General features: G+C 42.0%; 104 protein-coding genes and 2 pseudogenes (1 of these 106 only partly in view). 8 read left to right on the top strand and 98 right to left on the bottom strand.

Annotation, left to right across the window (positions count from 1 at the left end; all coding sequences use genetic code 11):
- Positions 1 to 62: 62 nt before the first annotated feature.
- The 6 genes from MFF31_RS15970 to MFF31_RS15945 all read right to left on the bottom strand — a co-directional run bounded on the left by MFF31_RS15970 (position 63) and on the right by MFF31_RS15945 (position 6,386).
- Entirely contained in the window at positions 63 to 320 is a 258-nt protein-coding gene (locus MFF31_RS15970; RefSeq protein ID WP_238189147.1) for a hypothetical protein, read from the bottom strand.
- 1 nt (position 321) lies between these two features.
- Entirely contained in the window at positions 322 to 2,925 is a 2,604-nt protein-coding gene (locus MFF31_RS15965) for an ABC transporter permease (RefSeq protein WP_238189145.1), read from the bottom strand.
- Positions 2,922 to 3,605, bottom strand: a complete 684-nt coding sequence (locus MFF31_RS15960; RefSeq protein ID WP_238189144.1) for an ABC transporter ATP-binding protein — start codon at positions 3,603 to 3,605, stop codon at positions 2,922 to 2,924. The genes MFF31_RS15965 and MFF31_RS15960 overlap by 4 nt, the downstream gene beginning before the upstream one ends.
- A gap of 92 nt (positions 3,606 to 3,697) precedes the next feature.
- Positions 3,698 to 4,699: a sensor histidine kinase gene (locus MFF31_RS15955; protein ID WP_238189143.1), complete on the bottom strand. Its 1,002-nt coding sequence runs from the start codon at positions 4,697 to 4,699 to the stop codon at positions 3,698 to 3,700.
- 1 nt (position 4,700) lies between these two features.
- On the bottom strand, positions 4,701 to 5,384 hold the full coding sequence (locus MFF31_RS15950; RefSeq protein ID WP_238189141.1) for a response regulator transcription factor: 684 nt from the start codon (positions 5,382 to 5,384) through the stop codon (positions 4,701 to 4,703).
- 471 nt (positions 5,385 to 5,855) lie between these two features.
- The gene (locus MFF31_RS15945; RefSeq protein WP_238189139.1) at positions 5,856 to 6,386 is read right to left on the bottom strand and encodes a DUF3841 domain-containing protein; all 531 of its coding nucleotides are present in this window, start codon (positions 6,384 to 6,386) and stop codon (positions 5,856 to 5,858) included.
- Between the two features lie 269 nt (positions 6,387 to 6,655).
- On the opposite strand from MFF31_RS15945, the gene MFF31_RS15940 reads away from it, so the two are divergent.
- From MFF31_RS15940 to MFF31_RS15930, 3 genes are all read left to right on the top strand, one after another.
- On the top strand, positions 6,656 to 6,811 hold the full coding sequence (locus MFF31_RS15940; protein ID WP_238189138.1) for a hypothetical protein: 156 nt from the start codon (positions 6,656 to 6,658) through the stop codon (positions 6,809 to 6,811).
- Positions 6,808 to 7,107, top strand: a complete 300-nt coding sequence (locus MFF31_RS15935) for a transposase (RefSeq protein ID WP_238189137.1) — start codon at positions 6,808 to 6,810, stop codon at positions 7,105 to 7,107. Before MFF31_RS15940 ends, MFF31_RS15935 begins: the two co-directional genes overlap by 4 nt.
- A gap of 722 nt (positions 7,108 to 7,829) precedes the next feature.
- Complete coding sequence (locus MFF31_RS15930; protein ID WP_238189136.1) at positions 7,830 to 8,819, top strand: aldo/keto reductase family protein; 990 nt, start codon at positions 7,830 to 7,832, stop codon at positions 8,817 to 8,819.
- Between the two features lie 20 nt (positions 8,820 to 8,839).
- Here MFF31_RS15930 and MFF31_RS15925 read toward each other — a convergent pair whose 3' ends face one another.
- Positions 8,840 to 9,733: a LysR family transcriptional regulator gene (locus MFF31_RS15925; RefSeq protein WP_375541360.1), complete on the bottom strand. Its 894-nt coding sequence runs from the start codon at positions 9,731 to 9,733 to the stop codon at positions 8,840 to 8,842.
- 340 nt (positions 9,734 to 10,073) lie between these two features.
- Between MFF31_RS15925 and MFF31_RS15920 the strand changes: the two genes are divergently transcribed.
- On the top strand, positions 10,074 to 10,973 hold the full coding sequence (locus MFF31_RS15920; RefSeq protein ID WP_238189134.1) for an EamA family transporter: 900 nt from the start codon (positions 10,074 to 10,076) through the stop codon (positions 10,971 to 10,973).
- 76 nt (positions 10,974 to 11,049) lie between these two features.
- Here the strand turns inward: MFF31_RS15920 and MFF31_RS15915 are convergent, their stop codons facing one another.
- The 23 genes and pseudogenes from MFF31_RS15915 to MFF31_RS15810 form a co-directional block, all read right to left on the bottom strand.
- Positions 11,050 to 11,253 carry a hypothetical protein gene (locus MFF31_RS15915; protein ID WP_238189133.1) on the bottom strand — a complete coding sequence of 68 codons (204 nt, stop codon included), beginning with the start codon at positions 11,251 to 11,253 and terminating at the stop codon, positions 11,050 to 11,052.
- A gap of 321 nt (positions 11,254 to 11,574) precedes the next feature.
- A pseudogene (locus tag MFF31_RS15910) lies at positions 11,575 to 12,129 on the bottom strand (transposase); the annotation flags it as partial.
- Positions 12,116 to 12,244 carry a hypothetical protein gene (locus tag MFF31_RS25435; protein WP_375541321.1) on the bottom strand — a complete coding sequence of 43 codons (129 nt, stop codon included), beginning with the start codon at positions 12,242 to 12,244 and terminating at the stop codon, positions 12,116 to 12,118. The gene MFF31_RS25435 and the pseudogene MFF31_RS15910, both read right to left, overlap by 14 nt.
- 471 nt (positions 12,245 to 12,715) lie before the next feature.
- Positions 12,716 to 13,369, bottom strand: a complete 654-nt coding sequence (locus tag MFF31_RS15905; protein WP_238189132.1) for a pentapeptide repeat-containing protein — start codon at positions 13,367 to 13,369, stop codon at positions 12,716 to 12,718.
- A 132-nt stretch (positions 13,370 to 13,501) separates the two neighbouring features.
- Positions 13,502 to 14,266 (bottom strand): MBL fold metallo-hydrolase, encoded by a 765-nt coding sequence (locus MFF31_RS15900; protein ID WP_192026077.1) that lies wholly within the window; start codon positions 14,264 to 14,266, stop codon positions 13,502 to 13,504.
- 318 nt (positions 14,267 to 14,584) lie between these two features.
- The gene (locus tag MFF31_RS15895) at positions 14,585 to 14,893 is read right to left on the bottom strand and encodes a DUF6262 family protein (RefSeq protein ID WP_375541320.1); all 309 of its coding nucleotides are present in this window, start codon (positions 14,891 to 14,893) and stop codon (positions 14,585 to 14,587) included.
- Positions 14,886 to 15,137, bottom strand: a complete 252-nt coding sequence (locus tag MFF31_RS15890; RefSeq protein WP_238192275.1) for a hypothetical protein — start codon at positions 15,135 to 15,137, stop codon at positions 14,886 to 14,888. Before MFF31_RS15890 ends, MFF31_RS15895 begins: the two co-directional genes overlap by 8 nt.
- Positions 15,138 to 15,411: 274 nt before the next feature.
- Positions 15,412 to 15,954, bottom strand: a complete 543-nt coding sequence (locus MFF31_RS15885; RefSeq protein WP_238189130.1) for a P-loop nucleotide/nucleoside kinase family protein — start codon at positions 15,952 to 15,954, stop codon at positions 15,412 to 15,414.
- Between the two features lie 188 nt (positions 15,955 to 16,142).
- A complete protein-coding gene (locus MFF31_RS15880; RefSeq protein WP_238189128.1) occupies positions 16,143 to 16,550 on the bottom strand; it encodes a hypothetical protein in 408 nt (135 codons plus the stop codon).
- Between the two features lie 178 nt (positions 16,551 to 16,728).
- Entirely contained in the window at positions 16,729 to 17,808 is a 1,080-nt protein-coding gene (locus MFF31_RS15875; RefSeq protein ID WP_238189126.1) for a DUF4037 domain-containing protein, read from the bottom strand.
- 324 nt (positions 17,809 to 18,132) lie between these two features.
- Positions 18,133 to 18,423, bottom strand: a complete 291-nt coding sequence (locus MFF31_RS15870; protein ID WP_238189124.1) for a hypothetical protein — start codon at positions 18,421 to 18,423, stop codon at positions 18,133 to 18,135.
- Between the two features lie 777 nt (positions 18,424 to 19,200).
- Positions 19,201 to 19,263 (bottom strand): annotated as a pseudogene (locus MFF31_RS15865) (GNAT family N-acetyltransferase); the annotation flags it as partial.
- A gap of 124 nt (positions 19,264 to 19,387) precedes the next feature.
- Positions 19,388 to 20,707 carry a deoxyguanosinetriphosphate triphosphohydrolase family protein gene (locus MFF31_RS15860; protein ID WP_238189122.1) on the bottom strand — a complete coding sequence of 440 codons (1,320 nt, stop codon included), beginning with the start codon at positions 20,705 to 20,707 and terminating at the stop codon, positions 19,388 to 19,390.
- A 32-nt stretch (positions 20,708 to 20,739) separates the two neighbouring features.
- Positions 20,740 to 21,798 carry an adenosine deaminase gene (add, locus tag MFF31_RS15855; RefSeq protein WP_238189120.1) on the bottom strand — a complete coding sequence of 353 codons (1,059 nt, stop codon included), beginning with the start codon at positions 21,796 to 21,798 and terminating at the stop codon, positions 20,740 to 20,742.
- Between the two features lie 275 nt (positions 21,799 to 22,073).
- Complete coding sequence (locus tag MFF31_RS15850; RefSeq protein WP_248565501.1) at positions 22,074 to 22,403, bottom strand: rhodanese-like domain-containing protein; 330 nt, start codon at positions 22,401 to 22,403, stop codon at positions 22,074 to 22,076.
- A 64-nt stretch (positions 22,404 to 22,467) separates the two neighbouring features.
- Positions 22,468 to 25,434 carry a VWA domain-containing protein gene (locus MFF31_RS15845; RefSeq protein WP_238189116.1) on the bottom strand — a complete coding sequence of 989 codons (2,967 nt, stop codon included), beginning with the start codon at positions 25,432 to 25,434 and terminating at the stop codon, positions 22,468 to 22,470.
- Complete coding sequence (locus MFF31_RS15840; protein WP_238189113.1) at positions 25,358 to 27,421, bottom strand: vWA domain-containing protein; 2,064 nt, start codon at positions 27,419 to 27,421, stop codon at positions 25,358 to 25,360. Before MFF31_RS15840 ends, MFF31_RS15845 begins: the two co-directional genes overlap by 77 nt.
- A 148-nt stretch (positions 27,422 to 27,569) precedes the next feature.
- Positions 27,570 to 28,622 carry a DUF58 domain-containing protein gene (locus MFF31_RS15835; RefSeq protein WP_238189111.1) on the bottom strand — a complete coding sequence of 351 codons (1,053 nt, stop codon included), beginning with the start codon at positions 28,620 to 28,622 and terminating at the stop codon, positions 27,570 to 27,572.
- Entirely contained in the window at positions 28,619 to 29,608 is a 990-nt protein-coding gene (locus MFF31_RS15830) for an AAA family ATPase (RefSeq protein WP_238189109.1), read from the bottom strand. Before MFF31_RS15830 ends, MFF31_RS15835 begins: the two co-directional genes overlap by 4 nt.
- Positions 29,609 to 29,657: 49 nt before the next feature.
- Complete coding sequence (locus tag MFF31_RS15825; protein WP_238189108.1) at positions 29,658 to 31,511, bottom strand: hypothetical protein; 1,854 nt, start codon at positions 31,509 to 31,511, stop codon at positions 29,658 to 29,660.
- A 25-nt stretch (positions 31,512 to 31,536) separates the two neighbouring features.
- Positions 31,537 to 32,454 carry an ABC transporter permease gene (locus tag MFF31_RS15820; RefSeq protein ID WP_238189106.1) on the bottom strand — a complete coding sequence of 306 codons (918 nt, stop codon included), beginning with the start codon at positions 32,452 to 32,454 and terminating at the stop codon, positions 31,537 to 31,539.
- Positions 32,454 to 33,383, bottom strand: a complete 930-nt coding sequence (locus MFF31_RS15815; RefSeq protein WP_238192062.1) for an ABC transporter ATP-binding protein — start codon at positions 33,381 to 33,383, stop codon at positions 32,454 to 32,456. The genes MFF31_RS15820 and MFF31_RS15815 overlap by 1 nt, the downstream gene beginning before the upstream one ends.
- A 74-nt stretch (positions 33,384 to 33,457) precedes the next feature.
- A complete protein-coding gene (locus MFF31_RS15810; RefSeq protein ID WP_238189104.1) occupies positions 33,458 to 35,869 on the bottom strand; it encodes a DUF7408 domain-containing protein in 2,412 nt (803 codons plus the stop codon).
- A gap of 360 nt (positions 35,870 to 36,229) precedes the next feature.
- On the opposite strand from MFF31_RS15810, the gene MFF31_RS15805 reads away from it, so the two are divergent.
- Positions 36,230 to 36,439 (top strand): hypothetical protein, encoded by a 210-nt coding sequence (locus MFF31_RS15805; RefSeq protein WP_238189102.1) that lies wholly within the window; start codon positions 36,230 to 36,232, stop codon positions 36,437 to 36,439.
- 56 nt (positions 36,440 to 36,495) lie between these two features.
- Here MFF31_RS15805 and MFF31_RS25240 read toward each other — a convergent pair whose 3' ends face one another.
- From MFF31_RS25240 to MFF31_RS15760, 10 genes are all read right to left on the bottom strand, one after another.
- On the bottom strand, positions 36,496 to 36,618 hold the full coding sequence (locus MFF31_RS25240; RefSeq protein WP_282570500.1) for a hypothetical protein: 123 nt from the start codon (positions 36,616 to 36,618) through the stop codon (positions 36,496 to 36,498).
- Positions 36,615 to 37,343, bottom strand: a complete 729-nt coding sequence (locus MFF31_RS15800) for a hypothetical protein (RefSeq protein WP_238189100.1) — start codon at positions 37,341 to 37,343, stop codon at positions 36,615 to 36,617. Before MFF31_RS15800 ends, MFF31_RS25240 begins: the two co-directional genes overlap by 4 nt.
- 177 nt (positions 37,344 to 37,520) lie before the next feature.
- On the bottom strand, positions 37,521 to 37,904 hold the full coding sequence (locus MFF31_RS15795) for a hypothetical protein (RefSeq protein ID WP_238189098.1): 384 nt from the start codon (positions 37,902 to 37,904) through the stop codon (positions 37,521 to 37,523).
- Positions 37,905 to 37,980: 76 nt separating this feature from the next.
- Positions 37,981 to 38,856 (bottom strand): NAD(P)-dependent oxidoreductase, encoded by an 876-nt coding sequence (locus tag MFF31_RS15790; protein WP_238189096.1) that lies wholly within the window; start codon positions 38,854 to 38,856, stop codon positions 37,981 to 37,983.
- Positions 38,857 to 38,980: 124 nt separating this feature from the next.
- On the bottom strand, positions 38,981 to 42,031 hold the full coding sequence (locus tag MFF31_RS15785; RefSeq protein ID WP_238189094.1) for an efflux RND transporter permease subunit: 3,051 nt from the start codon (positions 42,029 to 42,031) through the stop codon (positions 38,981 to 38,983).
- Positions 42,032 to 42,066: 35 nt separating this feature from the next.
- Complete coding sequence (locus MFF31_RS15780; RefSeq protein WP_238189093.1) at positions 42,067 to 42,756, bottom strand: response regulator transcription factor; 690 nt, start codon at positions 42,754 to 42,756, stop codon at positions 42,067 to 42,069.
- Complete coding sequence (locus tag MFF31_RS15775) at positions 42,734 to 44,230, bottom strand: sensor histidine kinase (protein ID WP_238189091.1); 1,497 nt, start codon at positions 44,228 to 44,230, stop codon at positions 42,734 to 42,736. Before MFF31_RS15775 ends, MFF31_RS15780 begins: the two co-directional genes overlap by 23 nt.
- 121 nt (positions 44,231 to 44,351) lie before the next feature.
- Positions 44,352 to 44,900, bottom strand: a complete 549-nt coding sequence (gene lepB, locus MFF31_RS15770) for a signal peptidase I (RefSeq protein WP_238189090.1) — start codon at positions 44,898 to 44,900, stop codon at positions 44,352 to 44,354.
- 252 nt (positions 44,901 to 45,152) lie between these two features.
- The gene (locus MFF31_RS15765) at positions 45,153 to 45,674 is read right to left on the bottom strand and encodes a hypothetical protein (protein ID WP_238189088.1); all 522 of its coding nucleotides are present in this window, start codon (positions 45,672 to 45,674) and stop codon (positions 45,153 to 45,155) included.
- 29 nt (positions 45,675 to 45,703) lie between these two features.
- Positions 45,704 to 49,246 (bottom strand): DUF3289 family protein, encoded by a 3,543-nt coding sequence (locus tag MFF31_RS15760; protein ID WP_238189086.1) that lies wholly within the window; start codon positions 49,244 to 49,246, stop codon positions 45,704 to 45,706.
- Between the two features lie 444 nt (positions 49,247 to 49,690).
- Here MFF31_RS15760 and MFF31_RS15755 point away from each other — a divergent pair, with 444 nt between their 5' ends.
- The gene (locus tag MFF31_RS15755; protein ID WP_238189084.1) at positions 49,691 to 50,293 is read left to right on the top strand and encodes an HAD family hydrolase; all 603 of its coding nucleotides are present in this window, start codon (positions 49,691 to 49,693) and stop codon (positions 50,291 to 50,293) included.
- On the opposite strand, the gene MFF31_RS15750 is transcribed toward MFF31_RS15755, so the two are convergent.
- Positions 50,294 to 52,087, bottom strand: a complete 1,794-nt coding sequence (locus MFF31_RS15750) for an ATP-binding cassette domain-containing protein (RefSeq protein WP_238189082.1) — start codon at positions 52,085 to 52,087, stop codon at positions 50,294 to 50,296.
- Positions 52,077 to 52,922: an energy-coupling factor ABC transporter ATP-binding protein gene (locus tag MFF31_RS15745; RefSeq protein ID WP_238189080.1), complete on the bottom strand. Its 846-nt coding sequence runs from the start codon at positions 52,920 to 52,922 to the stop codon at positions 52,077 to 52,079. Before MFF31_RS15745 ends, MFF31_RS15750 begins: the two co-directional genes overlap by 11 nt.
- A 122-nt stretch (positions 52,923 to 53,044) precedes the next feature.
- Between MFF31_RS15745 and MFF31_RS15740 the strand changes: the two genes are divergently transcribed.
- On the top strand, positions 53,045 to 53,644 hold the full coding sequence (locus MFF31_RS15740) for a biotin transporter BioY (RefSeq protein WP_238189079.1): 600 nt from the start codon (positions 53,045 to 53,047) through the stop codon (positions 53,642 to 53,644).
- A 109-nt stretch (positions 53,645 to 53,753) separates the two neighbouring features.
- Here MFF31_RS15740 and MFF31_RS15735 read toward each other — a convergent pair whose 3' ends face one another.
- From MFF31_RS15735 to MFF31_RS15725, 3 genes are all read right to left on the bottom strand, one after another.
- The gene (locus MFF31_RS15735) at positions 53,754 to 54,260 is read right to left on the bottom strand and encodes a YlbF/YmcA family competence regulator (protein WP_238189078.1); all 507 of its coding nucleotides are present in this window, start codon (positions 54,258 to 54,260) and stop codon (positions 53,754 to 53,756) included.
- Positions 54,261 to 54,284: 24 nt separating this feature from the next.
- Positions 54,285 to 55,877 carry a tRNA (N6-isopentenyl adenosine(37)-C2)-methylthiotransferase MiaB gene (gene miaB / locus MFF31_RS15730; RefSeq protein WP_238189077.1) on the bottom strand — a complete coding sequence of 531 codons (1,593 nt, stop codon included), beginning with the start codon at positions 55,875 to 55,877 and terminating at the stop codon, positions 54,285 to 54,287.
- 110 nt (positions 55,878 to 55,987) lie between these two features.
- Positions 55,988 to 56,605 carry a TetR/AcrR family transcriptional regulator gene (locus MFF31_RS15725; protein WP_238189076.1) on the bottom strand — a complete coding sequence of 206 codons (618 nt, stop codon included), beginning with the start codon at positions 56,603 to 56,605 and terminating at the stop codon, positions 55,988 to 55,990.
- 180 nt (positions 56,606 to 56,785) lie between these two features.
- Here MFF31_RS15725 and MFF31_RS15720 point away from each other — a divergent pair, with 180 nt between their 5' ends.
- Positions 56,786 to 58,276 (top strand): DHA2 family efflux MFS transporter permease subunit, encoded by a 1,491-nt coding sequence (locus tag MFF31_RS15720; RefSeq protein ID WP_238189075.1) that lies wholly within the window; start codon positions 56,786 to 56,788, stop codon positions 58,274 to 58,276.
- Between the two features lie 69 nt (positions 58,277 to 58,345).
- On the opposite strand, the gene MFF31_RS15715 is transcribed toward MFF31_RS15720, so the two are convergent.
- The 53 genes from MFF31_RS15715 to MFF31_RS15455 all read right to left on the bottom strand — a co-directional run.
- Entirely contained in the window at positions 58,346 to 58,918 is a 573-nt protein-coding gene (locus MFF31_RS15715) for a phosphate propanoyltransferase (RefSeq protein WP_238189074.1), read from the bottom strand.
- Positions 58,919 to 59,001: 83 nt separating this feature from the next.
- On the bottom strand, positions 59,002 to 59,868 hold the full coding sequence (locus MFF31_RS15710; RefSeq protein ID WP_238189073.1) for a 2-oxoacid:ferredoxin oxidoreductase subunit beta: 867 nt from the start codon (positions 59,866 to 59,868) through the stop codon (positions 59,002 to 59,004).
- A gap of 3 nt (positions 59,869 to 59,871) precedes the next feature.
- The gene (locus MFF31_RS15705; RefSeq protein WP_238189071.1) at positions 59,872 to 61,605 is read right to left on the bottom strand and encodes a 2-oxoacid:acceptor oxidoreductase subunit alpha; all 1,734 of its coding nucleotides are present in this window, start codon (positions 61,603 to 61,605) and stop codon (positions 59,872 to 59,874) included.
- Between the two features lie 182 nt (positions 61,606 to 61,787).
- On the bottom strand, positions 61,788 to 62,729 hold the full coding sequence (locus MFF31_RS15700) for a dipeptidase (protein ID WP_238189069.1): 942 nt from the start codon (positions 62,727 to 62,729) through the stop codon (positions 61,788 to 61,790).
- Positions 62,730 to 62,826: 97 nt separating this feature from the next.
- Positions 62,827 to 63,087, bottom strand: a complete 261-nt coding sequence (locus tag MFF31_RS15695) for a stage V sporulation protein S (RefSeq protein WP_006036664.1) — start codon at positions 63,085 to 63,087, stop codon at positions 62,827 to 62,829.
- Between the two features lie 137 nt (positions 63,088 to 63,224).
- Positions 63,225 to 64,019 carry a TIGR00282 family metallophosphoesterase gene (locus tag MFF31_RS15690; protein ID WP_238189068.1) on the bottom strand — a complete coding sequence of 265 codons (795 nt, stop codon included), beginning with the start codon at positions 64,017 to 64,019 and terminating at the stop codon, positions 63,225 to 63,227.
- Between the two features lie 83 nt (positions 64,020 to 64,102).
- Positions 64,103 to 65,653, bottom strand: coding sequence for a ribonuclease Y (gene rny / locus MFF31_RS15685; protein ID WP_238189067.1), 1,551 nt, complete (start codon positions 65,651 to 65,653; stop codon positions 64,103 to 64,105).
- A 192-nt stretch (positions 65,654 to 65,845) separates the two neighbouring features.
- Entirely contained in the window at positions 65,846 to 66,550 is a 705-nt protein-coding gene (locus tag MFF31_RS15680) for a RecX family transcriptional regulator (RefSeq protein WP_238189066.1), read from the bottom strand.
- A 59-nt stretch (positions 66,551 to 66,609) separates the two neighbouring features.
- On the bottom strand, positions 66,610 to 67,659 hold the full coding sequence (gene recA, locus MFF31_RS15675; RefSeq protein WP_282570499.1) for a recombinase RecA: 1,050 nt from the start codon (positions 67,657 to 67,659) through the stop codon (positions 66,610 to 66,612).
- Between the two features lie 232 nt (positions 67,660 to 67,891).
- Positions 67,892 to 69,139 carry a competence/damage-inducible protein A gene (locus tag MFF31_RS15670; protein ID WP_238189064.1) on the bottom strand — a complete coding sequence of 416 codons (1,248 nt, stop codon included), beginning with the start codon at positions 69,137 to 69,139 and terminating at the stop codon, positions 67,892 to 67,894.
- Between the two features lie 85 nt (positions 69,140 to 69,224).
- Positions 69,225 to 69,800: a CDP-diacylglycerol--glycerol-3-phosphate 3-phosphatidyltransferase gene (pgsA, locus tag MFF31_RS15665; protein ID WP_238189063.1), complete on the bottom strand. Its 576-nt coding sequence runs from the start codon at positions 69,798 to 69,800 to the stop codon at positions 69,225 to 69,227.
- Between the two features lie 189 nt (positions 69,801 to 69,989).
- Positions 69,990 to 70,481: a YajQ family cyclic di-GMP-binding protein gene (locus MFF31_RS15660; RefSeq protein WP_238189061.1), complete on the bottom strand. Its 492-nt coding sequence runs from the start codon at positions 70,479 to 70,481 to the stop codon at positions 69,990 to 69,992.
- Between the two features lie 38 nt (positions 70,482 to 70,519).
- Positions 70,520 to 71,431: a helix-turn-helix domain-containing protein gene (locus MFF31_RS15655; protein WP_238189060.1), complete on the bottom strand. Its 912-nt coding sequence runs from the start codon at positions 71,429 to 71,431 to the stop codon at positions 70,520 to 70,522.
- Between the two features lie 18 nt (positions 71,432 to 71,449).
- Entirely contained in the window at positions 71,450 to 72,217 is a 768-nt protein-coding gene (locus MFF31_RS15650) for a DUF3388 domain-containing protein (RefSeq protein ID WP_197933830.1), read from the bottom strand.
- A 169-nt stretch (positions 72,218 to 72,386) separates the two neighbouring features.
- Entirely contained in the window at positions 72,387 to 72,638 is a 252-nt protein-coding gene (locus MFF31_RS15645) for a DUF3243 domain-containing protein (RefSeq protein WP_238189058.1), read from the bottom strand.
- Positions 72,639 to 72,743: 105 nt separating this feature from the next.
- Entirely contained in the window at positions 72,744 to 73,493 is a 750-nt protein-coding gene (gene ymfI, locus MFF31_RS15640; protein ID WP_375541319.1) for an elongation factor P 5-aminopentanone reductase, read from the bottom strand.
- Complete coding sequence (yfmH, locus tag MFF31_RS15635) at positions 73,490 to 74,773, bottom strand: EF-P 5-aminopentanol modification-associated protein YfmH (RefSeq protein ID WP_238189056.1); 1,284 nt, start codon at positions 74,771 to 74,773, stop codon at positions 73,490 to 73,492. The genes ymfI and yfmH overlap by 4 nt, the downstream gene beginning before the upstream one ends.
- Before the next feature lie 3 nt (positions 74,774 to 74,776).
- A complete protein-coding gene (gene yfmF / locus MFF31_RS15630; protein WP_375541318.1) occupies positions 74,777 to 76,087 on the bottom strand; it encodes an EF-P 5-aminopentanol modification-associated protein YfmF in 1,311 nt (436 codons plus the stop codon).
- 90 nt (positions 76,088 to 76,177) lie between these two features.
- A complete protein-coding gene (gene sleB, locus MFF31_RS15625; protein ID WP_238189052.1) occupies positions 76,178 to 76,951 on the bottom strand; it encodes a spore cortex-lytic enzyme in 774 nt (257 codons plus the stop codon).
- A 101-nt stretch (positions 76,952 to 77,052) separates the two neighbouring features.
- Positions 77,053 to 79,734, bottom strand: coding sequence for an FtsK/SpoIIIE family DNA translocase (locus tag MFF31_RS15620; RefSeq protein ID WP_238189050.1), 2,682 nt, complete (start codon positions 79,732 to 79,734; stop codon positions 77,053 to 77,055).
- Positions 79,735 to 79,824: 90 nt separating this feature from the next.
- Positions 79,825 to 80,049, bottom strand: coding sequence for a YlzJ-like family protein (locus MFF31_RS15615; protein ID WP_238189048.1), 225 nt, complete (start codon positions 80,047 to 80,049; stop codon positions 79,825 to 79,827).
- Entirely contained in the window at positions 80,046 to 80,813 is a 768-nt protein-coding gene (locus tag MFF31_RS15610) for a ClpP family protease (protein ID WP_238189046.1), read from the bottom strand. Before MFF31_RS15610 ends, MFF31_RS15615 begins: the two co-directional genes overlap by 4 nt.
- 157 nt (positions 80,814 to 80,970) lie before the next feature.
- Positions 80,971 to 82,650, bottom strand: a complete 1,680-nt coding sequence (locus MFF31_RS15605; RefSeq protein ID WP_238189045.1) for a ribonuclease J — start codon at positions 82,648 to 82,650, stop codon at positions 80,971 to 80,973.
- 307 nt (positions 82,651 to 82,957) lie between these two features.
- Positions 82,958 to 83,848, bottom strand: coding sequence for a 4-hydroxy-tetrahydrodipicolinate synthase (dapA, locus tag MFF31_RS15600; protein WP_238189043.1), 891 nt, complete (start codon positions 83,846 to 83,848; stop codon positions 82,958 to 82,960).
- Between the two features lie 115 nt (positions 83,849 to 83,963).
- Positions 83,964 to 85,178, bottom strand: coding sequence for an aspartate kinase (dapG, locus tag MFF31_RS15595; RefSeq protein ID WP_238189041.1), 1,215 nt, complete (start codon positions 85,176 to 85,178; stop codon positions 83,964 to 83,966).
- A 61-nt stretch (positions 85,179 to 85,239) separates the two neighbouring features.
- A complete protein-coding gene (locus MFF31_RS15590) occupies positions 85,240 to 86,274 on the bottom strand; it encodes an aspartate-semialdehyde dehydrogenase (protein ID WP_238189039.1) in 1,035 nt (344 codons plus the stop codon).
- 33 nt (positions 86,275 to 86,307) lie between these two features.
- Positions 86,308 to 86,898: a dipicolinate synthase subunit B gene (locus tag MFF31_RS15585; protein ID WP_238189037.1), complete on the bottom strand. Its 591-nt coding sequence runs from the start codon at positions 86,896 to 86,898 to the stop codon at positions 86,308 to 86,310.
- Positions 86,895 to 87,794: a dipicolinate synthase subunit DpsA gene (gene dpsA / locus MFF31_RS15580; RefSeq protein WP_238189035.1), complete on the bottom strand. Its 900-nt coding sequence runs from the start codon at positions 87,792 to 87,794 to the stop codon at positions 86,895 to 86,897. Before dpsA ends, MFF31_RS15585 begins: the two co-directional genes overlap by 4 nt.
- Before the next feature lie 118 nt (positions 87,795 to 87,912).
- The gene (gene dut / locus MFF31_RS15575) at positions 87,913 to 88,359 is read right to left on the bottom strand and encodes a dUTP diphosphatase (RefSeq protein WP_282570498.1); all 447 of its coding nucleotides are present in this window, start codon (positions 88,357 to 88,359) and stop codon (positions 87,913 to 87,915) included.
- On the bottom strand, positions 88,340 to 89,605 hold the full coding sequence (locus MFF31_RS15570; protein ID WP_238189033.1) for a M16 family metallopeptidase: 1,266 nt from the start codon (positions 89,603 to 89,605) through the stop codon (positions 88,340 to 88,342). The genes dut and MFF31_RS15570 overlap by 20 nt, the downstream gene beginning before the upstream one ends.
- 39 nt (positions 89,606 to 89,644) lie before the next feature.
- On the bottom strand, positions 89,645 to 90,652 hold the full coding sequence (locus MFF31_RS15565; protein WP_238189031.1) for a polysaccharide deacetylase family protein: 1,008 nt from the start codon (positions 90,650 to 90,652) through the stop codon (positions 89,645 to 89,647).
- A gap of 166 nt (positions 90,653 to 90,818) precedes the next feature.
- Positions 90,819 to 92,921, bottom strand: coding sequence for a polyribonucleotide nucleotidyltransferase (gene pnp, locus MFF31_RS15560; RefSeq protein WP_238189030.1), 2,103 nt, complete (start codon positions 92,919 to 92,921; stop codon positions 90,819 to 90,821).
- Between the two features lie 98 nt (positions 92,922 to 93,019).
- The gene (gene rpsO / locus MFF31_RS15555; RefSeq protein WP_197933845.1) at positions 93,020 to 93,289 is read right to left on the bottom strand and encodes a 30S ribosomal protein S15; all 270 of its coding nucleotides are present in this window, start codon (positions 93,287 to 93,289) and stop codon (positions 93,020 to 93,022) included.
- Positions 93,290 to 93,462: 173 nt separating this feature from the next.
- Positions 93,463 to 94,410 (bottom strand): bifunctional riboflavin kinase/FAD synthetase, encoded by a 948-nt coding sequence (locus MFF31_RS15550; RefSeq protein ID WP_238189027.1) that lies wholly within the window; start codon positions 94,408 to 94,410, stop codon positions 93,463 to 93,465.
- Between the two features lie 40 nt (positions 94,411 to 94,450).
- Positions 94,451 to 95,362: a tRNA pseudouridine(55) synthase TruB gene (gene truB, locus MFF31_RS15545; RefSeq protein ID WP_238189026.1), complete on the bottom strand. Its 912-nt coding sequence runs from the start codon at positions 95,360 to 95,362 to the stop codon at positions 94,451 to 94,453.
- Between the two features lie 3 nt (positions 95,363 to 95,365).
- The gene (locus MFF31_RS15540) at positions 95,366 to 96,304 is read right to left on the bottom strand and encodes a DHH family phosphoesterase (protein WP_238192056.1); all 939 of its coding nucleotides are present in this window, start codon (positions 96,302 to 96,304) and stop codon (positions 95,366 to 95,368) included.
- A gap of 47 nt (positions 96,305 to 96,351) precedes the next feature.
- Complete coding sequence (gene rbfA, locus MFF31_RS15535) at positions 96,352 to 96,708, bottom strand: 30S ribosome-binding factor RbfA (RefSeq protein WP_238189024.1); 357 nt, start codon at positions 96,706 to 96,708, stop codon at positions 96,352 to 96,354.
- A gap of 7 nt (positions 96,709 to 96,715) precedes the next feature.
- On the bottom strand, positions 96,716 to 99,478 hold the full coding sequence (gene infB / locus MFF31_RS15530) for a translation initiation factor IF-2 (protein ID WP_238189022.1): 2,763 nt from the start codon (positions 99,476 to 99,478) through the stop codon (positions 96,716 to 96,718).
- Positions 99,447 to 99,800 (bottom strand): L7Ae/L30e/S12e/Gadd45 family ribosomal protein, encoded by a 354-nt coding sequence (locus MFF31_RS15525; RefSeq protein WP_238189020.1) that lies wholly within the window; start codon positions 99,798 to 99,800, stop codon positions 99,447 to 99,449. The genes infB and MFF31_RS15525 overlap by 32 nt, the downstream gene beginning before the upstream one ends.
- Positions 99,790 to 100,101 carry an RNase P modulator RnpM gene (gene rnpM / locus MFF31_RS15520; RefSeq protein ID WP_238189019.1) on the bottom strand — a complete coding sequence of 104 codons (312 nt, stop codon included), beginning with the start codon at positions 100,099 to 100,101 and terminating at the stop codon, positions 99,790 to 99,792. The genes MFF31_RS15525 and rnpM overlap by 11 nt, the downstream gene beginning before the upstream one ends.
- Before the next feature lie 39 nt (positions 100,102 to 100,140).
- Positions 100,141 to 101,238: a transcription termination factor NusA gene (gene nusA / locus MFF31_RS15515; RefSeq protein WP_238189017.1), complete on the bottom strand. Its 1,098-nt coding sequence runs from the start codon at positions 101,236 to 101,238 to the stop codon at positions 100,141 to 100,143.
- A 36-nt stretch (positions 101,239 to 101,274) separates the two neighbouring features.
- Positions 101,275 to 101,736 (bottom strand): ribosome maturation factor RimP, encoded by a 462-nt coding sequence (gene rimP, locus MFF31_RS15510; protein ID WP_238189016.1) that lies wholly within the window; start codon positions 101,734 to 101,736, stop codon positions 101,275 to 101,277.
- A 170-nt stretch (positions 101,737 to 101,906) separates the two neighbouring features.
- Positions 101,907 to 106,223, bottom strand: coding sequence for a PolC-type DNA polymerase III (locus MFF31_RS15505; protein ID WP_238189014.1), 4,317 nt, complete (start codon positions 106,221 to 106,223; stop codon positions 101,907 to 101,909).
- 43 nt (positions 106,224 to 106,266) lie between these two features.
- Complete coding sequence (gene proS / locus MFF31_RS15500; protein WP_238189013.1) at positions 106,267 to 107,715, bottom strand: proline--tRNA ligase; 1,449 nt, start codon at positions 107,713 to 107,715, stop codon at positions 106,267 to 106,269.
- Between the two features lie 10 nt (positions 107,716 to 107,725).
- Complete coding sequence (gene rseP, locus MFF31_RS15495; protein WP_238189012.1) at positions 107,726 to 109,000, bottom strand: RIP metalloprotease RseP; 1,275 nt, start codon at positions 108,998 to 109,000, stop codon at positions 107,726 to 107,728.
- A 90-nt stretch (positions 109,001 to 109,090) separates the two neighbouring features.
- Complete coding sequence (locus MFF31_RS15490; protein WP_238189011.1) at positions 109,091 to 110,230, bottom strand: 1-deoxy-D-xylulose-5-phosphate reductoisomerase; 1,140 nt, start codon at positions 110,228 to 110,230, stop codon at positions 109,091 to 109,093.
- Positions 110,231 to 110,249: 19 nt separating this feature from the next.
- The gene (locus MFF31_RS15485) at positions 110,250 to 111,044 is read right to left on the bottom strand and encodes a phosphatidate cytidylyltransferase (protein WP_238189010.1); all 795 of its coding nucleotides are present in this window, start codon (positions 111,042 to 111,044) and stop codon (positions 110,250 to 110,252) included.
- Positions 111,045 to 111,071: 27 nt separating this feature from the next.
- Entirely contained in the window at positions 111,072 to 111,836 is a 765-nt protein-coding gene (locus tag MFF31_RS15480; protein WP_238189009.1) for an undecaprenyl pyrophosphate synthase, read from the bottom strand.
- Between the two features lie 150 nt (positions 111,837 to 111,986).
- Positions 111,987 to 112,541 (bottom strand): ribosome recycling factor, encoded by a 555-nt coding sequence (frr, locus tag MFF31_RS15475; RefSeq protein ID WP_238189008.1) that lies wholly within the window; start codon positions 112,539 to 112,541, stop codon positions 111,987 to 111,989.
- Complete coding sequence (pyrH, locus tag MFF31_RS15470; protein WP_238189007.1) at positions 112,541 to 113,269, bottom strand: UMP kinase; 729 nt, start codon at positions 113,267 to 113,269, stop codon at positions 112,541 to 112,543. The genes frr and pyrH overlap by 1 nt, the downstream gene beginning before the upstream one ends.
- A 102-nt stretch (positions 113,270 to 113,371) precedes the next feature.
- On the bottom strand, positions 113,372 to 114,022 hold the full coding sequence (gene tsf / locus MFF31_RS15465) for a translation elongation factor Ts (protein WP_238189006.1): 651 nt from the start codon (positions 114,020 to 114,022) through the stop codon (positions 113,372 to 113,374).
- Positions 114,023 to 114,135: 113 nt separating this feature from the next.
- Positions 114,136 to 114,831 (bottom strand): 30S ribosomal protein S2, encoded by a 696-nt coding sequence (gene rpsB, locus MFF31_RS15460; RefSeq protein WP_197933863.1) that lies wholly within the window; start codon positions 114,829 to 114,831, stop codon positions 114,136 to 114,138.
- A gap of 229 nt (positions 114,832 to 115,060) precedes the next feature.
- Positions 115,061 to 115,343, bottom strand: the 3' portion of a protein-coding gene (locus MFF31_RS15455) for a hypothetical protein (protein ID WP_238189005.1). It continues 257 nt past the right edge of the window; only the last 283 of its 540 coding nucleotides appear in the window; its start codon lies off the right edge, out of view; it ends in the stop codon at positions 115,061 to 115,063.

Here is a 115,343-nt window from a genome sequence, read left to right as displayed (position 1 = left end):
ACACAAAAGAGTCTATCACGCAGCATTATGCTGACGTAGGATAGACTCTTCTTCATAATTAATTAAAGCGAGCCTCTCGTTAATAACGAATGCTTCATAAAGACACGCTTTACTTTTTGCTTCTGATGAATATGAAGTTCGTCAAAAAACTCATCATCTTTTAAAAGGTCAATTAAAGCCCTGGTAGCGGCTTGCATTGCTAGAGCTTCATCTTCTAGCAAATAATAAGCAACTTGATAACCGTAAACTTCGTATTGCTTCAATACTTCTGCTTTCCGTCTCACCTCTTGGTGCTTAGTCACTCTCATATCAACCGCCACGCTAAATGCTCTCCTGCTTTAAAGCATCTATAATATTTTCTTTTTTCACTTTGGAGCTGGAGTACAACATGGCTGAGGTAACAATAACAAAGACAGCAATAATGACATAAATAATACTTATCCATGGAAGTACGAACGGATAGCTAAAGCTGTTCATTAATGACTTGTGAATGAGGCACATCACAACTACACTGATTGGGAGTCCGTAGAACAATGACTTGATTCCATAAAATATACTTTCGTAATTCATCATTTTATTAAAGCCTTTTGGTGTCATACCTACAGATTTCAGCATAGCAAATTCCCGTTTTCGCAGTGATATACTCGTCGAAATCGTATTAAATATATTCGCAACCGATATCGCCGTAATGAGCAGGATAAAGCCATAAGAGAATACAGACATTAAAAAAATCATCTGTTCTTCCTGCTGTCTACCTTGAAACACATTGTAAACATTCATATGGCTCTCTTCCATCTCTTCTATTTCCTGCTGAGTAGCCATTGGATCTGCACTTTTCAGGTATAGCTTTGAATAGCTATGAGCATTATTCATATCCGCAATCAGTTGATTCATGACTTGCGCAGATCCAATGATAGTTATATCTCCTAATCCCCCTGAACTAACCCCCATTGGAAACTGGTCTGTTAATTGAGCGATTTTCACTTTTTTAAGCTTCGTCTCTAATCCTGCTTCCCCTTCTTTAACGAACAAATCTAAGCGATCACCAAGCTTTTTATGAACCATCTTGGTTTCAACATACTTCCCTGCCACTGCATCCTCATAAGGGACTGTATCAATTACAATGGCTGACAAATTTTTCGGATCAGGATCAATAAGCTGATTGTAATCTGCACCTACTTGCTCGGCATAAGCTTGAAGGTTTTTGTGATCTAATGCATTGAAAGAAATATAGTACTGGTATTTCCCGTTACTTAAGAGAGTTGGATCTACTTTTACCTGCTCTTGCAACTCTTTAGCGAGTTCTGCCTCTGGAATCCATGCGTTCATTGATATTTGTTTCATAACACTATATTCCGTAATATCATCCAGAGAAATTATCGCATTTAAAACTCGATCACTTATTTCCCCACTCCCTGTTGATACTTGAATATCATAATTCACACCACTCTGTGACAACTCAAGCGATTTCTTCATATTATCAGTGAAATAAGAAACGGCTAAAAAGAGAACGATGCTAATGACGAGTGAAAATACAGTTGCTTGATACCTTCGTTTGTTTCTTTTTAAATTTTTCAAACCAATTTCCGCTTCGATGCCGAATAACTTACGAATGAACTTCGATGTCTTCACTACCTTACCTGTAAGCTTAATATCTATGGACTGCCTAATGGCATCAATAGCAGATATCTTAGATGCACGCATTGCCGGGATATAAGTGGATATGAAAATCGTCAATATGGAAACCGCACAGGCAATCAGAATGGAATAGGGGGTAACGACTAAAGATAGCTTTTCAGTTACTCCCATCGCTCCTTTGATTGTGGAGTTAATGAAAGAGAACGTTATACTAATTCCAATAAGACCACAAACGATTCCAATTGGAATACTAATCGCACCAATAATAGCTCCCTCAAAAAAAACAGAGTTTCTCTTCTGTCTTTTCGTAGCCCCGACACTCGATAACATGCCTAAATGGCGAGACCGCTCTGAGACCGAGATAGCAAAAGCATTATATATTAATGAGACTGACCCAACGATAATAACTCCCATAACTATGGCGCTTAATGAAAATAGTGTCGCTTGCAATCCATCATTGTTCGTTACACCGTAGTAACGCAGCAAGCTTTTATTATAATTAATGGACGATATATCTATATTAGTTCCCTTCGCCAAAGTTTCCGCATGCGTGTACAAGGATTTTTTCACATTCTTTAGTAATACAGATGCATCTACGGTTTCGTTTGCTTCAATCAAGCTTTCATCCGCATAGGTTACGACCGTATAGCCGGGCGCCCATGTCGGCTCCCATGTGGGACGCTTTATAAATCCTACAACCGTATAACTTTCAGTTATTTTGTTTTTTAATGTTTCATCAATTGAGTCCGGATTTAATCCAATGTTCTGATTGAGTAGTTGCTCTTCACCCGAACTATTTGTGTAAATCCGTTGACCGACTCCAAATGTTAATCGATCACCTATCTTATATTCTACCTTAGCGTTTGAGGCAATTTCCTCTGACAAAACGACCTCATTCTCGGATTGCGGAAAACGTCCCCTATTTAGTTCAATCGGAAACTGTTCAAAGCCTCGATCATTATACTCCTTGATAAATAAATAAGGCTTGTTTACATTTTGTGACCCTGTTAATGGAGCGTAACCGCGATCTCTTGTGATAACAACACTTTTTGTTTCTCCATCTTTTTGGATCGCTTCAAGCTGATCTTTATTTACATCTTTATAAAGAACATGCCATTCTCCATTGTCGGCAATCGACTGCTTTTTCATTAAGTCCAAAAAAGATACGCCAAGCGTTGCTACAGCTGCTACCATTGCGACTGAAATGATGACGCCAATCATCGTAACGAGCGTACGTCTCTTATTTTGCTTCAGATGTCTGATCGTTAGTTTATTTACAATGTTCATGGACGAACCACCTCATCCTTGGCGATCCTCCCATCTTCAATCACAATTACTCGGTCTGCTTGCAAAGCAATTCGCTCGTCATGGGTAATGACAATTAGCGTCTGATTGAAGGTTTTATTGAACATTTTTAGTAAATCGATAATTTCACCACTATTTTTACTGTCTAAATTTCCCGTTGGCTCATCAGCCAGCATAATAGCTGGATTGCTAATAAGCGCTCTACCGATTGATACCCTTTGCTGTTGGCCGCCGGAAAGCTGATTGGGCAGATGGCCTAAGCGGCTTTGTAGATTTAACGTCTTCACGATATCATCAAATTGCTTTTTATCTACCTTATGTTCATCAAGCAGCATCGGCAGCGTAATATTTTCTTCGACGGTTAGAACCGGAATAAGGTTATAAAATTGATAAATAAGACCGATTTGTCTACGTCTAAAGATCGCCAGCTGTGTTTCATTCAATTTATAAATATCCGTATTTTCAATGAGCACCTTACCGGTTGTTGGTCTGTCCACACCGCCTAACATATGAAGGAGCGTTGATTTCCCCGAGCCTGACGGACCAATAATGGCGACAAACTCACCTTTTTTCACTGAAAATGAAACATCATCAAGCGCCTTTACTGCGGTTTCACCTTTGCCGTATATTTTAGACAGATGATCTATTTTTAATATTTCCACTTTAAAACCTCCATTAATTAGCTGTTGGTTTTAGTATAGCTGTCTAAAATGACTATCAAGTGACTAATAAATGACTGTTTAGTCACTTAACCTTATACGCTTTGTTTATAAAACTTAATTCGGAACTGTGTTCCGCTCGCTGGCAGGCTTTGAACCTCTACATCTCCGTTTTGGCTAGTTATAATACTGTGAGCCATTGCAAGACCAATTCCGATACTACCTTCACTGGCATTTTTCCCTTTATAGAAACGCTTGAATATATAAGGAAGATCTGCTTTCGGAATGCCCTTTCCATTATCAGCAATGATCATTTCCGTATACAGCGCATTTTCTAAATAAGAAATGGCGATCATTCCGCCTTCCTGCGTGTGCTCTACACCATTTTTTAAAATATTGATCAAGGCTTCAGCTGTCCAATTTAAATCACCTACAAAAGAAACGGCTTCTTCACCCGTTATCGATACCGTTAGCTGCTTAACTTCTATCGGGATTTGAACAGATTCTAATGCTTTATGGATAAGCCTTCCTACCACAATTTGATCTTTTTTGAAGGAAACTGTACCTGCATCAATTTTTGAAAGCTTTAATAAAGAAGATACAAGCCATTCAATCCGTTCAAGCTGAATCCGAATATTTCGTGTGAATTCAGTTCTTTTAACTACCGGCAGATCAGCGTCGCTTAATAAATCTACCATCATCATCATGGAGGTAAGCGGGGTTTTGAGCTGATGAGAAATATCCGAAATCGCATCGGTAAGCTTGAGTTTATCTTGTTGAAGGATAGAGCTATGTTCGGATAATCTGAGAGTCACCTTATAAATATCGTTTTTTAAAATACTAAGCTCACCTTCTTGATTATCACGAACATCAAGCGAGTAATTTCCTCCGCTAATTTGCCGTAAGTATCCTGAAAGCCTTTCGATCTCACGATATCTCCATCTCGTATGTAATAAGCTGCATCCAATTAGGAGTACAGAAGTAATGAAAATGAGAACCGCTGCAGCAAGTGAAATAAAAGCAGCGGCAGTTATTGCCGCTAGACTGATTAAGCACATTATAATGCATTGGATTTTGATCTCTCTATTACGCAGCATACTAATCACCAACCTTATAGCCTAAGCCGCGTACTGTTTTAATAATCTTCGGATTTTGCGGATTATCCTCTAGCTTTTCACGTAGCCTTTTGATGTAAACTGTTAATGTATTATCATTCACAAAATCGCCCGCAACATCCCAAATCCTCTCAAGCAGCTGATTTCTTGAAAGAACCTGTCCGATATGATTAGCGAAAATAAGTAATAAGCGATACTCTAAAGCAGTCACTGGAATTTCATCGTTTTGTTTATAAACCTTACCTTCAAGCGTATTAATTCGGACATTTTCGATTTCAATTATCGCTTTCGTTTGTGACTGCTTTTGGTATCTGCGCAGCACCGATTTGATCCGCGAAAGAAGCTCGCGAATACGAAAGGGCTTCGTAATGTAATCATCTGCGCCCATATCTAGACCCATTACAACATTGACCTCATCATCAATTGCCGTTAAGAAAATAACCGGTATCTCACTGCGCTCCTTCACTATCTTGCATAATTCATAACCACTACCATCAGGCAGTGATAAATCAAACAAGCACAAAGTGAATTGATCAAGCTCTTCTGCTATTACCTTTTTTGCAGATGCAGCATCATAACAAATTACGGTCGTGAATTGATCCTGCTGCAAGGAATATTCAAGTCCGGATGCGATCGTTTTATCATCTTCCACGAGCAATATCTTCATATATAGATCATCCTACCTTTATTTTACTTTGAGAAAACGAATGAAGACATTTATTGTATCATCTTTGATACACTGCCCTATTGCTAAATTATCTTGCCCTCGTGTTCCGTCAGATCAAAGCAATCAAGCGCCTGCACAACCAATAACAATGTCAACCGGGTAGTTATTTTTCCCTACCGTTACGCCCGTTACAGGGTCGGATGGAGATTACTAAAAAAACGACCCGAAATCGGTAGACCGAAGAGTCTAACGACTGTCGGGACGTTGTTTATTTTCATCTGCTAAGAACTGTAACAGCGGCCATCTCTTCTACGAGTTACACACTAATTGCACGAATGCCCTCGGCTGGAATTCCTCTAAAAATTAATTGCGGCATCTTAATTCCTCCTACTGGAATGGACTATGCCCTTGTTATTTCCTTATTCTATATTTGCAAACCTCTCTATGGCAATCGAATGATCTTTAATTATATTAAAACTCGCTTTGCTTCCTTGAAACAAAGTGTTCCACTTTCTTTACACTTGAAATATCAATTCTGCCTGTTGTCCCTTGGAGTAATCTTGGACTTAATCCATGCCATTCAGGATCTCTAACTCTTGATAATTCAAATATCCTCTCCCAACTTTGTTCTTTTGTAATGTCCAACTTGTTATTATAAAAATCATCATATTCTATTTCGTTGTCAGCATTAAAAGAGTTATTTAAAACCATATGCCAATCGTCAAAGTCGGATAATAATACATGATCTTCCTCAAGGTCAAGTTTGAGTCTGACGCATCTAGTAAAGCTGCTAAAGTGACCTGTAGATCGCATATCAGGTTTCTCAATCCATAACCAAACAGGATACTCTCCATGGAAACCAGGTAATCTATGCACCATTTGATCTATCATCCATTGATATTGTTCTGGAAACATAGCAAATTGTTCTGAACCCTCTAAATAACCTAGATTTATAGCTTTATTCCAAACTTCTTCAGTCTGTAGCGTCCAGTATGTAGTCATTTTCCACCTCATAATTTGATTCCGTATCATTCTTATATATTAGATATCTTATTGCTTGTGTTCAACCTCAACAAAAAAACGAGGGAACCCCTATAAATTTCTTATCAGGGTCACTCTCTAGATAATTATTACTCACTAACTGAATCAATTTCATAAATCAAAAGTCTTGCTACGACTAGCTTTTTAAGGCATAGAAAAAGGAGTAGCTCCCCAAATCTCGAATAGGTAAAGTAACCACACCATACCGAAAGAGAAAAGGAGGACTCCCTATGTCATATATACGACACGAGAGCTTGTTTACCCTGCAAGAGCTATATGAAATGGAGCAGAAAGATCGTTTTCGCGAAATTTTTTCTGCTATCAACATTACTCCTATCTTGCGTTTGGTCAGAAAAACATCTCTTTACGGTGCTCCATTGAAGTGAACTATAGGGCAATGGTCTATTCCTTGATCGTCAGAATCGTGGAGCGAATTCCTACAATCAAAGATCTAATAAAGAGACTGCAGCATGACCTCTTATTCCGCTTGGATTGTGGATTTATGCTCTCGGAAGATATTCCATCCGCCTCTTCCTATTCACGACTTGTACGCAAAATGAGCCAAAGCCATGCGTTAGAAGAGATACAAGAACAATTGCTAAGGCAAGCCATAACAGAGGGATTTATTACGGATGATACCGTTGCCGTTGATGCTACCCTATTGAAGCCCGTGATCGTTTAAGTCGCCAGTTACAAGAACAAGCTACGTAATTTTCAAAAACGAAAATACTAAAATTCGGTTAGTCTACGGTGCTTTATCTAGGCATTATGAAATTGATTCAATTGCTATCTTTTTTAATTCTTGCTCCCACAACCCGTTTTCGTGATTAACCGATTTCGATTATTGTAGACATACGTGGACTCCTGCCCCTTACGATCGATCTTCTTGGCTACATTGTTGTTCGCATCGTAATAGTGCTTCTCCACCGTTCGATTGCCTGCCACATCATCGGATTAGATTTGCCTGACTCGGATCTTGGGATGACCGTCATTGTTGTTGAAGGCCCTTCTTTACATCCGAATATGCCTGAAGCTTAATAAACTAGCGGAAATGATCATTAAAATGGGAAAAGGAAACGAAGCTTCTTAATTTCCTCCACGTACTCTTTAAATCAAATGGATGATATTTAAATCACGGAGCAGGCTAATCACTTCCTTGCTCCTTTTTTTGTTGAATTTTTTAAGAATCATGTTGATCTGCGATTTGATGGTAGACATCTCCACCTGATGCTACATGGCAATTTCGGAAATTTTATAATTCTTGATCAGCAGATCGATGATTTCATATTCAATTGGCGTAAGCTCAGTAATACATTTTTCGAACTTATAACGAGTCAATTATATATTTCTAATATTAAACATCGGTTGTTATAATTAGGTTTATATTGAAGGGAGGAAAGAAGAATGAAATATCGGAAACTTGGTAAAAGCGGCTTGTTGGTAAGCGAGATAGCATTGGGAAACTGGATAACCCACGGTGCACAAGTGGATGACACCACAGCGCAAGCTTGTGTACATGCTGCACTAGACTCTGGGATTACAACTTTCGATACAGCTGATGCTTATTCGGAGACGAGGGCGGAATCTGTTTTAGGCGAGTCTTTAAAGGGGATACGTCGTGAAAGTATGGAGTTGTGCACGAAGGTCTTTCATCCAACAGGTACCGGACATAACGATAGAGGGCTATCTCGTAAACATATTATGGAAGCCTGCCATGCTTCGCTTCGAAGATTACAAACGGATTATATTGATGTCTATTACGCACATCGGTTTGATTCAACTGTATCGCTTGAAGAAACATTTTTGGCATTTTCCGATTTGGTACGGCAGGGAAAAATTCTGTATATAGGGGTAAGTGAGTGGACAGCAGAACAAATAGAGCTTGGAGCAGTGTTGGCAAGGGAACTGCGAGTTCCCTTCGTGGCAAGTCAACCCCAATATTCTATGCTGTGGCGTGTTATTGAAGCCGAAGTTATTCCCGCTTGTGAGCGTGAAGGAATGGGGCAAGTTGTTTGGTCACCGCTAGCGCAGGGCATTCTTTCTGGTAAATATGCACCAGACAAGCCGTTACCAGAGGGCTCCCGCGCTTCTACGACAGCCGGTTCGCCATTTTTCAAACGTTTGGCCGGACAGTGGTTGCGTAAAGAAGTCCTTCAGAAAGTAGAGCGAATCCGGCCGATCGCACAGGAATCCGGTTTGACGCTGCCACAGCTTGCGATAGCATGGGTTCTGCAAAACCCGCAAGTGTCATCCGCTATTATTGGCGCCTCGAAGCCCGAGCAGGTAAAGGAAAACGTAAAGGCAGCAGGTATCCGTCTAGATACTGAGGTCATGAGCCAAATAAATAGCATTTTAAACTGCGTTGCCGAGTTTGATCCAAGTAAAACTGGTTAAGAATATAGGACTTACAGAAGTTAGCTTGTCTGCTTACTGGCTGTTTCTTCCACCACTTCTAGAAATTTAGTCAGAAAGGTTTCACTCCTATCTGTTTTCCAGGCCGCATAGAGAGGAACTGGCGGTGTAACTTCGTTAAAGGATCGGAATACGACATCACTCCGTTGGAACACAGAAACCGAAGAGGGTACAATTGAAATGCCTATACCGGCAGCTACCAGATTAACAATGGTATACATTTGAACAGCTTCTTGCACGATGTGAGGCTGAAATCCATGTTGCCTGCAAAAGTCAATAATGAGGTCATGGAAAGAAGCCCCCATATGATGCGGAAACAAGATAAAAGGTTCTTCCGCCAAAGCATGTATAGACAGGGTTGGATGTATGGCTAACGGATGCATTTCGGGTAATACGGCAACGAGTGATTCGTTGGTGTAGAGTCGAGAGGTGATATGCTTTGACGGATCTACTAAACGTAGGAAGCCAACATGAATTACCCCCTCATGTATAGCTTTTAGTTGCTCAGCAGATGTCATTTCAAGTAGAGTAAGCTGCACATCGGGAAACCGCTCCCGAAATCTCTTTATAACGTTGACCATCATACCACCAACTGCTGAATCTACAAATGCGATGGACAAATGTCCGATTTTTCCTTGACTTGTAAGTTGTGTCATCTTAATAGATCGTTCCAATTGCGCAATAATGTTTCTGGATTCCTCCAAAAATATCATTCCGGCTGACGTAAGTCGAACCTGTCTCTTGGTTCGTTCCAAAAGCTTCACGCCGAGTTCTTCCTCAAGACTTTGGATTTGTTGGCTCAAGGGGGGTTGAGTCATATTCAGTTTTTTCGCAGCACGGTTAAAATGTAGTTCTTCCGCTACTGCGATAAAGTAACGTAGTTTTTTCAAGTCCATAGACACGATTTCCCTTCCTGCTATTGTCGTGATCTCGTCTCCGAAAGCTACCGTAAGAAAGATAACCCCAGTCAAAATCCATATGGAATACTTCATTCAATCGGCCCTATCGTCAGATACAAACCGAACCATGTAAAGATATCGAGACCTCTTCTGTTGTTTAGTAGAAATTCTCTGACTCATACCGTCATCGTACCCGATCACGTATTGCACCGCAACTTTTTATTAAACCATCGGCTGCCGCTGTATTTTTCAAAGCAGATGATGAGGCAGTTCCTATCCGTGGGCAAATAGATTGAACTAGTAGATTTTCACTCAATGGAATAGGAGGACTTTTATTATGAAAAAATGGATGTATTCATTAATGATTGTTTTTGCAGCAAGCTGTTACGGTATTCTTACAGTAATTGTTAAACTTGCAATCCGAGATGGTTTTACAGCTGCAGAAGCAATTACGAGCCAATATTTTATCGGATTTGTTATGGCCTTACTTATTTTTATTATCGTTCGACGCACAATTCCGAAATTCGGAGGTGGCATGACGCTACTTATTGCGGGGTTATTTACTGCAACGACGGGTACAGTTTACGGGCAGGCGATTGAATATATGCCCGCTTCACTTGCTGTCGTTATGCTTTTTCAATTTACGTGGATTGGCATGCTATTCGATTGTATTGCGACCCGGCGTCTTCCAAAACGAATCGAAGTCATCTCTCTTCTCTTCCTTTTCGGCGGAACGATTCTTGCAGCGGGTGTGATTGATGCCGACATTAGCGGAATTCCGTGGCAAGGCTGGGCATGGGGAATGGCCGCAGCAGTAAGTTTTGCGTCCTTTGTGATGATTAACCAAAGACAAGTCGAAGGAATGGACACGGAAACACGTTTATTTTTTATATCCTTTTTCGCAGCAATTGCCACTTTCTTTTTTCAAACACCAGAAATCGTTTGGAATGGGACGTTGTTCGGTGAAGGTCTCTGGATTTATGGATTAATTCTTGGTCTCTTCGGCACCGTTATTCCGATTTGTCTATTCTCAATTGCCGTACCGAAGGTTGGAATGGCGACTTCATCGATTTTAAGCGCGATGGAACTTCCAGTCGCCATCACAGTATCTGTTATCCTATTAAGCGAATCACTCACTCCACTTCAAGTTGTTGGAATAGTAGTCATCCTTATCGGCATGACATTACCGACACTTCTCCAGCTGCGGGTAAATCACAGGATTCGCACGAAAACATAGGAGGACAGTTAAGTTTCTTTATCCATCGGGTCAAAATTCCTTACAATCAATAGCGTATGGGATTTTCTCTTTTGCATCACCACTCTTTTTTCGATGGTTGTTTACCGACGAGATGATCAATACCAGAAGTTATCGGATATCCGAATAACTGGATTTGGAGTTTCCAGATTGCTGCTTGATCGAGAAGCAGGTAGATCGCTTCCGCATCATGAGCGGCATCGAGAAGCATTTTGTCTACCGTGCCTAAGGTGAAACATTGCTTGAATTCAACTGTGCTCATGACCAAACTGACCGCATCATGCCGGGAAGCAGGGTGCAGTCTAGGGTACAAGGGTAAATCGTGCTTGCTGTTCGCTGCAGAGACCATATATTGTAAAGTGCTTTTCTCTGGAGCTGTCCCAACCTAAATTGCAATCAGGCTGGGCATAAATTCGATGATAGTTGCAATCTGCAAGGCCTTGGGCGCGACAATCGCAAGTGGATTTGCTTCGGGGATAGGCAGTAGCCCTTTTCACGCGATTCTGGAAAAATGAGTATAAAGTCAAGTGTTTTTTAAAGAAATTCGCCATAATCCCTAACTATTTTCCAGTTAGGTTTGTGGCTAAAATAAAAGATCCCCTATGAAAGTAGGAGGAAGACATGTTTGGTGGAACGAGGGAACCCTTGTCCCATCTACTTCGGCGAATGCCGAGAGGCTATTTAGACCTGAGGAGGATGCCACATCATACCCGTGTCTGTGTTTGAGTTCACTATTTTTTTCCTCAATTTTATAACGCTCTTTCGATTTCTCTTTGAAATCATCGCTATTTTGAAATACCTCTTGTTCTTTATGTTCTGTCGATTTGATGGTTACAGAAAAGGTTTTACTTTTCGCTCCTTCTCTATAACACCCATCTCTCATAGGGCATATTTTGCATTTTCCAATATCAAACATGTAGGTATCCTTTTGGTTTTCATTGATACCTTTCTTCCCTGTGCGTGCTTTGCGAATCGCCATATGTCCAGATTTACAAACGTACATACCTGCATCTTTATTAAACTCAAATTCATCTTCTTTTTTTCGAGTTCTTTGTGTAATATTAGGGTCTAATTTTTACACTAATTGTAATTCGCTGTGGATGGCATATTGGATATTATCTTTCTCAGAATAGGCTGATTACAGTTCTGGATCCATTGCGGTCTAATATCCCTTTAGGAAGGGTAGTATCCCCCTTTTCATTCAAAGCATCAAGCCAAATGAGTTCAGAATCTATCTTAAACTTCTCAGCCATGACTATCCCCCTAATTCACATTGTACAGGAACAATGTGTAAACGGTACTTTAAAGCAAAATAACACTAGCCCTTGAGTTCCTTACGGTTTACAGAATATCTTAACACAGCAAATAATTGAAGATTGGGCGACCTTGATTATAACTAAATTTTCTATACATTGTTCAACTAAACTGCCCGTTAGCTTAACCAACGGGCACCAGTCTAGTACTTTATTTTCCTAGTTTATCAAGAGCTAACTTTAAGAAAGTCAGATAAAATAAAGAGTTCTACATATTGTACATGACTAATATGTGGAACTCTTTATGTTTAACTATCGTTCCCCGTTGAATATGACATTCTTCAGTAATCGGAAAGCGGTAACAGAAGTCCTCCTTCAAACAAGATTGGAAATTACCATTCCGGCACATCCGCACCCGATTCATCCTCGCAAACAATATCGACATAATAAGATTTCTGATTATTTAATAGATTATTCTTTAACAATGAGTCCAAATAAATTTGCGAATATATAAGCTTGTTCACGAGAAATAGTGCAACCTTGCAAATTAGTCACGTCCACGCCTAGTCCATTAAATTCACAATCGCTTAAATCAATACCGTCTAACTCTGTACCTGAAAATTGAGCCTGATCTATATTGGAACGAAACAATTCAATTTTTTGTAATTTAGAAAAACTAAAATCCGTTTTGCATAGAGAACTATCTTGAATAATAACTTGCTTTGTGTTTGCAAATCTGAATGTTGCATAGTCGGCTATACAACTATCAAATAAAACATTTCTAAGTGTTCCTCTTGATAAATTAGTCCCAATCATTTTGCATTCTTTGAATTCTGTTCTATGGATGATGGCATCGCTAAAATCTACATTAGACAGATCGCATTGTTCAAATATAACATCTGTAAGTTCAACTCCTGTTAAAGTTGATTCTGTAAATGTTACATTTTTAAAGATGATTTTATCAAAAGTAACTTTATTAGCCTCTTGATCTTCAATCACACAATCGACAATCATTCCCATTTCAAAAAAATCATTGGACTGTATTTCTAGTTGTGTAAATACAGGTAGTTCACTTAGAAATATTTTTGGCTTTTCTATTTTTATGTTTTTTTTCTTATTATTCATGTACGAAATTCCCCCTTTGCTCTTGGCTAGACGTTACAAGTTTGGTCTTTTCATAAAAAAATTAAGGGATGCAGATTTATTTATCCGCAGCCCTTTTAACTTGTCTATGGTCAACCTTTAAGAGTTGTAATGTTATATCTCTATTTCGAAGTTAGGATACGAGAAAGTTCCACTACCTTGCTTTAGCTTTCCTTTTATTTTCAAATCATCAAAAGCTTCACTTATCTCAGAAATAATAGATAAAGGGACATTTAAATCATGGTGCGCTGATAAGATTTTCTTTACAGGTAAGGGAAGAATTTTCTTTATTGAATTATTATAAATAACAGGATCACTTGTAGGGAAAAATGCAGTAAGCTTACCAATATAAATTAAATCGCCTGAGTATAGATACTCCCTAGCCTCCTCATAAAGACATATGTGCCCTGGCGCATGCCCAGGTGTATGAATTACTTTTAATTTTCTATTGCCTAAATCGATAATATCTCCATCTTTTAATACTTTCGAGGGCTGGCCTTGAAAAATCTCATACTTATCAAGATCAAAATCAGATGGAAAATCGCAAGGTTCTTCAATTACAAGACTTTTAATATATTCAAGAGTTAATGGGAAATTGCCGTTTATCCACTCTTCTTCATCTTCATGAACATAAAACTCATCGAAATATTGCAAACCTCCGATATGATCCCAGTGAGTATGGGTGGGAAGTGCTATAACAGGTTTGTCTGTTAATTGATTAACAATTTCCTTTATGTTATCAATTCCCATTCCCGTATCAATTAACAAACTTCTTTCTGTTCCATTTAGCAGATAACAGTGTGTCTCCTCCCAATGCTTATACTCACTTATCACATATGTGTCTTCATCAATTTGTTCAACTGTAAACCATTCACTCATTCATTTTCCTCCTTATTAGGTTGTCCACATACCTTAAGTTCGAAAGTCATGATTCAACTAGTTACTTCCGCAAATTTCAACCACAAAATATCTCTTGGGGAATTATCTTTAGGGAAACGCCATTTATCAAATGCACGTGGATTACCTCATGTTTGTTTTTCCATCCGAATAAGGTAAAACAACAATGATCATATCTGAAAATAGGGTAATAAACTACCCCCAATAAATAGAACGTCAGTTCTTATTATATATGAAAACTACGAACTTAAAAATATCCCACTGAAAGTGGGAGTGTTGAAAAGTTCAACATACATTCTCTCAAATCCTTTGATAGACCTCCGCATATGAAAACTTAAGTTGTTCTCGTAATTTTTTATTTTCATCTTCGAGCTTCTTCATCTTACGTTTAAGCGAAGCAATAATAGCATCCTTATTGTTTTCATCCATCTCTCTCTTGATTTGTTTTGGTGTCGGCACTTGAGCTTGCTGCTGACGAAGCGATTCAATACGCCCACGTATCTCAGGATTGTTATAGAGCGTTGCTTTGCTTACGCCTGCATCGGTTGCCACACTATTAAAATTGATGCTCTCTTTGGCTTTTACAAGCCGCCTAATCGATTCATTCACTCTTTGTATGGTCTTTGCTTTGCGAGACTATTGTAGGAATGCGTTCAACGATCCTAACGATTAAAGAATAGACCATTGCTCTGTAATTCACTTCGATGGGAGCACCATAAAGAGAAGTTTTCCTAACCAAACGCAAGATAGGAGTAATATCGATGGTAGAGAAAATCTCACAAAAACGATTTTTTTGTTCCATTTCATATAGCTCTTGCAGGGTAAACAAGCTCTCGTGTCGTATATATGACATAGGGAGTCCTCCTTTTCTCTTTCGGTATGGTGTGGTTACTTTACCTATTCGAGATTTGGGGAGGTACTCCTTTTTCTATGCCTTAAGAAGCTAGTCATAGTAGGGCTTTATAATTATGAAATTGATTCATTTACCTAAAGAATACCATGAACCTACATTATTTTCATTCTAACTCTATTCCACTATCCTGCCCTTTACTTCAGTGAACAAAAGGGATCAGCAAACTGCAACAACAGTGAGTGATCCCTTTCAAGTACCGTTTCCGTTTAATCAACTATGTTAGAATTGCCTCATCTTGCAATCTGGTAATTATTTCATTAACGGTTTCTTCAGGGGTCAATTCGGATGAGTCCAACCACATCCCTATTCGGGGAGTTTCATTCCGTAACAGACTGTCCAACTCTTCCACCGTCCAAGCACCATATCCTTTTTTTAATCGGGCATCTTCCCTGTGTGTGACGACAGACGAGTTCGGACAAAGAACAACAACATAGAAGGGGCGACTTTGGATTAAAGAAATAAAATCGCTCAGCATTGGACCAATCACAACATCCTGAACTACAACTGTAAATCCGGCTTGAAAATAGGCATCCGCAGACTGTGCGGCCAGTCGATACCGGAGCCGTAATTGATCCATCTCGTCTTTTCCAGCGTTTGGTTGTACCTCTTTGCGGTTTTTAACTATCATTTTCCGAAAGATATCCCCCCGTAAATGCACTGATTTCTCAAACCGTTCGGAAAGTAACTGCGCAACTGTAGATTTTCCGCTTGCCATTATTCCTGTAACTAGAATAATACTAGGATGTTCTATAATCATTGAGTCGTCACTTCTCTCTTCTTTTTCCTATTATCATAAATGCAATAAAATAACTATTAAAGAGCGAGTTTGGTTTAATAAAAAATTTCTCTATTGCGTTATCCTGCCCAATAGCTTAATGACAAAAAGAGCAGCTGCCGCGACGAACTGCTCCCCTAGTTATTGAACTATAGTTCGCGTTAGCGTGATCACATATCTTTTTTTCTGAAATTTCCATTCTCGAAAAGCTCTCTCATAAACTGTGTAACAAAAAAACAATCATCAAGTTCTCTGTCAACTAGCGACCAATACAAGATAGTTTTTCTATGTAAATCAATATTATGTATCAAAAATCTCTTTATCTTATCCCAAATCCCTTCCTCGACATTTCCCTCTGATAGTGCGTCATCAAAAGATGAAATAATAAGGCTCATTAGCGCGAATTTTTCTTCTTGGCTTAGTTTAGCACTTTCATAAAACGAGACAAACTCGCCTACCCTTGATGAATTTGCAATCTCGACTTCCCAATCTTGATACTCCCGATCTACAGGAAGTTTCAATTTCGCAGTGAGACTTTCAATTGCTTTTTTTGTTACAAATTCGTGTGAGCCCTTCAATCTTACTCCCTCATTCCTACACATCCAACCATAACATATACCTTACTGTAAGTATTCATATCCACACATAACTGCCACGGACAACATCAGCCGGTCGTGTGCCGGCTGCCGTCATGTCGCGATTGAACTATCGTGTACCGTTAGTTTAATGGCCACCGTTGAAGCTTTTGGATTTGAACTATTGATCCTTTTTAGGTAACAATCTGGGGTTAAATAGTTTTTTCAAAGCATTTCTTGCACTTACCCCTTCACCATCAGCCCATCTATCCATTTTTCTGAAGTCTGTGTTGTCTGTTATCTGGTCTATGTTACCAATCAAACGTTTTTGGGATAACTGTTGAATATCTGTATCCACAATTTGATTTGCGATGAGGCTAGCAATTTCTTCACCGTTCATTACTTTAAAGGGACGATCAAAAAAGTATGAAACGTCATCAGGAATCCTTTCAGTGATCCCTAGTCCGTTGTGCATACTTGATAGATGTTTGTAAGCATTATTCAAAGCATGCTCGCGTTCCCTCCATGTAACTGCCGTTTGAGCAGTCCAAAGGTGAGACATTATTTGATCAGAACATTTCAATCTTTTAAATGCAGTACCAAACCATTTTGGATAGGGTGCATATTGACGCTCCATGAGAAAGCAGAGATTTATGATGTCGCGGACAAGGCGTGAAGCGATAATAGCTGAGCCAATTTCGTCACCTATAAAACCCGAACGAAGCATCAGATGTTCTTCTTGACCGATTCGCTGCCAACTTGATGCCATAAGATACAACCAAATATCATGAGGGTAATATTCGAATTGTTTGCGTAATGTGGAAAGTTGACCATTATCGTCCCTATAAACTTCCCCACGTGTTATTTCGAGAAGTGACTGTGAAGGAAACGTTAACCAATCTACTGGTTCTAATCGTTCATCTTTGTTAACAGCCAGGTAACTTTCGATGAACCTCGGCACCGTTGTAATTACGCTCTTCTTTATATCAACGGGGAAGCCATAGAACCGTTCCGGGGCTCGCTCGTGCAGAGTTGATTCTATTTGTTCTGAATATCCGATATCTAGTTGGTTAAGAAAAAGATATACTCTAGGCACCCAATCGTGATCAGTCGACATTTCCGTATCATATCCGAGCACTTCGCTACCTGGACCAATTAGAGCCGATGAATAGGACAAGAAAGAGTAATTCTCCATCATTACAGGCTCAACGATTTCCATATGAAATCGACAGCATAATTCTATACCTTTAATAAAAGACATTCCCCATTCCTCCAAGTCCATCAACCACAAACATCATTTTTAAGCTCATTCTCATTATTTCAACATAAGCTAAACGCAATGTAAAGTTAATAAATCATTATTGTTGAACTATACTGCCCGTTAGTTTAATCCCATCCCCAGTCTACTACTTTATTTCTTTAAAAATAGCAATTAATACCCTCAAGTATCTCTATTGTCCAAAAACAAAAAGACCATTCATCAATGAGATCTCAGTGATGAATGGTCTAAGAAGTACTACTTCTTATTTACATTTAATGATATACACGAAGTAAAAGTTTTTTCGTACTTTAGATAAAATATTTTTCAGTCTAATACTATATTTTTTTCTGACATTTGGCCAACGATTGTTTTTTTCTTCTCATCTACAAAGTATTCTTCCATAATCGCATTCTCAAGTTGAAACGATTTTCCATTACTGTATTGAACCATTGCTTTTTCTGCTGCTTCTTTAATAGTCGGATCCAATTCCGTATACTGAACGACTTCCGTACCATCATAACTTCCGTTACCTCCACTAGGAGATGTTGCTATTGCAGGCATTGCTGTCAATAAGCTTAATGCAATTGTAAGTGCGACAATTCGATTCATTTTCATAATGCCTTATCGCTGCCCTTTTGTGCCTTTTTAACGAGTTTATGTATATCCATGTTGCATCGTTAGCTCCCTTCCCTCTTATTTAGTTAGATAACGAGAGACAACTTTTAGCTTTAATGTCTGCAATTTTTTTGAAAATCCTTTTTCAAGTAGTAATCCAATATAACCCACAATTGAAAAGTATGCGACAAATAGCCCCCACCTTGTCCGTAAGATGAGGGCTATCATTTTCCCAGTCATTTGAATAAGTGACTTTTCTCCAGTAGAGATTGTTGGCAAGCGGAATTGTTTGTCTTAATTAACTACTACTTCTTAGATCTATTTTTAAAAATAACGATCAAGCCGCCAATACTAATTCCAATAATACTCCAACTTGCAATAAACAAAATTGATTTCATCGTGAATACCCCTTTTTAATGTTGTAATATACAATTTCTTAATTGATCATTCATTACGTCGTGTTCATTATGATGTCTAACGGAATTTTTTCATCTAGTGCTGCTCCATTAATTATAACCTCATTATTACGTTCATTAACTGCTAACTGGGTCAATTTTAGTAACAATTTATAATATCGATTCAACTTAACCTTTAGAAAATCAGATAAGTTCCATTAAATTCAAAAAGACCCACGAGTGGGTCACCTATTAAAGCGTCCCTCTCATGGGTAATATTTCACCTAATACCGTTTTTGCTTGACGTTAAAAAAGTGAAATAAAATGAAATGCAATCATCTCAATACTTTTTATACATACCAACAGATTTAGGATACGTATATTAAAAACCAATTTTTTTGTACAAGCGGTCTGCTGGAACATCAGCAATTAAACTAACATAAGAGCCTTTTAGACTTAACCCTGCCGCTTTTCTCAGATCATTATATTCTTCTGGAGCAGGAATTTTGTATAGTACTTCAATATTGTTGTTCATGCACTAATCCTCCAGATTTCACTCGAAACAACACTTAATCACGCTCATAGATAGAACCTGAACGGCTAGCGAACAACTCCGTATATAGCTTCTCTGCATATGAATCTGTCATGCCAGCTATATAATCTGCAACTAGACGCTCCCACGGCCATTCCGATTTTTGGCGTTCATATCTAGCTACCCAGTCAGGTGGCAAAATAAGGCGACCTGTATCATAATGCTCCAAACTGTCCCATATTCGCTGCAACATATTTTCACTGCGCTTCTGTAACCGTTGTACTCGGAAATCTTTAATAAGCGTAACCCAAGCTAGCTTCTTCAAAATCTCCATCGTACGCAGAAGCTCAAAATCTTCTGCACCTTCTTTTACGAAGGTAACACGTTTCCATCCGTTAGTAGGATCATCGATAATACCAACGTGACTGGCAAACTTGTTCACCCATCTAGCTTTCATCTCACGACGAGTACGGGAAGTTTCCCTGCCATATTGCTCATAAATCGATTTCCACTCCCTGTAATAGCTATCCAATATGCGCTTAACCATGACTTTTAAATCCGCCTGCTCCCAATGAACAGCTTCCATACTTGCAGGGTCATTTATTATTTCTTGGACGACACCATTTACGAGGCGATCATCTTCAAAAAAGTTCTCCGTAAGCTGAATTTTGCCTGCGCGAATGCCATCTTCAATATCATGGGTGGAATAAGCAATATCATCGCATAGATCCATTAGTTGCGCTTCGAGTGTGCTGCATCCCTTAGGCATATCCCAAATATCTCTTAAGTAATCGATCCCTTGCCATTCCATCGGATATACACCCTTCATTCGTCCGGGCTCTTCCAAACTGTATGGGTATTTGTTAACTGCGAGCAATACAGCTGCCGATAAATCTAGACCCCGGTCACTTCCAGCCCGTTTCTCCAGAAACATCAAAATTCGAAAGTTTTGTGCGTTTCCTTCATAAGGCAAGCCATGACGCTCTCGTAAAATATCGTTAAGTACTTCTTCGCCTTTGTGACCGAAAGGAGGATGGCCGAGATCATGCGCGAGTGAAGCACATTCTACTACTTCAGGTACTATCTTTAAACCAGGATGTTCATTAGCAGCAAGAAATGAATACGTTTTCCCTAATCGTCTCGCTACTTCTCGAGCTATTTGCGACACTTCAAGGGAATGAGTCAGCCTTGTGCGATAGTAATCCCCCGAACCTGCACCAAACACTTGTGATTTGCCCTGAAGCCTGCGAAAAGCAGGCGATTGAATGAGTCGTGCATAATCCTTTTCATATTCGTCTCTATCTTCACTAGATTGTGAGTTGTCTGTATCATGAAGTCTAAGCTTACGAATGTTCATTACTTTTCACCTGATCCCTTAATATTGCTCATTTAGGCAGTAGTTGAAGGTGCATATGACTTTAGCCACTGTGTAAGCTTAAGCTCCATTTCCTTGCGGAGCTTGTCCTTTTCTTCACCTTGAATGAAAGCTGCTTCTACGCCATTCCTTACAATTTGGCATAATTCTTCTTCTGTAAAATTGAGATGTTTTTGCAACATTTCATATTCCTTCGTAATCGTAGTGTCAGATACAGTTAGATTATCTGTATTAACTGTCACTATGAATCCTTGATCGAAATAGTCTCTTAGCGGATAATCGTCCCAACTTGCTACCGCTTTTGTCTGTAGATTACTGATCGGACAAAGTTCAAGAGGAATTCGTCTGCTTTTAATTAATTCCATCACTGAAGCATCTTCTCTCATTCGTACACCGTGTCCAATTCTCGTTGCACCGAGCATTCGTACAGCTGTTTCTACACTTGATGCACCTGCTGCTTCACCTGCGTGAATCGTAATTGGCAAACCAAGTTGCCCTGCCTTAGCAAAAATATGTTCATATACTTCTGGAGGGAAAGCTGCCTCAGCACCTGCTAAGTCAACTGCAACAATGCCTTTGCCGAAAAATCGAGCTGCCGCATCTACTACCGCTTCGTTCATCTCTTCAGAATGCCCTCTTAAACAAATCGCAATAACACGTGCGATTACGCCGAACTCCTCTTCTCCACGCTTTAAGCCAATAAGAACATGCTCAATTACTTCATCCATCGATAAACCTTTATTGCAATGCAATTGTGGTGCAAAACGGACTTCGATATAAGGACAGTTTTGATCATTTGCTTGACTAACTAGCTCATAAGCAACACGTTCAAGTGCATGTGCTGTATGAAGAAATTCACCTACAAAATGAAATTTATCCAAATATTCCGCTAAACTCTCACATTCCCCTTCGACTTTCATATACGGAATTAATTGCTCTGGCTCCCATGCAGGCAATGTAGCACCACTCTCACGCGCAAGGTCAATTATTGTCTCCGGCAACACGCTGCCATCCAAATGAAGATGAAGATCCACCTTCGGCAATGTATGTATTCTCTCATTAATTGTAATCATATTTCCCCATCCTCCAGTTCATGCTGTCCGCACATCTAATGAACGCTACGTTGCTCTTAGCAATCGCATTTTTATGCAATACTATATACCATTTGAATCTTCAAAGTAAACAACTTTAATATGCCCAAGACAACAATTGCCATTACAAGAGCAGAAAATCTCTCATCAACCTACTAGTTGACCAGCAATTTGCACGCAAAAAACGGGATAAAAGCATCCATTGCTTCCTCCCGTTTTTATACGTATATTCATTTATTTACAAGCAACAAGCTAGTCTATTTACCAACAACCACTTCGCCCGGCCAAGCAAGCATTCCACCTGTAACGTTGACGACATCAAAACCTTGCAGACTCAAAAAGTCACAAACTTTCCCGCTTCTTCCACCGCTTCTACAAATGAAAACGACGTCGCCTTCTACATCATGAACTTCATTCGCACGTGCTTGAAATTCAGATAGCGGGATAAAACGAGCTTGCTCAATATGTCCATCCTCCCACTCGTCTTGCTCACGTACGTCGATCAAATTCAACTTAACGCCTTCCTTAAGCTGATCGTATAACTCAGAAGCTGTCATTTCCCGATGCATATGTTCAACACCTTTCATAAATAATTATAGCTAATAAAATGCATTGTATCGTTTTGCAAGATGAAAGTCTATGTTAACTGTGTCATAACCGCTTGTTTTTGTTTTTGGCAGCCAGTAAGCGGCTAACCGTCCTATCTCTAGGTTCAGAGTCTGGTGACATTTGATCATTTGTAGAGCTTTCCATACTTTGAACTGTAATATCCACATTGGATGTATATGAAGGTTGATTAGTATGACTATCATTTGAAGCGAATGTGCTTCTCTTCTCCCGCTCATTTGATGGTTTTGTCAACTTATCATTTACTACAGTTATCCTATCCTGCTTAAGCCCCGGAACTTCATCCCCATAAAATCGATTCCGCGCATCCGTTCGTTTCTTGAGCCTACTTAATGCAATCCCTGATTCACTCATGGATTCAGCTGTATTACGTTGACCACGCTGTAGTCCCCTAATTGGCGCAACGATCGTTGCCATAATTCGCTGCCATGGCAATGACAACCTACGTAGAGCAATATCCAACAACCACAGCAATAATATAACTACTAAAATTTCTTGTGTCCAATCAAAAGGCATCCGTTTTTTCAATGGATCAAACGAATAACTTTTAGCCGATTCTTCAGTACTAAGCTCTCTGCCGCCTGTTACAGCTGCAAGTTCCTTTAACAACTCTGGACCGTCCTCATCACCGATTTGATACTCCGATGAGTAAGGAATGACATAACCAGCTGTCGTTCCACCATTAATACTAGCAGCATTTTCACCGTCTTGTGGTGAACCTATCTGTACTAGGTAAGCACCCGGCTCGACCGCATCCATTTGTACTTCATAGCGCCCAGGCGCAACTGGCATCAGCCGTTTCAACGTGTTAGTACCCGCTTCATTTTGCAAACCAGCCCAAACTCCAGCCCCGTTGCCCGATGCGTAGTCATCCCCTGCTGACTCAACTATTAGCTTGCCATTGCCCCCATCAACTTCTGTAGAAATGTGATAGGGAGAGCTATCAAACTGAGGAAACGTCCACTTCACCCATTCTGCGAATACTTTCGGAAATGTTCCCCACTTCACCCAATCCGATGACCATTTACCCGTCAAATCACTTGTCCACGCAATGGATCGTCCCGAACCATATGTCCATCTGGCAAGCAACGGATCTCCATCCGGAGACCATAGAGCTACTTCCGCCATTTCCTTCGGTGTAGTTGCAATATACGCATTCAGATTAGGAGCACCGTCGTTCCAAAGTGTTCGCCAATCTCCCGCGTCACCAATAGATGGCGTGATCATCCCATCAACGATATAAGTTCTTGACATTAAGACAGTTTCACGGCTGAATATGGCAGGTAATGTACTCTGATCTTTTGTAAAATAAAACCGCCCATTGGTAGCTTTCGCTAAACTTTCCAGCAACTTAACATCCGATCCTTCTCCTACTGCAACGGTAGATATCGTCATCCTATTTTCATTCATCGGATCGGTAATCGTTGCATAACTCATGTTGGTAGAAGATTGTCCATCTGTTAACAAGATCATATGTTTACGCTGAGCATCAATCTTAAGTAACCCCTGATATCCTGCATCCAGCGCTGAATAAATTTCTGTTCCGCCTTGCGGTTGAATCCCTTTAATCTTATTTATTACTTCTTCTCTTTCTGATAGCTTAGTCGGTTCCACTACCCACCAAGGTCCAGAATCAAATGCTACAACACCAACCGTATCAACATCTCGCAATAACTCTACCGTTCTCATAGCGGCTTCTTTAGCTAGTTCAAGCTTACCGTCTGACATACTGCCTGAACGATCGATAACTAAAACGAGACCAAGTGATGGAATTTGCTTCTTTCCTTGTAGATCCATATAGACGGGGAGTGCCCGTTCTACAGGGGTTTGAAAGTATCCACCAAGTCCGAAGCTTTCATCCCCACCAACCATCATTAGACCAACACCATAATCGCCTACAGCTTTTGACAACCATTCCATCGGTTTTGCTGCAATTCTAGTTGCTGGAACATTATTAAGAATGATACTATCGTATGCCGCATATTCTGCGAGCTCCTGCGATAACTGCTCAGGTAAAATTGTTTGGTGTGCAATGACTGAGGCCGTCAAAGCAGATTCGATATTTTCGGAGGAATCGGAAATGCCCTCAACTATTAGAACGGTTGGCGGCCCACTTACTCGACTGAACGCGTAAGCTGAATTGTTGGCTGATTGTCCATCTTCATCCGTATATATCTCAGCTCTGAACCGATGAAAGCCTGACTCAAGCGCTACGGATTGCAGCGAAAATCTGTTTTCACCTTTTTCAAGCTGAACTTTTGACGTAGACAACGCTTTATTATCCTCAAATAATCGAAGCTCCGCTTCACCAGCAAATGTGCTTTGAATCGTCAGCTCAAAGCTGAACGTTTCACCTTGCTTGAGCGATGCTGGAACTATAAGTTCATCGATAGCTATATCACGTTCAAGTTCGGAAGCTAAGTTCACAACATCAATTGCAATTCCAGCGTCTTGCAGCAATCTAGCTTGTCTCGTCGCATTCCCCGCATTTTCCGAGCCGTCCGATAATAACACGATTCGGCCACCGCCTTGCTCTCGAAGCATGGCAGCACTTAGTTGCAGTCCTTTAGAGAGATCAGTGAATGAGTCATTTAATTCAGTTCTAAATGTATAGCTTTCCGAGCTCGCAAGTGGATCTTTCGTCAGCGGACGGTCAACAACAGCATGTAGTCCAGTGGAAACGATGGCTCCATAGTCGTTCATCGATTTATGTCCCCATGCTTCCGCAATCCAATGTTCGATCTCTTCTTGCCCCTTCATGCTAGCTGACCGGTCGGCTAGAAAAACAACATTGCGTTGTTCAATTGAACGATAGGGATAAAGCTGTGCTGCAATTGCAATCAATAAGAAAGTAATTAGTGCTCGTGTAGCAATCACTGCCCATTTCCGCGTACCATTCAGACGTGGAGTCCGACTAATCATCCACCAGATGTATGCAGCCCACAGTACTAATAGCAGTAATGCCCATGGCGTTCCAGCTTGAATACCCACGTCGATACACCTCCCATTCAATTGACATGATGATTAGAATGAGAAGTGCAGCCCAAAGCTGTAAAGAATGGTGATCGAGCGGTTTAGCAGACTCTTTTGTACCTGCAACTTCACCTTCGTTTAACAAAGCCGATGTCCGCAATCGCAGCTCATTGTCAGCATCGAGAACAGGTGCAAGCTCAGCATTATTTGCTGTCACAGATAGATAACGATCGGACAATTGTTTCTTGCTAGCGTCCCATTCGATTAGACGATATAGTCCGGGAATAGGCGGAGCTTCATACATATTGTCAAGGTTTTGTTCCAGTTGTAAATTGGTAGCTAGGAGATCACTTTCCTGTGATATCTCTGATCCTAACCATTCAACCGCTTCCCATTCTACTGCTGTCGTTTCCGCTTGCAAAGAAATATTAAGCAGTTGCCCTGCAGTTGCTGTTCCTAATTGCTGCAATGAACTTCCATTCATCCATTCAGCAGCTTGAACAATTAACACCGGAAACTCTGGTCTTAGCGGCAAATCCGTATCTTGAAGCTTAAAAGTAAATCGAAGTCGGGGCTTGCCTTCCACATGTCCCGCATAGATCGCTGGAATTTCACCATAAGTAACGATAGCTTCTCCCCAGTTAGTCGTTTCAGATCCTGGCAGATTAAATCTCCCAATGTGTGTATCTTGAAGTGAAATATATGATGTAATTGGATGATCTTTAATTTCTATGGTAGCAACTTTAGGAACAGCCGAGGTCGATAGCCCTTCCGCAGGGTGGTCAATGATCCAAAGTGGTTTGGAATCAAGCTGATTAGACCAAACCTTATCTGCTTTTAATTTGTCTTCTACTCCATCCAGTACAATCCAATCAAACTCTTCCAACTTTTCATCTGACAATGGGGCACTTTCAGAACTCATCTTCACAGGCTGAATGCCAGCAAGAATAAGCGCCTTCTCAAGAAACATATTTCCGTCGGTTACGAGCAATACTTTCCTAGCTCGCTGCACAGCTGGGAATTGGTAAGCTACATTGTCTGTCAAAATATGATCCCACGCAGGTAACAACTCTGCCTTGTAATATTCAGCATATGGTAAACCTGTTGCTTGAGCGCTTTGCCATTCTCCTGGCGCTGCTTTCAAGTCTAGCTTTGCAACTCTTTCCCTACCCTTGTCTTCTAGGTCAGCATAGATCTCCACTGTAAAATGTTGTTCTTTGTTCCCGTCATTTCGAATCGTAACGATACCTTGATTCATATTAGGGTTTGCTGGATCTGCTTTAATTCCAAAGCTGAGAATAGCTCCATTCCCCACCCTTTTGTCGTCCCCAACCTTCATAATTTCTAGGGGATTCTGTAGTGTTAACGCATTCGCTTCTTTCACATCGACCCACTTTCCATCCGTAAACAAAACGGTTGCACCTTCTTTGTCGCCATGATGCAAGGAGTCTGCTAATGAAATGGCAGCCGTATTATCGGTGTGACCATAATGAGGACTCAATCCTTCAAGCTCTTGCTTCAATAGTTCGTGATCTCTCTCTTTTGTAGCAAGCGTTTTAGGTAAGGCACCCGTTGCAATAATCGATATGGGCCTATCATTAGGCTGATCATCAAGCCAACTTATGGCTGAGTTTATGGCAAGCTGAAACGTCGTTACATTCTGCTCTTCACTACCATCTTGAGAAGGAAGTGTGTTTCTAGCGGTCATACTGCCGGAACGATCTATTATTAGAACGGCATGACCGTCAGCATCCCCTGATTTGGAGATTACGGGCTCCATTAATGCGATAACGATAAGTAGTGCGGCGAGCAATTGCAGCAGAAGGAGCAAGCGGCTGCGCAGCTTTTGCCAAGGACGATTAGCTTCTTGCTCTTTAAGCAATTTCCGCCAAAGTAAATGACTTGCCACTTCGGTGTTTTGATATGTTTTTTTCAAAATGTACATGAGTACAATAGCTGTTAAAGATACACCGAACCAAGCGGATGCCATGGATAGAAACTGCACCAAATCTCCTCCTTTCTGCTCTTAACGAAGCAACGTCGTCCATTTTTTAGTAAGTAGTCCTTTGTGATTAGATGTAGATAGTTACTTCCTGCTTCTCAGGCACAAGTTAGCTTTATAGTAATTAACAGTGGTTACTAATTACAGATGTTTACTGACCTATTGTATTTGGAGTCATCATCATTATTTTTATTGCATCCTTAACCGAAGTGCTTGTTTCGATAAATAAATAAGAAGCGCCTCTCTCCGCACATAAGCGCCTTAAATCTTCACGATATGCTGCAACAGCAGCGCGGTAATCCTGTAATAAGTTATTGGAAATAGCTACTTCTTTCCCTGTGCCGAGCTCACTGTCAATAAGTTTTAACTCACCACTCAAACGAGGATTCAGTTCCTCTGGTGACAAAATATGTACAAGTACGATTTGCTGCCTAGCAGCCGTTAGAGAAACAAGTGTTGCTTCAATTCCATCTTCAAACATGGCATCAGTAAAAAGCCATGTAACACCAGAACGACGCGGTAACGCTCCCGGTAATCGAAAAGGAATTGACATATCTTGAATCTGAGTCTGCTCGAAATCACTAATCTCTTTGATAGTTAAATCATCAGCCGAGTCGATAAAGTCAGCCTTATTCTCCGAGCTGGCTTGATAGTGGGTCGCTAAATATCGAAACAGCTTCATGGAAGCACCTCTGCCATGCAACGTGGATTGTTCTCCCGATACAACTGCATGATCAAATAACTTAAGAGATAAACGATCATCACCATTTAATGCTGCATAGCCGATGCATGCTGCAAGGCGGAACGCATATTGACCCTTACTGACATTTGCCCCTCCCGAAAAAGCCATTGATCGAGATGTATCCACATAAAGATGAACATGGAGCTCCTGTTCGTCCCAATATTGACGCAAGTAGGCTCTACCCGTCCGACCGTAAACATTCCAATCAATCCGGCGAACATCGTCACCCGGAGAGTATGGTCGATAATCTGCAAATTCCTGAGAGCTGCCTAATAGAGCAGAGCGTCTTTTGCCAGTCATCGTCCCTTTTACCCGTTTGCCCCCTGCGATTCGCAGCCGATCTATTGCCGTTAATACAGATAGATCAGGAAATAAAAGATGGAGAGCCTCGTTGCCATCAGCTTGTCCAATAGCAGAAGGAATCGCTTCCGACTCTTTCCCGACAATATGTTCCTCTATCATCGCTTTGCCTCTATTGCTTGTAAAATAGTCTCTGTAATTCTGTCACTAGAAAGCCCAATTGCTTGAGCTTCATAGCTCATAACGATACGATGCCGTAATACAGGCAACGCTGTTTGACGTAGATCATTCCATGAAACATGCATTCTTCCAGCCATCAATGCTCGGACTTTGCTTACCGAGATTAGTGCTTGCAATGCACGAGGGCCTGCACCAAATCTAACATAACGTTTCACATCGACAGGAGCTTCGCTTTCATTTGGATGTGTATGCATAACTAACTGAACAGCTAAATCGAGAACATCCTCGGCTACCAATATTTGTTTGGCTACTTGCTGTATTGCAGCTAATTCATTACCGCTCATAACAACTTCTGTTTTAGGTTGATTAATTGAGGTTGTACGAATAACGATTTCCTTCAACTCTTCCCGCGTCGGATAATCTACACCTATCTTAAGCAGGAACCGATCAAGCTGAGCCTCTGGCAATGGATATGTACCTTCTTGCTCTATTGGGTTTTGTGTGGCAAGCACAAAAAAAGGCTTCGGCAACTGGTGGGTCACTCCACCAGCTGTTACCGTTCCTTCCTGCATAGCTTCAAGCAAGGCGCTTTGAGTCTTCGGTGTTGCACGGTTAATCTCATCAGCAAGTACTAAATTGCCAAATATAGGACCCGGCTGAAATCGCTGCGCCGCTGCTCCCTGAGCACCAAAATCGATTAGTGTCGTTCCTGTAATATCAGATGGCATTAGATCCGGTGTGAACTGAACTCGTGAAAATTGCAGAGCAACGGTATCCGCTAGCGTTCGAACCAACATCGTTTTGCCTAAGCCCGGAATGCCTTCCAGCAGCGCATGTCCTCCTGCAACTAGACACCATAGCAGCTGCTCGACAACAGTAGATTGACCGACGATAACTCGCCCGATCTCTTCTTTAAGCGCTTCTATCTTCGCTGTAGCTTCCGTCAGCTGTTCCTTCGTTTCAATCATTATGAGCTTCCTCCTAATGCTTAAATGTTTCTATTTACTAGCCCAAACGCTATCGATTCGGTTGGATTTCATCGAAATATTGTTTTACTTTATTCTGCATACTAGACGGTAATTGCGTGCGACCAAGTGATTTCTTCGCTTCCGCTGCATATTCGTTATACACCTCTTCGTAAGGTCGAGTTGTCCCATCAATCATCGGGGATTGACCTCCCGTTTGTGTCTCTCCGCCTGTTGAAGGCCCTCCATCTTGTTGAATATTACCTGACCCTTCCATGCTGCGCGGAGTCGTGACCAAGTTCCGATCACCAATACCTACTCCAGCACCGCCACCTTGACCAGAACCACTTCCCGAACCTGTACCTGATCCTGACCCGCTTCCTGCACCTGCACCCGAACCACTTCCCGAGCCTGATCCTGACCCGCTGCCACTTCCTGCGCCCGAACCAGTGCCTGATCCTGACCCACTGCTGCTTCCTGTGCCCGAACCACTACCTTCTCCTTCGCCTGGACCAGTTCCATTCGTGCCTTCGCTTCCTGATTCGCCGCCAGACCCGCCTTCTCCGCCCTGAGTACCGCTTTGACCTCCTTCACCCGAAGATCCGCCAGATTGGCTGCCAGAACTGCCACTGCTCGTTCCAGATGCGCCACCAGCAGCGGCGCTCGCCCAAGATGGCGGCACTCCGCCGCCCTGCTGGGCCAGCTGCTTTGCAAGCTGCCCGCCGCTGTTATTGAGCTGGCCCGACATAGACCGGGCCAACTGCTCTAGCTCGCCCTGCGACAATTCGCGGGCGAGTGCTTTCTCAAGGGCGGCAAGTCCATCGCCGCCCTTGCCCTTGTCGGGGGCGGCTTCGCCTTCTGCCGCCCCCTCTTCCTCGGCGGCGCGAGCTTGCTGCGCCGCCTTCTCAAGCGCCGCTGCAAGCTCGCTAGCGGCGCCCTCCTCTTGCGGCTGCTCATTCGCCAGCCGCTCTAACGCTTCCGCCAGCGCTTCGCGCTCCGCTGGCGACAGCTCTTTCATCTGCGATCGGAGTTCGTCGATCGCCCTCTTCATTGCAGCGACATCGGTGTCTTTCAGAGCCTCACCCAGCTGTTGCAAATTAGGCTCTTCACTCATCATCTTGGCCGCTGCTTCCAGCCTTTCACTAGCAAGCTTCGCCTCACTTGCCGCTTGCTCTAATTCCTTCATCGTCTCCGCAAGTTGCTCCAACGTTTCTATCGCATCTATGCCCGATGATTCAAGTTCGCGTCTAAGCTCCTCAATTGGCTTAAGTAGCTCTTCCTTCGCTTCCTCTGGCAATTCGGCTGCTGCTATCTCATCTGTTAACTTCTCTGCTTCCTGCTCAAGTTGTTCACGTGCATGTTTCACCTCTGCTAATGCTGCCGCTCGTTCGTCAAGCGGATTCGGTATAATTAGCATGATGATAATAACTACCCAAAGAACGAGTGCTCCATATACCATCTTTCGCCATCTGTGCCAAGCCGGCCATGGTAACTTCTTCTTAATGTTGGTAACATATTCCTTTGCCGCCGCTTCCGCTTCTTCACGTTGAAGCATGACAAGGAATGATACCCCTCCATTCGCTTCTGCTCTCTTGGAAACATCCAAGCCATCAAGAGCAGTCATAATCGCATCTTCTGTCCCGCTTTTGTCCATCGTTCTAGCTGCTTCATTAATCGATGCCCTTTTCCACACTCCGATAACAATACCAATCGCTATACCTATTAGGACTGAGGCCACGAAGAACCATTTAGCATATAGTAGAGGAAACATTCGGCTGCTTAGTAAAACTGACGCTCCCGCGAAACTACCACCTAATAGTCCTATTATCAATACACGGATTAATCGAAATAGAGACAATCGAAAACGAACTGTCCTCAGATAAGTATGCAATGGCTCTTTAGACACCAGACAAACCTCCTTCTAAACAAACCTATCGCTTGAGCCGTGGACGAAGCTTACGTATAGCAAGCCATAAAGCTAAAGAAGACAAAACAGTATAAATAATCATAAATTTTAGCCATACCGGCAATAAACTTCCCTTTATATGACCAGATCTATTGGAATAATTGTTATTAATATGGTCTGATATTGAAGGATCAAGAATGCTATATAAGGCAACAGCAGGATTCCACGCCAGTATATTTCCGATCCAAGAGTAATCTTCAGTTCTTACTCCCGCTGAATTGTAACTAGCTTGTTCTGCTATTCCTTGCAATACAAAATAGATAATTACCGTTCCTACAAATATAAATAATGTAACACCGTAGGTGGCAATAACTGAAATCATCGTTCGCTTCAAAATAGTAGAAAACAATATTCCAAAAGATCCCAAAACAAACATAACAAATACATAAAACAAAAATATGAGAATCATTTGCTTCGGCGAAACACCGCCATACAAAAAAATCATACTGTAAACCGGTATCGTACTTATAACAATCAGTATCATAAAGCTAAGTGATGAAACGAGCTTACTAAGTATAATTGTAGAGGAGCTCTGCTGGGTTGTGAGAAGCAAATTAAGTGTTTGCTTCTCACGTTCCCCACTAATTACACCAGCGGTCAAGCCTGGAGCCATAAATGCTACTAATCCGAGCTGTGCCATACTTAAGAATGAAAACAACACTTTACTCTGCTCTGGATTGTAGGCACCACCTCGACCTGACATAACTTGAGTCAAGTAAACAGCACTCATCGCCATAAGTCCTATTGCGAATAAATAAAAGAACAATGTCCACATCGCTCGTGGAGTGCGCATACGAAGTCGAAATTCTTTGTCGAGCACAGGATTGATCCATTTGATTCCAAACCGTCTTCCATTGTTTTTTGCTAAAGCCTGCTCCTTCATTAGATATCTCCGCCTCCTTTCGTTATTTCCAGAAACACATCTTCCAAATTTGTTTGTGCTTCACTGAATGAGATAACCCGGAATCCAGCAGTGATTAGTTCAAGCAGAAGCGCAGATTGCTCCTCATCCTGCCCGCCGAAATGAATTTGCAATCCATTCTCATCTCGCAGCAGACGATTAACATAGGGACGATCACGCAGAAATTGTTCTGCTTCATCTAAACGGTCGTGCAGGCGAATATGAAGGAATCGTTTTACACGCAGACGCATCTGAATATCTGACACGTTGCCAACTGCTACCATAGAACCATGCTCAATGACCCCAATTTCGTCTACCATCTCCGCAAGTTCTGGCAAAATATGTGATGAAATAATAATCGTTTTCCCCATCGACTTAAGTTCTTTCAATATTTCTCGCATTTCAATTCTCGCCCTAGGATCAAGTCCAGAGGCTGGCTCATCCAATATAAGTAGATCAGGGTCATGTACAAGGCAACGAGCAAGACAAAGTCTTTGCTTCATTCCACGTGATAACGTATCTACATACGCTTCCTTTTTGTCCGATAGATTAACGAGCTCTAGTAATTGAGGAATTAAAGCTTCTCTCTCAGCTTTTGGAATACCGTAGCTTGCTCCATAGAAATGCAAATATTCCACCGTCTTGAACTGATCGTAAACACCAAAAAAATCCGGCATATATCCGATCCGCTTTCGAACTTCGTGAGGATGTTTCGTTACATCAAAACCATCAACTTTTGCATAGCCTTCACTTGGAGCAAGCAATGTCGCTAAAATAGACATCGTTGTTGATTTTCCCGCTCCATTGGGTCCTACAAAACCAAATACTGTACCTTTTGCTATCGTCAGATCTATACCTTTGAGCGCATGAAATGTTCCGAACGATTTCGCTAATCCGCGAATTTCTATCATTGGTTTCATTTCCTCGTTCTCTAATTCGTAAATGAAGGTTGGGAGATCCTTATTTTCTAACGATTCAATCGTACTCATTGCTGCTTCTCCTCTCCTTCAAGGACGATTTGTGGAAATATAATACCCGTTTCATTGGTTACCGATGCCTTAATACGAATAGAGCCGCCTTTTACCAAATAGTCATTCGCAACTTTTAATGAATCATTAATTTCATTCCATTGGCCAGAAGCTTCATTCCAAATTGTCCATGAAACATCTGGGCGATTATTAATATCGAATTGAACATTTATTTTGTCATAGTTAATTCGATTAACATTAGGTACTAAATATTCAATGATTAACTCACCATTAGATCCTTGAACATTACTTCCGTAATTGGTAAATGTTTTTAACGTATGGGAAGTAATAATTGGCTGGATAGTTCCCGCAGATACAACGACCTTATTTCCAACCTTCTCTACAGAATCTAGTTTTTGAATCCACATTTTCAAATTATCCGATTTTACTTTTTTTCCATCGACCTCATATTGTGACTCATGATCAATGCTATATCCAACTATAACCGGATCGATTACTGTAGTTGACATCCCATTATTGTGGCCAAAATAATTATCGGTGATATTCCGTTCACGATCTTTATCTTCTTGCCTACCGGTTGTTGATGGAGTAGAAAAAATAAAATCACTATAGTTACTATAATTATTGGAATACGCCATTTTTCCTGATGGTCTGGCAGCAGCACCGTTTTCACCCTTTTTGAGATCCCCGATTCGTACTACATGACCATTCATAATAAGTGAAACATTCGTCAAATCAGCAATTGTATTATTCGTAACATTGATCAATGTTTTTCCATCTTTTTGCTCATATTTTACGGAAAACAATCCTGTCTCAGCACTATCTACTACACGTCTTTCCATCCATAGCTTTCGTGTTGACCAATAGGGAACCGACTCCCATCTAGCTATACTTTCTTCCTCTCCCGACTTGAATTGATATTTACCATCCAGTAAGAGGGCTCCATTCACAAAGCCGTTGACATCATCAGCATACGGTTGAATCGTACGTTTATCTGAGAATGATGCCGTAACCGTTCCCCCAGTAGGAATAAATAGACCAGTACCCCCAGATACAACAACTTTGCCATCATTCGATGCTTCAATGAGTTCAATTGTGTGGGCAGATATGGCACGTTTATCTTCCGCTCCAATATAAAAGATCGTTATTCCCATAATGATTGAGAATGTCGGAATCATCCACCAAGCCCATTCTCTTCGATCCGTCTTACGTAAGATGAAGTAGAGTACTGGTGCGACTAGCAACATATACAAAACAAACATACCTAGCAACAGAGCAAAGCGAGGTGCTTTAATCGATGGAAACTGGTCAATTACATATTTAATGTTTTGAAAAGCATCTCCTGAACCATTCCACGACCCTATTTGAACATAGCCACCTTGGTTGTTTTGATTTCGTATTAAGTTCCGTTGCAACAACCTTGACCATAAGTTTGCATTCCCTGACCATGTTGACATTGGTTCTAAAGAAGGATCATAAGCGACATAAATGACCGAACCGAAGCCAAATTGATTTTCTACTGCAATCGGTACGTCAGACTCACTGATCAGAACATCACCAGCTACGACGTTGCCGTTAGAAAGTGTAATTGGCTGGTCTAGCTTCAATTCAGCATCGCCAATAGCAGCCATTGATTCTGTGCTTTTAAGTTCTGTTGTGCCATTTGCTTCTATTGGTGCAATCTCTTTGAAGGCTTTTGCTGTTGAAGCATACCCAGCACCACCAGAGAGAACTAGACTTCCACCTTTAGTGACCCAATCCTGAATTGCTTTAACAACCTTCTTATCCCACTCGCCAGAGTCAACGTCATTTATAACGAGAGTATCGATGGAATCTAGCAATAAAGCATCAGCTGGCAGATCCTCAATTGTAATTGGTACTACATCGATACTATATCCTTTTTGATTTAGAGAAGGCATAAAGTTTAACGTATCTGGATCTCTCGAAACGACCCCAATGGAATAACTATTTTTCATCGCTTTTGACAAATAATTTTGACCAATAATACGAACTTCCTTACCGCTTTTGTATGAACCTTCAAAAAAACGAATACGGCTCGTATCTTTAGATAAAAAACCGCTTGGCAATGCAAGTGATACTTTGACTGCAGTATCCATAGGCAGTTCAACAGGTACAACGATATCATTCGTAATACCTTCCCTAGTTATTGTTGAAACGACAACGTCCCCTTCTACTGCCTCTTTTGTTTTGTTCGTTAGTGTCAGTTTAAGCGGATTCCACTTTGAATCTTTAGAATAACTTGAGTACCCTATTTGAGACTGTACTTCAATTCCTCCATCGTCCTTTGCTGAATAGGAAATATCTGTCATTGGAAACGCTGACAACAATAATGCCATAACCACCATTATTGCAATCATTCCTACTCCTCGGTTCAACCTTACGTTCACGCCATGACCTCTCTTCTATGTATTTTGGTCCATAAATAAAATGACGTACTCCATTTCTTTAAAGTTGCATAATTTCCCAATATGATTATTATTTCGACAAAATATAAAATAATTAATAGAACATTTGAGTCAAACATCTAATACGAACATCTCCTCTATCACAAAAAAAACCATCTACTTGTACTTCAGGACGGTCAGTCTCATCGTTTTTATACTCAATTAGCAGTCTTTTAGGTGCAGCGTATATGCTCAGGCTCCCTCTAAAATAGCCGAACTATTCTCTTCCATTTGCTTATTACTAAGTAAATAGTGTATCATTTGACCCTAAGCAAAAACTTTCGAAAATATGGAGGCCTTTATATGCAACAGAAAATCGAGCTTAAACCTGGACAAAAACTTATTACTGATAAAGATTTCGAAGTAGCAATTTCCAGAAAAATAGAAATTAAAGCAATGCAAAACGGAATGCAAATTAGACCAGCAGCTACAATTGTAGGCTATAACGACAGTTCAATTCGTATGTCTGACGGAAGTGTCATCCACAGAGCTGCAAATACATTTTTTGTTTAAAAATGCACTAGACCGAGAAATCCGTCGGTCTCTTTTTTTTGTACTGTTCTACTTACTTAACTCCACCAGTCGTTATTGAATCGATCATTTTGAAAGACTTCATCGACCGCAAGTTTTTGTTCAAATTGATCGTAAATGAGGCTGCTTAGAAAACCATGACTAAAGTCTCTTACTTTCATTTCTTTTCCTTCTCTCTGTCTTTTTCTAGATTATAGGATATATGCTCTTCAATATCTTCCACTTTCAATGGATTGCTTGGGTCAATCATTTCATATAGTTGAATGGCAAAATTTTTGTATTGTACTTTAAGATTTCTAACTTTTTTATCGTTCGCCTTAAACTCTTCTATCAATTTGTAAATTAGTTGTGCTTCATCTTTAACTTGTTCCTTATTAATTCTTTTATTTTGTCTAAACATCGATATGTTATATATTATATTTTTTCCATACTTTTTCTTGATTTCTTCATAGCTGCTTCGTTTTGTAATGTAATCAGTATCCCCAGTAGCCATTAAAACATTGAAAGTTAATACTTCACCAAATACTCCCTCCGCGATACTACTTAAATCTAAAAAAGCATCCTTACTCAACATCTTATAATGGTATGTACCTATGTGCTCAAACACTTCAAGCTTTTCATTTGTTTGTAATTCAAAAGGAATAGTATGACGATTTATAATACCAGATACTATAAAAGGTCCTGCATAATATTTGCCCTTTCTCATATCTGTTACAGTCACATCTTCTCGTAAATATTTTTCAATTCCCACCTCAGCTCTCGCCATAAACTCTATTTCATTTTTCGAATAAGATTTTCCTAAAAAATCAGTATAATTAGATAAAATATAGATAATAGTTCCGATAATAATTATGGTACCTACTAAAATCTTGTACTTTCTCTGCATACTTTACCCCTTTCTTTCAATTATACAGATGCAGGGTTCGCTTACATTTAAAATGCTATATGAATCCTGTTTCTTTGAACAAAATACCAGTCATCTCAAATTTGCATTGTCGATTAATTGTTATGAGCCCCATTAACTTGTAGGGATAACTACTTTCATTGCTCCTGATTTGCGGCATTAAGCCGGAATACCTACACAAGTTGCGATCCACTTCCCTTTTTTCCATTTCATCGTTAGTATGACGTCCTCATTAAAACCTGAGAATCCATTGTCATAGTGGTTCTTAACAGTGACATGCGCTATGAAGAAGAAATGTAATGGGACTAACGAAGCTTTGTAGGAATGATTGTCTGGCATATACTCGATCTCGTACCTACTCACCCTGTCGGCTGGATGCAGTTTATCGTATACTTCATCAGTCATAAACGCTCGGTAGTCGGTGTTTGATTTCATCCCTGCTACTAAGATTTTCTTGGAGGCTTCATTAATATTGCTACCAACGATAACGTAGGCGAAAATGAAAGCCGCAATACTACTATAAATAATCACTTTTTTCTTCAATCTCCATCCTCCCATTTTTCAATTTCATAGATACTTGCTCAATCAAAAAAATAGGGACAAAAGCCCCTATCTCCTATTACTTCCACGCTTGATATAAAGCATGAGTACCTTTTTCCCCTAATCCGGCATCTGCAATTTTGTTATACATTTCCCGAGCAAGCGCTAGTCCTGGAAGAGTAATGTTCATTTCCTCCGCTGCATCAAGGGCAATGCCCATATCTTTTATAAAATGTTTAACGTAAAATCCAGGCTCATAGTTGCCTGCAATGATGCGTGGTGCTAAATTAGTGAGCGACCAGCTTCCTGCAGCACCAGATCCGATACTTTGGAGCACAGTATCTAAATCCAAACCCGCATTTTTGGCATAAACGAGCGCTTCACACACGCCAATCATGTTGGATGCTATTGCGATCTGATTTGCCATCTTTGTATGTTGACCAGCCCCAGGTCCACCCTGTAACAAGATTCCTTTACCCATCTGCTCAAAAATAGGCAACGCTGCTTGAAATGCGTGACGATCGCCTCCAACCATAATGGATAACGCAGCATTACGAGCACCTATATCACCACCTGACACTGGAGCATCGAGAGCATAGACATCTCTGGCTTTAGCTTCTTCATAGATTCGTACCGCGAGCGCTGGACTAGATGTCGTCATATCGATCAATATTGCTCCTTGTTTTGCAGAGCTGATAAGACCTCCTTCACCGAAATAAATAGCTTCAACATCGGAAGGATATCCTACAATTGTTATTACTACATCACATTGCTCTGCTAACTCTCTATAATGATCATGCCATAACATTCCTTGCTCTATCAGTTCATTCGCCTTAGATTTCGTACGTGAATAAATATGTAATTCATATCCCGCCAGCGCAATATTCCGTGCCATACTGCTTCCCATAACACCAGTACCTATGAAGCCTACTTTCGTCAACGCTGGACTAACCATGCTCAGTCACTCTCCTATTACAAATATTTATCTAGTAATTGTTAAACGATTACATATTGTCCACTGCATTATAACAAAAAAAGAGCTCCTTGGATGCTGTCATCCAAGAAGCTCTTCGTTAAAATTATTTTGTCGCTGGCTTAAAGTTTTTTTCCAACAACTGTTTCTTCAACTTTTTTCTATTCAAGAATTCGTATACGATCGGCACAATAATTAATGTTAGAAGCGTTGAACTTGTCAATCCGCCGATAACCGTAATTGCCATACCTTTTGAAATTAAGCCACCTGATTCAAATCCCAATGCTAGTGGCATCAATGCGCCCACTGTTGCAATCGCCGTCATCAAGATCGGACGAAGACGAGTAACACCAGCTTCCAGCAATGCCTCACGTACAGTCAACCCATCTTGTTCTTTATGAATAACTCGGTCGATTAAGACGATAGCATTCGTTACAACGATACCAATGAGCATTAATGCTCCGATAAGAGCAGTAGCACTAATCGTTTCACCTGCAATCAATAATCCAACCAATGCTCCGATAATCGTAAACGGTAGTGAGAATAGAATTGTTAGTGGAGTCAATGCTCCTCCAAACGTTAGAACCAATACCAAGTAAACGATCGCAACCGCAGCTAGCATAGCTAAACCTAGTTGTGCGAAAGTCTCATTCATTTGCTCGGTTACGCCGCCTTGATCGATATCGACGTTACCAGGCAATTTCATTTCATCCACTGTTTTCTGAATGTCTTTTGATACGGCAGCTACGTTTGCGGATACAGCATCAGCGCTCACTTCCGCATAAATACGATCATCTTGACGCGTAATCGTATTAGGTGATTCACCTTCCTCGATTTTCACAACATCTTTTAACTTCACTTCCATACCCAATGGTGACATTATAGCGACGTTTTCTAGATCGGCTATAGATTTATACGTTTTTTGCTCTACTTTCAAGTAAACGTTAAACTGTTCGCCATCCTTCTCAACTGTCGTTACAACAGGGCGCTCACGTGAAGGACTAAGTGCCATCGCAACCTGACCAGCTGTTAGACCATATTGGCTCAGCTTGTCGCGATCAGCAACTAATCTGTACTGCTCATACGTTTTGGAAAGGCTCGAATCAATATTTTTAAGATCAGGATTTTCTTTCAACTTCGCAGACAATTGTTCTACGACAGGCTGGATCGTTTTCATATCAGGACCATAAACGAATAGTGAGATACCTGATCCACCCATTGCGCCGCCGCTAAAGTCTTGTTTCTTCCATTCACCTTTACCACCAAGCTCTTGCAACAATGGTACAACTTTATCTTGCTCTTCTGTAAAGCCTTTAAATTCCTTGTCATAGCTTAAGTTAAATAATGCTTGTTTTGATCCACCTGGACTCATCGGGTTTTGTCCACCTACCGCGTATTGGACAATTGAAAGCCCCTCACGATCAAGAAGAACTTTTTCTGCTTGAAGCGCCATAGCTTCAACGTTTTCTCGCGTTTCACCTGGTGCTGGATTATATGTGATGATCATAGCTTTCTGCTCATCAGCAGGCATAAAGCTAAATCCGATAATCGGAGCAAGCATCAAACTACCAATTAGCAGTACAACTGCACCACCGAACGTAAGCAGTTTATGATTAAGCGTCCATTCAAGAACTCCCTTATACCATAAAGCAAGGCGGCCTGGTTTGTCTTCATGCTTCTGCTCAGGCTTAAGTCCGTTGCGGAACATCATATGAGCCATCATCGGCACAACTGTAATAGCTACAATTAGGGAAGCAGCTAGTGCAAATACAACTGTTAGTGCAAATGGCAGGAATATTTCGCCGACCATACCCGAAACGAAACCAAGAGGCAAGAACACAGCAACTGTTACAACAGTAGAAGCCATAATAGGTACAAACATTTCGCGTGTTGCATCTAATATCAATTCTTTACCTGTTAATTTCTCTGTAGATAAAGACATACGTCTGTAAATATTTTCAATGACGACAATGGAATCGTCGATTACACGTCCAATTGCTACTGTAATTGCACCTAGCGTCATAATGTTAAGTGTAATATCCATCTGTTTCAAAGCGAGCATCGCAATCAAAATGGACAACGGGATGGATACTACTGAAATAATGGTCGAACGAATATTACGCAGGAACAACATAATGATAAGTACAGCACATAATGCTCCGATTATCGCTTTGCTAATCATCGTATGAACGGATGCTTCGATCGGCTCACCTTGGTCAAAAGCCACTGTTACGAGCAAACCTTCATTATTTGCTTCAAGTTCTACAATCTCTTCTTTTACAAGATTAACAACATCTACTGTGTTAGCATCCGCTGCTTTCACAATACTGATGCCGATTGATTCTTTTCCGTTAGTGCGAGAAATAGATTCCGCTTTGCCTTCAACCTTTAGATCCGCAACATCGCTTAGTTTAACACCAGGAATTAATACGAGATTGTTCAAGTCATCGACAGTAGTAATATTACCGTCTACCATAATCGACTTTTCAGTATCACCAAATTCAAAGATGCCAAGTGGTACAGAAAGAGCAGAAGCTTGAATGATGCCTTTAACTGCATCTTCCGTTAATCCTTTTGCAGCTAACTCTGCCGGTTTGAAAGTCAACTCAGCTTCCATTACATTTTGTCCAGATATTTGAACGTCTGCAACACCTTCCAAACCTTCAATCTTAGGAAGTACGTTGTCTGTTACTTGCTTCGTCAGCTGCTCCAAATTCAGGTTATCGTTTGATAAGCTGAGGGAGAGAACAGGGAAAGCGTTCATGCTAATACGGGATACATCCGGATCAGCTATACCTTCTGGGAAATTCATATCAGCAAGCAGCGCCTTCACTTCATTAGCTGCTTTCTCCATATCCGTCTCATACGTATACTCAATAACGACGGATGAAGCATTTTCGAAAGATGTTGAAGAAACTTTATTTACACCGGCTAAATTCCGTGTACGTTGCTCAATCGGCTTCGTAATTTTCTCCATTACTTCCTCTGGAGCTGCACCAGGATATACGGTCGTTACACTTACGATAGGAATTGTAATATCAGGAATTGTTTCCATCTTCATGTTCATTCCTGCATTTAAACCTGCGAATAAAACGATAATTGTAATGAGCCAAAGGGCAAACTTGTTGTTCAATGAAAACGATATAAACTTTTTCAACTTCTCTCCACTCCTCTATCTTTCTCTCTTAAACGTTACACTTTAAATCGGTAACCTACGCCCCATATCGTCTCAATGTATTGTGGCTTCGACGGGTCATGTTCTATTTTCTCACGCAGCCTCCGAATATGAACCGTTACCGTAGCTGCATCCCCGTTTGATTCAAGCCCCCATATTCGTTCGAATAATTCTTCCTTCTCGAACACACGGTTTGGGTGCGAAGCCAACAACAGGAGCAATTCATATTCCTTTGAAGTCAACATCGCTTCTTCATCGTGAATAGTTACTCTCCTAGCTTGCTTATCGATTAATAAACCACGTATTTGGACAAGCTGACCCAAAATAGGTTTATCAGCAGTCAGACGATCATACCGTGCTAGATGCGCCTTGACTCTAGCGACCAGTTCACTTGGACTGAATGGCTTCGTAATGTAGTCATCCGCCCCTAATCCAAGTCCTCTAATTTTATCAATTTCTTCTTTTTTGGAAGTTACCATGAGTACAGGCGTATTATATTTGCTTCTAATCTGCCTGCAAATTTCATACCCATCCACTTTCGGTAGCATTACATCAAGTATGATGAGATCATATTTCCCTTCCAGTGCCATTTGGAGTCCTGTGTCGCCTCGTCCTTCAATATGAACGATAAACCCGTGGCTTTCCAAATAATCACGTTCAAGCTCAGCGATCGCTCTTTCGTCTTCAATGATCAAGATGCTCTTCATGCTCGTTCACCGTCCTAACTGCCGTCGTTATTGGAAGCATCAGACAAAAACGCGCACCGCCTTTTTCTTTGCTCTCAGCCCATACAAATCCGCCATGACCTTCTACAATTTGCTTCACTATTGCTAGTCCTAGACCGCTCCCCCCAGTCTCAGAGTTTCGGGATTGCTCTGCACGATAAAACCCTTCAAAAATATGAGGTAAATCCTCCTTTTCGATTCCAGGCCCGGTATCATCAATTTGAATATGAGCGAAACCATTTTTCTCCCTCATTTCAACAGAAATGATACAATCCTCGGATTCTTCTTCCCCAATCATATATTTCAAACTATTGTTCAAAATATTAGCGAGAACTCGGTTCAGCTTGTCTGGATCGGCTGCTACGAGTAAGGTCCCAGATAAGTAGGGAGTAAATTGAAGCTGTACTCCACTCTTCTCCATTTCAAACCGTTGTTCATCAACAAATTGCTCCATATAGCGATTTAAATCAACAACTTTAAAGTCATAAGCTACTTTCTGCAAATCCAACTTTGTGTAAAGAAACAATTCATCAATTAACTGATCCATATCAGTTGCCTTGCGATAAATCGTTTGCATATAACGAATTCGCTTCTCGTCCGTATTAGCGATTCCATCCATAATACCTTCAACATATCCCTTAATAGCAGAGATTGGCGTTTTCAAATCATGAGTAATATGGGATAGAAGCAGCTTCCGATTTTCTTCGTATTGCAAGCTTTGATCAATCGATTGCTTTAACCGAATTCGCATTTCTTCAAAAGCTGATCCTAGTTGAGAAATTTCAGTAAGCTGCATTTTTTTTCCTAGCTTGCCCATCTTAAGCTCATGTGATAAATCGCCTTCTTTAATATGGAGTGCAGCAGTTCGGAGTGACTGAATTGGACGAATGATACTCCGTGAAACAAAATAGGTAAGCAGCAAACTTGTCAAACAAACGATCACCAATCCAATGGCCATCGATAACGGATGCCAAAACATAGGTACCGGCTCCGTGCGGTGCAATAGGACAACACTCCCGCTACTTCCATCTGGATATTGGAATTGAATCGGATGAGAAGTGAAGCGATACAGTTTAAATGAATGCTGCGCATCTGGTTTATCTATTATTCGCTGCCAATTCTCATGAGGCGAAAGCTCCATCAAGAAAGGCGACACTTCGTCAATACTACCTTCCCGCGTAATGATAAGGCCTGCCCATTGATCGCTTAATCGTTCTTGCAGGCTGCTTACGAATTCGGAATCTTCGAGCTTCGCAGTATCCTCACGCATGACGTATGTCAACTCTCCATAAATCAATGCTTGATTAAATTTTTCATTAGTCTGCTTTTCGAGTAAATCCCTCATATCATGTTTGCCGCTAGCAAAAAGAATTAACAACATCAATAGGAGCAAAAGGATGACCGGAACAAATGCCATTGCTAAGTAAGACATATATAGTTTTACTTTTATGGACATACGTCACGCTCCAACTTGATGATTGTTTACTTCTACTATGGTTAATCATAACGGTCAATTCTAAACGAAAAAGAAATCAATTCTTACAGAATTATTACGTTTTCAGTTTAGAAAATTCAAACTATTCAAGTGTACCGAATTTTCCGATCGGCCAAATCCGGAAAATGGCTTTTCCTTCAACACTATCTAATGCAACAGGACCAAACATTCTGCTGTCCTCACTATGTTCGCGATTATCACCTAACACAAATATGTGATCGGCAGGTACCGTATACGGCATAGCTACCGAACCCGCATAAGTTTCTCCTTTAGCGTACGTTTCATTTAATTCAACACCATCAATAATAACGTTGCCATTACGAATATCTACAACTTGTCCAGATAGTGCAATCACTCGTTTAACTATACGACTTTCATGTTCTGGACCATTAATAATAACGATATCGCCTTGTTCTGGGTCATTAAAATAATAGGACACCTTGTCTTCAATTAAGCGCTGACCAGCTACTAAAGTATTTTGCATGGATACGTTGTGAACCTCTGTTTGCGCATATGCATAGTTTTGAAACAATAATGCTATAACGATTGCAATAGATAATGACATAGCCCACTCTCTTACTTCTTTTACCCAACTACTTTTCTTTTTCGTTTGTTCTTCCAAATTACTCACCTCTTCTTTTTATTAGGAAATAATGTATGTATTATTTCGTGCTGCCTATACGTTATACGCTAGCATTTTCCGTTCGTTTCCGAAAAAGCTATTGTTGTTTCATGTCAAACAATTGTAACTTTCTGGGGAGCGCAAGCGTTAATCGTAGTTCTGATCATGGAAAAGAAAGCTACGAAAAACTAGGTAAATGACCAGTGTCAATTGACAAGATCATAAAAAACCTGCCTCTCATTGAAAGGCAGGTTTTTCGCATTACTTTATCATTATACCGTACCAACCAACATCTAGTTTAACCAATTCATACTCAGTCTTGAATTCATGTCCATATTCAATTCTCGTCTCATCATAGAATCTCTTTACGGTATCATAACTTTCACAATAGACGATATGATAAGCATTTCCATAAGCCCTTTCCCAGTCGAAAATAAAACTGACGAAGTGCTTATTATCATACTTTTCGTACCTAATAAAATTTAATTTATCTTCAGACAATAACAGAACTTGTTTGATCTTGTTTTGCAGGTTCTCATCTACATCATCATGAAATTGATTTTCAGCAAAATATCCACCGTATTTGAAGAGAAATGGTTCATTGATGTAATGATGATCGCTCGCAAGACGAATGGTCTCTTTCTTGACTTCCTCAAACAATTCACGATTTTCCTTAAAAATATCAAATTCAACTTTAGAATCAAAAAAGTTCATGATCAAATAAAGAGCTAGAAACGCCACTAGAGTTGTCATTATAGAAATGATTACTTTATTGCGATTCATGACTTCACCTATCCATTAGGAAATTATGACTACTTAAGTGTCCCGCTAAAATCCATCTCATAATCAATTGTAGTAATGTATGGTGCATACTTCCCATTGAAGCGATCGTAATGTTGTAATGTGAACCAATCCACAAAACCATAATGATTAATTTCATCATCAGCGTCCAAGCCAAAATGATCATAAAAATGGAATACTAGAGTTCCACTAAATTGCCCTCCATCATTTTTGAAGTTCTTGATGGAAATATTATGACCATGGAAACCATGAATCGCAAGTGCTAATGCAAGATTGGTCTTCTCCGTAAATTTCGGATATGGGCTTTCGGATAAACTCATCATATAATTTTCCACTACGTTCATTTTCGAGTTTGGAACATACTCAAGCAAGGATAAATTGCCATCGTTGTTCCTCAACTGCTCTACGACGAAATCACGTGTTAAGTCAACATATTTTTTAGTGCTAGGGTCATTTATTACTTCATTGTCTAACTTTGTGTCTTTATACTTAATATATTTGCTTGTTTCAAATTCATCACCATTTGAAACTGTTGTGCCTTCGTTACTTCGGTTTCCATTTCTAAATGTAGAGAGCAAATCATCCAAAACATCTTTCATATCCGAACTAGCTCTGAATTTCCCAACAGCAAAGACGTCTGCCAGCTCTCCCCACATCATAAACTCCGGTGTAACGCCTGCTACTGAAAATACAAACCCTAAATCAAGCAGTTCATTATAAGTGTAATCATTAAATGTCAGATCATCGGATACGGTGCGATCTGGTTCCACTTTACCTTTCAGAATTCCTTCTCTATACGTAGACTGGTGAATTAATGCCTCTACATCGTCAGGGATTAACCGCCTTGAGTCTAAGCTGTCGTGCAAATCATCTCCATCGGTGTCTAGTAAATTTGGATTTGAATAAAGTGAAGCATAAACTTTGTTACCTACTTTGACAATACGGATCTCTTCACCATCTTTAAGTCCGTCATCATCGCCATCCTCGTCCAGGTAATTTATTTTGATTAAAGCTCCGCCAGTTCCTAATCTCAATCTTCCTGCTTGCATTTCTTTCTCATGATAATCACTTATTCCGTCTGTATCGGTATCTTTGTATAGATCTGACGTTTCTGCTATCGAATCGAAAATGCCGTACAATTGATTCGCGTTACTAGCATGATAATAACCACCACCTGTGCCACTCGCCATTGCTGACAGCACACTTTGTGAAACGCTGCTTCCTAAACCTACTGTGTATATGACAATATTATTTTTTGCTGCCTGTGCTGTCAGTGATGTATTATAGGATCCTTCTCCATCTGTGAGCATAATGATATACTTCAAAACATTCGCTCTCTCACTTCCAGCGAATAAAGTAAGTGCACTTGAAATCCCACTCGTCAAGCTAGTCCCGCCACTACTGTCAATGCGCCCTGCAGCGTCGTTTAAACTCTTCTTGTCCGAAGAAAAATTTGATAATATTGTAGCACGCGAGTCGAAATCGATAACTGCTCCACGATCGTTTTCCGATAATTTGTTAATAAACTCTCTAGTCACGTTAATTCTCACGTTGTTACGGTCGTTGCTAGTCATACTACCTGAAGAATCAATAACAAAAGCAATATCAAGTCCCGAATACTGCTCCTCCGGTGAATCATCATATAAGAACTCGTAAAGCCATACTTTATCGTATTCCGTTTTATTTAATAAAATATACTTCGAAAAATGTGTCGTTTCTACCGATACCATATTACCCACAACCTGTTGATTCGGTAACTCTTCAAACAATTGCGTTTTTTCATTAAAATAATAAATACGAGGTGCGAAGCTTTCCGTACTCAGTAAACTCTCATCAAATTCAAATGTTATTGTCGCTTTCTCAAAGTCACCGTCAATAGAAAACTCATAGCCATTATCTATATAGCCAGGGATCGTTGTGTCATCAAGAATACCATCTTCAGCTTCATATACGACTAAACTATCTACGTGTTCCGTACTTATTCCTTTAACTGTAACACTGGGAATTGTCTTTGCACTTTCGTTTTCAGCACGGATTGTCCTAGTAAATTTATCATCAAACACTAAAGGGTTACTTCCAATTTCATCTTCCCAACCGTCCGATAGTCCGTCTCCATCAGTATCAACGTTCAATGGTTCAGTCTTATGAACAAGAACTTCTTTACCATCTAATAAACCGTCGCTATCCGTATCGTTGCTAATGAAGCTTGTATTAATCTCCATCTCAGTCAAATTGTCTAATTGGTCTCCATCATTATCTTCATTCCCATCTAGAATGCCATCTTTATCACTGTCTCGAATAAGTGGATTGGTTTTCAATGCGATAAGCTCGTCTAGGTCCCTCAATCCATCTTCATCTGTATCTTCATTATCGATCGACAAGTTAAATTGTTGTTCATAATAATCTGGGATACCATCACCATCACTGTCCTTCTCTTGGTCGATCCCTATTGTATCCAGATTACTCTTATCGAAGTTCACAATAATATATTCTTTATTTACTTCGACTCCATTTATTAATTTTGCACTAAGTTTTAGCAGATTGTATCCCATGCCAAATCCAATATTTTCTACAGACCAAGAATCGGCAGCAGAAATAGTCCCTTGATTAATTACTGTTTTATTCCTATTAGAAATCTCATACGTTAATTGAACAACCTGAGAGGTTCCAACTAGTGTTCCAAATAGTTTATCCATTTTCGAAGTAAGGAAGTAGAATTCGCCATCAGCGCTATTTTGATGTTGCAATCCACTTGTATCAAGTTGTAAATGTACATTCACTGGAATGTCTTGCTTCATAGCAACTTGACTAAGTTGGTAATTAGCTGGATCCTTCACTGCATTTCCAGGCTTCCCAGTAAATCCAAGTGTGACGGTTTCACCAGGTTTAATGTTCGCATTATATCCTTGATTTTTTATAATGTAACGATTCCCTGTGTGCTCAGTGATTTCTGCCGTCCAGAACCTATCAATATTGCTATCATATTCAAACTGAAGCTTCCAATCTTCAATGGTTTCTTGTGAGATGTTTTTGATTCGAATTTCACCGTTGAATGCATCTTTCCAATCACTAGTCACTGTAAAATTAACTTCAAATTGCTCTAACGGTACTACTGCATCAGTACCCAAAAGATCGAATAAAGACGGAAGTAACAGCTCCCCGTCATACTTTGATGTAAACCCAAAACTTATGCTGCCACCCACTGCAATATCTTGATTACTTCCTGCATTTTTAATTACATACAAGCCATTTTCGTGAGATTTCACAATGCCGTTCCAAATATTTGTAATCTCATAAGGAAGTAAAAAACTGATCGCCCAATTATCAATTGGCTTGTCACTTGTATTCTGAATAGTTACATTGGCATTAAATGAGCCTGTCCAGTTGCTTGTAACTTTATAAACTACATGATACCCTTCCCCACTATACGTAGTTTCGAGTGGGCCTTCCTTGTTTGCTTCTGCTAGAACTGGTGTCGGTTGAAAAGATGAAATGGCCAAAAGCAGTGCTACTAATAATACAAAATAACGTTTTATAAATTGTTTCTTAAGCATGCATCAGATCCCCTTCATAGATTAATATTTTTATATTTGCTTATCAAAAATATTTGTAAAAAATTGTATTGTCAATCGGATTCGACATAACCTACGAAATTGTCGATAATATGAGTAATTAGAACTAGTATATTTCATGAGTTTATAGGTATTTTGGACTATTAATGAAAATCAACTAGTAAAAAATGACTCATACAAATTACTTAATAATTTTGAAAATAAGGAAATCTTGCCTGTAATAAATGGCCTATTAGGTCATCAAAATCCCTATAGAAAATTAGGCTTGCGATGCGACGTACAACTATGTCAAAATCCATGTAGACTTGTGAAGAACACTGTTGATTTACGTAAGAACCTAGCAATGAATTTTATTTAACTCTCAATACATTCCGTCGTACCAAAACTATCAGAACTATTTAAATTGTTTAGAAGGGAATGTGTAAAATGTTGAACGGGAATAATCACGGAAAACTACAGCTCGTTTTGGATATAGGCGGTGTTCTTGCAACTAATATCTCTCCAGTATTTTGGGATAAAGTGGCTGATCATGCTCAGTTGTCTAAGGAAACGTTATACGGAAGCTATAAAGAACAAATAAGCAAGAAGCTTTGGCGGGGTCATTTCACGGAAGTGCAATTTTGGGAGTGGCTTATTTTGCAATCTGGGACAATAACAATAGAAAAAGGGCAGTCATTCCTTGCAGAATCACTGCTCCCTCTTCCTGCAATAGATTGCATCCCTCGTTGGAGCCACTACGCAGATATTCATATTTTAAGCAATCATATTCCTTCATGGGTGGAACCTATTTTGTCTCCGATAAGACCTTATCTAGGTTTCGTCATTATTTCGAGTGACATTGGTCTAAGTAAGCCAGAGCGAGAAGCATTCAATTATGTAACTAATCTGTTGCCCAATCAAAGCAATATTTTGTTCGTAGATGATCAGATTAAAAACGTGATGCAAGCTGAATCTATAGGATGGCGCACTTTAATTGCTGATCCAGAAGGTAAATGGATAGAACAAATTGAGAAATTAATTAAATGCTAATCATATTTGTCCGCTAATCAATAGCAATAACAGGAATGCCACAACAGCTGCCGTCAAAACAATGGCGTCTTGTGTCAAAAAGGATAACCGAAAGCCTAGTGTTGATTTTTTCGTAACATTTCCATAGCCCCTTGCTTCAAGTGCATCTGCCATACTTTCCGCAAGTCGAAGAATTGAACGAATATAGGGGACAAGCAAAAATCGAAGCATACCTGCCGGGATAGCAGAGCCGCTTGATACGACTTTACCTCTAGCTTGTATAAGCTTGGCAAATCTTCCCCATTCCTTGAGGAGCAACGGTATAAACCGGAACACAAGTGTAACAAGCAAACTAAATGAATATATCGGTATTCGCAGCTTAGTTAACCAACCGAACGTTTGCTCAATCCCGCGTTGTAATCTTAAAGGAGTCATCAGAGCAAGCAAGGGCATACCAACAATCATGATAAGCAACAATTGTAGAAGCCGAATGGTCGTAGGCTCCGCTTTCTCCCACTCGAGTGCAAACGGGTTAAACGAAATCGCACCAATGACAATAAGCACCATAGTAGCAATTATAATTCCTCTTACAACAGGCAGCATGAACCGTGTAATGGGCCAAAATGGCGCTGAAACTGCGGCAACAATTAGAGCACCCCATGCGATTTGACTCAAATTAGTCAGCATTAAAATACCTGCAGTCAACAATAAGTAAGCAAGTACAATCGCTCGTGGGTCAAAATAGTCTGGACGAAGGAAATGTCGCTTCTGCTTCATTTTATTTGGCGTGTTTGTGTTTTCGTTCCTATTTTGTTGTACAACTGCATGTAGATGTACCCTAGCTGATCGTTCATTCTTTTTATGATCACTTACAGCGATATCCGTTCGTTCTATTTGAGAAGGTATTCCCTTATCGGTAGTTTTAGATGGGGATTCGCTCCTCATAGCTGCTTGTAATGCAGCAGCAAGCTCCTTCGGCGAAGGCCAAATCGCCCCGCCGGCAAGCTCCAATCCCGCAGCCGGCAAAGCCGCCTGCTCGCGCAGCAAAGCTACCGCGCGAAGCGCCTGCGGCGCAGCAGCAGCGAGCGACAACGCCGCTGCCTCCGGAGCCGCTTCGCGAGCTCTGCCGCCGTCCAAGACGACGACTGCGTCCGCAAGCGGCAGCAGCGCGTCAAGGTCGTGCGTTGCAACGACCGCTCCGCGTCCTGCCGCCCTGTGCGCTGCGAGCACCGCGCACAGGCGGCGAGTACCGACGGCGTCAAGCCCCGCCGTCGGCTCATCAAGCAATAGCCAGTCTGGCTCGCATGCGAGCAGACAGGCCATACTAAGGCGACGCTGCTGGCCACCGCTCAGCGTCCAAGGATCATGCGCAAGCAGAGAAGACGGGAGCCCAACCTCCTTGAGCGCGGCATTCATCCGCTTCTCGCTCTCTTCTGTTGTTAGCTTATACGGTCGCAAGGAAAACGCTAACTCTTCTCTCACTGTGGCAGCGAACCATTGCGACTCCGATTGTTGCAAAGAAATACCTAATTTCATTAGAACATCAACGTTACGTTTTTGTTTCGTTCTCTTCTTTCTCCCGCTTCGCTTTCCCTCCTGCCAAATCGAAGCAGCACCTAACATCACTTCGCCAGATTGAAGTAACCTAAGACCAGCCATCGTCTCTAATAGAGTCGACTTTCCCGCTCCATTATGTCCGATCAGCAAAGTGATTTTTCCTGACTGAAAAGTCAGGTCCACATCTTGGAGAAGTGTAACCTCATCTTCAATTCCTGCTGTAACACAAACGCTATTTAATTGCCAATTAGCAGCCATAACGAATCACCGCTTCCGCTAGTTGCTCGGCCTTTAATGGAATCGGGGATAAATATATCCCTTCCTTTTCCAACTCCCACGCTACCTGCACCGCATATGGAGCCTCTAGAAAATATCGTTCACATACACTGTCACTTTTACCTGCTGTACTTCGCTGGAACATCTTAGCTGCACTGCCGTCATATACGATTTTTCCTTCGTCTAAGACGATTACCCGATCATTTTGCTCTAATTCATCCAGCTTCTGTGTAATCCATATAATAGAAGCTCCACTCTGATGAAGTTCTCTTACTTTTTCTAATACATATAGAGACATGATTGGATCTAACATCGCTGTCACCTCATCAAGAAGCAACATTTGCGCATCTATAGCAAGGCAGCCAGCTATCGCCACCAACTGTTTTTGTCCACCAGAAAGCGAATCTATCGGTTCCTTCTCCTTGTCCTTCAAACCTACAGCAAGAAGAGCTTCTTCTACTTTTCGTTGGATGAGTTCGCCTTCAATTCCATGGCGCTCCATCATAATAACGATATCCTCCCACGCCGTAGAGCCGATAATACCTGCATCTGGCTGCTGCATGACGATTGGTGTTGGAGCTTCCGTTAACTCACCTTTATTTCGTACTATTTTCCCTTTTATCTCTTGGCGCAACAAACCTGCCATCGCTTTTAGCAGCGTACTCTTCCCACTGCCATTGGACCCTATTATCGTAACCCATTCACCTTGCATCACTGTCATAGATATAGAATCAAGCAACGGTTTTTGGTCATAATCACCCAATATAAACGGAGTTATCGTTACATCTTCAAACTGAATACGACAATAATCTAGCAAAAAGTTTCACCTTACCTCTTCCCATGATCATGCAGTTGTGCTAAAATTCGAATCGTTAACCTTAGATTATATTAAATAGTTAACAATCAAATTGCAACTAGTTTAAAGGAGTCGTTACTTTTATGCAAAGCAATTCTATTCGATCAATGGTTTATGTAGCTTTATTCGCAGCACTTTTTATTGTGCTCAGCATTCAACAAATGCGATTTAACATTTCAGTTATTCCTATTACCCTTCAAACATTTGGCATCATTTTGGCAGGCTTATTTCTTAAACCGCGACTCGCATTTATGAGCTTGGCACTTGTTATCCTTCTTGCATTCTTCGGCCTTCCACTGTTCGGCGGAAAAGGCGGTATCTCTCATCTAATTGGGCCAACAGGTGGGTTTATAATTGCTTTTCCATTCTGCGCAATGTTTACAAGTATGGCGATAGAAAAGCTTTTATCTTCCAAATGGATCATCAGTAAAAAAGTGCTTACAACGATCATTCTATTTGCAATCTTCATGCTACTTAGTTCCATGCTGTCTTATTTACCTGGATTACTTTGGTTTAAAAATGTAGCTTCATCCTATACATGGACTAAAATCTATACAATGGGAGTATCCTTCTTGCCAGGCGATGCAATCAAATCATCTGTTGGTGCACTAGTGGCTGTATCTATGCTATCGTTCGTGTACCGTTTCCGTAAAGGTTCCGAAGTTAAAGGCAAACAATTGTAGACCCTCTTCGTACTAAACGGTTGCAAAACAAAATCCGCCCGCCTGCTATGGCTTTAAGCCGTAGTCGGCGGGCGGATTTTGTTATATTACACAACTCACTGTTGCACGATTAATCGCTGCATTCCTCAGGAGCTTCCTCACGTGCATCTTCAACATTTATACGATCCGACACTGTATCACGAATAATTGTTACAACTAGCTGCAATAAGTAATTGATATCAGCTTGGCTTTGTTGGAACTGAGATACGATTGGCATACCGTCAAGCTCATCTTGCAATAGCCCCATCTCAGCTTCAATCTTTTTGACCATATCTGGATTTTTGAAAGTTGTTTCGAATGCTACAACTTCCTTTTGCTTTTTCTTAATTTTAGTAATAAGCGCTTGTACACGTTCATTTACATTAATTTGTTGTTCTGCACGACGATATAGCTGTACTTCCTCGGAGCTAAAGATAACCTCTGCAAGTTCTTTCGTTTTTGCCATAATATCTTCTTTTACAATAAGATCACGTGTGTGGAAAGAAGGAATATCTTCAGTTCCGCCATGATGACTACAAGCTACCCCATGTGCATGATCATGATGTCCTGCATTTGATTTTACTTGTTGTTCTGCCATTCGTTATCTCTCCTATTTATACCGTTAACTAACGGCTTCATCTAGGGCCGATCCAATCGGCTCCGCTTTGATATACCATGTTTGAGCATCTGTCACACGAGCTTGTACGAAAGTACCGATCCATTCTTTGGGACCTTCCAAATGAACCAACTTGTTCGTCCGAGTACGCCCAGCAAGTACATTTGAATTGTTTTTGCTTTCACCTTCGATCAGTACTTCTACCAGTTTACCACGCATAGCTTCGTTTTTTTCTCGTCCAAGCGCCGCTATAAGATCGTTCAAACGTTGTAAACGGCGTTTCTTCGTCTCCAGCGGAACATTATCCTCCATGCCTGCAGCAGGAGTTCCTTCCCGCGGAGAGTATATAAAGGAATATGCAAATTCAAATTCGACTTCCTTAACGAGTGTCATCGTTTCTTCGAATTGCTCATCTGTTTCGCCTGGGAATCCAACAATTATATCGGTCGTTAGAACAGCATCTGGAATCGCACGTTTAATCTTTGCAGCCAGTTCCAAGTACATCTCTCGCGAATATTTGCGGCTCATTCGCTTGAGCACTTCTGTACTGCCTGATTGTACAGGCAAATGGATATGCTCTACAAGATTCCCTCTCCCAGAGAGCACTTCGATCAAATGATCATCGAAATCTCTAGGATGGCTAGTCGTGAATCTGACCCTTGGAATATCAATCTTCGAAATCGCAGACATCAGATCGCCGAAGCGATACGTCATATCTTCAAAATCTTTTCCGTAAGCGTTAACGTTCTGTCCGAGCAATGTAATTTCTTTGTAGCCTTGACGAGCAAGCTCACGAACCTCTGCAATTACATCTTCTGGCTTACGGCTACGTTCTTTACCCCGTGTATACGGGACGATACAATATGTACAAAACTTGTCGCAGCCATACATAATATTGACCCATGCTCGCATGCCATCACGTTTCTTCGGCATATTTTCGATGATATCGCCTTCCTTGGACCATACCTCAACGACAAGCTCTTTGCTAAAGTACGCATTTTTGAGCAAATGCGGAAGACGATGTATATTATGTGTGCCAAAAATGACATCAACAAACGAATGTTTCTGTAGAATCCGACCTACGACAGATTCTTCTTGAGACATGCAACCGCAAACACCCAAAATAAGATCAGGGTTTTCGGTTTTAAGCACCTTTAGATGACCTAGTTCCCCAAACACTTTATCTTCTGCATTTTCACGAATTGCACAAGTATTTAGAAGAATAACATCGGCCTGCTTCCGGTCCGCAGTTGCGGTATAACCCATTTCCTCGAACATGCCCTTCATTACTTCGGTATCATGCTCATTCATCTGACATCCATACGTCTGGATCAAATAGTGTTTGCCAATTCCCATCGTTCTGAGTTCCTCCGGAATGGAGAAATCATAGTGAACTTGAATTTCTTCTTTGCCCCGCTTCTTCTCATCCTTATAGGATGGAGCTGAGTTAAGCTGAATATTACGGCCCTTGATACGAACCGTAGTAGTGCCGTCTACTTCGCTAACAATCTTCGCATCTGAGAAATCGAAATATTTGGAGTAGTCCTTTTCGTTGTTCGCAGATGGCGTCGCATCCGTACTTCTCGTCAGCTTCGTCATTATGTTCACATCCCTTGTTCTATATCTCCATGCTCTTTCAACAACAATCTATAAACATCAATTAGTAATTATATCATAGTTTCACTTGACTAATCCATCGTAGGATAGGTTTACCCCTGTTCTATATTCCGAAAAAGAGGATCGATGTACATTTCACAAAACTGTTCATAGATTTGATCTTTTGTATACCCTTTCACTTGAACAAGATGCCTATACGTATGCGGCGACAATATTGCAATATAAGAATGTACAACAAACTCCACATCAATGTTACGCATCAGACTATCTTGATCCACACTATTAAGCAAATCACTTAACATTCCATGCAGGAAATGATATGGCTGCGATGTATAAAAATCATCTTTATTTTTTTCAAGAAGCTGATGAGCATGTATAATACCTAACATCCCAGATTTTTCATCAAGAAACGCAACAATAATGGCAATAATACCTTTTAATCTACTTTGGACAGATAATGTAGAAGCATTCGTTAAGTAATTCGATACATCACAACGTATACGATCAAAGTTCTCTTGCATCATACCTATACATAAGTCCGCTTTATTGGAATATCTGCGATAAAGTGTTCCTTGACCTACTCCGGCAGTCTTTGCTATTTGATGCATGCTCACGCAATCAATGCCATGCTCACTGAACAATTGAGTAGCTGTATGCAATATTGATTTGCTAACCGCTTCCTTTGTCCGACTATTTTCAGAATCCGCCATTGTGTATTCTCCTCACATAAATACAAAAAATCCGATTGACTTTTAGCCCAATCGTCCGTATTATTCAGTAATGCGGACAATTGTCCGCTAAATGATTCACACCTCTTATTGTAGCCTCGGCGCAATAACAGGTCAATCATTGAGAGAGATAAACCCTTTAAAGGGATAGGAGGAATTTTGATGTCATCAGTATCATCCAAAGCAACAAGCTCTGGAGAAGTTACCATCAAGAGTATTATGCTGCCGCTCATGGCTATCATTGTTGGTATGTTCATGGTTATTTTGGACGGCACAGCTATGAACGTTGCAGTCAATCAGTTCATGGAGGACTTCGAGAGTACGTTCACTTTGGTTCAATGGACCATTACGGGATATGCTCTTGCTCAAGCAGCGGTTATTCCGCTAGCAGGATGGTTATCTGATCGTTTTGGCGCAAAACGAATTTTCTTGATTTCAATCGTTTTGTTTACGATCGGTTCTGTTCTTTGCGCATTTGCAACAACTGTCGAACAACTCATTATATACCGGATTCTTCAAGGTCTCGGCGGAGGCATGGTCGCACCAATTGCGATGGCCTTTACTTATCGCCTCAGCCCTCCAGGAAAGCAAGGTGCGGTTATGGGTATGATCGGTATACCAATGTTGCTTGCACCTGCACTTGGACCAGTTGTAGGCGGATATCTAGTCGAATTTGCAACTTGGCACTGGATCTTCCTGATCAACTTGCCAATCGGAATTATCGCTGTATTTGTAGGATTAAAAACACTTCCTAATTTGGAGCGTCAGACTGTTCCTGCACTTGATATTCTTGGTATCATTCTTGCTCCACTTGCATTTGCTATGCTTGCTTATGGTATCAGCTCAGCTGGCGGCGAACATGGTCCTGGAAACGGCTGGACATCTCCAGAAACGTTAATTGGTCTTATTGTAGGCGGCGTTGCTTTAATTCTGTTTATTATTGTAGAACTAAGCCGCAAACAACCACTATTGGAGCTTCGTGTCTTTAAATCGAGCGACTTTACTCGCGGAATCATTTTGCAATGGATCGTACAAATTGCATTATTCGGCACACTCTTTCTTTTCCCTATCTTTTTAATTGGGGTAAAAGGTTACTCCGCTTTCGAAACTGGATTAATTCTGTTGCCACAAGCACTTGCAGCTGGTATATTCATGCCTATCGGCGGTAAGTTGTTTGACAAGTTCGGTGCAAGGCCAGTTGTTGTATTTGGTTTAATACTCGTATCAACAGGCGCATTCTTGTTATCGTTTATGAGCGCTACAACAACTATTCCACAAATTATGGTTCCGCTTGTCCTGCTTGGATCCGGCATGGGTTTCTCCATGATGCCGCTTAACACCCATATTATTCAATCTGCTCCAAGACATCTTGTTGGTCGTGTTACATCTCTAACTGGTGCAGCACAACAAGTATGGACATCATTTGCTATCGCTGGTTTATCTACATTGCTGGCTAGCAGAATGAAGCATCACACAATCGAAAGTCCAGGACCTAACATTCCTTATTTGACTTATGGTGATGTATTCCTAGTTCTTGCGGGCATCGGTGTCCTCGGTATTATAGTTGCCTTGCTGCTTCGTAAGCCAAAGCAACAAGAAGAAACAAGTCCAACCGGCGAGAAGCAAGAGATGTCTATGATGATGGGACATTAATTTTATTTAAAACAAAAAAGATGCTAAGCAATGGTCTAGACCACTGCTTAGCATCTTTTTCTTATGTTTCTATTCTACGATTTCCGCTAGATCTCCGTTATTAACACCCGCGGCATTCGCTTCGTCTGTATCAATATGCATATCAAGTGCAAAGTCTTCGGATACTCGAGCTACTACATGCTCGAACACAACTCCACGTTCTCCGCCTACACGGACACGAAGCTTCTGCTTATCCGTAATACCAAACGCTTCTGCATCACTAGTATGGAAATGAATATGGCGCGCTGCAATAATTACGCCCTCTTCGATTGTAACTTCACCAGCCGGTCCCTGTAGCGTAATACCTGCTGAACCTGCTATTTGACCGGATTCTCTTACCGGAGGTTTTACGCCAAGTGCAAATGCGTCTGTACGCGATACTTCAAGCTGAGTGCTTTTACGAACTGGTCCAAGAATACGAACTTTTGCAAAAGTACCTTTCGGACCAACAACCGCAACAGTTTCATTTGCTGCGAATTGTCCTGGCTGGGAAAGAGCCTTCATTTCTGTCAAACTGTAACCTTGTCCGAATAAAATGTGAACATGCTCTTCTGAGAGGTGAATATGTCTTGCTGAAACGCCTACTGGCACTTGTTTAATCATGGTGTGTCACTCTCCGTTTTCTATGTATGTTGTTTGTGAAATAAAAAGCATACGACTCATAAGCCGCATGCTTATCATAGCACTTATTTAAATTCAGCCACAAGTTGGTCGAATTGTTCTTGTGTCATTTTCAAATCCTGCTTTGCAAGTCCTTCTGTTTTAAAGCCAGTAACCATATCCTCATACGATTTGCGGGACGTATTCTGATAGATCAAACCTGTAAGCAATCCGTTTGTTTCCATTATTTTGTTCATCGCTACGATACGATCCGAAGGATTGTAATCTGGGAATTGCTCCAAGTTCACGATATTTTCTTTAAACCAGTCGTACGTATTAATTTTATTAAATGTAACGCAAGGGCTGAACACATTAATTAGGGAGAATCCTTCGTGTTTAATCCCTTGTTCGATCAATCCCGTCAATTGCTTCAGGTCGCTTGAGAACGATTGAGCTACGAACGTAGCGCCTGCAGACATAGCAATCTCAAGTGGAGACAAGGTCGTTTCAATCGAGCCTTCCGGTGTCGATTTTGTTTTGAAACCTTCCGCACTGCGCGGTGAAGTTTGTCCTTTAGTCAACCCATAGATTTGATTATCCATCACAATGTAGGTAATGTTCAAGTTACGACGAATAGCATGAACAGTATGCCCCATACCGATTGCGAAGCCGTCACCATCGCCGCCCGAAGCAATAACTGTTAGCTCACGATTCGCAAGCTTAACCCCTTGAGCTATTGGCAAAGCTCTACCATGTATACCATGTAGTCCATAAGCATTGATGTAACCGGATATACGACCAGAGCAGCCAATACCAGATATAACTGCAAGATCATGTGGCTCAAGACCAACATTAGCAGCTGCACGTTGAATAGCAGCCTGAATGGAGAAATCTCCACAGCCCGGACACCAGTTTGGCTTCAAATCATTACGAAATTCTTTAAATGTCGCCATCTCTTAACTCAGCTCCTTACAAGCTTTATATACTTCAAGCGGAAGGAATGGATTACCATCATATTTCAGCAGACTTTCCATTTTCTCTGCTAAACCTACATTCATTTTCACTTGACCGGCAAGCTGTGCTGTTGCATTGTTCTCGACGACAATAACCTTCTTGGCATTAACCATATAAGGTTTAAGCAAATCCGTTGGGAATGGATGTATTTGACGAATCGTAATATGATTGCTCGTTATACCATCTTGGGACAAATGCACTCTAGCTGCATCAATTGTACCGCCTGTCGATCCCATGTCAATGATCAGGAGGTCAGGGTTGTTATGCGGTGCATCGATACGAAGCGCATCTCTGATCGCTAGATTATTAAGTTTCCCAAGTCGCTTATCCATCATATTTTGACGGTTGACAGCGTTTTCCGATGGACGACCAACTTGATCATGCTCAACTCCGGTCACATGATGTATACCGCCCTTTTCACCGGGCAATACTCTTGGTGAGATGCCATCATCCGTTAGTTCATAACGTTTGAACAACGCATGACCTTCAAGTGGTGGAGCATCTTTTACAAGCTTGCCACGGGAAATCGCAATTTGACTGAAGTCCAGTGTATCACAAGACTGCTTGCCTAGTGACAATTGTAAATCTGTCATTACGATTACTGGCACTTGATATTGCTCTGACAGGTTGAAAGCTTCAATCATATCATAGAAACAATCTTCTATTGATGCAGGTGCGATTACAATTTTCGGAATTTCACCATGTGTTCCATAAACCATTGCGTTAAGATCCGATTGTTCTTGCTTTGTAGGCAAGCCAGTCGATGGACCTCCACGCTGTGTATTAACGATAACTAGCGGAGTTTCTGTCATACCCGCAAGACCTATCGCCTCCATCATTAGAGACAGTCCAGGACCCGCTGAAGCGGTCATTGTACGCACGCCAGCATAGTTTGCACCAATTGCCATCGTAGCGGCAGCGATCTCATCTTCTGTTTGAACGACTGTGCCGCCAAACTTCGGAAGTTTCTTGATCAAGTATTCCATAATTTCCGAAGCGGGAGTGATTGGATATGCTGACATAAGGCGGCAACCCGCTGCTAAGCTTCCAAGTCCAATCGCTTCATTCCCAATCATAAACAGCTTTTGCATTCCATCGGCATCTTCGAGCTTGAACTCGTCAAGTGGCCCACCAGCCTGCTCCAACACGAATTCAGCACCTTGCCTAACAGCTTCAATATTTTTCTCAACGATAGCCGGACCTTTACGTCCAAACTCTTCTTCTACTGCTTTATTAAATACTTCAATCGGCAAGCCTAGCAAAGCCCAAGACGCTCCTGATGCTACCATGTTCTTCATTAATGACGTACCGAGATCCTCGGCCATCTTCGTAATTGGAACTGCAAACAGTTTTGCATCGACACCTTCTGGTATAGTCGGATTAAACTTTGCATCTGCAACAACTACTCCACCAGAACGAAGCTCGTGAGCGTTAAGATCAATACTCTCTTGATCGAATGCCACAAGGATGTCCAGGTCATCCGAAATCGCGCGAATAGGCTTCGTGCTAATACGAATTTTATTGTTAGTATGTCCGCCTTTAATACGTGATGAGAAATGACGGTACCCATATAAATAATATCCTAATCGGTTTAGCGCCGTGGAAAAGATTCGGTCGGTACTCTCTACGCCTTCACCTTGCTGGCCGCCGATCTTCCAAGACAATTGACTAATCAAAGTGCCCATCTCCTCTGCTCCATTAAGGTGCATGATTTTCGACAATTTAGCCATTATATAATAGAAATGATAATAGTCACAACAATTTTATGTTTGTAACCGCAGTTTTGCAAGATGAAAACGCTTGTATAAACGATAGTTTGTTTAGATTAATATCATATCATTTCGAGATCGATAGAGGATTAGCTCGTAGAAAGTTGTCCTCTCAGAAATCGAAGTGCATTTTTAGATAGAAACCCCTCGGTTTGATTTGCTGAATAGCGTTTAAGCAAAGCATTTTTTAAGGCAATTACTTGCCCAGGGTGCGCAAGCCGCTCTACGTAAACATCTATGCCATCGAAATCTGATCCTAGCATTATATGATTTTCCCCACCTATTGATCCTATGTAATCAATGTGACGAATAATATCATCAATTGTAGCCTTGCCGCTAGAATTAAGGAATGTCGGTACGTATGTAATACCTATTATTCCGTTAGCTTCTATTATCGTTTTGATCTGTTGATCATTTAAATTCCTCGGATGATTGCATATTGCTCTCGCATTGGAATGAGAGGCGAATACTGGCTTGTCCGATAATTTGACTACATCCCAAAACCCTCTCTCTGATAGATGAGACATATCCAGCATAATGCCAAGGTCGTTGCATTCTTTTATTAATTCAACCCCTTTGGCTGTCAATCCACCTCCTCTTTGTTCCATTACACCGTCTGCTGCCCAATTTGCCTGATTCCAAGTTAGTCCTGCGGCCCGCACGCCAAGCCGATGCAAGTTGCGCAACATCGCAAGATTACCTTGTAACCCATCTACACCTTCCAATGACAATAATGCGCCAATCTTACCTTCTTCTATGCAATATTCCAAATCATCAGATGTAAGAACCAAATGTATATTGGGACAAGTAAGTACTTTTTCATAAAACAGATCAATACTGTCCAGAATAGGAGTCATATTTCCATTCAGCTTTTTGGGAATATATATTGCAAATGTTTGTAACAGTGTGCCTGCATCCTGCAGCCTCTTGTACGTCACATCTAAGGAACCAGATTCATCATTTTTAAAGTTAAGTTTTTCATCGAGCAATAATTTGCACAACACATCACAATGAAAGTCGATCACTTTCATTTAAGGCACTTCCTCTCTCAACATTATCAGTGCAAAAAACCTGTTTACAACGTAAACAGGCCAACAAATCGAACCGTATGAGAGTGGTGTTACCCTGTTAGCGTGGTTCTACAATTAATTTAATAGCTGTACGATCTTCCCCATCAATCACAATATCCGTAAACGCGGGGATGCAAATGAGATCTACACCGCTGGGAGCAACAAAGCCCCGCGCAATCGCAACTGCTTTAATGGCTTGATTGAGCGCTCCAGCACCAATCGCTTGTAATTCGGCGCCTCCTCGTTCACGTAGAACACCTGCCAACGCGCCTGCTACGGAATTTGGATTGGACTTTGCTGATACTTTTAATACATCCATTTAAAGAACCTCCCCTGGAATGTTGGATGGATTCCACTTTTAAATAGTATTCGAGAGAAGGATAAAGATTCCTGCTTTTATTAGAACCACTTATCTAATAGTTCTGAATAATCAGACTTTTAATAAAAAAAGCTTCTCTACATGAGAAGCCAATCGTCTTCGGTTAATCTTATTTTGACCAGTTTGGTAGCTTTTCCAGTCGCTTCATCGATCTGAACGGACAAGCCATGCAAATGCCATTTTCCTTCATCTACAACAAACCGTACCGGCATTTGAGTCAAAAATTTGTGAATAACAGCGCTGCGCTCCATTCCGAGCACGCCTTCCTTTGATCCAACCATACCAACATCAGTTAAATAAGCTGTCCCGCCAGGCAAAATCGTATCATCATTTGTTTGAACATGTGTATGCGTTCCCAATACGATTGAAGCTCTTCCGTCCAAGTACCAGCCCATTGCAATTTTCTCCGATGTAGCTTCTGCGTGAAAATCAACTAATATCGCTTTTGTGTGTTCTTGTGCGATATCGATCAATTCATCTGCTGTACGAAACGGACAGTCGATTGGCGGAAGAAACACTCGTCCTTGCAAATTAATAATTGCAAGTTTCTTCCCGTTTCCTTGAATAATCGACATACCTTGACCCGGCGCTTCATGGGAAAAGTTCGCTGGTCTAACGATACGAGGCTCGTCATCAATCCACTCGAATATATCTTTATTATCCCACGTATGGTTACCCATCGTGATTCCATGAACGCCCCATTCAAAAAACTCTCTAGCAATCGTTTTTGTAATCCCTCTACCTGCCGCTGCATTTTCACCGTTAACGATAATGATATGCGGATTATATTTATCCTTCAGAGCCGGCAAAACTTGCTTCAAAGCATTTCTACCTACATTTCCAACGATGTCCCCGATAAATAATACATTCATGCCATTTACCTTCCTTTTTATGCTCATCAATGCAGAAAAGTGGCTGAATGGCAGCCACTTTTCTGCATTGCATATTATTTTCTTTACTTCGCGTACTCCACTGCTCTCGTTTCACGAATAACCGTAACTTTAATATGTCCCGGATAATCGAGTTCGCTCTCGATTTTTTTCGTAATGTCTCGAGCAAGACGGAACGCTTCTGTATCATCGATCTTCTCTGGTTGAACCATAACACGAACTTCGCGGCCTGCTTGAATCGCGTACGATTTCTCAACGCCGTCGAACGATTCTGTAATAGCTTCCAGCTTCTCTAGACGTTTAATGTACGTTTCTAGAGTTTCACGTCGTGCTCCAGGACGTGCAGCGGACAATGCATCTGCTGCGCCTACAAGCATTGCGATAACGGAAGTTGCTTCTGTGTCACCGTGATGAGAAGCGATACTGTTAATAACAACCGGATGTTCCTTGTACTTCTTAGCAAGTTCAACACCGATCTCAACATGAGAGCCTTCCACTTCATGGTCAAGTGCTTTGCCGATATCATGAAGCAAGCCTGCGCGTTTTGCCAGCGTAATATCTTCGCCAAGCTCTGCTGCCATCAAACCTGTCAAATATGCGACTTCCATAGAATGTTTCAAAACATTTTGACCGTAGCTTGTCCGATATTTCAATCGACCAAGTATTTTGATCAGATCCGGATGAAGTCCATGAACACCAACCTCGAAAGTCGCTTGCTCACCGTACTCACGTACGCGTTCGTCAATTTCTTTACGAGATTTCTCAACCATCTCTTCAATACGAGCAGGATGGATACGTCCGTCTGCAACCAACTTCTCCAAAGATGTACGTGCAATCTCACGTCTGATCGGGTCAAATCCTGACAAGATGACCGCCTCCGGTGTATCGTCGATAATGAGATCGATACCGGTCAATGTTTCCAATGCACGGATATTACGGCCTTCACGACCAATGATGCGACCTTTCATCTCTTCATTAGGCAACGTTACAACGGATACCGTTGTCTCTGCCACATGATCGGCTGCACAACGCTGAATCGCTAGCGAAATAATGTTTCGTGCTTTCTTGTCGGCCTCTTCCTTCGCTTGCTGCTCGATCTCTTTGATCATTTGTGCAGTTTCGTGACGTACTTCTTGCTCTACATTAGTTAATATAATCGATTTCGCATCTTCCATTGTTAAGCTCGAAATACGTTCTAGCTCACTAAGCTGTTGCTTATAAATGGAGTCAATCTGCTCTTGAGTTTCTTCGATTCGTTTTTCCTTATTGGCAACAGTTTCTTCTTTGCGCTCTAACGCTTCTAATTTTTTATCCAGCGACTCTTCCTTTTGGAGCAGTCTTCTTTCCTGTCGTTGCGCTTCGTTGCGTCGCTCACGAATGTCCTTATCAGCTTCTGTACGAAGTCTGTGGACTTCGTCTTTCGCCTCAAGCACGGTTTCTTTTTTCTGTGCTTCTGCTTCCTTCTTCGCATTTTCTACGATTTGGACAGCAGCTTGCTCAGCACTAGAAATTTTCGCCTCGGCAATCGACTTTCGATAAAAATAACCAATCCCAAAGAAAATTGCGCCAACAAGGATACTTACTAGAATCAAGATCCAGATGTTTACATCTCCCATCTTGTTCACCTCCTTGTTGCATACACCAAGGCATTGCTTGGGATGATATTAGGTTTTTAACCGGTTTCCAAACCGTTTCATCATGTACCGAATGTACCAATTTGACGAAAATAATCGATTTGAATCAACTTTTGGAAGAAAACTTGATTCAAATTTTGAAAGAATACAACCTCATTTTAGCTTTTCATAAAATCAATTGTCAAGCAAAACGCAATCATCTTCCTCATTATCGTCTTCGGAAGGGTTCCACTCAACTGATTTAATAGCTTCTCTAACAATATCACTAGGAAAACCTCGCCGAAGTAGGAAACCCATAAGCTTCGTTCTCCGCTGTGCTGTCTCGCCTTTTAAGCTCCTGCTTTTTTTGGCTGCAAGCGCCATCGCACTGCTTAATTCGCTCTCGCGATCCAATTCTGAAAGTGCATCCGCCGCTGTTTCCTTTGGCACACCTCTTTGTTGCAGCTCTTGCTTAATCATGAGTCTGCCTTTTAATCCGCTACGTAATCTACTTGTCGCAAATTGACGGGCATATTGTTCATCATCAACAAGTTGCTCTGATTCTAAACGGTCAAGAGCATATTGGATGCTGGCAAAATCCAGTTCTTTGCGCAGCAAATATTGCTCCAGTTGCTTCCGTGTCCGAGCTTTCGAACCCAAGTAATTAATTGCCATCGCATACGCTCGGTACCTTCCATCTTCAAATCGAATTTCTTCTATTTGTTCTTTCGTTATGAATTGTCCCTTCATTAAACGAAAACGGATAAGAATATCTTCATGTACTGAAAGAATAGGTTCTTCTCCATATGCAAAAATGAGATATCGCCGTTTCTCACTTTTATCGCGTCGAACAGATAAAATAAGAAAATTATCTTCATTTTCACTCAAATCGACTATCATAATTAATTGCCTCCTAAAAAAAGCATCGCCGCTCAATAAGCGAGCGGCGATGTCATCTATTAATCTAAATCGTCGAAGTCATCTTCTTCTTGATTACCCGAGAAGTCCGCTTGCTTAGCAGTTGCAGACAAATTGCTTGCATCACGAATCTTTTTCTCGATTTCATCAGAAACGGAACGATGATCCTTCAAATATTGTTTTGAATTTTCACGGCCTTGTCCCAATCGTTCACCGCTGTAGGAGAACCATGCACCGCTCTTCTGCACGATATCAAGCTCCACACCAATATCGATCAGACTGCCTTCACGAGAAATACCTTCTCCGTACATAATATCGATCTCAGCCTGTTTGAATGGTGGGGCTACCTTATTCTTCACGACCTTAATACGAGTACGGTTACCGACCATATCATTTCCTTGCTTCAACGTCTCAATACGGCGAACGTCTAGACGAACACTAGAGTAGAATTTCAATGCGCGTCCACCAGGAGTAGTCTCCGGGTTACCGAACATTACGCCGACCTTCTCACGCAATTGGTTAATAAAGACCGCAATTGTTTTCGATTTAGCAATCGCACCCGACAATTTCCTTAATGCTTGGGACATAAGACGCGCTTGCAAACCTACGTGGGAATCACCCATGTCGCCTTCAATCTCAGCCTTTGGTACTAGTGCAGCAACAGAGTCAATAACAATAATATCAACAGCACCACTACGTACCAATGCTTCTGCAATTTCAAGTGCTTGCTCACCCGTATCTGGCTGTGATAGAAGCAATTCGTCGATGTTAACGCCAAGCTTGCTCGCATATAGCGGATCAAGTGCATGCTCTGCATCGATAAATGCGGCTTGTCCGCCGATACGTTGTACTTCAGCAATCGCATGAAGTGCAACAGTCGTCTTACCTGACGATTCCGGTCCGTATACTTCAATTACGCGTCCTCTCGGCAGTCCGCCTATTCCAAGAGCAATATCTAGAGCAAGTGAGCCGCTAGGCACGGTCTCTACCTGCATGTGTGTGGATTCACCTAACTTCATAATGGAGCCTTTACCAAACTGCTTCTCTATTTGACGAAGAGCATTATCTAAAGCTGCGCGACGATCCGCCAAGATACTCACATCCTTCACTATTTATAATTAGTATCATACCTTATTTCAGACAGGTTGCCAACACTTTTTTCGAACACACATTCGTACTTTTTGTGTCTGAGGCACTCTCTCCCCCCTAAATGTAAGTGAACATAAAAAAACCGCAGCAAGTTAGACTCGCCACGGTTCTTCCGATATTTGTCTATTATAACGGTCGTTTCAGCGTTTGACAACAATAAATGTCAACGTTCCCCTATGCCTGTAGTGCTTGCCACAAACGATATAGAGCGGCCTTAACTGCCCGTAATCGAATCATATCACGACCGCCGCTTAAATGGGTCGTATGCACGACCGTTTCTTTGCCCCGCTCAGCGATAGCAAAGTAAACGAGTCCAACTGGCTTTCCTTCCGCTTCTGCAGGACCCGCTACACCTGTCAATGAAACGCCAAAGTCGGAGTCTGACAGATCACGAACACTTTCTGCCATCATCGCCGCAGTCGATTCGCTAATCGCTCCAGGAGCACCATCTCCTTCGAGCTGAGTCATTGGGATACCGAGCAACCTATTCTTCATCATATTCGTGTAAGTTACAACGCCCCCCACGAATTCACCACTGCTGCCAGGCACGTTTGTGATGAGTTCAGCGAATAAACCCCCACTGCAGCTCTCTGCGCTCGCTAGACGGCGTCTGGAGGCTCTGAGCATTCTAACAATCTCAGTCTCAATAGAAACATCCTCTTGAGCATACAAATGCTCGCCAAGTCTCTCTTTGATTTGTTCAACTGCACGATCGATCTTATGATCTGCTTCCTCAGCAGTCATTGCTTTTGTTGAAACGCGTATAGAAACTTCTCCTACCTTTGCATATGGCGCAATAGTAGGGTCACTTTGGGCTTCAATGAGATCGATAAGCTTAGCTTCCAAATTCGATTCACCAATACCAGCAAATTTCAATAACCGTGAAAAGAGCGGTTTCTCCTCCCCCATCATCGTACGAAGCCAAGTCTCTCCAGGTCCCTCAATCATCGGCTTCATTTCTTTCGGTGGTCCTGGTAAGAGAAGATAAAGTGTTCCATCCACCTTCAAAGCGTTGCCAAGGGCTAGTCCCGTTGTATTCTCTAGTGGTTCGCTTCCTTCAATCATTAGTGCCTGACGACGATTGCTCAGGACCATCTCCATCCCGCGTGAAGAAAATACCCGTTCGATTTCTGTCATCGATGGTTCGTGGATTATTAATTTCAGATTTAAATAATGGGCGAGCGCATCTTTGGTCAAATCATCTTGCGTAGGGCCTAGTCCGCCAGTAAAAACGAGAAGATCAGCCCTACTTCTTCCAATTTCAATCGCTTGACGAAGACGATCAGCATTGTCACCCACTACCGTTTGAAAATAAACATCAATCCCCAAATCAGCGAGTCTCTGAGATAATACTTTCGCGTTTGTATTTACAATTTGTCCAAGCAGCAACTCTGTACCTACCGCAATGATTTCTGCCCTCATCCTTCACATGCCTCCTTGAATAAATATCGATTAGCTTTGAGATAGGGAAAAGCACCCTCCCAATGTTGGGAAAGTGCTCTATTTACTACTCAACTGGTATTAAATGTTTATTTTTTATAAAGTAATCGACACCTGAATATACCGTTATCGCTGCAGCAACCCAGCTTGCTATTACGTCAAATGGGAAGTCAATTAATGCAAATGGGAAATTGTTAATAAGAAGAGCAATAATCATCGTAATTTGAATAGCTGTCTTCCACTTGCCCCAAGTGCTTGCTGCCATTACCGAACCTTCGAGCAAAGCAATTTGGCGAAGACCTGTAACTGCAAATTCACGGCTAATAATAATGATAGCAATTAGTGCATCCAGCTTGTCCATCTCAACCAAAGAGATAAGTACTGCTGCGACTAACAGTTTGTCTGCCAGCGGGTCCAAAAGCTTGCCTAAATTCGTTACAATCTTGTTTTTCCTAGCAATGTAACCATCAAGGCCGTCTGTACTTGCTGCAATGATGAATATCACTGCTGCCACGATCTGATTGTATGAGATCGTAAAGTCAGCGATGCTGACAGAACCTAGGTCCATTTTAATTAGCAGAAAAAACATGATGACCGGAACTAGAAAAATTCTAGCCAGCGTAATACGATTCGCTAAGTTCACGCGATACCCTCCCTAGACAGGTCAAACTCATATGCATCTTTAACGCGATCCTTCTAATAGTACCGATTTCTGTGCTAACAATTGCAATGAACACTTTACCGTCTATTTTAGGTGCGTTATACATAGAACGCCCAATTTATACTACATTTCTACCGTTAGTCTGCTAAGTGATCACATCAAAAACGATGATTATTTGTAATTCGTAAATTGCAGCTCCACGGGCAAATCAGCGCCTCGAAGCATTGCCATAACTGCTTGAAGATCATCACGACTTTTACCTGTTACACGAAGTTGATCACCTTGGATTTGGCTCTTTACCTTCAACTTGGAGTCTCTGATCATAATATTGATCTTCTTCGATACATCTTGCTCAATGCCTTGTCTAAGCTTAATGCGCTGCTTAACCGTATTGCCAGATGCACCTTCAATTTTACCATAATCCATATTTTTGATTGGTACACCACGTTTGATCATCTTCGTCAATAAGATGTCAATAACAGCTTTAAGCTTGTAATCATCATCAGAAGCGATTACAAGCTCTTCTTTTTCCAATTTAATGCTGCTCTTGCTTCCCTTGAAGTCAAATCGGGTTTCGATTTCACGTTCAGCTTGAGCAATAGCATTTACCAATTCTTGCATATCAACTTTAGATACGATATCAAACGAACTTTCCGAACTCATTACTATTCTCTCCTTCACATCCATTATTTTTGGATGGCTTATTGACTTTGCGTTTGCTCTTCAGTTGTTTCCGGAATGGAAGATTCCATGCCGCCTTCTACCTCTTCCAGCAACGGATTAAGCAACAGTTGCTTAGAAGTTGAACGATCACCATCTGGAACAAGCACACCATCCACCGTAATTTCAATTAAATCTGCGCGTCCCACATTAATATGAAGAGGCTGCGTAAGATCGTAGCTTTGAACGGCTCCGTCCTCTGCATTTTCAAAGAAAAGTTTCTCTCCTGTTATGCTTCCAGCACGAACTCCAATCCAGTTGCGTCCACCAGTAACTTTTAATTCAACCTTATGTATTACACCAGCGGGACCGATATCATATTTATCCGCTTTACGCACTTTGCTGCTAAACGTTACGGTTGTAGGCTCTTGCGGCGTCGGTGTTGGTGTAGCAATTGGCGCAGTACTGGTTCCTGCATTTATGTTGTTGTCCGTAACTTCTGGTTTCTTGGATACATCAGTGATAGGTGTTTCATCCACTTTTTTGGTGTCGCCAGAATCTTTGCTAAACGCATAATACCACACGACGAACACGATTAAAAAGAGAAAACACCAAATTAATAGATTAAAGCCAATTTTCCCAAACTTCTCTGACGCTTGCGACTTCATACGTCTAGGTTTTCTAACTGGAATTGGCTCAACTGTCTGGTCGACAGGTGATGCAGGCACCTCATGCTGATAGAGGCGTAATACTTCATCCGGGTCAAGTCCAACTGCCTCGGAATAGTTCTTAACAAATGCACGGACATAGAAGTTTCCCGGCAAGATGTCATAGTTGCCAGTTTCGATCGCTTCCAAGTATCGTTTTCTAATTTTCGTTAGTTCTTGCAAGTCATCTAACGATAATCCTCGCTGTTCTCTCGCTTTACGAAGCAACGCACCTAAATCAGACATAAATATGCCTCCTTCCGATTAGAAATCGTCCGTGTAGTTGGCAGTAAATGATTCATAAGAAATTTCCTCGTCTGGCGTATTGCGCAATTCGATAATAATATCGAAGTGACTATAATCATATTGTGATTCCTTCACAAAAATATCTGGATGCTCAATAACTTTTGTTGAAGGCATCGCCATAATTTCTTGCAATAATGAATAATGTTTCTCATTTGAACGAATTGTACTCACGATTCCGTCGATAATGAAGATATTGTTCGGCTGCATTTCTTCCTCAGATAATTGACTACGTACTGTTTGGCGCAAAAGTGTAGAGGAAACAAATGCCCACCTCTTGTTGGAGCATACGCTACCAGCGATAATCGACTCTGTTTTACCTACACGAGGCATACCTCTTAGTCCAATTACTTGATTGCCATCACGCTTGAACACCTCGCCCAAAAAATCAACCAAAATACCAAGTTCATCTCGAACAAAACGGAACGTTTTGTGATCATCGCTATCTCTTTCAATATAACGTCCATGTCGGACAGCTAAAATATCGACGATTGTAGGTGTACGCAGCTTATTAACAGTAATGTTATCTACTTTTTGCAGCATTTTACCTAATAGCTCAATCTTCTCATCGTCATTGGTTTGCAGTAACATGCCCCGAGTACGATCTTCAACTCCGTTAATGGTCATGATGTTTACTTCTAACATACCAAGCAATGATGCAATATCACCAAGAAGGCCGGGGCGGTTCTTATGTATCTTGTATTCCATGTACCACTGCTTTGTTTCCAATGTGTCACCGTCCTAAACTTGAATGATAAATATAATAAGAACAAAAATCAAGTATTGCTCCTTTGTATATCATAATGACTATTCTACAAATTTCGTCATAATCCTGCAAATGAAAGAAACATTGCAGAAAAGCCTCCAGTTCGGAGGCTTTTCTGCACCTATATAAGTGCTACGTATTCCCGACGAGCTTAACCATCAATTTTGCAACAGTTTTCCGCTCTTCGTCGTCGCCTACATCCCAAAGCTCTTTCAACACACGTTCTTCTTCATTTTTAGGATCGACCTTTTCATCAAGGAATGATCCGATCTCGAATGCCAGATTCGCAATCGTCTCTTCAGTAAGACCTATCGTCTTCGCTTGAGTTACACGGTCAGCCAAAAAATGTTTCCATGTCTTGAAATTCGAAAGGACAGTTGACATGCTTCTTCGCCTCCTTATTTGGTTAAGAAAAGAATCATCAACAGTCATTATATTGCGCTCTAGGGACATTTCTTATTCATAAGGATATCGATCACGTAAAAACGATTATGTATGCCATCCACCATTAGGACTAATAATTTGACCAGTAATATAGGAAGATTCCGGTAATGATAAGAAATAGATTAATGAGGCGATTTCTTCAGCAGAGCCGAATCGTCCAGCAGGAATTTCCTGCTGCAGTGCAGCCTTCTCCTCTGGATTAAATCCATCCATCATTAAGGTATCAACGACTCCTGGAGCTACCGCATTAACAGTCACGCCAGAAGGCGCGAGCTCTTTAGCTAGCGCCTTTGTGAATGCATTCATGCCGCCTTTAGTCGTTGAGTACAATACTTCGCAAGAAGCGCCAGACATGCCCCATACCGATGAAACGTTAATGATACGTCCAAAGCGCTGTGAAATCATATGCGGCATAAAGAGCTGTGAGCACAGAAACATACCTTTTAAATTAACCGACATTACATCATCCCATTCCTGCTCTGACACATCAGAAAGCAGCCCATAATGCGAGATGGCACCGTTGTTAACGAGTATGTCGGGTCTAAAGCCATGACTGTCCAGCTTGTCACGCATTCGTGCCAGCTGATCTCTAGAACGAAGATCAGCTGAAATAGTCATTACATTTGCACCCATCGCCATACACATTCTTGCTGTTTCATTTGCCTTTTCATGCGACTCTAAATAATGAATAACGATATTGACACCTTCCGCGGCAAATCGTTTTGCAATTGCTGCGCCGATGCCGCGGCTCCCACCGGTAATCAATACCGTCGTTTCTTGTAACGTTTTCATCATTTACTCTTCTCGACGACAGATACTGCGAGTTGATTGAAATCAAAATGCTCGCGTAAACGTTCATTAACCTCTTCAAGAGTACAACTTTCGTAGAAGGCTAATACGTCGAACATGTCGCTCTCGCGAAAGCGATAACGAGTAAATTCACCTGCGATTGATTCTGGGGAGTTCAGCATGCGCAAGTAGCTACCAATTTTTTTTCGTTTGGAACGTTCGAACGTTGATTGCTCTATACCCTTTTCAATCGTTTCCGTGATGGCTGACTTTAGTTGATTGATCAATTGGTCAGGATCCGGCGTATCTCCGCCAATTACTGAAAATGCATAATCGTTGCTGGAGTTATATTCATGTCCAAATGAATCGGATATTAAGTTTTGCTCGTAAAGGGATTGATATAACTTTGTGCTGGGTCCGATTAATGCATCCAGCATCAACTTAGTCAAAACTTCATGACGAAGAAGATCGTTACCAACAAAACCTAGATTCTTTTCCTTAAACCCTAACATACATTTCGGTAATGAGACAGGCAGTTTAGCCACTTTGCGCGCAATTTTCACTCCTGTTGGTTCATTTTCGAAAAAGCGTTTAATTTCACCCAGTGGCTTGAATGTTTTACCAGCTTGATTTTCTCTTACCAGCTTGAACACATCCTCAGCCTCAACGCCACCGACTACAAAGAGCAACATATTCGAAGGGTGATAAAAGGTTTCATAACAACGGTACAACGTTTCTTTATCTATCTTCCAGATGGACTCCACTGTACCGGCAATATCAATGTGAACAGGATGACTGTGATAAAGAGCATCAATCAGCCCAAAATAAACGACCCAATCTGCGTTATCACGATACATATTAATTTCCTGCTCAATAATCCCCTTTTCCTTTTCCACATTCGTATCTGTGAAATAAGGGTTTTGAACAAAATTGATAAGAGTCTCTATATTTTCATGGATTTGTTCTGTAGCGGAAAATAAATAGACTGTGCGATCAAATGTTGTATAAGCGTTAGCAGATGCGCCCTGTGATGCAAATGTGGCGAAAATATCTCCTTCTGGCTCTTCGAACATCTTATGTTCCAAAAAATGAGCAATGCCGTCCGGTACTTTCAGAGGCTCTTGATCTCCAACAGAAAAACGATTGTCGATTGATCCATATTTTGTTGAGAAGGTTGCATATGTTTTGTTAAAACCTTCCTTCGGCAATACAATTACCTCTAAGCCGTTATCAAGCACTTCACGATGCAGCGTCTCTTGCACATTAGGGTAGTTCAACGTCTCCATAGCTTATGCCTCCTTTCGATCACGCAAGAAGTAGACGGTGTCTAGTTGAACGTTACGAGCAACCTCCACAATATCGTCGACCGTAACTGCCTGGACTTGATTCAGCAGCTCATCTGCTGATCTTTCCTTGCCTGTAAGCACACTGTTGAAATCATAGGCAAGCATCTCGTTGGCAGAGTCCTGTAGTTCACGGAGATGCCCCGAAATCATGGCTTTAGTTTGATTCAACTCTAGATCGGTTAATTGACCTTTAGCCATACTATCGAGCTGCTCTTTAATAATCGCAACAGCCTTATCATAATTAGCAAATTCAATGCCCGATTGCACTGTACATAAACCTTTGTGCCCATCTAAACGAGAAGCTGCATAATAGGCTAAGCTTTCTTTCTCTCTTACGTTCACAAAAAGCTTCGAATGTGGATATCCGCCAAGGATACCATTGTACATTAATGCTGCAGCGTACAATTTATCTCCATATCCGATGCCCGTACGAAGGCCCATATTCAGCTTGCCTTGGCTCACTTCCATCTCATCAACTACATATTTAACTTCTGAGACAGGATGGTTAACTTGAGGTTTCGTATATGTCGAAGGTGCTCCTGCCTTCAACTTAAACGCTTCGCCCACAAGTTTTGAAACTTCTTCAAGTGTCGTATCGCCAACAACATACAGGTCTAGTGCTGCATTTTGGAGCCAATTTTCATATTGTTGGTACAATGAGCTAGGTGTAATAGCATCAATATCTTCTATTCTGCCTAGCGGATGCAAACGGTAAGGTTCATCTGCACACATCTCTTCTAGGCATCGTTCAGCTGCATATCTAATTTTATCGTTAACGATTGCTTCAAGCCGTTTACGGAGAGTTGCTTTCTCTGCATCAACATATTTAGTTCTAAATCCTTCATTCTCCTTACAAGGATCAGTTAAAACATCACCAAGAAAGCGAAGTGAAGATTCTAGCAGAGACTGCTCTGATGAGACAAATTGATCATTGATTACATCCATCCGAAATTGCACGACTTGCGAATCTCCACGTTTATATACATCGAATCCAAAACCAGCACCATACAAATCGTCTAGCTTCTCGCGAAAAGCAATCGTTTCTGGCGTATTGGCTGTGCCTCTGCGAAGCACAAACGGAATTAGAGCAACAGGCGTCACTGTCTCTTCACTGAGTGGAAGGCCAGCAAAGAGGGAAATTGCAAACGTTTTGAATCGCTTTGTAGGCAGTACATGCAGCCGAATGCGCTGATGCTGCCCTCTTTCAAATGAGGCCACGCGGTTTGCTCCTTTCAGCGATGCTGTTTTTACCATTTTAACCTATACGAAATGGAAGAAGCAACCACTGCTGCACATGGCAAAAGCGGCTGCTTCCTTTCATCTTAACGGTATACTATGGTATCGTTACATACAGAAAATATGTTTGCCGATCGTCTTTATTTGTGTTCTTGTCCAGATCCAAGCTGATGTTGCTGTATCGGGATTAAAGTAATACAGACATCCACCTGACGGGTCCCATCCATTAAGGGCATCTTCAACTGCTTCACGAGCTTTTGCATTAGGTGTCAAATAAATTTGACCATCTGCTACAGCAGTGAAAGCTCTAGGCTGAAAGATAACACCATATACGGTATTAGGGAAGCTCTGTGATCTAACACGGTTCAATATGACAGCCGCAACTGCAACTTGTCCTTCATACGGCTCACCACGCGCTTCCCCATAAACAGCGTTAGCCATAATCTGTAGATCATTTTCAGTTAGACCCATTCGATTAGACTTCGATAGTTTGCTCCCTTTTCCTTTTCCACCATCAGTGGCGGGGGCTTTCGCAGATTCCACCTTCGCAATACCTGGCTTCCAATCTTTTGTTGCAGCAACAAGTTTTTTCTTCGTTCCCGCTCCAACTACACCATCAGACTTTAGACCAAACTTCCATTGAAACCAGGTAACAGCGCCTTTCGTCTTAGAACCGAATACGCCGTCAATTTTGCCGTTGTAGTAACCTAAATAGTTTAGACGTCCTTGTAACTCATAAACGTCTTGACCTGATGAACCAACCTTTATCGTCGCACTGCTAAACGTTTCGGTCGATCCCCCAAAGTGCCCCTTCGTTAGGGAGAAAGAACCGATTATTAACAGAACGACGATCGAGGTCACCGCTATCAAACGATTTCTCATGTTGGGATCTGCCTTTCTCTTGCAAGTTAGTTCGCTTAAGGTAGCGTTACCTAACTCTAGTATGAGAAAGTTCACCGTCTTCTATACAACATGAATATCCGCTATGAACTTATTCTTCCTGCTTGCAATTGCTCCAAAGACATTAATACTTCACGAGGCTTGCTTCCTTCATACGGTCCAATGATGGATTTCGCCTCCATCTGATCGATCAGTCTTGCTGCCCTCGTATAGCCAATACGCATTCTGCGTTGCAATAATGATACTGAAGCTTGTTTAGCCTCAACTACAATTTGTACAGCCTGATCATAGAGCTCATCCAGCATAGGTTCGTTATCTGTTGATTCCTCTTCGATTTCTGGTACCAAGTCTTCCTTATACACGGCAACTTCTTGATCTCGGGCAAAAGCAACAAGCACCTCAACCTCTTGATCCGATAAAAAAGCACCCTGTACACGAATCGGTTTGGACATGCCTACAGGTAAGAACAACATATCACCTCGACCAAGCAGTTTTTCTGCTCCTGCCATATCCAAGATCGTTCGTGAATCCACTTGCGAGGAAACGCCAAAAGCAATTCTGGACGGTATGTTTGCTTTAATAACACCTGTAATAACATCTACTGAAGGACGTTGTGTTGCTATGATCAAATGTATACCTGCTGCACGGGCCATCTGTGCTAACCTTGCGATAGAATCCTCGACATCATTCGCTGCTACCATCATTAAATCTGCAAGCTCATCGACAATAACGACGATATAAGGCAACCATGCAGCAGGATTATCCGCCATTAACGTATTATAACCTTCAATATTTCTAGTAGCTGATTTAGAAAATAATTCGTACCGTTTTTCCATCTCGACTACAATTTTTTTGAGTGCTAGTGATGCGCGCCGTGGATCTGTAACGACAGGTGCTAGCAAATGCGGAATTCCATTATAAACATTTAGCTCGACCATCTTAGGATCGATCATCAAAAACTTCACTTCATCTGGTTTCGCTTTATAAAGAATGCTCGTAATAATACCGTTAATACAAACGGACTTACCTGAACCTGTAGCACCAGCTACTAATAAGTGAGGCATACGAGCCAAGTTACCAACAATTGTCTGACCGGATATATCCCGACCGAATGCGATAGAAAGTTTCGATTGGGAGCTTTGGAAAGCTTGAGTCTCCATCACTTCACGCATCGTAACGACCGACACTTCCATATTCGGAACTTCGATACCGATAGCCGATTTGCCTGGAATAGGTGCTTCCATACGAATATCTTTAGCTGCAAGCGCGAGAGCTATGTCGTCTGTAAGCCCTACTATTCTACTGACTTTAACACCAGTTGCCGGTTGTACTTCATAGCGGGTAACCGCAGGTCCTCGAACGACATCAAGCACTTTTGCACGAACACCAAAGCTCTCTAGAGTAGCCTCCAATTTCCTTCTAGAGTCATACATATCCGCTGCGTCTGCACCTTTCGATAATCCAATCGGTTTCTCCAGCAACGTAAAAGGCGGCAATCGGTATGGCTTAGATGCTTGATCTTGCTCATTTGTGACTGCAATTGGTCTACGAGGCGTTGCATTTGCCCCTTGATCAGATTCCACATCTAACGCTGGATCAGCATCACCTACAGAATTAGTTGGTTCATCTTCATTATTAACTGTTTCATCTAGAACTGCAGTATTAATGGAATGAACAACTTCCGTATTGGCATCATCATCCTGAGTCGGAGGCCATGTCCCCTCCCACTTCTGTTCCTCAATTGACATGTTGTTTTCCTGATCAATATCATTATGTAATGGGAGATCATTGTCTGTTAAATCATTTTCCCAAGGAGGACGATCACGTTCTAATTGTTCTAAAGCAGCACTTCCATGTTCAGTTACTCCAGATTTCTCCCAAGGATGTTCCCCGTCAGTCTCCCAAGCTGGCTTTACTCTTGGCAGCTCATCATGATCCTGCGGGGTAGGAATCCACTCGTCATGTTGGTCTTGTTCCTTTTCCTCTGACAATTGCTGCTTCCAAGCAAAAAACAGTGACTTCCGCTTTTTGCGAGGCTTCTGCATAATTTGCTCGTCATCATCAATTGTTCCATCATCATAAGATGGAGTCTGAACGGTGACAGCCGCTGCCGCTCGACGTTTGCGTATAACATTCCGCTTAGCCATTAATAACTTAAACATAGAAACACATCGTTTTTTGACAACTTGAATCAGTTCCACATACGATTTACCTGTAATTAACATAACGGCAATTGCAAACATAACAAATGCAATAATGAGAGCGCCATAATATCCAAATAACATAAATAATAGTGAATATTGTAAAGCACCAACATAACCGCCGCTAATCGTCTTATCTCGAATAGTTCCATCTTCGCCTGCGGGAACTGTGATTAGCTGCGATTTAAGTTCTCCACCAAGCGTACTCAAGATCACACTTCCAGATAGTCCCTCTCGATCTAACCCCGCAAACCTTGCATTCACTTCGGAAATAGAACTGCTTAAAGTAAAAGCAAGCACCAAAATGAGCAAGCCCGTCCTGCGACTATTCCAGCCGCCAGGCCAAGCTCGCTTCACCATTACGCTAAGTCCAACAAAAACACCTACCAAAGCTAATACAAAATAAAACTTCCCTAATACGAGTCCAAACAGCTTGGACAATGCACGACCAACTGTAGCTTCTCCTGAGAGAGCAATAATGGATATTGTAATCAGCAAGATGCCGTAAACTTCATATTTTAGTTGCGCGCCTATTGATTTTTTTCGTGTTTTTTTCTTGGCCAAATCCGTCACCCCTAGTTTCCCATTATAACACAGTTATTGGTTATGGGGCTATGACGGCTACGATACTGCAAATTTTTGAATACTCCTTCTTTATTGAGCTGGAAAACCATAATGAATGATCGTTCCCGGCATTAAATCGGGATTCAAATAATCATCAAGAGAACAGTTCATTAGTCTTACAATTTTGCCGACGCCAGGGGCAACGGGTACGATCTGCATCTGCACACCTTGTACCCAAATGTCGTGCAAAGGCTCCATCACCTCATTAAACCCTTGAAAGACCGTCTCCAGTGGCATAGAAGTATATAATGTCATTGCACGACGCCTCCTGTACTGATCTCAGTATTAGATGCTCTGCGTTGCTCAATCATCACATTGAGCTCTCTCAGAGCATGACCTAACCCGCCAACAGCGTCGATCAATCCATGCTTCACCGCATCTGTACCGATTACTGTTGTACCGATATCTCTCGTTAGCTCACCCATTTTGAACATGAGTTCTTTAAATGTTTGCTCTGTTACTTTGGAATGGGATGTTACAAACCTCACGACACGTTCCTGCATTTTATCCAAATACTCGAAAGTTTGAGGTACACCGATGACTAATCCATTCATACGAATAGGATGTATTGTCATTGTAGCCGTTTCTGCAATAAATGACTTATCTCCTGCAACGGCAATTGGCACACCAATTGAATGACCACCGCCAAGTACTAATGTGACGGTTGGTTTCGATAAAGAAGATATCATCTCTGCAATGGCGAGTCCTGCTTCGACATCTCCTCCTACCGTATTCAATACGATAAGAACACCCTCGATCTTAGCATTTTGTTCGGTCGCTACTAATTGCGGAATAATATGCTCATATTTCGTCGTTTTGTTTTGCGGAGGCAGAATTAGATGACCTTCCACCTGTCCGATAATCGTCATACAGAAAATATTCGATTCTGTCGGTGCTGGAGAGACAGCTGTACCAAGCTGTTGAATGTTATCAAGTGCATTGTTCAATTTCTTCTTATCGTCAGCAGACGGTTCTGGCTGCTCGCTACGTACATTCCCATAATATTGTGATTCTGTCATGTCGATTTATCCCCTTTGTGCTAAAATATAGCTCGTCATAGTATGGGGTCGACCGGCAATTTTATACGGCGTGATTCATTTTAAACAAAAAAAATCGCTTCTTTCGTCCCTTATGAAGGTACGAAAAAGCGATTTCTTTGGTGATGGGTTGCGTCGATTAAACCTCCATGATGATCGGCAAAATCATTGGGCGACGACGTGTTTGTTCATAAAGGAAACGTCCAAGTGCATCCTTAACATTGGTTTTGAGGGAAGCCCACTCATTAACCTTGTCGTTCATAAGTCTGTTAAGTGTCGATGTTACGATGCGATTTGCTTCATCAAGCAAGCCCTCTGATTCACGAACATAAACGAATCCACGAGAGATAATATCCGGTCCAGAAAGTATAGTACCGTCTTGTTTGCTCAGTGTTACAACAACAACCAAGATGCCATCTTGGGACAGTAACTTACGATCACGAAGAACGATATTACCAACATCTCCTACGCCCAAGCCATCAATAAGAACATTACCAGCTTGTACTTTTGAGCCTTTACGCGCGTTACCATCTTGGATCTCGACAGTATCACCATTATCGATAACAAATATATTTTCACGAGCCATTCCAATCGCTTCACCAAGCTTTGCATGTTGACGAAGCATACGGTATTCACCATGGACTGGTATAAAGTATTTAGGTTTGATGAGGTTAAGCATAAGCTTAAGCTCCTCTTGACTTCCGTGTCCTGATACGTGAACGCCTGATACGGAACCAGGTCCGTAAATAACGTTAGCGCCTAAGCGGAACAATTCATCAACGGTACGTCCAACATATCGTTCGTTACCTGGAATAGGTGTCGCGGCAATAATAACCGTATCCCCTGGCAAAATATCAACTTTACGATGAGTTGAGCGTGCCATACGCGTAAGCGCGGACATTGGTTCTCCTTGACTGCCTGTACACAAAATAACTACACGATCAGCAGCAAGCTTATTTACTTCTTCAGGCTCAATAAGCATACCTTCTGGAATGTTTAAGTATCCAAGATCTGAAGCGATACCAACAACGTTAACCATGCTGCGACCAACTACTGCAATTTTTCGTTTAGTTGCAATCGCTGCATTAATAATTTGTTGGATACGGTGAACGTTAGAAGCAAAAGTTGCTACAACAACACGTTGAGTCGATTTGCGGAAAATATCTTCAAGCTCCTCACCAACATTGCTTTCCGATGGTGTGTAGCCCGGACGTTCAGCATTTGTACTGTCTGACAACAATGCCAATACACCGCGACTTCCAATCTCAGCAATACGTTGTAAATCCGCAAATTGCTCATTCACTGGTGTGTGGTCAAATTTGAAGTCACCTGTATGAACAACGACACCTTCAGGTGTATCCAAACTTACACCTACAGAATCTGGAATACTATGATTTGTTTTGAAGAAGCTTGCATGAATCGCTCCAAGTTGAAGCTCAGAGTCAGCGTTAATCAATATACGCTTAGTCTCACCAAGCAATCCTGCTTCTTTAAGCTTACCTTCAATTAATCCCATAGTAAGTTTTGTTGCATATAGCGGTACATTAAGATGCTTAAGTACGTATGGCAAACCACCGATGTGATCTTCATGACCATGTGTAATTAGAATTGCGCGAACCTTATCGCGATTTTCTGTTAAATATGAAATATCTGGAATTACAATGTCTATTCCGAGCATATCCTCTTCCGGGAATTTAAGCCCTGAATCAATGACAACAATATCATTGTTGTATTGAATAACGTACATGTTTTTTCCGATTTCGCCTACTCCGCCTAGTGCAAATATGAGCAGCTTATCCTGGATGTTCTTCTTTGACAAGTGTATCTATACCTCCTACAAAATGTTATATACATTTTATTGATCTATTTGTTTCCTAATGCTGAAGATTGTTTTATGGCAAAACAAAAACAATTATAGTCATATTTGTTGTTTACGTCAGATGCCGCTCTGACGGTTACTTCCCATTTCAAAACAATTGCCGCACCCAGTCACTTGTGTTCATTATACATGATGAAAAAGATGGAATACAAGTAATAGAAGTGAAACCAATGAAACTAATTATGAATAGGCTTCCCAAAAAAATAAAACCGATGCTTTTCGCATCGGCTGTAGGCGTAATGATTCACTATTTTATGAGAGCAATTGAGTTCAATTCGCGTAAAAAATGTGCTTCTAATTCGGTCACTGTTACAAGTGGGAGCCTGACTCCACCAACTGGAAGACCCTTCAAACCAAGCACATACTTAACTGCCACTGGATTTGGAACCGGATGCGGACAAAAAAACAATCCTTTAAAATACGGGAACAACTTGCCGTTCAGACGAGCTGCTTCCTCAACATTTCCATTTAAATATGCAGTAATTAATTCCTTCATCTCTCCACCAACGATGTGAGCAGCAACACTAACGATACCATATGCACCAATCGCTAATGCAGGCAGTGTAGCGGCATCGTCTCCGGTATACACTTTGAAGCCTGCAGGAGCACTTCTTAAAATTAGCGTTAGCTGTTCTAGCGTCGCACAATCTTTTGTAGCAATGATATTGTTGATTTCTGCTAAACGAAGTGTCGTTTCAACAGAAATATTAACGGCTGTGCGGCCTTCCACATTATACAAAATAATAGGAAGCTTGGTTGACTCTGCAATGGCTTTAAAATGTTGGTACAAGCCTTCCTGAGTTGGACGGTTGTAGTACGGCGCAACAACTAAAATGCCATCTACACCACATGCTTCCGCTTCCTTCGTCAAGTGGATAGAATGTGCTGTATTGTTGCTACCCGTTCCAGCAATAACTTTGCAACGGCCTGCTGCATGTTTCACAACAAATCGAAATAGCTCGAGCTTTTCATCTTCTGACAGAGTTGGTGACTCACCGGTTGTTCCGGAAACAACCAAACTATCACTCTTCTGTTCATCAATTAAATAATCGATAAGCTCCCCTGTAGTTTGCCAATCTATTTGCCCTTCTACATCAAACGGGGTCACCATGGCGGTTATCAATCTTCCGAATTCCATCTGGACGTCCTCCTCCAAGGTTTGCAAAACAAACCTAAATCGTAAGCATTAGCATAGGTTTGTTGGATAACCTACTTCGAAAATCAATATTTTCTATTGCGTGTACTGGATCTAATTAGAGGTGTAAATCGAACTTCGCATGGAGCGCGCGAAGCGCAGGGACCATATCTGTTTCAAGTACCAATACCCAGATGGTCGTATTTGAATCGGCTGATTGCATAATCAATATGCCTTGCTCTGTTAATGCTTCTACAATTCGTGCCATTACTCCTGGCTCACCATTCATGCCGCCGCCAATTACCGAAATTTTCGCACAACCTTGGACAGCATGAGGTGCAAATCCACATTCTGTCAGTAAGTATACTGCTCTTTCAGTATCATGATCGAATACGGTATACACTGCACCACTTGGAGTTACATTAATAAAATCAACACTTATATGATGTCTCGCCATCGTCTGGAACACTTGCAGCTGCATATCATTACGTCCTTCAATTGCTCCAACGGAAATTTGTGTGACACCGTTAACATGAGCAATTCCTGTCACATGACGATCTTGTACAAGAAGTTCTGCCCGATCAGATAATGAATCTGTCACCAATGTTCCTGGGTCATCCGAAAAAGTAGAACGCACTCTCAGCGGGATGCGAGCTTGTGCAGCAACTTCCACTGCCCTGGGATGAATAACTTTGGCGCCTTGTCTAGCCATATTGCAAATTTCTGCATAACTGACAATAGCTAAATGCTTAGCCTCCGTTACGATTCGAGGGTCTGCAGTCAAAATACCGCTTACGTCTGTATAAATATCTACCCGTTCTGCTCTCAGTGCCGCACCAAGAGCTGTTGCGGTCGTATCGCTTCCTCCACGTCCAAGGGTAGTAACGTCACCAAGTGGCGTTATCCCTTGAAAACCAGTCACAATAACGACCGAACCAGCCTGCAGGTGTTCAACCAGCTTTTCCGGCTGAATTCTTTTAATTCTAGCTCCGCCAAATTGTTCATCGGTTATAATACCCGCTCCTCCGCCGGTTAAAGCTGTAGCTGGTATTCCCCGCGAATTGAGTAAACTGCAAAAAGCGGCCGCGGAAATAATTTCTCCGCAGCCTAGCAACATATCAAGCTCGCGAGCAGGAAGTGCATTTCCATTGTCACGTATGAGCCCAAGCAAAGTATCTGTCGCATAAGGTTCTCCCTTGCGACCCATTGCAGAGACGACAACAACAACAGAATATCCATTGTCCCGCTCCCTCATTATATGATGAATGGCGCGTTCTCTGGCATATTCGGTAGACAGTGATGTCCCCCCGAACTTCTGAATCAGGATTCGCATATCGTCAGCCTCCATCATCTACGAAAAGACGAAAGCAGCGTTATACCCGGTGTTTATCCCATTAACCCTTTGCGATATGTTCTGCGATTTGAACGGCGTTCCATGCTGCGCCTTTGAGCAGGTTGTCGGAGACGATCCACATATTAAGACCACGCTCATGTCCGAGATCGCGTCTTAAACGGCCCACAAAAACATCAGGTTTTCCTGCTGCTTCAGTTGCAAGCGGGTATAGCTGATTAGCGGGATCATCAACAAGGGTAACGCCCGGTGCATCCGCCAACAGCTGCTTGACATCTTCCAGTTCATAATTATTTTTCAATTCCACATAAACGGATTCCGAATGACCATATACGACTGGAATTCTGACGCAAGTCGCTGTTACTTCAATGGATTCATCGCCCATTATTTTTTTCGTTTCGCGAACCATTTTCATTTCTTCAAGCGTATAGCCATTCTCTTGGAACTTATCAATCTGAGGAATTGCATTGAATGCGATCTGATGTTTAACTGGCAAAGATCCTACAGGCAAAATATCAGCATTCACTGGTTCACCTGCAAGTACTGCACTAGTTTGACGAATCATTTCGTCAATAGCGCGAGCGCCTGCACCAGACACAGCTTGATAAGTAGATACGATTATACGAGAAATACCGTAACGATCCTGCAATGGTTTAAGTGCTGCCACCATTTGGATTGTTGAACAGTTCGGGTTAGCAATAATCCCTTTGTGTTCTGCCACTTTCTCGATATTAACTTCTGGAACTACAAGCGGAGTATTCTCATCCATACGATAAGCATTTGTGTTGTCTATACATACAGCACCATGTTCAACTGCATGTGGAGCAAGTGCTTTCGTTACATCTCCGCCAGCACTGAACAAAGCAATATCAATACCCTTGAAGCTGTCCGGCGTTGCTTCCTTAACCGTAAACTCCTGGCCCTTAAACGTAATTTTGGTACCTGCAGAACGAGCAGACGATAGTAGTGTTAGTTCATTGATAGGGAAATTTCTCGATTCGAGTAACTTCAATATTTGTTCTCCTACTGCGCCTGTTGCTCCTACTACAGCAACGTTAAACAACTTCTGATTCGACATATACTGTCGTCTCCCCTCTGTATCATATGAATGTTATAAATGCCGTTCAATTAGCAGCGGCTGTAGCTGTTTCCCATGAAGGGCAGCTTCGCACGCTTCCAAAACCATATCCATTCTAGCAACCAAAGAATTCGGTTTCTGAACAGGATTGTCTTGACCAAACGGCACAAAATAAATATGTTTAGCTACTAATAGCTTCGCTATGTTAGCAGCATTCAACCCAAGACCATCATTCGTCGAAATCGCAAGTACTAACGGTCTGCAATTGCGCATTTGTGCCTTCGCCGCCATTAGAACTGCACTATCGGTAATCGCATTAGCCAATCGACTTGTCGTGTTGCCTGTACATGGCGCAATAACAAGCACATCTAGCAGCTTTGAGGGCCCTAGCGGCTCCGCTTGAACAATTGTAGAAATAATCTGATTTCCGGTAATAGAAGTTAGTTGCTCTTGCCATTCCTTAGCTGTACCGAACCGAGTATCCGTTGTGATTAGAGTATTCGACACAATCGGCACGACATTCGCGCCTGCATCGACAAACCGCTTAATCTCCGGCATTACCTCGGCGAACGTGCAGTGGGAACCTGACAACGCATAACCTACCGTAATTCCATTCCAATTCATATTCCATTCCCCCGCTTAATCGTATCATCCAAGATCAACTGACTTAAGCATTCCGCTATAATACGACCAGCTGTTTTCGGTGCCACAATACCGGGGAGTCCGGGTGCAAGCATCGCCTTAATACCACGCTTCTCAGCGAAACGAAAATCCGTTCCACCTGGCTTTGACGCAAGGTCAATAATGACGGCTCGCGATGGTAAATTAGCTATAATTTGCGCTGTGACTATCATAGTCGGAATTGTATTAAAAAGCAAGTCAATATTGCCTGAATTTTGCAATAAACTACCCATGTAGAAAGGCTCGAACCCCATTTCTGATGCTCTTGCAAAGTGCTCGGAGCGCCTAACTCCAACCTTTACTTTAGCCCCTAATCCTTGTAATACACGTGCCATTGTAAACCCTGTTCTACCAAATCCAAGCACCATCGATTCAGAACCATGAATCGTAATGTCTGTATGCTGAATGGCCATCATTAATGCACCTTCTGCAGTTGGTATCGAATTGTATATAGCGACATCATCTCGATCAAACAACTCAACCAGCTTAAGATTTCTCCCCTCGCATAGTTGACGTAAATAAGGTTTAGCCATTCCTGTATAGACTGTGCAATGTGACGGCAACGCCGCCATATGCTTCTCCGTAAGCTTGAGCTCGCGATCGCTGAACACAGTATGAATAAGACCTTGATCATCTGTTCCAACCGCTGGCAGCAGCAGGGCGTCTACAGTTTCGAACAGCGTTTCATCGAACTCTGCATGTACGGCGCCGTCCAATGACGAATGCAGACCATCGAAGCCGCACACAGTAATGGAAGCATCCAATCCGCTTAGCTTCCTTATCACCTCTAGCTGCCTCGCATCGCCACCAAGCAGAAGCACTTGAACGCCTGTTAGCATCAGGCATCACTCCCTTCTGGCAAATAGATATAGACCATCTTATGCTTTCGCCCAAAGCGGGGTGAGGATTCCATGGCACAAAAAAAGATCGAGGCTTAAAAAGCCCCGATCTTCTTCATTATTTAACTCCAGTATGACCAAATCCGCCAGCACCACGCACCGTATCCGGAAGCTCATCAGCCTCTTCAATCGTCACGACAGGAACAAGCTGGAATACCATTTGTGCAATTCGCTCACCACGAGTGATCGTGAATGGCTCTGTGCCCAAGTTAGCCAGTAATACTTTTACTTCACCGCGATAATCTGCATCAATTGTTCCCGGTGAGTTTAGACAAGTAATGCCATGTTTATAAGCTAATCCGCTTCTTGGTCTTATTTGAGCTTCAAGCTCTATTGGCATTGCCATTGCGAAACCCGTAGGGATTAGTGTTCTAGCCCCTGGCTCCAAAATGAACGGTTCAGCAACAGCCGCTTGTAGATCAAAGCCTGCTGCCCACTCTGACATTTTGCGTGGAATTGCAATATCTTCATTGCCTTCTAGTCTCTTAAACAATACCTGGTACAAATTGATTCCTCCTTAATTTTGCTGCGTCCTTATCTGTGGAACCAACCATAGCCACGGCAAAAGGTACAGATAACAATCGTTTAGTCACTTCGCGGATATCGTCCATATCAACTTTGTTTATACGATTAAGCAGTTCATCAAGTGTATAATGGTGCCCGATCATAAGCTCATTTTTGCCCATTCTATTCATACGGCTGCTTGTGCTCTCCAAACTCAAGATGAGAGAACCTTTTAGCTGTTCTTTACCGCGATGCAATTCATCTGCTCCAAGTCCATTTACTGATAGTTCATGAAGCTGCTCCATCGTCAAATCCATCACATCTTTTGTTTGTTTCGGCGCAGTACCTGCATAGATCGTAAACAGTCCTGAATCAGCATAGCCCATATGATAGGAATAAACAGAGTATGCAAGTCCCCGCTTCTCCCTAATTTCCTGGAACAATCGAGAACTCATCCCGCCGCCTAAAGCATTGTTGAGTAGAATCATCGCATACAACTGAGGATCCTTGTTTGAGCATCCAGGGAATGTGAGACAAATGTGATTTTGCTCTGTCTTCTTCTTGTAAAAGATATAGTCCCCTTTGAACGATGGGACTTCGATTAGCTGAGGTTCAGAATGTAAATTAAATCCGCCGAAATAGGTTTCCAACAGCTCCAAAATGTTTGATTCCTCTACATTTCCGGCTACGCTAATGACCGTGTTTTCAATCGTATAACGTTCTTTCATATAGTTTTTGAGCGTTTCACCAGTCATCTCTGCCAATCTATCCTTCAACCCTAAAATGGAATAGGCAAGAGGATGATCACCAAACGAAGCACGTGAAGACTCATCATGTACTTTATCGTCAGGTGTATCTTCGTACATCGAAATTTCCTCAAGAATAACGTTTTTCTCTTTGGCAAGTTCAGCATCATCGAATTGTGAGTTGAAGAACATATCTGAGAGTGCATCCACAGCAATAGGCAAATGCTCATCTAACACTTTTGCAAAATAGCAAGTATACTCCTTTGCCGTAAACGCATTTACGTTGCCTCCAATACCGTCGAACAGATCTGCGATATCTTTTGCTGTGCGCTTCTCAGTTCCTTTAAACAACATATGTTCGATGAAATGGGAAATACCGTTATTTTCTACTGTCTCATTACGCGAACCTGTTTTTATCCAAATGCCGAATGAAACGGATCGTACCGTTGGAATTTTTTCGACGACGACGCGTAATCCGTTGCTAAGCGTATATTTGTTCATAAAGCGTCCTCCTAATTAAACATGAATGATATCACTATATCAGAATACGTTTGCTCCCTCAACAAGGGGGGCGATCCGTTCAGACGAAAGCGTCTCGCTTACCGTCCCAATTACATAGCCCTTTGTCTTCGCACTATCTATCATTCCAGCTAAAGCATCACGAGTTGTAGCGGTAGGATGCATAAGTATGAGTGCCCCTGGCTCTAACTTCGCAGATATTTTGCGAATAACAGATGCAGCAGGAGGTTTCCTCCAATCAACCGTATCGATTGTCCAGAGTACCGTTTGCAAACCTTGCTCTCTAGCAATTTGTAGCGTTGCTGCATTGAATGATCCTGATGGAGGAGCAAACCATTTATTTTCAACATTTAATAATTGCTTGAGCAGATCTTCTGTTTTGGCAATTTGGTTATACTGTTCCGTATGTCCCAAATTGCTCATATCAGGATGAGAGTATGCATGATTGGACATCTCATGACCTGCTTCTTGTATTTTCTTTGCTATGTCCACATTTTTTTTGAGCCAGCTGCCATCTAGAAAAAAGGTCGCTTTTACGCCTTTTTCCTCCAATGTTATTAATATTGGATCAATATATTCGTTACCCCAAGCAACATTAATCATAAGTGAAATCATGCTCTTATTGGGATTGCCTCGATAAATCGGTTGAGGTCCTAATTGTTCAAGTTTAATTTGCGGTTCAATTTCTTTGTAACGATAAGGAATCGCATCAGCACCTGGTGATCGAAGTGCAGCATTGTACGTTTTTTCGATATCAACAACCAGTCCATTATAACCAGGTATCGCGCGCCATATACGATCGATTCTAGCATCTACCGGCGGTATTGATTTTGATTCTGCTTCCGCAACAATAGCGTCGTACAGTTCCTTCTTTTCATGATCCGTTAAAGGATGTCCTCCGCTAAAAACCGCGATAGCATCACCGGCTTTTACTGTCGATATAAAGTTGCTTACATCACCGTTCATTTTGATAAAAACAAGCATCATTAGCATCGTTGCCGCAATAAGAGCGGCTTTCTTTATCTTCATGTGTTCCACCCCAAATCTGCCAGTCGCATGACGGTATGAAGCTGAACGTAATCATGCGCTTATGAAGCAATGTATGATGGGATGGACAAGATTATGTCGCCAAAAAAACAAAAAGAGACAGATAAACTCTGACTCTTTGGTAATGTCTTAAGTTGTAGCGAACTTATTAGGATTGTGCTGGAACGTCTGGAGTAAGGAGTACTTTGCGTGACAAATTAATTCTGCCCTGCTGGTCAATCTCCGTTACTTTAACCGTAATTTGATCACCAATACTAACGACGTCTTCACATTTAGCAACTCTATCCGCAGATAGTTGTGAAATATGAACAAGACCGTCTTTATTAGGCAAGATCTCTACGAACACGCCAAACTTCTCAATGCGTTTCACCGTACCAAGATAAATCTCTCCGATGACAACTTCCTTCACGATTCCTTCGATAATCGCTTTTGCTTTTTGGTTCATCTCTTCGTTGGAAGATGCGATAAATACCATACCATCTTGCTCGATATCGATTTTCACGCCAGTTTCCTCGATGATTTTGTTAATAATTTTGCCGCCTGCGCCGATAACATCACGGATTTTGTCCGGATTGATGCGAAGAGTCAAAATTTTAGGTGCGTATTTAGACAGGTTCGTACGAGGTGTAGTCATCACTTCAAGCATTTTGCCCAAAATGTGGATCCGTCCTTGACGCGCTTGCTCTAATGCTTGCTCCAAGATTTCACGGTTGATGCCCTCGATCTTGATGTCCATTTGAATCGCAGTTACGCCTTCAGCAGTACCTGCAACTTTAAAGTCCATATCGCCGAGGTGATCTTCCATACCTTGAATATCAGACAAAATAGCGAAATGGTCGCCGTCTTTTATCAATCCCATTGCGATACCTGCAACTGGTGCTTTAATCGGAACGCCCGCATCCATCAAAGCAAGCGTGCTTGCGCAAATACTAGCTTGGGATGAGGAACCGTTTGATTCCAGCACTTCTGATACAAGGCGGATTGCGTAAGGGAAATCAGCTTCAGAAGGAATAACCTTCGACAACGCACGCTCTCCAAGTGCACCGTGACCAATTTCTCTGCGGCCTGGAGGACGTAATGGACGCGCTTCACCAACGCTGAATGGTGGGAAGTTATAATGGTGCATGAAACGTTTTGTTTCTTCCGGCGAAACGCCATCCAAAATTTGAACATCGCCCATTGCGCCAAGCGTACAGATGCTGAGTGCTTGAGTTTGACCACGTGTAAACAGACCTGATCCGTGAGTACGCGGCAATAGCGCAACATCACAATCAATTGCACGAATCTCTTCCAAAGCTCGTCCATCTGGGCGTACTTTATCATGAGAAATAAGGCGACGAACCTCTTCCTTCACGATATCATACAATACTTCCTTAACATCACCGATCAGTTCCGGCGTTTCCGCATATTGCTCTTCGAAATGTGTAACAGCATCACTGTTCACAGCGTCGATAGCTTCTTGACGGGCATGCTTTTCTTGAACTTTAATCGCTTCTACCAAGCGAGCAGACGCGAAAGCACGAACATCACCATTAACGATTTCGTTTACGGTATGTAGCTTAACTTCCATTTTCTCTTTACCAGCTACTGCTTGAAGCTCTTCAATTTTTGCTACGATGCCTTTAATTGCATCATGACCAAACATAATTGCTTCAAGAATAACGGATTCAGAAACTTCGTTAGCTTCCGCTTCAACCATCATAATTGCATCTTTTGTACCAGAGACTACAACGAAAATATCAGTTGCTTCCGTTTGCTCCACGGTTGGGTTAATAACGAATTCGCCATTAACACGGCCAACGATAACTCCACCAATCGGACCACTAAAAGGTACATCTGAAATCGATAGTGCAGCAGAAGTACCGATCATTGCAGCGATTTCAGGTGAACAATCTTGATCCACGCTCATTACGATATTAGCGATTTGAACATCATTACGGAAGCCTTCCGGGAACAATGGACGAATCGGTCTGTCTGTAAGGCGGCTGGAAAGAATCGCTTTTTCACTTGGTCTTCCTTCACGCTTAATGAAGCCGCCAGGAATTTTACCAACTGCATACATGCGTTCTTCATAGTTGACTGTAAGCGGGAAGAAATCCAAATCCTTTGGACCCGAAGATGCAGTAACTGTACACAATATAACCGTTTCGCCGTAACGAACTGTTACAGATGCGTTCGCTTGTTTAGCTAGACGGCCTGTCTCTATAATAAGTGGTCTTCCGCCTAACGTCGTTTCAATACGATGAATCATTTAAGTCCCTCCTTTTCCTATTACAAAAAGCAACCCGAGTCCCCATATCCAGTTTTTCCGGATGGCGAGATCATCAGGTTGCTTTTCATGACGCATGTTTAACGGCGTAGGCCGAGTTTTTCGATCAATGCGCTGTAACGTCTAACGTCTTTGTTTTTCAAGTAAGCAAGTAGCTTACGGCGTTGACCGACCATCTTGAGCAAACCACGACGGGAATGGTGATCTTTCTTGTGCTCCCGTAGATGTTGAGTCAAGTTAACGATGTTTTCCGTAAGGATAGCAACTTGAACTTCTGGAGACCCCGTATCACTTGCGTGAGTTTTGTGAGTATCGATAAGCTCATGTTTACGTTCTTGAGTAATTGCCATTATTCTCCAACTCCTTCATAATAATCGCCATTAGCCTCGAAACCGACACTCTGATCGGACAACCAAGCTAAGGTTAAGTTTGTGAATGTATGTTTACTTCCTAAGAAAGCAAATGTCCATCACAACGTTTTATAGTATAGCATACGGGATAGTACCTTGTCGAGAAGGACGAACTAAAGCTCCCCCAACAGCTCCTTGGCTGTCGCAGAATCAGCCGCGATTTGTGCAATTAAGTCAGCAATAGCATTAAACTTCTGCTCTGGCCTAATGAAAGCTATAAATTGGACCTTCATTTCTTTGCCGTAAATATCCTCATCAAAATTAAACAAATGTGCTTCCATTACTGGCTTAACATCTGCTTTATTGAAGGTAGGCTTCATACCATGATTTAATACGCCGCCATGAGGAATTCCGTCAATCCAAGCTATTACTGCATAGACACCTAAACGAGGTGAAACATACCGATCATGAAGCTCTAGGTTCGCTGTAGGAAAACCGATCGTTCTTCCCCGTCCATCACCGTGCACGACAGTTCCAACGACTTCATATGATCGACCAAGCAATAAGCTCACCATCTCAAGATTTCCCTGTTCGAGCGAATCTCTTGTGTAGGTGCTGCTTACTTTAGTGCCATCTTCGAACAACGGCTCTATGATTGACACTGCAATGTCCGGCTTGCCCAACTCACGAAGTACTTCTGCATTTCCTAGCCCTTTACTTCCGAATGTAAAGTCAAAGCCGATTACCGCATGTTTTACTCCTAGCGGTCGAAGTACTTCATCAACAAATTCATTAGGTAGCATTGCTGCAAATGTTAAATCAAATTGCATGACGAATACAATATCAACACCTAATTGGGCAAACAAATCCATCTTTTTCTGAAAAGGAGTTAAACAACTATAGTATTGATCACCATGTCCAAGAACTTCCTTAGGATGAGGAGCGAAGGTCAATACCGCAGAGAGCATGTCCGTGTCTTTAGCAAAAGAAATTGCTTCGTTCACGACGTTCTGATGTCCTCTGTGCACGCCGTCAAAATGACCGATCGCTATGGAAATCGGCTTAGCCAGTGATAACGTTGTTGCATTCAATAAAGGATAAGATAAAGGAATAATTTCCACCGCTGACACACCTGCATTTCTAGATAAACTTTAGATAGCTTTAGTTAAATACTTTAACTGGTCTCAGCAGCATTCCTTCGACATCCGACTGGAATATGCCAAGAAACAGTTGTGATGAATCGTATATACGGAGTAATCTGCCTTGTTTCCAATCGCCAGACTCAAGCGTTGCTTGAGACAAAGGCACCTTTTGTCCGCGAAGCACTTGCACTGCCGTTGAAGATGAAACATGAGCTTTGTCAATATGCGTGATCGCTTCATCCGCTGCTATCAAATGTTCCTCAAGCTTACCTTCTTGAAGTAGTTCTTCAATCTGAGCAAGTGTCAGACAACTCTCTGTCTCAATCCCACCCGACATTGTCCGAGTGAGCTTAGCCATAGTTGCAGGAAGCCCAAGAGCTTTACCGATATCAACACATAAAGTACGTATATAGGTTCCTTTGGAGCATACAGCCGAAAACGTAATTTCCGGCTCATCAAGCTCAAGGTTCACTTTAAGCAATTTAATTTCATGTATCGTTACCGTTCTAGATTTCCGCTCAACCGTCTTACCTTCTCTAGCCAGTTCATATAAACGTTTACCGTCTATCTTTAGTGCCGAGAACATTGGAGGAACCTGTTCGATGTTGCCAACGAACCGCTCTAGAACAGCTTTAATTTCTGCTTCAGTTATCGTGCCAACAGGCTGACGATCAATAACTTCACCAGTCATATCTTCAGTGTCCGTTGCAATACCAAGCTTTAGAACTGCTTCATAAGCTTTTGGCCGCTCCTGAACATATTCCACAACTCGCGTTGACCGTCCCAAACAGAGTGGAAGTACTCCGGTTACCATAGGATCAAGCGTACCCGTATGCCCGATTCGCTTCATCTTAAGCAGCCGTCTCACTTTTGCTACTACATCATGGGAAGTCCAGCCTTCAGGCTTCCAAACTGCCAAAATGCCGTCCATTTGCTACACCAACGCCTTTCTTACTGCTTCAACGAGTACTTTTATCGCTTCAGGTAGTGGACCTTCAAGTCTACAACCTGCCGCACGAACATGTCCGCCGCCGCCGAATGATTGAGCAATAGCTGCTACATCAGCCTTGCCTGCAGAACGCAGACTTGCTTTTATAGCGCCGTCGTTAGCTTCTTTAAACAAAATTCCAACCTCTACCCCATCGACGTTGAGAGCATAGTTAACGATTCCTTCGAGATCATCAGGAACAGCGTCGCAATCCTTAATGTCATCTTTGCCAATATAAAGCCAGCCGATTTCCAAATTTTCACTAAAGGTTAGCCTGCTAAGTGCCATCTGCAATAGCTTAAGCTTTGCAAGTGTCATCTTCTCAAGCAAAATATCTGCAAGCTTATTGCCAGAAACCCCTATCGCAAGTAAATTTGAAGCAATCTGCATCACTCTCGGACTAGTGTTGGAATATCTAAATCCTCCGGTGTCCGTTAACAATCCGGTGTAGATAGCATTCGCACAATTAAGATCCGGCTCAAGTCCCGCTCTTTCGATCAAGTCATACAGTATTTCTACTGTAGCGGCCGCATCTGGCCGAATCACATTCACTGTGCCAAATCCGTTATTGGTCGGGTGATGATCGATATTAAGCAGCTTGCAGTCATTTGGGAAGATGTCAGCAACTTCGCCGATTCTCCGGAAATCTGCGCAATCGATCGCAATTACAGCATCGAACGTCAGCTCGGGCCGTCCGCTTTTAAAGGATATGATACGGTCAAAGTGATTCAAGTAGCTCAATCTGGAAGGCAGTTCGCTTTCGTTCACAAGCACTGACTTTTTCCCCAGTCGCTCGAGCAGCCAACTGACGACTACTGTTGAGCTAATGGCATCCCCATCCGGCTGCACATGAGATACAACAAGGAATGAGGCATTGTTCTTCATAAAGTCCAATGCCTCATCTAGTTGCTCTATATAGTTGACGTGCGCCGTCACTTGACGTCATCCTTGCTTTTGATATCGCTGATAATCGACTCGATTCGGCTTCCATACTCAATGCTGTTGTCAAACTTGAACAGTAACTCAGGTGTATGACGAAGCTTCATACGTTTGCCTAGCTCAGAACGAAGGAAGCCGTTAGCGCGAGCTAGCGCTTTTAGTGCTTCTTCCTTCTGTTCGTCGCTGCCAAGAACACTCAAATAAACTTTAGCTTGCGATAAGTCGCTGGTCGTTTCTACACCTGTTAAAGTAATAAAACCGATACGCGGATCTTTAAGCTCCATTTGAATAATTTGGCTCAGCTCTTTTTTAATTTGTTCGCTTACTCTTCCTACACGAATCTTTGCCATGCTATATTCACCTCTCTACCGTCTCCATGATGAACGCTTCGATAATATCTCCCTCTTTAATATCACTAAAGCGATCAAGTGTTATACCACACTCGTAACCTTGGGAAACTTCTTTAGCATCATCCTTAAAGCGTTTCAAGGACTCAATCTTACCGGTATAAACGACGATACCACCACGAACGACACGAGCTTCTGCTGCACGAGTAATTTTACCGTCGATAATCATACTACCAGCAATTGCCCCAACTTTCGTAACTTTAAATACGTTACGAACTTCAGCATGACCGATAACAACTTCTTTGAAGATCGGATCAAGCATACCCTTCATCGCTTGCTCAATCTCATCGATTACGTTATAGATGATGCGGTGCATACGTACATCTACCTTCTCTTGACCGATAGTTGCTTCTGCTTGAGGATCAGGACGAACGTTAAATCCGATAACAATAGCATTCGAAGCGGATGCAAGAATAATATCCGATTCCGTAATTGCGCCAACGCCGCTATGGATGATTTTTACACGTACGCCTTCTACTTCGATTTTCGCAAGAGAGCCTTTTAGTGCTTCAGATGAACCTTGAACATCCGCTTTAATAATAACGTTCAGTTCTTTAACTTCGCCATCTTTGATATGAGTAAATAGATCTTCCAAAGTAACGCGAGTATTTGCACCGATTTCTGATTGACGATGTTTAATGGAACGACGATCAGCAATAGCACGTGCTTTCCGCTCATCTTCAAACACCATAAACGGATCGCCAGCTTGTGGAACTTCAGTCAAACCAGTGATTTCAACTGGAGTGGAAGGACCTGCTTCTTTCATACGGCGGCCACGGTCATTGACCATAGCTCTTACACGGCCAAAGCAATTTCCTGCTACGAAAGCATCCCCAACTTTAAGTGTTCCATGTTGAACGAGAATACGTGCAACTGGACCTTTACCTTTGTCAAGTTCAGCTTCGATTACTGTTGCTCTTGCACGTTTGTTCGGGTTCGCTTTAAACTCGTTTACTTCTGAAACAAGAAGAATCATTTCAAGCAAACCTTCGATGCCGATTCGTTGCTTAGCGGACACTTCAACGAAGATTGTGTCTCCGCCCCACTCTTCCGGAACTAGCTCGTAGCTAGTCATTTCTTGCTTAATTTTATCTACATCAGCAGCTGGCTTATCAATTTTGTTGACAGCAACAATGATTGGTACGCCTGCAGCTTTTGCATGGTTGATTGCTTCTATCGTTTGAGGCATAATGCCGTCATCAGCAGCAACAACGATAATCGTAATATCTGTAACTTGAGCACCACGAGCACGCATAAGCGTAAACGCTTCGTGACCAGGTGTATCAAGGAACGTAATTTTCTTACTATTAATTTCGACTTGGTATGCACCGATATGTTGTGTAATACCGCCTGCTTCGCCGCCTGTTACATTCGTTTGGCGAATAGCATCGAGCAATGTTGTTTTACCATGATCGACGTGACCCATAATCGTAACAACTGGAGGACGAACGCTCAAGTTCTCTTCCTCGTCTGTTTCTTCAACAGTTTCGAAGGAATCTTCTTCAATCGGAATTTTCACTTCTACCTCTACTCCGTAATCGCCTGCAAGCAACATAATTGCATCCATATCAATTTCTTGATTGATTGTTGCCATTACGCCTAGGAATAGAAGCTTTTTGATAACTTCGGAAGCATCTTTATGAAGCAACTTCGCAAGTTCGCCAACCGTCATAGTACCGCGAACGATAATTTTCTTAGGCGTGTTGTCGATTTTTTCACGAGGAGGCTGATTACTTTGTTGGTATTTACCATTGCGACCTTTACCGCCGCGATTGTTATTGTTACCTTTATAGCCGCCACCCGGACGTCCATCTTCAAAACGCTTTTGGCCTTGGTTGCTGTTACGGCCATTTTTGTTAGCTGCGTTTCTATCGTCTGAACCAGTACGAGGTGAAGTTGCTCTGGACTCAAAGCTACGGTTTTGACCTTGAGCTGCTGGAGCAGGACGAGAACCTGTGCTACCTTGGCCACCACGATTTGCTCCGCCGCCTTGACCTTGACCACCAGACGGTCTGTTTCCGCCGCCTTGTGAGAAGCCGCCTGGACGGCTGCCACCAGTTGATGAAGAACCAGCTGGACGACTGTTACCGCCAGTTGATGAAGAACCTGCCGGACGGCTACTGCCCTGACCTGACGGACGATTACCTTGACCACCTGAAGGACGATTGCCTTGACCAGCTGGACGACTTCCCTGTTGACCTTGACCTGAAGGACGATTACCTTGTCCTTGACTCGCCGGACGAGTCGATTGAGATGAAGCTGTTGTTGAAGATGCAGCTGCAGGTGTTGAAGCTTGTGCAGGTGCTTGAGTTGTAGCTTGTGTTTGCTGTGGCTTTTGCTCACCTTGTTGCTCTGATTGTGGAGTTTTCGTATTAATGGAATTCATTGTCCCCTGTCTATCTTGAGTTTTGTTCGTCGTTGATGCCTGTTGCTGAGTTGCGGACGGGCGATTTACCGCTGGTGGAGCAGACGATACGGATGCTCCACTGCTTTCTTGCGCACGTTTAGCCGCCGCATTAGCTTTTATATCCCGGAAGAAACCCTCTACCTTATGAACCATTTCATTTTCCATAACGCTCATATGGTTGTTAACAGGTAAGCTTAATCGTTTAAGAATGGTGATAATTTCCTTGCTGCTCATATTGAGGTTCTTTGCATACTCATAAACGCGAAGCTTATCTTTATTGTCTTTGCTCTCCTGTTTGTTGCTCAATAGGATCCACCCCCGTATTTTGGCTCAGATTACTTCTAATCATTTTTCCGAAGTGCATATCTGTTACCGCAAGCACAACGCGTTCGGACTTGCCAATCGCCTTTCCTAGCTGCTCTCGGTCGAATGCTTCGGCGAGTTGTATTCCGTAGGTGCTGCATTTGTCTCTAAATTTCTTCTTCGTATTATCAGAAGCATCATTGGCGATAATCACCAGATAAACCTTCTTAGCTCTAACAGCTTTCAGAACAATCTCGTCACCCGTTATAAGCTTCCCAGCACGCATAGCCATTCCAAGCTGCGATAGCGTCTTGTTAGGTTTCATCCTGCGTCAGCTCCTTGGCTGCGATGAATTGATCTTCAACCGCTATAAATTCTTTTTCTAGCTCATCATATATGTGCTCGCCGACAGGTTGTTTCAATGCCCTATCAAGCGCCTTTGTTTTTTTTGCAAGTTTAAAACAACCCAATTTGCCACATAAATAAGCGCCTCGGCCCGCCTTCTTGCCAGTTAGATCGATCCCGACCTCATCGGCCGGTGTGCGCACGATACGAATAAGCTCCTTCTTCGGCATCATTTCCTGACAAGCGACGCATTTGCGAAGCGGTACTTTTCTCGGTTTCATCGTACACCCTCCTCTGCCGCATGTAATGTCGTCCTCGTACTAATCGATGGAAACAGAGTCCTGATGCATCGTTCCCGTTGCAGACTTCGGACGACCATATTCCTGTTCGGCCTGTGCTTCACTCTTGATATCAATCTTCCAGCCTGTTAGCTTCGCAGCCAAACGAGCATTCTGACCTTTAATACCAATTGCAAGTGAAAGCTGGTAATCAGGAACAATTACACGAGCCATCTTCTCTTGCTCGAATACGATAACTTCAAGCACTTTGGATGGACTTAGTGCGTTAGCCACATATTCTTCCACACTTTCAGACCAACGAACGATATCGATTTTTTCACCTTTTAGCTCGTTTACAATTGTTTGTACACGCATACCCTTTTGGCCTACGCATGAACCTACTGGATCCACTTCCTCATTACGAGAAAATACAGCAATTTTGGAGCGGAAGCCCGCTTCACGAGCAACTGAGCGAATCTCAACGACGCCATCATAAATTTCAGGCACCTCAAGCTCGAATAAACGTTTCAATAGGCCCGGATGTGTACGGGACATTATAATTTGAGGACCTTTTGTTGTGTTCTCTACTTTCGTAATAAAAGATTTCACACGGTCGCCATGTTTAAACTTGTCCGTCGGCATAAGCTCAGTTAGAGGAAGAACGGCTTCCACTTTACCCAGGTCAATGAACAGATTTCGAACATCTTGACGCTGCACAATTCCATTTACGATATCTTCTTCTTTATCGATAAACGCATTGTAAATCAAACCGCGCTCAGCTTCACGAATTCGCTGCGTTACAACTTGCTTCGCAGTTTGAGCTGCGATGCGTCCAAAGTCTCTTGGAGTAACTTCGATCTCAGCTACATCGTCAAGTTGGTAGTGCGGGTTGACCTCACGAGAAGCCTCGATTGTAATCTCTAAACGCGAATCAAGCACTTCATCAACAACCGTTTTGCGGGCATAAACTTTAATTACGCCAGTATGACGGTTAATGTCGACTCTGACATTTTGCGCTGTGTTGAAATTACGCTTGTAGCTCGAGATAAGAGCTGCTTCAATTGCATCAAGCAATACTTCCTTAGCAATCCCCTTATCTCTCTCTATTTCCAGCAAGGCTTCAATAAAATCCATACTCATTGGAACGAAGTTCCCCCTTTCATAATATAAGCAAATTTAAAAAACGATAGCCAAACGTGCGTTTGCGACTTTGTTATACGGAATCGCATGTTCTCTTTTGCCTATGCTAATAGTAACGTTCTCACCGTCGAACGCTACCAGCATGCCTTCGAACTCTTTCGATCCGTCGATAGGCTCATATGTCGTTATAAATACATGCTTGCCAATCGCTTTACGCACATCATCAGGCTTCTTTAGCGGTCTTTCCGCACCTGGTGAAGACACTTCAAGGAAATAGGCGTCGGTTATCGGATCGTTGCTATCGAGCTCTTCGCTTACGAATTCACTGATTCGTTTGCAATCATCAATGTCGATGCCGCCTTCCTTATCTACGAAAATTCGTAAAAACCAATTACTGCCTTCCTTGATATATTCAATATCGACCAGTTCAAAGCCATTGTCATTGAGGAAAGGATTTATCATTACCTCAATAGCGGATTTGATATTGGATGTGCTCAAATTAGGTTGACCTCCTGTTATCATAGCGCAATGTGTAATTGCCGAATACAAAACGTAAAGAGTGGGTTTCCCCACTCTTCTGCATTAAAGATTTCATCTTCATCATTGCCACAAAAATTATATCATAATCGCATAAGAGTGACAAGAAATGATTTCTAGTCAATCCAAATTTAAAACAAAGAAAGTTGGTTGGATTCTGGGAGTCCGCGGAAACAACCCATACCGTTTAAAACCTCTATTATCGTCTTTGTTGCCTTGGACTTCATCTGGAAATCCTCAATCGACAGAAACTCTCCGTCATTCCGTGATGCTGCAATATTCCGGGCAGCATTGTCACCAATACCAGCAATAGCAGCAAATGGAGGAATGAGTGAACCACCATCTACTTGGAATTTCGTTGCATCTGAACGGTACAGATCGATCGGTTTAAATGAGAAACCTCTCGCTGTCATTTCGAGCGACATTTCCAGCTGTGAAACCATATTTTTTTCCTTCGGCAATGCATTGAAGCCTTTAGCCTCTATCTCTGCAAGCTTCCGAATTATAGCTTCATATCCTTGGCATAGCAGCTCCAGATCGAAGTCATCTGCGCGTACTGTAAAGTACGTTGCATAATATTCGATTGGATAATAGAGCTTAAAGTAAGCAGTACGTACTGCCGAAATAACATAAGCCGCTGCATGGGCTTTTGGAAACATATACTCAATACGTAAACATGAATCGATGTACCATTGTGGCACTTTGCAGCGTTTCATCTCATCGATCCACTCTTGAGTAAGACCTTTACCTTTACGAACACTCTCCGTAATTTTGAACGCTAACCCCGCATCCATACCAGCCTTATAGATCAAATAAAGCATAATGTCATCACGACAGCCGATAACGGTTTTGATATTGCAGGTTCCATTTTTAATAAGCTCTTGTGCGTTGCCAAGCCATACACCGGTACCATGCGACAACCCTGAAATTTGCAATAAATCCGCAAAGGATGACGGCTGGGTCTCATGCAACATTTGCCTTACAAACTTTGTCCCCATCTCAGGTACGCCGTAAGTGGCAACTGATGATTTGATCATCTCAGGCATTACTCCAAGTGCTTTGGTAGAATTGAACATGCTCATAACTTTAGGATCATTCATCGGGATTGTTGTTGGATCAACACCTGTCAAATCTTGCAGCATCCGCATCATCGTCGGATCATCATGCCCAAGAATATCGAGCTTGAGCAAGTTTTCATCGAAGGCATGGTAGTCGAAATGAGTTGTTTTCCATTCCGCATTAACGTCATCTGCTGGGAATTGTACTGGTGTAATATCCTCGACCTCAATATAATCAGGAACAACAACGATACCGCCTGGATGCTGCCCAGTGCTCCGCTTCACACCTGTACATCCGCTAGCTAATCGTTCAAGCTCGGCTCTACGCCACTTTTTGTTTTGCTCTTCTTCATACTTCTTAGCAAATCCATATGCTGTCTTCTCAGCAACCGTACCTATCGTACCTGCTCTAAATACACTTTTTTCACCAAAGAGTACTTTTGTATAGTTATGAGCGATAGGCTGATATTCACCAGAAAAGTTAAGATCGATATCGGGAACTTTATCGCCTTTAAACCCTAGGAAAGTCTCAAACGGTATATCTTGACCTTCGCCCTTCATCGGTTTTCCGCAATTCGGGCATCCTTTATCAGGCAAGTCAAAACCACTCGGTACACTACCATCAAGGAACCACTCACTGTGGCGACAATCCGAACTCAAGCATAAGTAATGCGCTGGCAACGGATTAACTTCGGATATACCTAGAAAAGTTGCTACAACAGAAGATCCAACTGAACCCCTGGAGCCAACCAAATATCCGTCTTGATTGGATTTCTTCACCAGCTTCTCTGAGATGAGATAGTTGGCGGAGAAACGATATTTAATAATCGGGACAAGTTCCTTCTCCAAACGGTCAATAACGACTTGAGGAAGATTCTCTCCATACATAGATTTCGCTGTATCATAACAAGTGCTACGAATTTCTTCATCTGCGCCTTCAATAATCGGTGTAAATAATTCCTTAGGGAACATATCGAACGGCTCAAATCGCTCGGATAGAGCTACTGTATTTGTAATTACAACTTCCCTAGCTCTAGCTTCACCAAGAAACTTGAATTCCTCAAGCATCTCTTCCGTCGTGCGGAAATGGGCGTCCGGCTTCCGAATACTTTTGAGCGGGCTAAAGCCAGTAATACCATGAATGGTAATATCACGATACATTTTGTCACGTGGATTCAAATAATGAACGTTACCCGTTGCGATAACTGGCTTACCAAGTTCATCAGCAATTTGACAAATTCGACGCATCGCGCCTTCGATCTCAGCACGGCTGCCAACTAAACCTTTTTCTACTAAATGCATATAGAAATCGATAGGTTGAATTTCAAGCACATCGTAAAATTCTGCAATGTCCTTTGCCTCTTCTTGAGACTTATTAAGCACCGTCTCAAAAAACTCGCCTTTTTCACAACCGGAAATAACGAGCAATCCTTCACGAAGCTCAACTAGCTTGCTCTTTGGAATTGTTGCTACTCGTTTGAAATATTCCGTATGCGATAAGGAAATCAGCTTAAATAGATTTTTTTTGCCAATTGCATTTAGTGCATAGATGTTGCAATGAAACGGCCTTGAGTTCGAAATATCCAAACCAACATAATCATTTAATTGATGTAAATCAGTAATATTTCGCTCCGCAGCAACACCGATTAGAGCATAGAGTACTCCGCCCAATGCAAGGGAATCATCAATCGCTCTGTGATGGCTTTCCAAGCCTACTTTATATTTATCCGCTAATGTGTTAAGCCGGTGATTTTTCATCGTTGGAAGTAAAAACCTTGCTAATTCCAGCGTGTCAAGAACTGGGTTTTTTACTTCAGGTAGACCGAGTGACTTGCAGTTAGCCTGAATGAATCCAACATCGAATCGAGCGTTATGCGCTACTAATACGTCATTACCAATGTATTCGATAAATTCTCGAAGTTTAGGCTCAAGCTCAGGAGCATCTTTTACCATTTCATCATTGATGTTGGTCAATTGCTGGATATGATAAGGAATCTTCTCATGCGGATTAATAAATGTAGTGAATCTATCCACTTCTTTACCATCACGCATCCGGACGCCTGCAAGCTCGATAATTTTGTTATTAGTAACCGATAAGCCGGTTGTTTCTATATCGAAAACAATATATTGCGCTGTGGCAAGCAACTCCGGTCTGGAGTTTAGCACCATAGGTACTGCATCGTTAACGACATTCGCTTCCAGTCCAAATAAAACTTTCATTCCGTGCTTCTTTGCCGATTTCACTGCATCTGGATAACACTGGACGTTGCTATGATCTGTCACAGCAATCGCTTTGTGACCCCACTTGGCTGCCATCTTTACGTAAGCATCAATCGGTGCAACTGCATCCATTGAGCTCATCGTTGTATGAAGATGGAATTCAACCCTTTTCTCCTCAGCCTTATCCATTCGCTCTCGAGGAGATCCGATTTCATGCAAATCATTTGGCATCATAACAAGCTCTGGCTCCTGCATGAAGCGATCATATTCGATTCTTCCACGAGCTTTTATCCACTTGCCATTAGCCAGTTGAGACAATACTTTAACATCGTCCTTTGTTTTGGCGAACATCTTCATGGCGATAGAATCAGAGAAGTCTGTGACATTGAACGTAAACAACGTGCTTCCGTTGCGCAACTCCTTAACATCAAGACCAAATACAGCGCCCTGCACCGTAATTTTCTTTTCCTCATCTTGAATGTTCATAAGTGGAGTAGCATCCTCACGAATATCATAACCGACCGCAAGACGCACAACTTCTTCGCCATTGTCTCCTGAAGCATCGGATTCTATTTGTGACTCAGCCATTAATTGCTGGACAGCTTCACGTTCTTCTTGCTCAATCTTCTGCACAAATTCTTCATAAATCTCTTGTCTAGATTCGCCCATTACGAGCTTAACTTTACAATCACGTTCGAACTGGGATTTAAAAAATGAAACGACCGCTTCATCGACGCCCTTCTTACGAGCAAGCTCAAGTCCAGTAGAATCAAGTAATGATATCGTTATAACATCACCTTGCGCATCAATCGAGGCCTTCTGCAGCCATCCGTTAACTGACGCAATTTCCTTCTGTGCCCACTCTATGAAGAGCGGCCAATATTGAAGCACAATATTTTCTGTTTCAATAACAGAATCATAAATAAAGACGAATGAAGTTTGTGCAATCTGCTCAAACTTCATTCTGACGGCTTGGCACAGACCATTATAGGCCTGTAAAGGAACCATGGACGTTTTGCGGATGCAAAACGTCCATTCCTTATTTTTATTGCTTACGATCACTTGATCGATATATCCATCTTGAAAATAAGTATGAATAAGTTCTTGCGGCAGCCCCGCTTGCTGCAATAGCAGTTCGAAACGCTGTCGCTTGTCACCGGTTTGGCTCATGTACTTCCACTCCTTGACGATCCGAACCGAACATATTCAGTTCTTAATAAGCACGTGCAAAAACAACAGTATGTTTAGATGCGTCGCCACATACTAAACAAGTAGCCTTCTGGACAGTTGGCTCGAACGGAATGTTGCGACTTGTCGCACCCGTTTCTTCCTTCACTTGCTTCTCGCAAGCTTCAGAACCACACCAGCCGCTTTCAACAAATCCACGTTGCTCTTCGAGGAAGCTCTTCATCTCATCCAGAGTATCAACTGAACGAGAATTGTTCGCTCGGAATTCTTTAGCACGTTTAAACATTTCATCATGAGTTTCAGCAAGCATTGCTTCAACCTCAGCCACCAAGTTATCCTGCTGTACGATACGTTTCTCACCTGTTATACGGGACACGAGAACAACTACTCCGTTCTCCATATCACGTGGTCCAAGTTCAAGACGAAGAGGTACTCCGCGCATTTCGTATTCATTAAACTTCCATCCTGGGCTAACATCAGAGCGATCATCTACTTTAACTCTAACTCCTGCTTTCTTAAGCACGGAATATAGCTCGTCCACTCTGCCAACAACTTGCTCACGCATTTTAGCAGGGCCGATTGGAATCATGATAACTTGCGTTGGTGCAACTTTAGGAGGCAATGCAAGTCCACGATCATCACCATGAACCATAATTAGCGCCCCGATTAGACGAGTGCTGACACCCCATGATGTTGTGTGAGCAAATTGCAATGTATTTTCTCGATCCAAAAATTTAATATCAAACGCAACTGCAAACTTAGTTCCAAGGTAATGAGACGTACCAGCTTGTACAGCTCGTCCATCTTTCATCATTGCTTCAATCGAATACGTATCAACAGCACCTGCGAAGCGCTCTGAAGGTGTTTTTTCACCTTTAATAACGGGAATCGCAAGAAACTCTTCTACAAAACTTGTATACACGTCGAGCATTTGCATCGTTTCTTGACGTGCTTCCTCTTCCGTTTCGTGAGCGGTATGGCCTTCCTGCCATAAAAATTCACTTGTACGCAAGAAAGGAAGAGTGCGCTTCTCCCAACGAACAACGTTTGCCCATTGATTGATTAGCAATGGCAAGTCACGATAAGATTGAATCCATTTTGCATACATATGACCAAACATTGTTTCGGAAGTAGGACGAATTGCGAGTCTTTCCTCCAGCTTCTCACCCGCCGCTTCCGTTACCCACGGAAGTTCAGGATTAAAGCCCTCAACATGTTCCTTCTCTTTTTGGAAGAAGCTTTCTGGAATGAATAACGGGAAATACGCATTGCGATGTCCCGTTTCCTTGAAGCGGCGATCTAGATCACGCTGAATATGCTCCCATATTTCATAACCATCCGGTCGGAATACAATACAACCCCGAACTGGTGAATAATCCATAAGCTCAGCTTTTTTGATGACATCAATATACCATCCTGAGAAATCTTCGCTTTGCGGTGTAATTTCAGATACAAATCCTTTATCTTTGGACATGAGCGACAGACTACTCCCCTCGTACTAATCGTAAAATATCATTATAGGTAACGACAAGCATCAATAACATTAACATGGCAAAACCGACGAAATGAACCATACTTTCTTTACTTGGATCAAGCGGTCTTTTTCTAATGCCTTCAAGTCCTAGGAACAATAAACGACTGCCATCTAGTGCTGGGACCGGCAACAAGTTGAATATTCCTAAATATAGACTTAGCATTGCTGTCCATGATGTTAATTGAGCTAAGCCTTTTTTGGCAATTTGACTAGTCATTTCTGCTGTTCTAACTGGACCGCCTAGATCATCCAGCTTGAATTGACCAGTTACTAACATCTTTAAGTTTTCAAAAATAAATATAGTCGAAACCTTCATGAGCTCAGCCGATCTGGTAACCGTCTCAACAGCAGTAGCCGGACGTGTTGGAAGTGTTGCTCCAATACCAACTTTACCAACACCTTCCTCATTCGGACGAGGTGTGATCGTAACTGCATGTGAAGTTCCATCACGATTAATTTTCATTTCAATTGGTTTATTCGGCGATTTACCGATAATATCGATCATTTTTGGCAGATCGGCTCCAATTTCGATACCGTTAATTGATTCAACGATATCACCCTTCTTCAAATCCACTTTGGAAGCGGGATAGTTCTCTTCAATCGTACTTACAAGAAGTTTGTCTGGGTTATCAACTGGAACGCCAACTAATTGAGCATAAACCCCAAACAGCACAAAAGCCAGAACAAAATTCATCATCGGACCGGCAAATATAGCCATTGCCCGTTTACGAATAGGTTTGCTGCCGAAATGTCTATCTATCGGTGCAATTTGTGTGTCTTTCCCCTTAGCAATGACTAAAGCTTGCGGATGTACGGAGTAGTTTTCCACTTCTCCTTCTACATTGAGCGAGATGGTAAGTTTGTGCTCTAAATCTATAGAGTCCACTTCACCGCGAATCGTTCCAGCTCTCTCGTCCAACCGATCGAGATAAATACGAGTAACTAGATTATCCTTTAGCCGCACGGCTACTGTCTGCCCCGGCTGCGCTTCGACAAGTTCTGGATCTTCTCCAGCCATACGGACGAATCCGCCTGCAGGAATTAACCGAAGCGTAAATCTAGTCTCACCACGTTTCAAAGAAAATAGCTTCGGCCCAAAACCGATTGCAAACTCTCTTACGAGTATCCCCGCACGTTTCGCAAAGTAATAGTGGCCCCATTCATGAATTGTTACAATTACAAAAAATACTAACACGGTCATAAAAACGACCTGAATTGTCCCCATAGAAGTGTTGCCCCCTGTTCGTTACGGCCTGTACATAGATTATCATTATTCTCCCGTCCGTTACAAGAGAACCACTTTCTTCGGTTATGTTCAGACCGATGCCGCTAGACTGCGCGCCCATTCGTCTACTTCCGCAATCGTTTCAAGATCGTTTATGTTGCAAACTTCATGACGTCCAACGATTGTTTCCAACACCCGTTCAATATCAAGAAATGTGATCTCACCATTTAGGAAACGAGCCACAGCCACTTCGTTAGCTGCATTCAGCACCGTTGGAGCTGATTGACCCATCCTTCCACATTCGAAAGCTAATCTGAGGCATGGGAATCGTTCAAAATCCATTGCTCTAAAGTTTAGCTTGCCAATGGAAGCGAGGTTAAGTCTCTCCGTTGGAGTAACAATTCGTTCAGGGTAAGTTAATGCATATTGAATAGGAACTCGCATATCAGGCATTCCCAATTGAGCCACTATACTATGATCGTTAAATTCAACATAGGAATGAATGATGCTCTCTGGATGAATCAGAACATCAATTTGATCATATGTAAGATCGAATAACCATCTTGCTTCAATAACTTCTAGCCCTTTATTAATCATCGTTGCCGAGTCTATCGTAATTTTGGCACCCATAGACCAATTGGGATGATTTAGCGCTTCGGTAACAGTGACACCTTCTAACTCTGCTCTGCTTCGATCGCGGAAAGAACCTCCAGAAGCTGTTAATGTTATTCCTTTAACCCCTTGACGCTGCTCGCCATTCAAACATTGAAAAATTGCAGAGTGCTCGCTATCGATGGGAAGAATAGCAACTTTTCGCTGCTTGGCACGCTCCATAACAATATGACCAGCGGTAACTAACGTTTCCTTGTTCGCGAGACCAATCGTTTTCCCTGCATCAATGGCAGCCAGAGTAGCAGGTAATCCCATACTGCCCACAATAGCAGTTACAACCATGTCTGCATCCGTTCCAGCAGCAACTTCAATTAACCCCTGTTCACCATAAACGACTTTAGTGCCAGTTGGTAAGTGGGGACGTGCTTGATCGGCAAGCTCTTTCGTAGCCAAGCTGACAATGGAAGGCTTAAATACTTGTGCCTGCTCAATAACCAATTCCACGTTAGAACCAGCGGATAGACCTACAATCTCAAACCGATCAGGTTGATGCTTAACAACGTCCAGCGTCTGTGTGCCTATTGAACCTGTAGATCCTAATAACGATATTTTTTTCAAAAGGGATTCCTCCATATGCCTATAGGTGAATAAGCTCAGTAAGTAGGAGCAGCGGGAATACGATCAACCAACTGTCACAACGATCGAGCACCCCGCCATGGCCAGGGAGCAAGTTTCCTGTATCTTTAATACCTTTAACTCGTTTGTACGCAGACTGAATCAAATCACCAAACTGTCCTGCAACTGCAGCGACAATACCGATGATAAGCGCTTTTGTAATACTGATCGTCTCTGGCGCTGCCAATGCGAAGACGACTGCAACAATAAGTGAAATAACTACGCCACCAATTGCGCCTTCAATCGTCTTATTTGGACTAATAGAAGGCCAAAGCTTTGTTCTGCCAATTGCTTTTCCAACAAAATAAGCACCAATATCTGATGCCCAAATACAGCCAAAAGCTAGAAATGTCCAAAATAAACCATGCGTCTCGATTCCACGAACCGATATCATGGCTGAGAAGCCGTAACCGATATAAATAGCGCCAAGCAACATAAATGCTGCTCCGTCTATCGTCGTTTTGTTTTTGGTAATGACGGTGATAGCAAGCAGTAAAAATGCTAACATCCATACGATAGTCATAGCAGAAGGAAGTTCAATTCCCCAATCCGACCAAGGGAGAACAAAAAACAATACACCCCCGTAACCCAGAAGTGCAGAAGGATGAATCGGACTCACGCCGTTCATTCGAGAATATTCAGTAAATCCTATAATGGCAAGCAGAATGAGCAGTCCGGTATAAAATGCCCCACCCAAAACTGTAAGGGCAATAAACAATGCGCCTGCAATAACACCGGTAATCAATCGTTGTTTCAAAGCAAAGTCACACTCCGTCAGTTGAAGCTATAATCCCCCATATCGCCGAGCACGTCGTTGATATTCTTGGATCGCTCCATAAAAATGCTTATCTGTAAACTCCGGCCAATACACATCCGTAAACCAAAGCTCGCTGTAAGCAAGCTGCCATAACATAAAGTTACTAAGTCGCAGCTCCCCACTCGTTCGTATAAGTAAATCCGGATCAGGTATATCACATGACAGCAGGCGGCTAGACATTAATGCATCGTCAATTCCATCCACCGTTATATGACCTTCTTGAACATCCTTTGCAATCTCTTTTACAGCATCCAACATTTCCATGCGACTTCCATAGTTAAGAGCAAAATTTAAAACAAGTCCTGTATTGTTTGCCGTCTTCCTCATAGCTTCTTCTAAAGCGTAAAGTGTATGCTGGGGAAGCTTTTCACGAGTTCCCATCATGCGTACTTGAACATTGTTTGAAATAAGCTCATCCAATTCAATTTCAAGAAACTGCTGCGGAAGCTTCATTAAAAAGTCCACTTCTGACTTTGGACGTTTCCAGTTTTCTGTAGAAAATGCGTACATAGTCAAATATTTGATTCCAAGCCGATCTGCGGCGATTGTTATACGCTTTACCGTCTTCATCCCAGAATGATGTCCCGCTACACGCGGTAACCCGCGATTTTTAGCCCAGCGGCCGTTTCCATCCATAATAATGGCAACATGTTGAGGTATGTTTTCGAGCGTGAGCGAATCAGCCGTCGGCAAGGACGATTTGCCTAGTTTGGCCCAAAGTCGCTTGATCATCTAGCTTCCTCCCAACCGATATGAGAAAACCTCCACCAAGCAGCCAAGTAAGAAAGTGATCAGGAAGTCTGATCAGCAAACTCGCTTCGAGAGCTAGAGGAAGGTTTGGTCAAAATGTAACCCCACCTAATGGAGGGGTCTTTTATGTTTTTAAACTTCCATAATTTCTTTTTCTTTAGCAACAAGAACTTTTTCCACTTCAGCGATAAACTTGTCAGTCGCCTTTTGAATATCCTCTTGATGACGACGTGATTCATCTTCGGAAATATCCGTTTTCTCTAGCTTCTTCACATCATCATTAGCATCGCGACGAATATTACGGATCGCAACTTTCGCTTCTTCTCCGAATTTCTTCGACGTTTTCACGAGCTCAACACGACGTTCTTCTGTTAGTGGAGGTACGGAAATACGGATAGCTGATCCATCGTTAGATGGAGTAATACCCAAATCCGATTTCATTATCGCCTTCTCAATGGCAGAGACGGACGATTTGTCCCAAGGCGTAATCATCACCGTACGAGAATCCGGGGTGTTGATGTTAGCCAACTGACTTAGTGGCGTTAAAGAACCATAATACTCAACCTGAATACGATCTAGAAGCGCCGGACTTGCTTTGCCTGCTCTAAGTGTTGATAAGTCGCGTTTTAGGGCAGAAATGGCTTTGTCCATCCGTTCTTCAGCGTTCTTCTTAATAGCTTGAGGCATTATTTTGCACTTCCTTTCACAATCGTTCCGATTTTTTCTCCGAGTACTACTCGTTTTATATTACCATTCTCAGTAATTGAGAATACGATAAGCGGGATGTTGTTATCCATACAAAGCGAGGAAGCCGTTGAGTCCATGACACCAAGGTTAAGATTTAGCATGTCCATGTAAGTCAATTCTTCAAACTTCTCAGCCGTCTCATCCTTAAACGGATCAGCAGAATAAACACCATCTACTTTATTTTTCGCCATCAAAATAACTTCTGCTTCGATCTCAGCTGCACGAAGAGCTGCTGTCGTATCCGTAGAGAAGAACGGGTTACCTGTTCCAGCTGCAAAAATAACGACACGTCCTTTTTCCAAATGACGAATCGCACGACGTCTAATATAAGGCTCTGCGATCTGTTGCATAGCGATCGATGTTTGCACACGTGTTGGCACATCAATTTGCTCTAGCGCGTCTTGCAGCGCAAGCGAGTTCATAACAGTTGCCAGCATACCCATGTAGTCTGCTGTTGCCCGGTCAATACCTTTTGCCGATCCAGCGATACCTCTCCAGATGTTTCCGCCGCCTACAACGATAGCAACTTCAACACCAAGTGCGATAACTTCTTTTACTTGATTAGCAATGGACGAAATGACAGTTGCCTCGATACCGAAACCTTCCTGCCCTGACAATGATTCTCCGCTTACTTTTAAGACGATGCGTTTAAATACAGGATGCTCCAACGTTTCTACCTCCATCATGCACCTCGCGTGCGAGGTCCTTCATTTTTGTTTCCATATAGAAGCAAGGCGAGGCGGACGCCCCGCCCCGCCTGTGCGTTCGGATTAAAGTTTTGCTTGAGCCATAACTTCTTCAACGAAGTTGTCAACTTTTTTCTCAAGACCTTCGCCAAGCTCATAACGAACGAAGCGACGGATAGCAATATTTTCACCGATTTTGTTGATTTTTTCATTCAACAAGTCGGAGATTTTTAGGTCTGGATCTTTAATGAAAGATTGCTCAAGCAAGCAATACTCTTCATAGTATTTGGAAATACGGCCTTCAACCATTTTCTCAACGATTTTTTCTGGTTTACCTTCGTTAAGAGCTTGGTTTTTAAGAATTTCTTTTTCTTTTTCTAGCTCTTCTGCAGATACTTCTTCACGACGAACGAACTTAGGGTTCGAAGCTGCGATATGCATAGCGATATCTCTAGCAAATTCACGGAATTGATCTGTTTTAGCAACAAAATCAGTTTCACAGTTTACTTCAACGATAACGCCGATACGGCCGCCAGCATGAATGTATGATTCAACAACGCCTTCTGTTGCAATACGACCAGCTTTGTTAGCTGTTGCTGCTAGACCTTTCTCACGAAGGACAGCGATTGCTTTATCTACATCGCCACCTGTTTCGTCAAGTGCTTTTTTGCAATCGAGCATTCCTGCTCCTGTTCTTTCACGAAGTTCCTTTACTGCGCTCGCATTAACTGCCATGAAAAACCCTCCTAAAAGTTTACATCTGAATTTTGTTCAAAAAAAGGGTAGTGAGAGGTTTTCACCATCTGACCACCCTTTGTTGTTTACGAAGTTGTGTTTAAACAGCTAAATTAAGCTGTTTGCTCGCCTTGATTAGCTTCAACGATTGCGTCAGCCATCTTAGCAGTAAGCAATTTAACTGCACGGATTGCATCATCGTTACCAGGGATAACGTAGTCGATTTCGTCCGGATCACAGTTTGTATCAACGATACCAACGATTGGAATACCCAATTTGCGAGCTTCTGCAACAGCAATACGCTCTTTACGTGGATCGATAATGAACAAAGCGCTTGGAAGACCTTTCATGCCTTTGATGCCGCCCAAGAATTTTTGCAAGCGATCTTTCTCTTTGCGAAGAATGATAACTTCTTTCTTAGGTAGAACTTCAAAAGTGCCGTCCTCTTCCCATTTCTCAAGTTGCTTCAAGCGATCAATACGCTTTTGGATAGTTGAGAAGTTAGTTAGAGTTCCGCCGAGCCAACGTTGGTTGATGTAGAAGTTTCCACAACGCTCAGCTTCTTCTTTCACTGAATCTTGAGCTTGCTTCTTCGTGCCGACGAACAACATAGTGCCGCCCTCTGCAGCGATCGATTTAACAAAGTTGTAAGCCTCATCAACTTTCTTAACCGTTTTTTGCAAGTCGATAATGTAAATTCCGTTTCTTTCTGTGAAGATATAACGATCCATCTTCGGGTTCCAACGACGAGTCTGATGACCGAAGTGTACCCCAGCTTCTAGTAGCTGTTTCATGGAAATAACCGCCATGTCCTCAACACCTCCTGTAATGGTTTTTTGTGTGTCCCTCCGCCAATCGCATTTTCCGTCAAAACTTTCGCCGTGCGAAAGCACCATTAACGAAATTGATAGGCGTGTGATTTTAACACCGTCATTTAATATACCACAAATGAACATTCAGCGCAAGATTCCATTGCAAAGTATTGTCCATTATTTCGACAAAATACAAGCTAGTATTTTTAAAAAGCTGAAGTGAACCTTAGCCCGCTTTCTTAATCTGCTCAACTTCTTTTTTTGTAAGCGGTGTACTAGATACGATTTCGACTGCTTCCTTAGCAGTTATCCCCTTAGCGCACAAAAAATAACCAGCCCGGATCGCTTTCTTAGACGCCTTCATTTCACGAATAAATTGATTGGCATCATCAATGATCCCTGCTGATTTAAGCAGGTTTGCAGTTGTCGTTATTTTGAAGCCTGGTTTAATCTGTATTAAGTGTTTCTCAGTCAGATCATCGGAAGGTGTAGGCGCTGGGGCTTTAGTA

Origin of the sequence: Paenibacillus sp. L3-i20, from assembly GCF_022180385.2 — a bacterium.
Lineage (GTDB): Bacteria > Bacillota > Bacilli > Paenibacillales > Paenibacillaceae > Pristimantibacillus.
The sequence above is the reverse complement of the archived record's forward strand: the minus strand, read 5'-3'. Positions and strand labels throughout refer to the sequence as shown.

Bases quoted from the DNA above. Each gene is read 5' to 3' on its own strand.
- MFF31_RS15965 (WP_238189145.1), bottom strand. From the start codon at position 2,925: ATGAACATTGTAAATAAACTAACGATCAGACATCTGAAGCAAAATAAG.
- MFF31_RS15955 (WP_238189143.1), bottom strand. From the start codon at position 4,699: ATGCTGCGTAATAGAGAGATCAAAATCCAATGCATTATAATGTGCTTA.
- MFF31_RS15950 (WP_238189141.1), bottom strand. From the start codon at position 5,384: ATGAAGATATTGCTCGTGGAAGATGATAAAACGATCGCATCCGGACTT.
- MFF31_RS15945 (WP_238189139.1), bottom strand. From the start codon at position 6,386: ATGACTACATACTGGACGCTACAGACTGAAGAAGTTTGGAATAAAGCT.
- MFF31_RS15940 (WP_238189138.1), top strand. From the start codon at position 6,656: ATGTCATATATACGACACGAGAGCTTGTTTACCCTGCAAGAGCTATAT.
- MFF31_RS15930 (WP_238189136.1), top strand. From the start codon at position 7,830: ATGAAATATCGGAAACTTGGTAAAAGCGGCTTGTTGGTAAGCGAGATA.
- MFF31_RS15925 (WP_375541360.1), bottom strand. From the start codon at position 9,733: ATGGACTTGAAAAAACTACGTTACTTTATCGCAGTAGCGGAAGAACTA.
- MFF31_RS15920 (WP_238189134.1), top strand. From the start codon at position 10,074: ATGAAAAAATGGATGTATTCATTAATGATTGTTTTTGCAGCAAGCTGT.
- MFF31_RS15915 (WP_238189133.1), bottom strand. From the start codon at position 11,253: ATGAGCACAGTTGAATTCAAGCAATGTTTCACCTTAGGCACGGTAGAC.
- MFF31_RS25435 (WP_375541321.1), bottom strand. From the start codon at position 12,244: ATGGCTGAGAAGTTTAAGATAGATTCTGAACTCATTTGGCTTGATGCT.
- MFF31_RS15905 (WP_238189132.1), bottom strand. From the start codon at position 13,369: ATGAATAATAAGAAAAAAAACATAAAAATAGAAAAGCCAAAAATATTT.
- MFF31_RS15900 (WP_192026077.1), bottom strand. From the start codon at position 14,266: ATGAGTGAATGGTTTACAGTTGAACAAATTGATGAAGACACATATGTG.
- MFF31_RS15890 (WP_238192275.1), bottom strand. From the start codon at position 15,137: ATGTCATATATACGACACGAGAGCTTGTTTACCCTGCAAGAGCTATAT.
- MFF31_RS15885 (WP_238189130.1), bottom strand. From the start codon at position 15,954: ATGATTATAGAACATCCTAGTATTATTCTAGTTACAGGAATAATGGCA.
- MFF31_RS15875 (WP_238189126.1), bottom strand. From the start codon at position 17,808: ATGTCTTTTATTAAAGGTATAGAATTATGCTGTCGATTTCATATGGAA.
- MFF31_RS15870 (WP_238189124.1), bottom strand. From the start codon at position 18,423: ATGAAAATGAATCGAATTGTCGCACTTACAATTGCATTAAGCTTATTG.
- MFF31_RS15860 (WP_238189122.1), bottom strand. From the start codon at position 20,707: ATGAACATTCGTAAGCTTAGACTTCATGATACAGACAACTCACAATCT.
- add (WP_238189120.1), bottom strand. From the start codon at position 21,798: ATGATTACAATTAATGAGAGAATACATACATTGCCGAAGGTGGATCTT.
- MFF31_RS15850 (WP_248565501.1), bottom strand. From the start codon at position 22,403: ATGAAAGGTGTTGAACATATGCATCGGGAAATGACAGCTTCTGAGTTA.
- MFF31_RS15835 (WP_238189111.1), bottom strand. From the start codon at position 28,622: ATGATAGAGGAACATATTGTCGGGAAAGAGTCGGAAGCGATTCCTTCT.
- MFF31_RS15830 (WP_238189109.1), bottom strand. From the start codon at position 29,608: ATGATTGAAACGAAGGAACAGCTGACGGAAGCTACAGCGAAGATAGAA.
- MFF31_RS15820 (WP_238189106.1), bottom strand. From the start codon at position 32,454: ATGAAGGAGCAGGCTTTAGCAAAAAACAATGGAAGACGGTTTGGAATC.
- MFF31_RS15815 (WP_238192062.1), bottom strand. From the start codon at position 33,383: ATGATAGAAATTCGCGGATTAGCGAAATCGTTCGGAACATTTCATGCG.
- MFF31_RS15805 (WP_238189102.1), top strand. From the start codon at position 36,230: ATGCAACAGAAAATCGAGCTTAAACCTGGACAAAAACTTATTACTGAT.
- MFF31_RS25240 (WP_282570500.1), bottom strand. From the start codon at position 36,618: ATGAAAGTAAGAGACTTTAGTCATGGTTTTCTAAGCAGCCTCATTTAC.
- MFF31_RS15800 (WP_238189100.1), bottom strand. From the start codon at position 37,343: ATGCAGAGAAAGTACAAGATTTTAGTAGGTACCATAATTATTATCGGA.
- MFF31_RS15790 (WP_238189096.1), bottom strand. From the start codon at position 38,856: ATGGTTAGTCCAGCGTTGACGAAAGTAGGCTTCATAGGTACTGGTGTT.
- MFF31_RS15780 (WP_238189093.1), bottom strand. From the start codon at position 42,756: ATGAAGAGCATCTTGATCATTGAAGACGAAAGAGCGATCGCTGAGCTT.
- MFF31_RS15775 (WP_238189091.1), bottom strand. From the start codon at position 44,230: ATGTCCATAAAAGTAAAACTATATATGTCTTACTTAGCAATGGCATTT.
- MFF31_RS15765 (WP_238189088.1), bottom strand. From the start codon at position 45,674: ATGAATCGCAATAAAGTAATCATTTCTATAATGACAACTCTAGTGGCG.
- MFF31_RS15760 (WP_238189086.1), bottom strand. From the start codon at position 49,246: ATGCTTAAGAAACAATTTATAAAACGTTATTTTGTATTATTAGTAGCA.
- MFF31_RS15755 (WP_238189084.1), top strand. From the start codon at position 49,691: ATGTTGAACGGGAATAATCACGGAAAACTACAGCTCGTTTTGGATATA.
- MFF31_RS15750 (WP_238189082.1), bottom strand. From the start codon at position 52,087: ATGGCTGCTAATTGGCAATTAAATAGCGTTTGTGTTACAGCAGGAATT.
- MFF31_RS15740 (WP_238189079.1), top strand. From the start codon at position 53,045: ATGCAAAGCAATTCTATTCGATCAATGGTTTATGTAGCTTTATTCGCA.
- MFF31_RS15735 (WP_238189078.1), bottom strand. From the start codon at position 54,260: ATGGCAGAACAACAAGTAAAATCAAATGCAGGACATCATGATCATGCA.
- miaB (WP_238189077.1), bottom strand. From the start codon at position 55,877: ATGACGAAGCTGACGAGAAGTACGGATGCGACGCCATCTGCGAACAAC.
- MFF31_RS15725 (WP_238189076.1), bottom strand. From the start codon at position 56,605: ATGGCGGATTCTGAAAATAGTCGGACAAAGGAAGCGGTTAGCAAATCA.
- MFF31_RS15720 (WP_238189075.1), top strand. From the start codon at position 56,786: ATGTCATCAGTATCATCCAAAGCAACAAGCTCTGGAGAAGTTACCATC.
- MFF31_RS15715 (WP_238189074.1), bottom strand. From the start codon at position 58,918: ATGATTAAACAAGTGCCAGTAGGCGTTTCAGCAAGACATATTCACCTC.
- MFF31_RS15710 (WP_238189073.1), bottom strand. From the start codon at position 59,868: ATGGCGACATTTAAAGAATTTCGTAATGATTTGAAGCCAAACTGGTGT.
- MFF31_RS15700 (WP_238189069.1), bottom strand. From the start codon at position 62,729: ATGAAAGTGATCGACTTTCATTGTGATGTGTTGTGCAAATTATTGCTC.
- MFF31_RS15695 (WP_006036664.1), bottom strand. From the start codon at position 63,087: ATGGATGTATTAAAAGTATCAGCAAAGTCCAATCCAAATTCCGTAGCA.
- MFF31_RS15690 (WP_238189068.1), bottom strand. From the start codon at position 64,019: ATGAATGTATTATTTATCGGGGACATCGTTGGAAATGTAGGTAGAAAT.
- rny (WP_238189067.1), bottom strand. From the start codon at position 65,653: ATGGGAGATGTAAACATCTGGATCTTGATTCTAGTAAGTATCCTTGTT.
- MFF31_RS15680 (WP_238189066.1), bottom strand. From the start codon at position 66,550: ATGATAGTCGATTTGAGTGAAAATGAAGATAATTTTCTTATTTTATCT.
- MFF31_RS15670 (WP_238189064.1), bottom strand. From the start codon at position 69,139: ATGAGGGCAGAAATCATTGCGGTAGGTACAGAGTTGCTGCTTGGACAA.
- MFF31_RS15660 (WP_238189061.1), bottom strand. From the start codon at position 70,481: ATGAGTTCGGAAAGTTCGTTTGATATCGTATCTAAAGTTGATATGCAA.
- MFF31_RS15655 (WP_238189060.1), bottom strand. From the start codon at position 71,431: ATGTCTGATTTAGGTGCGTTGCTTCGTAAAGCGAGAGAACAGCGAGGA.
- MFF31_RS15645 (WP_238189058.1), bottom strand. From the start codon at position 72,638: ATGTCAACTGTCCTTTCGAATTTCAAGACATGGAAACATTTTTTGGCT.
- ymfI (WP_375541319.1), bottom strand. From the start codon at position 73,493: ATGATGAAAACGTTACAAGAAACGACGGTATTGATTACCGGTGGGAGC.
- yfmH (WP_238189056.1), bottom strand. From the start codon at position 74,773: ATGGAGACGTTGAACTACCCTAATGTGCAAGAGACGCTGCATCGTGAA.
- yfmF (WP_375541318.1), bottom strand. From the start codon at position 76,087: ATGGTAAAAACAGCATCGCTGAAAGGAGCAAACCGCGTGGCCTCATTT.
- sleB (WP_238189052.1), bottom strand. From the start codon at position 76,951: ATGAGAAATCGTTTGATAGCGGTGACCTCGATCGTCGTTCTGTTAATA.
- MFF31_RS15615 (WP_238189048.1), bottom strand. From the start codon at position 80,049: ATGACATTATATACTTCTATGCCACTGGAGACGGTCTTTCAAGGGTTT.
- MFF31_RS15610 (WP_238189046.1), bottom strand. From the start codon at position 80,813: ATGACAGAATCACAATATTATGGGAATGTACGTAGCGAGCAGCCAGAA.
- dapA (WP_238189043.1), bottom strand. From the start codon at position 83,848: ATGGAATTCGGAAGATTGATAACCGCCATGGTGACCCCGTTTGATGTA.
- dapG (WP_238189041.1), bottom strand. From the start codon at position 85,178: ATGCGAATCCTGATTCAGAAGTTCGGGGGGACATCACTGTCTACCGAA.
- MFF31_RS15590 (WP_238189039.1), bottom strand. From the start codon at position 86,274: ATGTCGAATCAGAAGTTGTTTAACGTTGCTGTAGTAGGAGCAACAGGC.
- MFF31_RS15585 (WP_238189037.1), bottom strand. From the start codon at position 86,898: ATGAATTGGAATGGAATTACGGTAGGTTATGCGTTGTCAGGTTCCCAC.
- dpsA (WP_238189035.1), bottom strand. From the start codon at position 87,794: ATGCTAACAGGCGTTCAAGTGCTTCTGCTTGGTGGCGATGCGAGGCAG.
- MFF31_RS15570 (WP_238189033.1), bottom strand. From the start codon at position 89,605: ATGAACAAATATACGCTTAGCAACGGATTACGCGTCGTCGTCGAAAAA.
- MFF31_RS15565 (WP_238189031.1), bottom strand. From the start codon at position 90,652: ATGAAGATAAAGAAAGCCGCTCTTATTGCGGCAACGATGCTAATGATG.
- pnp (WP_238189030.1), bottom strand. From the start codon at position 92,921: ATGATTCATCGTATTGAAACGACGTTAGGCGGAAGACCACTTATTATA.
- rpsO (WP_197933845.1), bottom strand. From the start codon at position 93,289: ATGGCAATTACTCAAGAACGTAAACATGAGCTTATCGATACTCACAAA.
- truB (WP_238189026.1), bottom strand. From the start codon at position 95,362: ATGGACGGCATTTTGGCAGTTTGGAAGCCTGAAGGCTGGACTTCCCAT.
- MFF31_RS15540 (WP_238192056.1), bottom strand. From the start codon at position 96,304: ATGAAGAACAATGCCTCATTCCTTGTTGTATCTCATGTGCAGCCGGAT.
- rbfA (WP_238189024.1), bottom strand. From the start codon at position 96,708: ATGGCAAAGATTCGTGTAGGAAGAGTAAGCGAACAAATTAAAAAAGAG.
- MFF31_RS15525 (WP_238189020.1), bottom strand. From the start codon at position 99,800: ATGAAACCTAACAAGACGCTATCGCAGCTTGGAATGGCTATGCGTGCT.
- rnpM (WP_238189019.1), bottom strand. From the start codon at position 100,101: ATGAAACCGAGAAAAGTACCGCTTCGCAAATGCGTCGCTTGTCAGGAA.
- nusA (WP_238189017.1), bottom strand. From the start codon at position 101,238: ATGAGTATGGATTTTATTGAAGCCTTGCTGGAAATAGAGAGAGATAAG.
- MFF31_RS15505 (WP_238189014.1), bottom strand. From the start codon at position 106,223: ATGAGCCAAACCGGTGACAAGCGACAGCGTTTCGAACTGCTATTGCAG.
- proS (WP_238189013.1), bottom strand. From the start codon at position 107,715: ATGTCCAAAGATAAAGGATTTGTATCTGAAATTACACCGCAAAGCGAA.
- rseP (WP_238189012.1), bottom strand. From the start codon at position 109,000: ATGGGGACAATTCAGGTCGTTTTTATGACCGTGTTAGTATTTTTTGTA.
- MFF31_RS15480 (WP_238189009.1), bottom strand. From the start codon at position 111,836: ATGATCAAGCGACTTTGGGCCAAACTAGGCAAATCGTCCTTGCCGACG.
- frr (WP_238189008.1), bottom strand. From the start codon at position 112,541: ATGCCTCAAGCTATTAAGAAGAACGCTGAAGAACGGATGGACAAAGCC.
- tsf (WP_238189006.1), bottom strand. From the start codon at position 114,022: ATGGCAGTTAATGCGAGCGCAGTAAAGGAACTTCGTGAAAGAACAGGA.
- rpsB (WP_197933863.1), bottom strand. From the start codon at position 114,831: ATGGCGGTTATTTCCATGAAACAGCTACTAGAAGCTGGGGTACACTTC.